Below are 115,343 nucleotides of genomic sequence, written 5' to 3'. Positions count from 1 at the left end.
GGATCGAACATCGCGCGGCGCGCGGGCGAACCCCCACCGGGTCGAACCGCTCGCGCGCAGGCGCGGCGAACCAGCGACAAACGGCATTCACCGTTGCCCGCCCGGCTCCCGCCGCCACCCACCCCCGACTTTCCCCTTCCCCCGCCATTCCCACGCGTCGAAACTCCGCGCACGCACCGAGATGATATAACGTATCATTTCGATCACCCGGCGCCGGATCGTCGCGTGACCGGCAACCCGGCCCGCCGCATCGCGCCTTTCCCCGAGATACCACGATGAGTCAAGACACCCTCACGTCCACCCCGCCCGCCCGGCTGCCGGTCACGGTCCTGTCCGGCTTTCTGGGCGCGGGCAAGACCACGCTGCTGAACCACATCCTCAACAACCGCGAAGGCCGGCGCGTCGCGGTGATCGTCAACGACATGTCGGAGGTCAACATCGACGCGGCGCTGGTGCGCGAAGGCGGCGCCGAGCTGTCGCGCACCGACGAGAAACTGGTCGAGATGAGCAACGGCTGCATCTGCTGCACGCTGCGCGAGGATTTGCTGCAAGAGGTGGACCGTCTCGCGCAGGAAGGCCGCTTCGACCAGATCGTGATCGAATCGACGGGCATCTCCGAGCCGCTGCCGGTGGCCGAAACGTTCACGTTCGAGGGCGAGGACGGCCGCTGTCTCAACGAAAGCGCCCAGCTCGACACAATGGTGACGGTGGTGGACGGCTACAACTTCCTGCGCGACTACAGCTCGCGCGATAGCCTGCAATCGCGCGGCGAATCGCTCGGCGAGGAAGACCGCCGCACGGTGGTCGACCTGCTGATCGAGCAGATCGAGTTCTGCGACGTGATCGTGCTGAACAAGATCGACCTGCTCGACAGCGGCGAGCGCGAACGGCTGACGGCGATCCTGCGCGGCCTCAACCCGCGCGCGCGCATCGAGGCGGCCGAGTTCGGCAAGGTGCCGCTCGACCGCGTGCTCGGCACCGGGCTGTTCGATTTCGACGAGGCGTCGAAGGCGCCCGGCTGGCTGCAGGAAATGCGCGGCATGCACCGCCCCGAAACCGACGAATACGGCATCGGCAGCTTCGTCTACCGCGCGCGCCGCCCGTTCCATCCGCAACGCTTCCACGTGCTGGTCGAAAGCGAATGGCCCGGCGTGGTGCGCTCGAAGGGCTTCTTCTGGCTGGCCAGCCATCCGACGCTGGCCGGCAACTGGTCGCAGGCCGGCGCGGTGGCGCGTCATGGCCCCGCCGGCTACTGGTGGGCCGCCGTGCCCGACGAACGCTGGCCGGACGACCCCGAAGCCGTCGCGCTGATCCGCGCGAAATGGGACGACCGCGTGGGCGACGCACGCCAGGAAATCGTGCTGATCGGCATGGAGATGGACGAGGCCGCGCTGCGCGCCCGCTTCGACGCCTGCCTGCTGACCGACGCGGAAATGGCGCAAGGCCCGCAAGCCTGGGCCGCCTGGCCCAGCCCGTTTTCAGATTGGCCCTGACTTGAACGCGCGCCCCATGCCGTGAGCCGGTGGGGCCGCCCCACCCTTTGGTTCTCCGTATGAACGAAGCGCTTCCCGACGTCTCCCTGACCGACCTCGCCCCCAACCTCGGCCCGCTCGAATGGGTGGGCATGCGCGGCATCGATGTGCCCGTCACGCTCGACGAACCCGGTTACCGGCACACGCTGCATGCGCGCGCCGATCTGCAGGTCGATCTGCCCGCCCCGCATGTGAAGGGCATCCACATGTCGCGCCTGTACCGGCTGCTCGACGAACACGCCGAGGCCGGCCCGCTCTCGCCGGCCGGCCTGCGGCGGCTGCTCGAGGCGATGATCGACAGCCATCGGGACTGCGAAACACGCAACGCGCGGCTGCGCCTGCATGCCGAATTGCTGACGCGCCGCCCGGCGCTCGTCACCGAAGGGCTGTCGGGCTGGAAATCGTATCCGGTGCGCATCGATGCGGAGCTGGCCGGCGGACGCTTCGCATTGCGAAGCGAAGTGACGGTGGGCTATTCGTCGACCTGCCCGTGCTCGGCCGCGCTGTCGCGGCAACTGATCGAACAGGGCTTCCAGCAGGCGTTCGAAGGGCAGGCGATGGTCGCCCCCGCCGCCGTGAGCGCCTGGCTGCGCCGCCACGCGACGCTCGCCACCCCGCACAGCCAGCGCAGCGAGGCCTGCGTCTCGGTCGGCACCGACCGCGATGCGCCCACGCTCGGCCTGCTCGCGCTGATCGAGCGCATCGAGGCAGCCGTCGGCACGCCAGTGCAGACGGCCGTGAAGCGCGCCGACGAGCAGGCCTTCGCGGCGCTCAACGGCGGCAACCTGATGTTCGTGGAAGATGCCGCGCGCCGCATCCAGGCCGCGTTGCGCGACCAGGACGATGCGCGCGTGCAGGTCCGGCATCTGGAAAGCCTGCATCCGCACGACGCGGTGGCGTGGTCCGCGCCGTCGCGATAGAAGCAAGCGGGGGCCCGCGCCGCGCTCAATAGAATTCGATCCGGTCCGGATAGACGTCGCGCCAGTCATGCGCGGCCGGGGCGCCGCCGGCATCCCGCGCCCGTTGCGCGCCCTGCGCACGGTAGCGCACCGGCGGCAGCCCGAAATGCGTGCGGAATTCGCGGCTCAGGTGCGAGCCGCTCGGGAAGCCGCAGCGCACCGCGATGTCGGCGACCGGCTTGTCGGTACGCGCCAGCAGCCACGCGGCGAACTGCAAACGCATCTGCTTGCAGTAGGCGCGCGGCCCCATGCCGGTGGATTCCTTGAACAACCGTTCGAGATGGCGCACCGACAGGTCGAGCCGCTCGGCCAGTTGCGCCGGCGAAATGCCGGTGGCGATGTGCTGCTCGATGATCAGCGCGGCGCGCCGGACCTTCGGATGGCAACGCTCCGGCAAGCGGCCGCCGGGCGCCTGCGGCGCGTTGCCGTCGTCGGGATGCGCGATCTGCAGGATGCGCAGCGCCTTGTCCACCACGAACGCGTCCACATGCCGGCGCAGGATCGTCGCGGCCACGTCGGCCGACGCGCGCCCTCCCGCGCAGGTGATGCGATTGCCGTCCGCCACGAACAGGCGGTCCGACACGATCTGCTGCGGATCGAGCGACGGAAACGCCTCGAGCAGGTCCTGCGCATGAAACCAGCTCACGCAGATCTTGCGCCCATCGAGCAGCCCGGCTTCGAGCATCGCGAAGCTGCCGGTGCACAGCCCCACCACGGTCGCGCCGCGCCCGGCGCAGCGCGCGAGAAACGCCAGCGTGGCGCGCGAGGCGCGATTGCGCCCGCCGAGCAGGCCGCCCACCACCACCACGTAGTCGTAATCGGGTTGCTCGCCGAACCCGCCGTCGGGCACGATCTGCGCGCCGCAACTGGCGCGCACCGGGCCGGCCTGTTCGGTCAGCAAGGTCCAGTTGCAGCGCACCCGGCCGCTGCGGTCGCCCGAATCGCTGACGAGGCGCAGCACGTCGACGAACGCCGCGAACGCGACGAGCGTGAAATCGTTCAGCAGAACGAAGGCAAACCGGCACTTGCCGGCATGCGGATCGGCCTCGACGGCGGGCGTGACATCGCGGGAGGAAACGGACAAAACCATGACAGAGATCGTGCTCGCGAGATCCGGACCATCGCGCTCGATCGTCCGGATGTTGAAGGCGCCATGACGGCCCCGAGGATCATACGCCCGCAACCGGGCGGCCGGCCGCCTACCCGCCTCCTTGCGCGGCGAACGCCTGCCGCGCCGCCATCACCGCCTCGCGGTGCGCCACCGTCCAGCCGAGGATCGCCTGCAGATGCGGCTCCAGCGAGCGCCCGAGCGGCGAGATTGCATAGGACACCGCAACAGGCGCCGTGCTGACCACCGTGCGCGTGATGAAACCGTTCGCTTCCAGACGGCGCAGGCACTGCGTCAGCGCCTTTTGCGTGATGCCCTCGTTGGCGCGGCGCAGCGCGTTGAAGCGCATCGGCCCGTCGCACAGGCAGCCGAGCACCAGCAGCGTCCACTTGCTGGTGATCTCCTCCAGCACGAGGCGGTTCAGTTCGAGGTCTTCCGGGGACAGCGAGGCCATGGGCGGGATACTCCGGGCTACCAGGTAGCCTTCAGGTGCGTAATTGCGTTCAGGTATCAAATGTATACCATCAACGACCTCTGACACTGAGGAATACGAAGATGGCAATCGATCGGGAACGCACGCACGGCGTCGTGCTGGTATTCGGCGCGACGGGGCAGCAAGGCGGCGCGGTGGCCGCCGCGCTGAAGGAACAGGGTTGGGCGGTGCGCGCGTTGGTGCGCGATCCGCAGGCGGACAAGCCGCGGGCGCTGGCTGCGCGCGGCATCGAGCTGGTGCGCGGCGATTTCGCCGATCCGGAATCGATCAGGACTGCCATGCAGGGTGCGTATGGCGTGTTCAGCGTGCAGCCGAGTTCGGGGCAAGGCACGGCCTATAACGTGAGCGACGAGCAGGAAGTGCGCTACGGAACGACCATCGCCGATCTCGCCGTGGAAGCGGGCGTGCAGCACCTCGTCTACACCTCGGTCAACGCGGCCGGCCCCGAGAAAACCGGCATGGGGCATTTCGACAGCAAGTCGGCCATCGAGGCGCACATTCGCGGCCTCGCGCTGACCAGCACGATCGTGCGCCCGGCCGGTTTCATGGAACTGCTGATGCTGCCCGGCATGGGTCTCGATCAGGATGCCTATACGTTTTTCCTGCGGCCGGGCCAGGCTGGGCAGACGATCGCCGCGCAGGATATCGGCCGGATCGTCGCGAAGATCTTCGCCGCGCCGGAGCGCTTCGCGGGCCGCACGCTCGAAATCGCCGGCGACCAACTGACGGCCGAAAGCCTGCAGGCGAGCCTGAGCCGCGCCGCCGGGCGGCCGATCCGCTACGCGCGCTTTCCCGACAGCCTGCTCGCCCAGAACCCGTTCCTGGGCCGCCTCGCTGAACTGTTCGACGACGGGCGGCTGGCCGGGCACGCCGATATCCCGGCGCTCGAACAGGAGTTCGGCCCGCTGCTCGACTTCGACGCGTGGCTGGCCGGGCCGGGCAAGCCGCTGTTCGAGGCGGCGCTCGCCGCGGACGCGGCGCAGATCGCGCTGCGTTGAACGCGGCGCACGCCTCGGCCAGCCACCTCAGCCATCCGCCTCAGCCGCCCGGCTTCACGGCCGTCAGATAAGCGACGCGCTCCGCCGACACCATCCGCCCCGCCTCCACCTGCGGCCGCAGGATCTGCTCGAAGAAGCGCCGCTCGTTCGGCGTGAATTGCGTGTATAGGCGCGGCCGCCTTATGACAAGCTGAAGGCCCGCCGCCCTGGCGCGGATTCGCGCGTAAATCCACACCCTCGCGGCGCCGATGGACAAGCCGCCCCGCGCCGTGAGAGGCTTCGGCTCACGCCGGCCCGGCCCTGGCGCCGGGTGCGCCTTCAGGGAAGCGGAACGGATCGTGAGCGATTGGACAGCCGGCAACATCGACGGGATTGCCTACACCTACGGCTATTGCGATGAACTGAATCCGCTGCGCCTGCCCCTGCCGTTGCTGCAATCGGGCTTCGCGCCGCCCACGGTGCGCGCCGCCTGCGAACTGGGCTATGGCCACGGCGTCAGCGTCAACCTGCACGCGGCCGGCTCCGACAGCCGCTGGTTCGGCACCGATTTCAACGCCGCGCACGCGCGCTTCGCGCAGCAACTCGCGCAGCAAGCCGGCTCGCGGGCCACGTTGTGCACCGACAGCTTCGCGGCGTTCTGCGCGCGCGACGATCTGCCGAACTTCGACTTCATCGGCCTGCACGGCATCTGGAGCTGGGTGGCCGACGAGCATCGCGCCTGCCTCGCCGAGTTCATCGAACGCAAGCTCAACCACGGCGGCGTGGTGTACGTCAGCTACAACACCGAGCCGGGCTGGGCCGCGATGCTGCCGGTGCGCGAATTGCTGCGCAGCCATTTTCACGCCGGAGCGCAACATGCATCGCCCGGCGAAGCGTCCGACGAAGCACGCGCGTTGTCGCAGGTCGCCCAATCGGTGGCGTTCCTCCAGCGCGTGATGGCCGCGCAACCCGGCTATGCGCAAGCGAACCCGCAACTGGCCGCGCGCATCGATGCGCTGTCCGCCGACGATGCGCACTACCTCGCCCACGAATATTTCAATCGCGACTGGCAACCGCTGACGTTCTCGCAAGTGGCCGCCACGTTCGGCGCGTGCGGCCTGCGTTATGCGGGCTCGGCCGATTATCGCGATCACGTCGACGAGATCAACCTGACGCCCGCGCAACGCGCGTTGCTGGCGGAGATCGACGACCCCATCGTGCGCGAGACGACGCGCGATTTCTGCACGCTGCGCTCGATGCGTCGCGATTACTGGATCAAGGGCGCGCCGGCGCTCGGCGCGGAAGCACGCCAGGCCGCGCTGCGCGCGCAGCGCGTGATGCTGGCACTGCCGCGCGAAGCCGTGCAGTTGAAGGTGCGCGGCGCGCTCGGTGAAGCAGTATTGCCAGCCGCCACCTACGGGCCGATCCTCGATGCGTTGGCCGGCCATCGCCCCACGAGCCTCGCCGAGATCGAACGCCATGCGCACGGGCTGACGTTCGATGGCGTGGTCAAGGCCGTCACGTTGCTGGTAGGAAGCGGCGTGTTGCTGAACGTTCAGGATGACGCACGAATCGCCGCCGCGCGGAGCACATCGGCCCGACTGAACGCGGCCATCTGCGAGCAGGCGCTGCAACGCGGCGACGTGCAGTTCCTGGCCAGCCCCGTGTCCGGGTCGGGCGTGCGGGTGCCGCGCGTAGCGCAATTGTTCCTGCTGGCGCGGCAGCGCGGTTTCAGCGAACCGGCGCAATGGGCCGCGTTTGCGGAAGCGGCGCTCGATGGGCAGGAGAGCAGTCAGGCACTGCGAGACAAAGCGCAACGCTTCGCCGACATGCATGTGCCGATATTGCAGGCGCTGGGTATCGCCTGAATGGCATTGACGTGACGACTTTCAGCCACACGCCATCTGGAATTGAGAATTGCAACTAGCTGAATGACGTAGCACGCTTTAAAAGCAATCGCGCCTCGCCGGCCTGCAATTCTCGGCTTGAAACTCGCAGATCCATTTGAATAACAAGGATATTTTCAGCACTTCTCGCGCCTGATTTTCATATCACGCGAGCGCATATCCTTATCCATTCCATCCTGCAATCCATACCCGAACTTCATTCATTTGGACTCCCGAAGCCTGACGTTGGGAATCGAATTTCACGTCTTTAGCATCCGCTTTCACCTCACACGCTAAAGCGACAATTCATCCAGATGTTCAAAAAAATCATTCGGAGCGGGGTGCTCCTCGCGGGCTTCGTCTCGCCGTTCGCGCATGCACAAAGCTCGGTCACGCTCTACGGCCTGATCGATGCGGGCCTCATGTACACCAACAACGTTGCCAAGAGCGGGCAACACGGCGCGCTGCTGCAAGCCACCAGCGGCAACATCAACGGCAGCCGCTTCGGCGTGCGCGGCAGCGAGGATCTCGGCAACGGCTACCGCGCCGTGTTCGTGCTGGAGAACGGCTTCAACCTCCAGAACGGCAAGCTCGGCCAGGACAATCGCCTGTTCGGGCGGGAAGCCTATGTCGGCATTCGCACGCCGAACGCAGGCTTCGCCGCGCTCGGCCGTCAATACGATTCGGTGGTGGATTACGTGGCGCCGCTGTCGGCCGAATCGGGCTCGTTCGGCAAATCGAGCTTCGCGCACCCGTACGACAACGACAACATGGCCGACTTGCTGCGCTTCAGCAACGCCGTCAAATACGCCAGCCCGAATTTCTCGGGGCTGCAGTTCGGCGGCCTCTATGCGTTTTCGAACAGCACCGGCTTCAGCACGAACCGCGCGTGGAGCGCGGGCGCGCGCTATGCGAACGGGCCGCTCTCGCTGGCGGCCGGCTATTTGCAGGTGGACGGCACCAACAGCACCAACACGGCCGGCGCGTTGGATACCGCGGAATCGAGCGCGAACGGCGTGGCCGGCTTCCAGCTCGCCGCGCGCGTGCAGCGCGTGGTGGCGGGCGCGGCGCGCTATCAGGCGGGCGACGGTTCCGTTGCGTTCGTCTATTCGCACAGCCAGTTCGAAGGCAGCCAGGCGTTCGGTTCCTCGAACGGACAGGTCGGTTTCGACAACTACGAGTTGAACGGCCGCTACCGGCTCGCGCACCATCTCGATCTGGGGCTGGCCTATGTGTTCACGGCCGGGCACGTGACGCGCTCGGCGTCCTACGGCAGTTCGCCGAAATGGCAGCAGATCGACACGCAGCTCGTCTATTCGTTGTCACGGCGCACCGACGTGTATTTCGAAGGGATTTATCAGCGTGTGAGCGGGCACCACTACGTGGCGCTGATCGATACGGCGGGTGGTGCATCGGGTTCGGCCACGCAGGTGGTGGCGACTGTCGGGCTGCGTACGCGGTTCTGAGGAGAACGATGCAATCGATGCAGCACGGGCGACGGGGAGAAGAACGCCGCAACGCAGTCGACGACCCAAGGGTCCGCACCTAGGCGGTGGAACAATATAAACGATATATACTGTTTATATTGTTAATTCGACTGGAGCCTCCATGAACATGCCGACCACGCCCGACGCCGCCACCCCGCAAACCGACGCCGCCCAAGCCGACACCGTCGCCGCCGCGCCGAAGAAAACCACCGTCAAGGCGGACAAGGCCGCGAAGAAGACCACCAAGAAGAGCAGCAAGGCAGCCGCCGCACCGGCAGCACCGGTTGCGGAAAAACCCGCGAAGAAGGCCGGCAAGGCCGCGGCGAAGGTCGACGTGAAGAGCAACGAGAAGGCGAAGGCGGCAGAAAAGGCCGTCGCGAAGGTCGAAGAAAAAGCCGACGTGAAGCCCGAAGCCAAGACGGAAACCAAGCCCGACGACAAGGCCGCGGCGAAAGCCAACGCGAAGGCCGAGGCAAAAGCCAAGGCCGGCGCGAAAGCCGACAAGAAAGCGCCGGTGGAAGCCCCGGCCAAGCCCGCGAAGCGCGAGAAGGTGATCCGCGACAGCTTCACGATGCCGAAGTCCGACTACGCGAAGATCGACGTGCTCAAGAGCAAGTCGCTCGAAGCCGGTGTGTCGGTATCGAAGAGCGAACTGCTGCGCGCCGGCCTGCTGCTGCTCGAAGCGGCATCGACCGAAGCGCTGGTGGCCGCCATCGGCGCCGTCGATACGGTAAAGACGGGCCGCCCGCCGAAGCTCTGACCGGCCACGGCTCCAGCCACACCGGCCGGCCCGACGCCATGTCGGGCCGGCCTTCGTTGCTCATACTTGCCGTGCAGCACCGATCGCGCACGGTCACGATGCTTAGAAGTACTTCGTTACACCCGCATACACCGCGCGATACGGGCCGTATTGCGGCGCGAACACGCCGATGCCCGAACCGTCGCGCAGCGCGTACGAATCGCCGAACGCATTGACGAGCACCAGCCGGCCGTCCACCTTGCCGATCCACGGCAGGTCGAGACGCTGCACCACCGACACATCCACCTGCTCGTACCACGGCAGCTTGCCCGTGTTCGCGAAGCCCTCGCGCAGCCCGCTGCCGACGATGCCGTCGAACGAGAACGTCGTCTGGCGATACGTGTAGGCGCCACCGAACGAGATCGTCACGCGCTGATCGTGATCGAGGTTGACCCAGTGGTTCGAGATATAGGCCAGCTCGTCGGGATCGAAATTGAACTGCGCCGAATCGACGTTCTTGCCCATCGCATGGCTGAACGCCACGTTCAGGTAAGCCGACAGGTTGCGGTGCTTGTAGTTCGCCGTCAGTTCGAGGCCGGCCACCTTGCCGTACTGGTAATTGAACGGCGTGTAGATCAGCGCGCTGCCGAACTGGCCGAGATCGAGCAGGTTGTGCGCCTTCTTGTAATAGCCGTCGATGCCGAGCGTCAGGTCCGAACCCACTTGCTGGATCACGCCGATATCGAAGTAGTCATCACGCTCGGGCTGCACCGCATCGTTCTGCGTGATCGCGCTGGCGTTGGTGGTGCCCGCATAGCGCCCGATCGTCGAACTCGACACCAGCTCGAACGACGGCGGCGTGAAGTAACGCGAATAGCCGGCGTGCAGCGTCGTGCCTTCGGCCGCCTTGAACACCAGCCCGATGCGCGGGCTCAACTGGTTCGCCGTCACGTACTGGTCCATGCCGTCGTAGCGCACGCCGTAGTTGATCGTCAGCCGCGAATTGATCTTCCACTCGTCCTGCAGATAGGCGCTGTACAGGTAGCCCGTCTTGCTGTCCGCGCTGGGGATCGAGAATGGCACGTCGGAACTCTGGTTGCCGTCCGCGTCGGTCGGGAACACCGACACGTTGTCGCGAAACTCGGCGTGCTCCTGTTGCAGGAACAAGCCGGCGCGCAGCGTGTGATGCTCGTTCAGGCGGTAGGTCGTATCGGCCTGGATGCCGTTGGCGGTGTCGCTGTGGAAATCCTGCGAGGCCACGCCGTTGTAGATCAGGTCGCCGACCGGATCGGGGTTGAACTGGGTGCGCGTGTAGCGCGTGAAGAACGCCACCTGGTAATCGAGCGCCGCGCCGTTGGTGCCTTGCAGCGCCACCACCGCGAAGTTGTTCAGTTCGGACTGCGATTCGTTCAGGTTGGCCGAATCGAAGCTCGGCGTGCCGGCCAGCGAGAAGTTCGGTGTGAGGCCCGGCGTATTCGGGATCTCGAACTGATTCGAGGTGGTGCCGAACATGAAGCTCACGCGCGTCTGCGGGTTCAGCACGTAAGACAGGTAGCCGAACGCGTCGCCCTGCCGCGTGTGATCGTGCAGCGGGCTCGGCGACGAGGTGGGCGCCTCGATGCCGAGGTTGTTGACGCCGAGCGAGCCGGAGAAGTAATAGCTGAGCTTGCCCTTGTTGCCGTACACGTCGGCGCTGGTCTTCAGCGTCTGGTGGCTGCCGCCGAACACGTCGACCGAGCCGCCATCGCCCAGCTCCTCGCCCGACTTGGTGTGGATGTCGACGATGCCCGCCGTGCGGTAGCCGTATTCGGCCGGCAGCGCGCCCGTCAGCAGGTTGACGTGATCGATGATGCGCGTGTCGAGCGATTGGCCGAAGCCGCTGATCGGCTCGGGAATCAGGATGCCGTTGATCCGGTATTGCAGGTCGGCGTGATCGCCGCGAACGTGCAGTTGTCCGTAGGAATCGTTGGCCACGCCCGGCGCCTGCAGCAGCACCCGGTTCAGCGGGGTATCGGCGCCTTGCGGCATCGCGTCGATGTCGTCGCTCGAAATGCGGTAGATGCTGCTGCCCGTTTCGGGCAGCAGGCCGTTGCGCGCGGCGTCGAGCCGCTTCGCCGTGACCTGCACCGCCTTCATGTCGACCAGCGCGGCATCGAACGGCAAGGTGACCGAAATATCGGCCGGGTGCGCATCCGACGGGCTGACCGTGCGCGTGACCGAGTCGTAGCCCGACGACGACACCTCCAGCGTGTACGTGCCCGGCGGCACGGCCGCCAGCGAAAACCGGCCCGACGCATCGGTGGCCAGATGCGCGATGTCGTGGCCGCCGGCATCCTTCAGCACGACGTTGGCCGCATCGACCGGCGCACCGGCCGTATCCACGACGACGCCGCCCAACGCCGCGGCCGGCGAGGCCGCGTGAGCGTACTGCGAAACGAGGGCCGCCACGGCCAGCAGGATGGCGCGAGGGTTGGGAGCAGGTGTTTTCATGGTCGAAGGCGCGCGGTAACGGTAGGTTCGGCAGCGACCTCGGCGGCATGCAGGGCAGATCACACGCGCCGGATCGGGTAATGGCGCGAAATGATATAACGTATCTTTTTGTAAAAAGAAGCGTTGTTTGAGGGATGTTGCTAAATCGTTGAGGTTTCCTACAGATGAAAGCGATTGTCTTTCCAACAGATTAACAATCGCCGTAATTCGAATTCAATCGCAAGCCGACCAAAGGCTTGTCGAAGCCTTCGATCGACACGCGCCGGGCGTCAGGCAATCGCCCAATCCTCGAGCCAGGCCTCGAGCTTCGCCGGCGGCAGCGGGCGCGTCAGGTAATACCCCTGCACCAGGTCGCAGCGCAACTCGCGCAGGCGCGTCAGCACCTCCTCGCTCTCCACGCCTTCGGCCACCACCTTCAGCCCCATGTTGTGCGCAAGGTCGATGGTGGAACGCACGATGGTTTCGTCATCCTTATGGTCTGTCATGCCGATCACGAACGATTTGTCGATCTTCAGTTCGTCGATCGGCATGCGCTTCAGATAGGACAACGACGAATACCCGGTGCCGAAATCGTCCACCGCCAGATGAATGCCGAGCGCGTGCAGGCGATCGAGCGTTTCGATCGCGTGATTCGGATCGTCCATGATCGCGCTTTCGGTGATCTCGATCCACAGCATGTCCGGCGAAACCGAATGCTTTTTCAGCAGCGCGGAGAAGGTATCGGGCAGCGTGGACAGAATCAGTTCGCGCGCCGACACGTTGACCGACACGGCCAGCGGCATGCCCGCCGCCTGCCACGCCGCGATCTGGCCGATCGCCTTGTCGGCCACCCATTGCGAAATCACCTTGATGTAGCCGGTTTGTTCGGCAAACGGGATGAACTGGTCCGGCGCGATGAAGCCGCGCGTCGGATGCTCCCAGCGCACCAGCGCCTCGACGTACTTCACCGTGCCGGTGGCGAGGTCGAGCTTCGGCTGATAGAACAGCGTCAGTTGATCGTGTTCGACGGCCTGGCGCAGCTCGCTCATCAGCGACAGCCGTTCCGCATTGTTCTGATCGTGCTTCTTGTCGTACAGCGCGTAGCCGGTGTTGGCGCGCTTCGCGACATACATCGCGATGTCCGCGCGACTCATCAGCGCGTTCATGTCGGTGCCGTGCTGCGGGTAGGCAACGATGCCGATGCTCGCCCCCACGTCCACCAGTTGCCCCTCGATCGTGATCGGCTGTTCGAGCGTCTTCAGCAAGCCGGTGGCCACGCGCTCCGCGTCGGCGCTCGAATAACCGGGCAGCAGCACGGCGAACTCGTCGCCGCCGAAACGCGCGACCAGATCGATCCTGCGCAGCGCGGCCCGCAGGCGCACCGCCACTTCGCACAGCAGACGATCGCCGATCGGATGGCCGAGCGTGTCGTTGACCAGCTTGAAGCGGTCGAGGTCCATCATCATCACGCTGAACACGTGTTCGGACGCCTCGCGGCCCCGGTCCGTCAGGTCGATGGCTTCCTGCAGGCGATCGTTGAACCGCGCGCGGTTCGCCAGCCCGGTCAGTTGATCCGTATAGGCCAGCTCGACGATATGCCGCTCGCGCTCGGAAATCGCCGCCTGCATGCGATTGAAGGCGGTCGCCAGCTTGCCGACCTCGTCGTGGCGCTTCACCTCGATCGGTTCGTTGTACTCGCCTTGTCCGACCCGGCTCGCCAGGTGCGCCAGCATCGTCAGCGGGCGCGTCACGCTGCGCGCGGTCAGCATGCTGCCGACCACCGACACGATCACGCCCAGCGCGGTGATCACCAGCAGCGCCGTCTGCAAACGCAGATACGGCGCCATCACGTCGTGCAGCGAGCGCTGCAGCATCACCGCCACCGGTTCGCCGCTCGACTGCAGCATCACGAGCCGCGTGGCGTAATCGCGGTCGCCCGTGTCGACAATGCTGGCGTGGAGGTGCTGCTTGTCGTGCAGCGAGGTGGCCAGCAGGTTCCAGCGGCCATCGGGGCGGCGGTCGAGGAACGACACGTCGAGCGACGTGAGCGTGGCCGTTTCCTTCGCCACCGCATCGTCGATCACGAAGCCCATCGCCACCCAGGCGATCGTGATCGGCGCCTTGACCGGCACGGCCACCACCTGATACAGCTTGCCGTCGACCGCGACGATCGACGAGGCATCGTGTTGCGCACGCGCCGCCTGAATCAGGCTGCTCAACGGAAACCGCACGCTCGCCTGCGTGTCGCCGCGGCTGTCGGCGATCAGCTTGCCGTCCAGATCGGCCAGCATGACGACGTCGGCATCGATCCGCGCGCCGTGGTTGTACAGCGCCGACACCACGGTGTTCTCGTCGTGCGTGGCCACCGCCTCGCGGAAGCCGAAATCGGCGGCCACCACGCTGGCGGCCTGCGTCAGCTTTTCGCCGTTCGAGCGCAGCACCTGATGGAACACCCGTTCCGCCAGCACCAACTGCTGATTCACGTTGCTGCGCGCATTCTCGCGGATGACCGTGCTGATCACGCCGAATGCCGCGAGCTGGGCCACCAGCATCAGCACCACGACAACGATTGCGATCTGAGCGCGCAGGCTTTGAAATTGCATGAAGCGCCTATTGGGCCGACAGGTTCAGCTTGAACGACGCCGTGGTGGCGCCGGCCGGCAGCTTCTGCACGGGCAGCGTCTTGGTATCGGCGAGACGATAGTGCCAGGCCGTGACCGTGTAGTCGTCGGCCGGCAGCTTGTCGATCGTGGCGTGGCCGGCGGCATCGGTCTTGGCGAACCACGGCGTGTCGACCACCATCAGGTAGCCCACCATCGAATCGTGAATGTTGCAGCCCATCACGACCAGGCCCGGCTTGTCGAACACCACGGGGCTGGACGGCGTGCTGTGATACAGGTGCAGTTCGAACTTCTTGGCCGGCGAGAACGAATACACGTCGTGCTCGAAGTTGTCCTTGTTCGGAAACTTGACCGACGTGCCCGATTGCACCACCGACACCAGCGGCACGAACTGCCGCTTGTACTGGTCGATCACGGCGTTGGCCGGCTTGGGCGGCGGCAGCTTGCCGCTCGACGGCGTGGCATAGACGATCGCATCGGCCAGTGGCGCGCCGCTTTGATCGACCACGCTCACCTCGATGCTCGCGGCGCTGGCCGCCGCCGCGTGCAGCGCGAGCCAGCAGGCCGCCGCGCCGATCGCGCCGCGCCCGAAGAAGCGCCGATTGTCAGAATGCTTTGCCATGGTGCCGGTGAAAAACGAAATAGGTTGTGCAGGCAACGGCCGGCATGCGCGCGTCGGAGCGTTCATTCGCGGTCCTGTATATCGCGATACATCGGCGCGAGCTTCGCCAGCAGCTTGTTCTGCGCGCGGAACGGCACGCCGTGCTTGTCCATCGACGTCTGCAGATCCTCCACCAGCGCATCGAACGCGGCGCGATCGATGTTCTGGCCTTCATGCGAGCGCTTCATGGTGCGGCCCGTGTAAACACAGGGGCCGCCCAGCAGCACGCAGAACTGCTCGGCGAGCTTCTGCTTGATGCGCTTGATCGGCGCGCCGTCGAAGTAGGTCTTGGTGCGCGGATCGACCAGCAGCAGGTCGTAGAAATCGTCGATGATCTTCACGAGGCCCGGCTGGCCGCCGAACTGCTGGTACAGCGCGTCGTCGGCGTGCACCGCGGGCGAAAACATCAGGCCCAGCGCGATCGAGGCGCAGGCGGCGAAACGGTTCAGTGTCGTCAGCGTCATGATCAGAACCCCAACTGCACCGAGGCATACGGGCCGCGCTGGCTCTGGAACGTCGCGATATCGCCGAGCATGACGTAAGCCAGCGTGAGCGAAACCAGCTTGTTCGGCGCCCAGGCGATGAACGCATCGTAGGCGTTCTGCTCGCGTGCGAAGCCGAGGTTGTTCGGCTTGGTGCGGTATTCGGCGCCGAGCGCGAAGTAGCGCGAGAACAGGTACGCGGCCGATGCTTCGAATTCGGGGTGATAGCTGTTCGACTTGTCGCCGCCGAAACCGAGCAGGCCGAACTGATTGGCCTTCGTGAAGCGCAGCGTGCCGTTCAGCAGCAGGCTCTGCGCGAGCAGCAGCTTGGTGGCCGACAAGTAGAAATCCGTACCGGAATCACTGGTCGCGCCCAAGGCCTTCACCAGGTTGCCCTGTTCGTTGTGCTTGAACTGCACGCCCACCGAAACCTGCGGCACCCAGGTGTCCTGATCGAGAATCGCCTCGCCGAACAGGCGCACCTTCACGCCGATGGTGTCCATCCTGAACTTGAACCCCGAGCCGATCCCGAGCTGCGCGCCGGCCTGCCGCGTGTTGAACTCCTGGCGCGCCACCGACAGCTCGACGCGATTGCCGATGCCGACCATCGCGCCGTACGTTGTCAGCGCGAAATCCTGGGTGCGCACATAGGTGGCATGCACGTTGGCGCCGACCTGCGAAGCGGTGCCGTAGCCGCCGATCACCGCCCACGGCGCCAGGCCGCCGCCCGCCGAGCCTTCGATCTGCGACACGCCGCCGGTCAGCAGAAGCTTGCCGGAAGTCAGCCGTGGCGTCAGGAAGTCGGGCTCGTCGGCGAGGGCCGCCGGAGCGTGAATGGCAAGGGCGGCGAAAGCCGCCGAAGCGAGCGGCCAGGCCGTGGATCTGCAACGCATATCGGGTCGTCAAAAGTGGAGCGGGACGCGGTGGCCGTGGCATGTCGAATGCCGAAGGCAGCGCGTCGTTTGCGGCCGGTGCATCGACAGAGCACCACCGCACCTCACGCATAACGGCGCGGAAAGGGAGGACTTGAGGACAACCTGCGCGATCGCGCGAAGCCGATTGATCAGCTCAAAACCAACGATTGGCAATGCTGAACGAGAGGATGCCATTAATTCCTCATCGAGCATAAACGAGGCTTTCGCGCAGGTTTCGATGCCGCCGTTTCAGCGAGCCGCCAAGCCCAGCAGACGCTCGCAATCGGCGCTGTTTTGCTGCGCCAGGTGTTGTTGCCCGGCATCGAGCTTCGCGAAACGCGAGATCGCATCCTGTGCCGCCGCCGCGTTGTATTCGATCTTGCTCAGGGCGTAATCGGCGTTGCCGTTTTCGACGATGGCACGCATGGTCTTGTCTGCATCGTGGCTGCCGCCGGTCGTCACGACATGACAGAACAGTGCGGTGTAGTAATCGCGCTCGGCCGGGGTGTAGCGCGGACGCAGCAGGTAGGCCGTCGTGGCGGCCAACACCAACAGCAGCGGAATCAGCAGCGCGATCGCGCGCTTTCGTTTGGCAAAGCTATCCGTCATCGAACCATCGGGGTGCGTTGAATGTGAGCGGGAAGGCATGCCGGCAGCCGTGAACGTGGCCGGCCGCGGATCATACCGGCAAACCCGGATTGCCTGCGATCCGAATGGCTCGTCGCATCATATTGCATAAAATATGCTTCGAATCTCGTTGGCGACGATCACCAGACAAGCACAACAAATCCATAATAATCAACTACATGAAAAGGATTCACGCCGCCCTGCGATCTCGCCATCACAAATATTTTGTATAAAATATCCACGTACGTTACTATCCTGGCGTGGGATCACGACGTGCAACGCATGCCCCACCGAGCCAACCGGGGCAGACCGATTGCCTCTTGCCGCAGCAGCCGAATCCTCTAACGAATGCCGAAGGAAACACCATGAGCGACAACATCTTCAAGGGCACCATTCCCGCCCTCATGACGCCCTGCACCGCCGATCGCCAGCCCGACTACGACGCGCTGGTCGCGACGGGCCGCAAGCTGATCGACGCCGGCATGAGCGCCGTGGTCTATTGCGGTTCGATGGGCGACTGGCCGCTGTTGAGCGAAGCGCAGCGCCAGGAAGGCGTCGCGCGCCTGGTGGGCGCCGGCATCCCGACGATCGTCGGCACCGGCGCGGTCAACTCGAAGGAAGCGGTCTCGCACGCCGCGCACGCCGCCAAGGTCGGCGCGGGCGGCCTGATGGTGATCCCGCGCGTGCTGTCGCGCGGCTCGTCGGCCACGGCGCAGAAGGCGCACTTCTCGGCGATCCTCGAAGCCGCGCCGGCCCTGCCGGCCGTGATCTACAACAGCCCGTACTACGGCTTCGCCACGCGCGCCGACCTGTTCTTCGAACTGCGCGCGAAATACCCGAACCTGATCGGCTTCAAGGAATTCGGCGGCGCCGCCGACATGCGCTACGCGGCCGAGCACATCACGAGCCAGGACGACAGCGTCACGCTGATGGCCGGCGTCGACACCCAGGTATTCCACGGCTTCGTCAATTGCGGCGCCACCGGCGCGATCACCGGCATCGGCAACGCGCTGCCGCGCGAAGTGCTGCAATTGGTGGATCTGTGCGGCAAGGCCGCCAAGGGCGACGTGGTCGCCCGCCGCCAGGCGCGCGAGCTGGAAGCCGCGCTGGCCGTGCTGTCCTCGTTCGACGAAGGCACCGACCTGGTTCTCTATTACAAGTACCTGATGGTCCTGAACGGCGACACGGAATACACGCTGCACTTCAACGAAACGGACGTGCTGAGCGAAGCCCAGCGCCGCTACGCCGAAACGCAGTACACGCTGTTCCGCACGTGGTACGCGGGCTGGTCGAAGGAAGTCAGCGCATAAGGATCGAGGCCGCCGCACCGCCTCGTGCCCTTCCCGACGGCCAGCGCAAGCTGGCCGTTTTGCTTTGCCGCCCGGGCCGCTCATGGGCGGCGGCCGCGTTTTTATACAATATGCGCTTCGCATGGCGGCGCCTTTGGCGCACGCCTGCCCCGGCCCTACGATACGGACGATCTTCCGCAATGAATTCCACAGCTACCGCCCCCCGGTTTTCGGCTACCACCGTCGCGGAACGGGCGGCCGACGAGCTTCGCCGCAAGATCATGTCGGGCGAGTTGCCCGAGGGCTTCCAGCTTCGGCAGGATGCGCTCGCGGCCGAGCTGGGCATCAGCCGCATCCCCGTGCGCGAGGCGCTGGTGCAGCTCGAAGGCGAAGGGCTGGTGCGGATCGTGCCGCACAAGGGCGCCGTGGTGTCCGAACTGTCGATCGACGAGATCAGCGAACTGTTCATGCTGCGCGGGCTGCTCGAACCGCTGCTGCTGAAGAAATCCGCGCCCCGGCTCACGCCCGCCGATTTTCTCGAACTCGACGCGATCCTCGCCGAATACAAGCACGAACTCGACGCCCAGCATTCGAATCGCTGGGGAGAACTGAACAGCAAGCTGCACGACGTGCTGATGTCGCGCGCCGAGCAGCCGCGCACGCTGGCGATCGTCACCAGTCTGCTGCAGCAAACCGACCGCTATACGCGGCTGCAACTGTCGCTCAGTGCCGAAAGCTGCCGCCGCGCCGAAGAGGAGCACGGCGAACTCGTGCGCCTCTGCAAGATCGGTGACGTGCGCGGCGCGGCGGCGCTGCTGAAGAAGCACATCGATCACGCCTGCGCGGAACTCGAGAAGTTCGTGCTGTCTCGCCGCCGGTTGTGAGCGAACGCGCCGCCGGCTTCAAAACAAATGATGGATGCCGGTGACCACCGCCATCTGCCGATTCGTGCCCGACGCCCCCACCGAGAAGATCGCCGCGCGCGCATCGCCGGTGCCGGTGGCCTGCTGCGCGATCACGTGCAGATAAAGCTGGGTGGCTTTCGATAGCGAATACACGTCGCCGAGCGTGGCCGTCAGATAACGCCGGCCGATGAAGCTCGTCGACGCGATGCCGGCGCCGATCGAATTGGCCGGCGTGGTCAGCCAGTTCAAGCCGGTTTCCGCCGTGCGATACGAATTGGACTGGCCGCCCGCCGCCAGCTTCACATACGTGTACACGGCGTGCAGCCGCACCGGGCCGATATCGTAGCGCGCACCGAACGCGGCGTTCTCCACCTTGTCGGCCACATAGCCCAGCGCGGGCTGACCCTGGAACGTCGTCAAGCCGAGCCCGGCCGTGGTGTCGCCGAGCTGCGCGCCGATCGCGCGATTGTGTTCGTTCTCGTAGGCCGCCGTCAGCGCCAGCGGCCCGTGCGTATAACTGAGCCCCGCGCCGGCGATCCGGCCCGCCGAGAAATTGCCCGCCACGCCGCCCAGCCCGAGCAGCATGCCGAACGCGAAGCCGTTCAGCACCGGCGAGCGGTACTTGATCACGTTCGCCTCCTGCGCCGCGCTGGTTTCGACCAGGCCGTCGAGATTGCCCGGGTGCGCGGACAGCAGATTGCCGCCCTGGAAGTTGTTGCCGAGCGGCGCGACCCAATCGTAGTTGAACGAACTTTGCTCGCCGAGCGTGAGCGTGCCGAAACGCGCCGACGACAGCCCGACATAGGCCTGCCGACCGAACAGCGTGTTCGCGCGCGACAGCGCGCCGGTGTTGGTCGCGAACCCGCTTTCGAGCCGGAATACCGATTGCCAGCCGCCGCCCAGCGCCTCCGTGCCGAGCAACCCGAAACGGTCGGGCTGCGCCACGCCTTGCAGCATCGCCACCTGCGGGCTGCCCGCCCGATTGTTGATGTAGGCGATGCCGGCATCCACGCTGCCGTACAGCGTGACGCTGCTTTGCGCGGCCGCGCCGTGGGCCGCCAGAATGCTCAGTAATGCGAATGATGAGGCCGCGCCGCGGCGGCCGATGGACGAAGGCATCGGAAGATCTCCTGAACTTTGTTATGGGGTGATACGAGGCGGGAAGGCGCGGCGGATCGGGCCGCCGCGCGCCGTCATTCGACGGATTCGACAGCCGGTGCGACGCGGTGGCCGCGCGAATAGTGCAGGCCCATCGCGCCGATCGCGAGGCACGCGCAGGCGACCGGCACGAGCAGCAGCAGGAACACGCCGGACAGCCCCACCGCGCTGCCCAGCAGCAGCGCCCCGACGAACGAGCCCGAGATCGCGCCGAGCCGGCCGACGCCGAGCGACCAGCTCACGCCCGTCACGCGGCTCGCGGTGGGATAGAAGCCGGCCGACAGCGCATTTGCGCCTGTCTGCGAACCGGCGACGGCAAAGCCGATGCCGAAGATGCCGGCGCACAACAGCAGCAGATCGTCGTAGCGCCAGGCCACCAGCAGCACGCACAGCATGCCGGCGCAGTAGGCGAGCGCGAGCACCACATAGGCGTTGCGGCGGTCCATCGCCCGCCCGATCAGGATCGAGCCGACCGTGCCGCCCACCTGGAACATCGCCGTGACCACCGCCGCCTGCGACAGATCGAAACCGGCCTCGCGAAACAGGCTCGGCATCCAGTTGGTGACCAGATACACGACCAGCAGGTTCATCCAGCTCACGCACCAGAGCGCGACGGTGCCGAACCGCAGCGTCGGCGCGAACAGTTGCGCCACGGGCGAGCGCGCCGCCACAGCGGCCGGCTCGTCCACCACGAAGCGATGATCGGCACCGGGCGCGCCGGGCGAAATCCGCGCGAGCAGCGCCGCGATCGCGTCGGCCGGCGCACCGCGATGGATCAGGAAGCGGATCGACTCGGGCAGCGCCGCCAGCATCAACGCGCCGAGCGCGAGCGGCAGCAGGCCGCCGATCACGAACATCGCATGCCAGCCGTACAGCGGGATCACCTTCGCGGCCACGAAGCCGGCCGCCGCCGAGCCGAACGTGAAGCCGCAGAACATGGTCGTGACGATCAGCGCGCGGCGCGTTCGCGGGCTGTACTCGGACGTCATGGTGATCGCGTTCGGCATCGCCGCGCCGAGGCCGACGCCGGTCAGCAGACGGCACAGCGTCAGCACGCGGATGTCAGGCGCGAGCGCACTGAGCAGGCTGAACAGGCCGAAGCCGAACACCGAGGCCAGCAGCAGGCGGCGGCGCCCGATCCGGTCGCCGAGCGGCCCGGCGAAAAACGCGCCGAGCGCGAGGCCGGCGAGGCCGGACGCCACCAGCAGCGTGACGGCGGTGGTGCCGGGATGCCAATCGGCGCGCAGCGCGGGCACGACGAAGCCGATCAGCGCGGTGTCGAGACCGTCGAGCGCGACCACCGCGAAGCAGAGCGCGGCAATCGAGAACTGGAAGCGGGAAAACGGCTGCGCGTCGATCCAGCGCGGCACGTCGAATGCGTGAGCGGGTTGCAAGAGGTGTCTCCGTTATCGGTTTTTTTTCGTGGAAAGCGGCCGGCGCCGCCCGGGCCGCCTCTGTCGGGCGACGCGCGGGCGGCGGTCACGGCGGGCCGCTCAGTCGAGCCGGAACAGGCGTCGCGCGTTGTCGCGGCCGACCTTGATCCGGTCGTTCTCGCCGATCTCGGCGCGGTCGAACCAGGTACCAGCCTCCTCCATCGCCTCGAACGGGTAGTCCGCCGAGAACAGCACGCGGTCGCTGCCGATTTCCTCCATCGCGTTGCGCATCGCGATGGTGCGGAAGTTGCCGCTGGTCGTGACGTGGAAGTTCTCGCGGAAGTAATCGATGAACGGCCGCTTCGCCTTGACGCCGAGCGGGTTCTTGCCGTCGGCCGAGGCCCAGTGCGAGGTGCGCCAGATGTTGTTCTGCACGAGTTCGCCGAGATGGCCGAGCACGATCTGCAGGCTCGGATAGGCATCGAACAGGCCGCTGCCGATCAGGCGCAGCGCGTGCACGCCGGTTTCGGGCGAAAACGCCCAGGCCGGCCCCATCAGCCAGGGGTGCCCCTCGATCGAGCGCTGCTGGCTCGGCAACGGGTTGCGCGGATGCAGGTAGAACGGCACGTCGAGCTTGGCGACCTCGGCCCAGAACGGCCAGTATTGCGGCAGATCGTAGTAGGTCGAATCGTCCTCGCTGCCGATCTGCGAGAAGCCGTTCACGAGCGCGCCCTTGAAGCCGAACTCCTTCACGCAGCGTTCGAGTTCGCGCGCCGCCGCCTCCGGATCCTGCAGCGGCAGCGCCGCGAACGCGCCGAAACGGTCCGGGCGACGCGCGACGTGCTCGGCCAGCAGGTCGTTGGCGCGGCGCGCAACGTCGATCGCGCGCTGCCGGTCGGTGATCGCCTGCACGGCCGGCGCGTTCAGCGAGAGAATCGCGTAGCCGATCCCGCAGGCATCCATCCGCTCGATCCGCTCGTCCTGGATGTCGAGCAACTGCCGGCGGCGCACCTGCCACAGGTCGTGGGTGAAGAAGCGTTCGGAATCGCCGATCGTATCCGGCGAGGCAAAGTGTTCCTCGAGTGCAATCTTGTTGTCCATTGAGGTGTCCAGAATGTTGTTGGGTTAGCGAAGGCAGCCGCATCGCATCGTTGCGGCTGCGTCGAACCCCAGCATAGGGACGGCCCGGACCTCTGTTAAATTGATCGACTGAATGCCGGTATTCAGCGCATGAATGCCCCAGGATTACCCTAGCTCCCCGCTCGCATGCCCACCACTCCCGACACGTTGCTGCGCAACATCGACCTCAACCTGCTGCTGGTGTTCGACGTGCTGTATCGCACGCGCAGCACCACGCGCGCGGCGCAGGCGCTGCATCTGACGCAGCCCTCGGTCAGCAATGCGCTCAAGCGGCTGCGCACCCTGTTCGACGACGTGCTGTTCGTGAAGACGCCCGACGGCATGCAGCCCACGCCGCGCGCCGACGACATCGCGGCGCTGGTCGACGGCGGGCTCGCCTCGCTGCGGCTCGCGCTGCAGGCCGGGCGGCCGTTCGATCCGGCTTCGGAAACGCGCACGTTCCACCTGTACGTCAGCGATCTCGGGCAGGCCATCTTCATCCCGCCGCTCGTCGCGCACTTGCGCCGGGTAGCGCCGGGCATCCGCATCGTCACGATCGATCCGCCGCTCGACGCCGCGCAGCAGATGATGAAGCTCGGCCAGATCGATCTCGCGCTGGGCATGTTCGCGGGGCTGCACGCCGATTTTCATCAGCAGCGGCTGTTCCACGAAACCTACGTGGTGCTGGTGCGCAACGGCCACCCCACGATCGGCGACACGCTGTCGGCCGAGCAGTTCTTCGCGGCCGATCAGGTGATCTACACGCCCACCGCCGGCAGCCACGCGCATTTCGAGGCCGAACTGAACGCGCGCTCGCCGCATCGCGGCGGAGCGCGGCGCGTGTCGTTGCAGGTCGCGCATTCGTTCGGGCTCGATCACATCGTCTCGGCCAGCGATCTGGTGGCCTGCCTTCCGAGCCGGCTCGCGCGCGTGCTGACGAGCCGCCAGGATGTGCGCGCCGTGGCGCTGCCGTTCGACATCGCGCCGGTGGACATCGCCCAGTTCTGGCACGAGCGCTACCAGCGCGACGACGGCCACCGGTGGCTGCGCGCGCTGGTCTACACGCTGTTTCACGATCACCTTCCGAGCGCGGTGCCGTAAGCGCGCGAGATAGTCAGGATTCCGATCCGATCGTGCACTCCGCCGCTTCATGCGCCGGGTAATCGACATAGCCCTTCTCGCTGCCGCCGTACAGCGTCGGCGCATCGAGCGCATTGAGCGGCCAGCCGTTGGCGATCCGCTCGGGCAGGTCGGGGTTCGCGATGAACGGGCGGCCGAAGCCGACCAGATCCGCCAGCCCCGCCTGAACGAGCCGCTCCGCGCGCTCGGCCGTGTAGCGGCCCGCATACAGAATCCGTCCCGAGAACACGCGCCGCACCTCGCGGCGGAAACCGTCGGGCAGATCGGGCGCGTTGTCCCAGTCGGCTTCCGCGATCGACACGTAGGCCACCCCGGCCGCTTCGAGCACCTTGATCGCCTCGATATAGGTCGCGTGCGGATCGGCCTCGACCAGTCCGATATAGACGCGATCCTGATCGGTGCTCTCGAACAGCGGCGTGAAGCGCACCCCCATCCGCTCCGCGCCGATTTCCGCCGCCACCGCCTCGACGATCTCGCGCAGGAAGCGCAGCCGGTTCTCGAGCGAGCCGCCGTATTCGTCGGCGCGATGGTTCGCATGCTCGGAGATGAACTGGTTCACGAGATAGCCATTGGCCGCGTGGATCTCGACGCCGTCGAAGCCGGCCGCCATCGCGTTGCGCGCGGCCTGCGCGTACATCGCCACCAGTTCGCGAACCTCCTGCCGTTCGAGCGCACGCGGTTCGGGCGGCTCGACCAGCGTGCCCGTGTCGGGCCCGGTGGCGATAAACGCGCGCACCTTGGCGGCCTGGATCGCGGACGGCGCAACGGGCGCCTGGCCGCCCGGCTGCAGCGCGTGATGCGACACGCGGCCCACGTGCCAGAGCTGCGCGAACATCAGGCCGCCCGCGTCGTGCACGGCCTCGGTCACTTGCCGCCAGCCGGCGATCTGTGCATCGCTGTAGATGCCGGGCGTCCAGGCATAGCCCTGGCCTCGCGGCTCGATCTGCGTGCCTTCGCTGATCACGAGCCCGGCGCCGGCGCGCTGCCGGTAATAGCGGGCCATCAGGTCGGTGGCCGCGTCGCCGTGGCGGCTCGCGCGCTGCCGCGTCAGCGGCGGCAATACGATGCGGTTCTTGAGCGTGAACGGGCCGAGCGCGACCGGTTCGAAGAGTGCGTGTCGTTGCATGATGATTTCGATTCGGATGACGAAGCAATTAAGGCGGATGGGCGCGACGTGCCGCCCGCGCCCGCCGGATGGCGGGCGGACCGGCTCAGGCGTTGCCGCCCTGCTTGAGGTGCGCGAGCAGCCGCGCGGCGGCTTCGGCCGACGAGCCGGGGTTTTGCCCGGTGATCAGCAAGCCGTCCTGCACCACGTAGGAAGCCCAATCGTCGCCGCGCGAGAAGCGGCCGCCGTGCTTCTTCAGTTCGTCTTCCACCAGGAACGGCACCACGTTGGTCAGTTGCACCGCGTCTTCCTCGGTGTTCGTGAAGCCTGTGACCTGCTTGCCGTCCACCAGCGGGCGACCGTCGGCCGTCTTCACGTGGCGCAACACGCCGGGCGCGTGGCACACCAGCGCCACCGGCTTGCCGGCTCCGATGAACGCCTCGATCAGCGCGATCGAATCCGTGTCTTCCGCCAGATCCCACAGCGGGCCGTGGCCGCCCGGATAGAACACCGCGTCGAAGCCGGCCGGATCGATGCCGGCCAGCGGCAGCGTGGCGGCCAGTTGCCGGGTGGCAGCCGCATCGGCCTCGAAGCGGTGCGTGTGCTCGGTCTGGAACATCGGCTCGTTGCTCTTCGGGTCGAGCGGCGGCTGGCCGCCCTGCGGCGAGGTCAGGACGATCTCCGCGCCCGCGTCCTTGAACACGTAGTACGGCGCCGCCAGCTCTTCCAGCCAGAAGCCGGTCTTGAGCCCGGTGTTGCCCAGTTGGTCATGCGAGGTGAGAACCATCAGGATCTTCATGGTGTATCGCTCCATCGAGATAAACGGCGCTTCCGAATTAGACCAGTCGTCTAGTTTCAGCGTCAAAAAAAGCACTTCGCGAGAAGTGCCGTTGCGGGCATACAGATCAGCCGGCGATGCCCAGGATCTTGCGGGTGGTCGAGAGCGCCGTGTCGAACGGCTGCATGCTGCGCACGATCTTGACCAGAATGCTCGCGCCCAGCCACAACTCGTAGAGGCCTTGCGCGACTTGCGCCGGCTCGCCGTCGAACGACAGCGAGCCGTCGTCGCGCCCGGCCTCGATCGCGCCCGTCAGCCTGGCCACGATGCCCGAGGTGCCGCGATCGAGCGCGGCGCGCATGGTTTCGGACAAGTCCACCACCTCGGCGGCCAGCTTGACCGCCAGGCACTTGCCCTGGCAATCGAACGAGCCCTGATTCGTGCGCCATTGCTGCCAGTACGTCATCAGGCGCTGCGCCGAGGTTTGCTTCGGCGCGGCCAGCGTGATGTCCAGATCGGCCAGATAGTCTTCGAAATAGCGGTTCAGCAAGGCTTCGCCGAACGCGTCCTTCGAGCCGAAGTAGTGGTAGAACGAGCCCTTCGGCACGCCCGCGGCGGCCAGGATTTCGTTCAAGCCGACGGCCGAAAACCCCCGGCTCGCCATCAAGGTCTGGCCAACGGAGATGATGCCCTCGCGGGTATCGGAAGCGGTTTCGCGGACGGCGGCTGAGTTCATGGAGCGCACTGTAGCATCGATTAGACCAGTCGTCTACTGCCAATTGCGACGAATGGATCGTCGACCTGCGCAGGCCGCCCGGCGGCGCTGCGCAACGCTCATGCAGGCTCAGGCCAGCAATCGCGCCTCGAACGGGTAGTCGGACAGCAGTTCGAGCTGCCCGTCGTCGCGCACATACACCTGCTCCTCCAGCTTGACGCCCTCGCCGCCGGCTTCGTGCCCGATGTAGCTCTCGATGCACAGCGTCATGCCCGGCTCGATCACGCCGTCATAGCCTTTTGCATCGTTGTCCTCACGATGGCAGATGTACGGATATTCGCCGGTCATGCCCACTCCGTGCGCCAGCGCGAAATAGCGCCGCGCCCGGTACGGCTGCGGAATCTGCCAGGCGCGCGCGATGAACTCCTGGAACGTGGTGCCCACCCGCACGTTTTCCATGTTGGCGTGCACCTGATCGTAGGCGAGCCGGTACAGCGTCTTCTGCGCGTCCGTGGCCGGGCCGTCGCCGCACAGGAACGTGCGCGAGAAATCGGCGTAGTAGCCGAAGCGGCCCACCACGTCGGTGTCGAGCCCCACCAGTTCGCCAGCCTGAATCTTGCGCGGGCTGCTTTCCTGGAACCACGGGTTGGTGCGCGGCCCCGAACTGATCAGGCGCGTCTCCACATAGTCGCCGTCGCTGGCGATCACGTGCTGATGCAGATGCGACCACAGTTCGTTCTCGCTGATGCCCGGCACCAGCGCCGCTTCGAGCTTGCGCACGCCCTCCTCGGCGGCACGCAGCGAGGCGCGGATCATCTTGATCTCGTTCTTCACCTTGATCGCGCGTGCCCGTTCGAGCGGCTCCTGCGCGTCGGAAATCTCGTAGCCGCGCGCCTGCAGCGCGAACGCGGCCGCCGAGGTGGCGCTCTCGATCGCGATCCGCTTGCCGCCGCCGTTGGCGCGCACCAGATCGTCGATCTCGTCGGCCCAGCGCTCCGTCACCTGGCGCAGCATGTCGTCGCAGAAGTAATAGGAAATCGCCGTGGCCGGGCGAATTTCGTCGACGGTGTCGAGCCCCGCCGCCAGGAATTCGCAGCCGGCATATTCGAACAGCACCACCTTGCCTTCGGCCGGCACGAACACGTAGCGCGCCGGGTTGCGCATCGAATACACCTGCATGTTGCGCGAGCCGGTGGCATAGCGCATGTGGGTGGGATCGAACAGGATGGCCGCGCTCAGGTCGCGCTTCTTCAATTCGCGGCGCACCGCGGCAAGCCGGTCGCGCTGGATCTGCGCGATCTCGTCGGCGGTGGGTTCGCAATCTTCGGGACGGCGGGTCGGGCGGAGGATCGTCATGATAGTGGGGGAAATGGTTATCGATCAGTACAACGAATAATAAAATCGGCTTCGATGCGTGGCGTCAGGATCGGCTCAGTCGACCAGGCTGTCTGCCCGCACCAGGTTGCGTTCGGCTTCCAGATGCATTTCCGACACGCGCCCGTAGAGCTGGCGCGTGCGCTCCAGCCGCCCCACCACGCCGGGCCGCTTCGAATACGCGAAGATCGCGGTGTGCCGGTCGATCGCGCCGGCCACGCGCGTCACGCGGTGCAGCGAGAAGCGGCCCTTGAACAGTTGCAGATCGCCGGGCTGCAGCGTGATCACGCTGATCGGCGCGCGTGTCTCGCCGCGCACCACCTCGCCCACGCCGCCGTAGTTTTCGCCTTCCGGCGAGCGAATGTTCGGGCAGTACTCGAAATCCCCGCCCGCTTCGGGCTGCTGCGTCATCATCGAGACGATGAATTCGTTGGTGTCGTAGTGCCAAGGCTGCTCGGTGCCCGGCGGCATGACGTTCTGCACCAGGCCGGCATACGGGTCGGCGTATTCCCAGATCCGCGCTTCGCCAAGGCAGGCCGCCACGAAACGCTTCATCGCCTGCGCCACGTAGATCCGATGGACCACCGCATCGGCCGGGATCACGTCACGCGTGACGAAGCCGCTGGTGCGATCCATGAAGACACGGCGCGGGTCGCCCGGCGGCAGCGCCGGGTCGTCCGCCGTGAAATAGGCGTTGACCTTGCGATGCGAAAAGTAGGTTTTCTTCGCGAATTCGCGCCCTTCCGCGCCGGCTTGCGCCAGCGCCTCGGGGCGCAGAAAGCCGTGCAGCACGGCGCTGCCGTTGCCGGCCAGCTCCGCGCGGCAATTCGCGAGCAGCTCACGCATGCGCGGGTGATCGGGATCATGCAGGGGGTAACGGTCGGTATCGACGATATCGCTCAGATCGATGCATTCTGCGTCGGCGAGAGGCAGGCTAACTGACACGGCGGGCTCCGGTTTCGAAAAAAAGTGGGCGGGTTTGTGGCCGGAATTGTTTTCGACAACAATCGGCCCAGCGACGTCCGCATGATTCGACCGACAATTTCGTTTGGAAAGCGAGTAATTCCGATGACCACCATCAGCGAACCCGATTGGTCTCAACTGCGCTCGCTCGACGGCGAGCTGGTGCGCGCGTTCATCGCCGTGGTCGACAGCGGCGGCGTGACCGCGGCCGCCAAGCAGATGCACCGCACCCAATCCACCATCAGCCTGCGAATCCGCACCCTCGAGGAGCGGCTCGACACGCACCTGTTCCTGCGCGACAGCCGCCGCCTCGCCCTGTCGCGCGACGGCGAGAACTTCCTGATTCACGCGCGCCGCATCATTCAGGTGCAGAACGAGGCGATCACCGCGCTGAAGCACAGCAGCACCCAAACCGTGATTCGTTTCGGACTGCCTGAGGATTACGCCGAGCTGTGGCTGCCCGACCTGCTGGAGAAGTTCTACCGGCTGCGCCCCGGTGCGCGGCCGCATATCGATTGCCGGATGTCGCTGGAGCTGATCGAGCGGCTGGAGGCGGGCGAACTGGATCTGGCGCTCGTGGTGCGGCACGGCGCGCAGTCGGACGGGCGGCACCTGGGCCGCGAGGAGGTGGTGTGGGCCGCGCACCAGGGCTTCACGCTGGCCGAGGGCGCACCGGTGCCGCTCGCGCTGTTTCCGGAAACCTGCTGCTACCGTCAGCGCGGGCTGGCCGCGCTGGCCGCAACGGGGCGGCCGTATCACGTGATCTATACGAGCCAGAGCCCGACCGGCATCAAGGTCGCCGTCAACCACGGCGCGGCCGTCACCATCATCGATCGTTGCACCTTGCCGGCGCACTGGCGCGTGCTCGGCGCGGAACACGGCCTGCCGCCGTTGCCGCCGGCTGATCTCGAACTGCTTCGGTCGCCGCAAAGCCGCAACCCCGCCACCGATGATCTGGCTTCGCTGATCGAAGCGATGGTGGAAGAGCGGCGGCGCACCCGCAGCGAGCCCGTGCCGGCCTGAGCCTGCGGCAGCGAGTGCGGCGCACGGCCGATCGATCGGCTTCTCCGATGGGCTTCATCGGAATTCCTCGCTGTCAAAACCAAATTGGCGTCGTGAAGATGTCGTCGAGCGAGCACCCCGTGGCACGTCCTCGAGACGATTGCACCCTGCTCGCCGCCCTCACCCTACCCACTTCGTCCGAGTGCCGCCATGAGCCTGCTCCCGCCGCTGCTGTCCCGCTTCCACGCCTGCTTGCCGCCTTTCATTCGCGCCTTCCGACGCAGCCTTTACCGGCTGTTGCTCGTCTGCCTGCTGTCTCCCGCCGCGTTCGCCCACGCCGAGGAGCACAACATCGTGATCGGCGTGAACAACTGGGCCGAGAACATTGCCGTGGCGAATCTGTGGCAGGCGCTGCTGACGCAGAAGGGCTATCACGTCACGCTGCAGCCCGGCGACAAGGCGATCATTTACAGCGGTGTGGCGCAGGGCAAGCTCGACCTGACCTTCGAGGTCTGGCTGCCCTCGGCCGACGGCGCGCCCTATGCGTCCGTGCAATCGCGCGTCGAGAAGATCGGCCCGTGGTTTCCGCGTGCGGCGCTCGGGCTTGCGGTGCCCGACTACGTGAAGATCGACAGCATCGATCAATTGAACGCCAATGCCGCGCAATTCCAGCACGACGGCAAGCCCACCATTTTCGGCATCGAACCGGGCAGCGGCCTGATGAAGCTGACGGCCAAGGCACGCACGGAATACGGCCTCGACGCCGCGGTGCTGCCCTCGTCGGAGGCGGCCATGTTGCTGGCGTTGGATCGCGCCGAGAAGCGCCACGAGCCGATCGTCGTCACGCTGTGGAATCCGCACTGGGTGTGGGCGAAATATCCGATGCACTACCTGAAGGATCCGAAGCAGGTGTACGGGCAGCCCGACGCGATCTACGCGATCGCGACCAAAGGCTTTGGCGGCCGCCACCCCGATATCGCGCGCTGGATGAACACGTGGAAGATGGACGACCACACGCTCGGCTCGCTGATGCAGGCGATTCGCGACGGCGGCGAATCGGATCCGCAGAAAGGCGTGATGAAGTGGATCGATGCCAACAAGAGCACGGTGGATGATTGGTTGAAGTAGGGGTATCGATCGGACAAATCGGGCCTTCATGCCAGGGCTCGATGCATGGCTGCCGGACCGGCGGGCGCTATTCCACACCTTTCGCTGCAGACACGTCGTGTGCAGCGAAGCACGCATTCCGGCGGGCCATCCGTATCGACACCCCACCAACGTGCAGGCCTAGCGTCGGCCTGCCATCCCTGTCACCCAGCCCGAATCCGCCGATCAGGCGGCCGAAATCGGTCACGAATCGGTCACGACAGGTGGCCTAAAAAATTTCTTCGGGACGGTATCACTTTCACTTGCGTCGTTCGACATAACTGATGAAAACGCGACGTGTGACTGCCGCCAGGCGGTCGCGCGAGAGACCAGCCCGGTGCTTGCGCGTGACGCCCGACAGATAACATCACTCGATCAGAACCGCACATGATGAACGTGACTTCTCGTCCCCGCAGGCTGCTCCGCCCCCGCGCCATTGCCCTGGCGATCGCGTCCGCTCAATGTCTCGCGGCGGCAGGCGCGCACGCCCAGACGGCCGGCAAGACTGTCGCCGCCGCGCAGGATTACCACCTGCCCAGCGGTCCGCTCAACCAGGTGCTGATCCAGATCGCCGGGCGCACGGGCCTGCCGCTCTCGTTCGATCCGGCGCTGGTCGGTTCGGAGCGCTCTGCGCCGGTCGAGGGCCGGCTCGCGCCGATCGAGGCGATTCGTCAGGCGCTCGCGGGCACCGGCGTGGAACTGGTCGTCACCGACAGCAATCATCTGACGTTGCGGCGCGCCACATCGCCGGCCAAGGCGCCCGTCTCCGCGCCCGCCCCGCAAGCCGCGGCCACCCAGGCCGAGGAAGCCTCGGCGGAGTTGCCGTTGATCAGCGTGGCCGCAACCCGCGACTCGGGCGGCACCGGCTTTCTGACCGAGTCGTCCAGCACGTTCACGCGCACCGACACCCCGTTGAGCGAAACGCCGAAGTCGATCACCGAAATCAACGCAGCGGTGATTCAAAGTCAGAACGACACGACCCTGGCCGACATCCTGCGCAATGCCTCGGGCGTGATCACCCGGCCGGGCCCTTATGGCGTGCCCGATTTCTCGATACGCGGCTTTACCGGCGCGCCGGTGATGCTCGACGGCATGTCGATGGCCGGCGCGAATTCGACCAACCCGGCCGCCACCTCGTTGATCCCCTCGATTGCGATTGCCAGCGTGGAAGTGGTGAAAGGGCCGTCGGCGATCCTGGCCGGCGACTCGCCGCCGGGCGGTGTGATCAACATCACGAAGAAGCAGCCGCAGGCCGAACCGTTCCATGAGATCCAGATGGGAATCGGCATGTACGGCTACAAGCAGCTCGCGTTCGACAGCACCGGCGCGCTGACCCAGGACGGCAAGCTGCTGTACCGCTTCGTGCTGTCCGGCGACAAATCGACCGAATCCGCCATGGGCTACGACGGCGGCCGGCATGTCTACTTCGCACCCACCATCGAATGGAAGGACGCCCACACCGATCTGCAACTGGGCTACACGCACATCGTCACGCGCGATCCGTTCCCGCAGTTCACGGTCGGCTACGCGAGCGGCGGCTTTTACAACAGCTATTTTCGTCAGGCGCTCGGCAATCGTGAGGATGCCTTCACAACGCGTTCCGACGAGGTGAAGGGCAAGTGGGAGCAGAAGATCAATGATCATCTGAGCTTCGTGAACCGCGCGAACTACCTGCGATCGTACCAACACCAACTCGGCTGGGGCACCGGCTCCACAATCGGCCCCGGCAATTCGCTCACGCTGATCGGTTTCAATTCATCCTCGATCTACTACACGCTGAGCACGCAGAGCTATGCGCGCATCAAGTATGACTACGGCTCGGTGAAGTCCACCACCTTGATCGGCTTCGATTATGGCTACAGCCGCGTGTCGCAGTTCGACGAAAACAACTTCAACATCTTCAATATCCCCAACATCTGGGGAGGCTATTCGGTGCCGCCGCTCTCGGCGGACCTGCAACCGAGCCTGAATTACGCGACCACCCGCAGCGGCCTGTACCTGCAGGAGCAGTTGAATATCGGCCGATTCCACGCGCTGGGCTCGATTCGTCGCGACAACTACCTCTCGACGCTCGACATCATCGGCAACAGCCGGCAGAACGCCGGCACGCATCAGTCCGCCTACAGCCCCAGCCTCGGCCTGATGTATCAACTGACCGACGAGCTTGCCGCCTATGCGAGCTACAACCGCAGCTTCGTGCCCGCCACGGCCATCACGTTTTCCGGCGCGCTGTTGCCGCCCGAGCGCAGCGACCAGGCCGAAATCGGCGTGAAGATGAACCTGCTCGACGACAAGCTCGCCGTGACGATGGCGGCCTACCGAGCCTCGTACACCAACCAGCCGGTCACCGATCCGGTGCACTCGGGCTATTCGCTCGGCACCACCGGTTCGGTCAGCCGCGGCTTCGAACTGGAGTTCCAGGGGCAGGTGGCCAAGGGCCTCAACGTGATTGGCCAGTACACCTACAACAACTACCAGCAGAGCTACAACCCCACGCTGCGGGTGAATTTCCCGAAACACACCGCCAGCCTGTGGACCACCTACAACTTCCAGAACGCGACGCTGCAAGGCGTGGGTTTGGGCGTGGGGCTGTACTACGCCAGCGGCCAGGACGCCGGCTACACCGCCGTGCCGGCCTACCACCTGCCCAGCCAGATCGAGACCGATGTCGGCCTGTTCTACCGCAAGAAGCATTACGGCCTGAACCTGTCGATCAAGAACGTGTTCAACCGCAACCTGTACTACAGCAGCACGAGCGCGAGCTTCATCCCGATGGGACCGTCGCGCACCGTGTTGCTGACCGGCACCTACGACTTCTGAGTCTCCCCCGCCGCCGGCGCGCCACGTCGCGATGCCGGCGGCGCGCCGTTCCTCCCCGTCTTGCCCCCCAGCCGAACCCATGTCCGCCCTGCCCCCCACCGATCTCGACTACCGCGAATCCGAAACGCGCGGCAGCCGCCCGCGGTCCCGCGTGAGCGAACTCGTCTCGCCCTACTGGCGCTCGTCCGAGGCGCCGCTGTCCGCCGCGATGGCGGCCGTCATCATCGGCCTGAGCTTTACCGGCGTCTATATCGGCGTCTGGAGCAATCAGTGGTCGGGCCGCTTCTACGATGCGATCGGCGCGGCCCGCTTCGCCACCATCCCGCACCTGCTGTTGAGCTTTCTCGGCGTGGTGCTGGTGGCCGCCACGCTGGTGCTGATCGGGTACGTGCTGCACGAACTGCTGGTGCTGCGCTGGCGCACCTGGCTCACGCGCCATCTGATCGACGCCTGGACAGCCCGCGACAGCTATTTCCGCATCGAACGCGACAAGCTGTTCGACAACGCCGACCAGCGGATCGCCGAGGACGTGCGCCTGTTCGTCTCCACCACGCTGCGGCTGAGTTTCTCGATCATCAGCGTGCCGGTGTCGGCGTTCACGTTCAGCGTGGTGCTGTGGCGGCTGACCGGCACGTACACGCTGCATGCGGGCGGCACCACGCTGTCGATTCCCGGCTACATGGTGTTCGCGGTGTTCGCCTATACCGGCGCCACGCTGCTGATCACGCATGTGACCGGGCGCAGGCTGATGTTCCTGAACGCGCACCAGCAACGCGTCGAGGCCGACTTCCGCGCCATGATGCTGCAGATTCGCGACGGCGCCGAGCAGGTGGCGTTCTATGACGGCGCGGCCACCGAGGCCACCCGGCTCAAGCGCAGCTTCGCGCTGGTGCGCGGCAATGCGCTCGACATCATCCGCGTGACCTCGATGGTGATGTTCTCGACCCAGGTGCCGGGACAGATCAGCAGCATCCTGCCCGCCCTGCTCGCGCTGCCGCAAATGGCCGCGCACGGGCTGACGGTGGGTTGGCTGATGCGCGTGTCGTCGGCGTTCGGTTCGGTGGCGGGCACGCTGGCCTTTTTCCCGCAGTGCTACCAGGAGTTCGCCACGTTGCGCGCGGTCACGCGCCGGCTGCTGACCCTGCTCGACGCGACTCATGCGCAGGCCGCTTCACTGCCCGCTTCGCCGGCCGCGCCCGGTGAAGCAACCGCGCCGCGGCTCACGCTGCGCCGTCACGACGGCCCCGGCATCGCGGTCGGCGCGCTGCGCCTGACCGATCAGCACGGCGCGACGCTGGCCGGCACGCCGGCATTCGCGATTGCCGCCGGCAGCCATCATCTGATTCGCGGCCGTTCCGGCAGCGGCAAAAGCACCCTGCTGCGGGCGATGGCGGGAATCTGGCCGTACGGCGAGGGGCAACTGTCGATGCCGCCGCGCGAGGCGCTGATGTTCGTGCCGCAGCGCAGCTATATCGCCACCGGTTCGTTGCGCGACGCGCTGGCCTATCCGCTGACCGGCGACACGCTCGATGCGGCGCGCGCCGACGCGGTGCTGCGCCGTTGCGGGCTGGCGCACTATGCCGATTCGCTCGACGTGGTGGACCGCTGGGCGCACCGCCTGTCGGGCGGCGAGCAGCAGCGGCTTGCGTTCGCTCGCATCCTGCTCCAGCGGCCGACCTATCTGTTCCTCGACGAAGCCACCAGCGCGCTCGACGAAGCCTCCGAGCGCACGCTGTACCGCACCGTGCTCGACGCGCTGCCCCACGCAACCGTGATCAGCGTCGCGCATCGGCCCGGCGTCGCGGCCTTCCACGAGCATGTGATCGAACTCGGCGTGCACGCCGCGGCGAAACGCGAGACGATCGACGAAGGCTGATCGCCGCGTGCTCGCAGCCGAGAGATCGCACGAGCCGCTGCACACGACACAACGGCCCCCCGCGACCTGAATCGCGAGGGGCCGTTTTTGTCGACGCGAGGCTCAGGATGCTCAGGCCGTGCCGCCCACCGTCATCTCGTCGATCCGCAGCGTGGGCTGACCGACGCCCACCGGCACGCTCTGGCCGGCCTTGCCGCACACGCCCATCGCGGTGTCGAGCGCGAGGTCGTTGCCGATCAGCCGCACCTGCTTCAACGATTCCGGCCCGTTGCCGAGCACGGTAGCGCCACGTATCGGCGCACCGAGCCGCCCATCCTCGATCAGGAAGGCTTCCGAAGCGGAGAACACGAAGCGCCCGCTGGTGATGTCCACCGAGCCGCCGCCGAGATGCGCCACGTAGATGCCACGCTTCACCGAGCGCACGATCTCCTCGGGGTCGCGCTCGCCCGCGCGCATGTAGGTATTGGTCATGCGCGGCATCGGCAGCGACTGATACGACTCGCGGCGACCGTTGCCGGTGGAGGTGGTGCCCATCAGGCGCGCATTGGTCTCGTCGTGGATATAGGCGCGCAGGATGCCGTCCTCGATCAAGGTGGTGCAGCGCCCCGGCGTGCCCTCGTCGTCCACCGACACCGAGCCGCGGCTGCCGGGCACGGTGCCGTCGTCCACGATGGTGACGCCGGGCGCGGCCACCCGCTCGCCGATCCGCCCCGCGAACGCCGAGGCGCCGCGCCGGTTGAAATCGCCTTCGAGGCCGTGGCCCACCGCTTCGTGCAGCAACACGCCGTTCCAGCCCGGGCCGATCACCACGCTCATCACGCCGGCCGGCGCGGCGCGCGCGTCGAGCTTGCCCAGCGCAGCCTCCACCGCCTCGCGCGCGGCCGCGCGGATCGCCGGGTCGGTGAACATCGCGTAGCCGGCCCGGCCGCCCAGCGTGCGCGAAGCGCTTTCGCGCGCGCCACCGCGCAGCACCTGCACGTTGATGTCGAGCCGCACCAGGGGCCGCACGTCCACCGCGTGGCGGCCGTCGCTGCGCGCAATCACCACCAGTTGGTGGGTGGCCGACAGGCTCGCCTCGACCTCGGCCACGCTCGAATCGCAAGCGCGCACGTGGCGGTCCACGCGTTCGAGCAGTGCGATCTTGGCCGCCGAATCGAGCGTGCCGAGCGGATCGTCCGCCGGGTAATAGCGTGTCGGCTCGGCGCGGTTCGCCATCGCAATCACGCGAGCCGGCGCGCCGCCATGCGCGGTGGCGCCGGAGACGATGCCGGCTGCGCGGCGCAGCGCCTCGGCATCGACGCGCTGCGAGGTGGACAGCACCGCTTGCTCGCCATGCACCGCGCGCAGGCCGAAGCCGGTTTCGGCGTGATAGACGCCGCGCTTGACCGCGCTCTTTTCGAGCGCCCAGTGTTCGGACACCGACGCTTGCACGAACAGGTCGGCGAAATCGGCATGCGCGCCCATCGCCTGCGACACGCAGCCGAACAGGCCACCGAGATCGAGGCCCTGCGCGGCCAGCAGGGCATGGGCGGCCGCCTCGGGGGTCACGGGGGCCGTGCGGGAAGAAGCAACGGTATCGGGCATGGTGATGGGTTCGGAGGAGGAAAGTGAGGAGAAGGTCATGTCAGGCACCGCCCACGCGCATGGCGTCGATCAACCAGGAGCCGGTGGTGACGTTGCCGCGCGTCAGGGCATCGGCACCGACCGCCACCAAACCACACGCCATCTCCAGCAGATTCGAGGCCACCGTCACGCCCGCCACCGGATGGCGGATCTCGCCGCCCTCGACCCAGAAGCCATGCACCGCGCGTGAGAAATCGCCCGTCAGCGGATTGACGCCCTGCCCCGTCATGCCGCACACCACCAGCCCCGTGCCGAGCCGCGCGAGCATCGCCGGCCAGTCGTCCCCGGCGCGGGTCAGGCTGCTGGACAGACGCAGGTTGGTCGGGCCGATGCAGTGGTCGGCGAGCGCCACGCCGAGCCGGCGGCTGCCGTACAGATCGACGAAATAGGCATCGAGCACGCCGTCGCGCACCACCGTGCGTGCACGCGTGGCGAGGCCGGCGCCATCCCAGGCACGGCTCCCGATGCCACGCACCACGAACGGATCGTCGTCGAGGCGCACGTGCGGCGCGAACAACGGCTTGCCGAGCGCGCCGCCGAGGAACGAGCGGTGCAGGTACAGCCGCCCCGCCGTCGCGGCCGACAGGTAATCGCCCAGCAGCCCGATCGCGCTCGATGGATCGAACAGCACCGGGCAGGTCCGGGTCGGCACCGGCTTCGCGCCGAGCCGGGCCAGCGCGCGCTCGGCGGCATGGCGGCCGAGCGCTTCCGGATCGCTCAGATCGGTCGCGCGGCGGCAGGTGTCCCACCACCCGTCCACCTGCTTCTGGCCGTCGTGGATCGCCACCGGCGAACAGGCCAGCGAATGCGAGGTCGAGCTGCCGGCCAGCGCCAACCCGTCGCTGTTGGCCAACCAGTGGCGGGTACGCGCGCTCGACACCGAAGCGCCCTCGGTTTGCGGCACGCGCGGGTCCACTGCCAGCGCCGCGGCTTCGATGCGCGAGGCCAGCGTCACCGCATCGTGCAGGCTCAAATTCCAGGGGTGATCGAGATCGAGCGCGTCGGCGCTCGACGGCGCAGCGACATCGGCACTCGACGGTAGGCCGACGCAAGCGTCCTCGGCGGTGATCGCCGCGATCTCCAGGCCACGCGCGATCAGCGCCTGCAGCGCCGGGCCGGACAGGTCCGACGACGCCACGGTGGCGCAACGCTGGCCGCGATACAGCGTGACCGAGATGCCGTGCGCATGACGGAACGTACGCTCGTCGGGCTTGCCGCCGCGTACGGTGACGGACAGCGATTCGCTGTCGTTGACACGCACTTCGGCCGCGCTCGCGCCGGCCGCCAGGGCGAGCGCGAGCACATGTTCGGCGGCGTGTTCGGGTGGCACCGTGGCCTGGGCGGCCACAGTGTCGGGCGGGGCATGGTCTGACATACGGAAGCTCCGGAGTACGAACGATATAAGGGAGCACGCCGGGCCGCGAACGGCCGGCACGGCGTGCGCGCACGAAGGCCCGCTCCGGCGCGCGAAGGCGCGGGAGCGCAAGGCGGAGCCGTCGGGCAATGCGGGAAAATCAGTGCGACGTGGCGGCCGGCGAGGACGTAGCCGGGGCAGCCGGCGGATCGGTCACGAAGTTGATGTGCGACAGGCCGCCGGCCTGCACGCTCGCCAGCAGCTTGGCCACCCGCCCGTAGGGCACGGCTTCGTCGGCGTAGACGTTGACAGCCGGCGGCGGCGCACCGCCCGCACCGGTGGCGCCGGCCGCTGCGGCGGCGATCCGTGCGGCCAGGTCGGCAGCATCCACCGGCGTGCGGTTCCACAGCACCGTGCCGTCGGCCGTGATCGACACGTCGATGTCCTTTGGCGAGGGGTCGGCGGCCTGCGCGGGGGCCTTCGGCAACGCCACCTTCACGGCCTGGTTCATTACCGGCAGCGTGATGATGAACACGATCAGCAGCACCAGCATCACATCGATCAGCGGCGTCATGTTGATGTCGTTGACGAAGCCGTCGTCGGCACCCGAAGCGGAGGGATCGTTGAGGATCGACATGGCCGCGCCTCAGGCACCGAGCCGGGCGGCCCGGCTATCGAGGCGGTCCTGCTGCTTGCGGTGCCCCGTGACGTAGAACACGTTGAGCTGGTGCGAGAAACGCAGCAGCTTCTGCCCGACGTTCTTGTTGCCGCGCGCCACGAAGTTGTAGCCGAGCACCGAGGGAATCGCCACGAACAGGCCGACCGCCGTGGTGATCAGCGCCTCGCCCACCGGCCCGGCCACATGGTCGAGGCTGGCCTGCCCGGAGGCACCGATCGCCACCAGCGCGTGATAGATGCCCCACACGGTGCCGAACAGCCCCACGAACGGCGAGGTGCTGCCGATCGAGGCGAGCACCGCCAGGCCGCTTTGCAGGTGCGCCACCTGTTCGTCGAGCGCGTTGCGCACGCAGTAGGCGATCCACTCGCCGCCGCCCAGGCCGTCCTCCAGCAGCGGCTGATGCTTCTGCTCGCTGGCCTCGCGCGCGGCCAGCGCGAGCTGGCGGTACGGATTGTCATGCGTGCTGCGCTCCAGCGTCTCGATGCCCTCGTCGATCGAGCGCGCGGCCCAGAAGCGCGTGTGCGCGGCCAGGCCCAGGCGCGCGAGGCGCCGGTTCGCCAGCCCCTTCACGATCATCACCGCCCACGACACCACCGACATGCCGCCGAGAAAGATCAGAATGAAGCGGGTGATCAGATCACCCTGTTGCCAGACGTTGGCAAGCCCGTAATGTTCCATGTGCGACTCCAGAAGGCGGACGACGTTCAGTCATCCAGATGAAAGGCGATCGGCTGGCTCGCTTCGACCTGACGCGGCATGCCGTTCTCGAGATAGGGCTGGCAGCGGCCGGCCTGCAGCGCTTCGACCGCGGCATCGTCGAGCGCCGGGTAGCCGCTGGAACGGCTCACCAGCGCGCGGGCGACATGGCCGTCGGCGGCCACCGTCACGCGCAGCGTCACCACGCCGGCCTGGCCCAGCCGCCTGGCCTTGGCCGGATAGACCGGCGCCGGAATCCGGCAACCGAGTCGGGCCATGTCGCCGCTGCTGATCTGCTTGGTGTCGAGGCTCGGGCGGCTGGCGCCCGGCGCGGGCGGATGCGTCGCGTCGTTCGAGGGTGTCGCGGCCGTGGCCGGGGTGGCCGATGCAGCGGGCTGCACAGGTGCGGACGTGGTGACCGATGGCGGCGGAGCCGCAGCGGCAAGCGGCGCGCGGCGCGCCACCTCGCGTGTGGACGGCGCCTCGGTGTTCAGCACCGGCGGCGCCTTGGTGTGCGCCGGTGCCTTGCGCGGCGTCGCCACCGGACGTGGCACGGGCACCGGCGCTGGCGGTGCGGGCGATACCGGTGCAGCGGCCGCCGGGCGGCTGACCAGTTGCACCGCGATCGACCGGCCGCCGCTCGCGGCCGACGCCGACGCCGACGCCGACGCCGACGATTCGAGCTCGATGCGGGTGTGGTGCACCAGCAGCCAGATCAGCAGCCCATGCGCGGCGATCACCAACGCGATCACCGCGTCGCGCGGCTTCGGCCTCGGCAGCGCGCGCGGGATGGCGCGCCCGGCCTGGCGAGGCGAAGTGGCCAGCGTCATGCCGGCACCCCGCTGCTGTATACCAGCGGCAACGCCGTGGTGGATTTGATGGTTTCCATCGAGAAGCTCGAACTGACGTCGTGCAGTTCGACGATGCCGATCAGCCGTTTGTAGACGGCATCGTAGGCCGCGATGTTCGGCACCACCACCTTGAGCAGGTAATCGACCTGCCCGCTCATGCGGTGCACCTCCACCACTTCCGGAATCTCCACCACCGCGTCGCGAAACGCCTTGAGCCAGGCGGTGCCGTGATGCGCGGTGCGAATCAGCACGATCACCGTCACGGCCAGGTTGAGCTTGGCCGCGTCGAGCAGCACCACGCGGCGGCGGATCACGCCGTCCTGCTCGAGGCGCTGGATGCGCCGCCAGCATGGCGTGGTCGACAGGCTCACGCGCTCCGCGATCTCGGCCACCGAACAGGTGCCGTCTTCCTGCAGGATTTCCAGTATGTGTCGATCGGTTCGGTCTATCACGATGTCCTCCGCCGCGCGCGGCTCCGGGATGGGCGCGCGGGGATCGCGGCGCGCCTTCACCGGGTATGTCGAACGAGGCGAACCAAAGTGATACCGTCAGACGAAAAAAATTCCGCGAATCGGCCCGCGCGGCGCATGCAGACGCGCCGCTTGCGGCAAATACGCAACGGCCAATGCGCGAGCAATGGAATTTCATGCTCGACAAGCAACGATTTGCCGGCAAAAAGGGCATGCCATATCTTGACGACGCGCGAATCGCGCAAAGCCACACAGCAACCGGCCCGTCAAAAATACGGCGCGCTAAGATCGGCTCGCATCGTCAGGCCACGGGCGGCCGTCGCACGATGCGTCCGGCCAGGCGTCCCGACGATCCCCGAGTGGAGATGCGCGATGAATCCGCAGACTGATAACGAACGCAGGAATCCTTATTTCGACAGGCGAGCCGGCGTCCTTATACTGCGTCGTCGCGCGGATCGGCGGCGTGCGACGCACGCAACGCCGTCACGAAATTGCGCAACGACTTGCCGTGTATTTTTTTGCTCACGGTAAAGTAATGACGAACTGCAGGATCGGAACGGTTACGGTATGGACGCGATAGTCTCAGACGCGGTAGCACTGCAGGCGCCCTGCGCGAGCGCGGACGAGCCTCGAAACGCCAGCGCCGCCGAAGCCGGCGATCTCGCGTACCGCAACCAGTTTCTCGCCGCCGAGTTCGCGCACAGCTATCGCTGGCTCAAGCAGACGCTGCGCCGCCAGGTGCGCTGCCCCTCGGAAGCCGAGGACGTGGCCTCGTCGGCCTTCGTCGAATTGGCCACGCTGCCCGATGTGCGCGCGGTGCGCGACCCGCGTGCGCTGCTCACCACCATCTCGCGACGCCTGGTGTTCGACATGTGGCGGCGCCGCGATCTGGAAACCGCCTATCTGGCCGCACTGGCCGCCGCCGACGAACCCAGCACGCCCTCGCCCGAATCGGTGCTCGAGGTGGTGCAGACCCTCGTCAACGTCGATCGCCTGCTGCGCGGCCTGTCGCGCAAGGCACGCCAGGCGTTCCTGTACAGCCAGTTGGACGGGCTGACCTACCGCGAGATCGCCGAGCTGCTCGGCGTGTCCGCCAGCATGGTGCGCAAGTACATCGCGCAAGCGCTGGCGTGCATCCTGGCCGCCTGAAACAACTGATTCGCATTCCATAACGACACGATCAACCCGCCCCCCTTGAACGATCCCGTCAAGTCCGCCATTGCCTGGGAAGTGCTGTTGCGCTCCGGCGAAGCCACCGCCACCGAACGCGCGCATTTCGACAGCTGGCGCCAGGCCAGCGCTGCCAACGAATCGGCGTGGCAATCGCTGCAGCGCAAGCTCGGGCCGTTCCGGCAACTGGCGGACGGCGGTGCGCACGCGAGCCGCGATGCGCTGCTGCATGCGGACCTGCCGCGCCGGCGCGCATTGAAGACCGGCCTGAAGACGGGCCTCGGCCTGACCTTGCTCGGCGCGTTCGGCTATCGCTCGCTGCATTCGCTCGGCTACGACGCAACCTTCCGCACCGGCATCGGCGAACAGCGCACCATCGCGCTCGGGCCGGATGCCAACGCGCGGCTCGACGCAGGCAGTTCGCTGTATCGCGTCGGCGCCTCGGCCGGCGACGCCTGGCGGCTCGACGCCGGCTGCGTGCTGGTGGACGCGGCCTTGCGGGCCGACGACGCCACGCTGGTCACCGCCACCGCGCATGGTTCGTTCGCGCTGCGGCGCGGCCGCTACAGCCTCGGCGTGTTCGACGATCACTCGATGCTGGCGGTGGCGCAAGGCGAAGGCACACTCGCGCTGCGCGATGGCAGCCGACATGTGTTGCGCGCGGGGCAGACGCTGCGCTTCTCCGGCGAGCGGCTGCGCGAGGCGCGCGAATCGGTGGCGATGGCACTGGCCTGGACCGGCTCGATGCTGATGGCCTCCGACCAGGCGGTGGGCGACGTGCTCAGCGTGTTGCGTCGCTACCGCACCGGTGTGATTCGCGCCAGCGAGGCGGCTGCGCGACGGCGCGTGAGCGGCGTGTTCAACCTGCGCGATCCCGACGGCGTACTGCGCCAATTGGCCGAAGCGCTGCCGCTGCGCATCGACATGTACGGCGACTACCTCGTGCTGATCCGCGAAGCGTGAACCCGCCTCCTCTCGTCGCCGTCGGCGCGCGCCGGGCTGGAGCCGGCTTCGTGTTGGACCGCGCCGCGCTGGCGGCGCTGCCCGATGCGTCGAAGCCAGGGCTGGTGGAACAGATCTTCACGGCAGTGCAGCGCGCGATCCGCGCCCGGCAGCTCGCCGAAGGCGAGCGCCTGCCGTCGCTGCGCGAGGTGGCGGCAAATTGCGGCGTCAGCCGCGACACGGCCGCGCGCGCCTACGACCGGCTGGTCGCGCACGGCTACCTGACCACGCGGCGCGGCGCGGGCTTCTACGTGCGCGCGGGCGCCGGCAACGCGGCAGGCACGAGCGGCGCAGAAGCGCCGGGTTCGCAACGTGCGCCCCCCGCTGCCGCCATTCGGCGCGGCCTGCCGCTGCCCGCCTCGATCGACTGGCGACAACGCCTGCTCGACCCGCAAGTGCCGCTCGCGAGCCGGCTCGGTGCCGGCGAGCTGCCGGCCGCCTGGATCAATACGCCGGCCGTGGCGGACGCGTTTCGCGGCGTGGCGCGCGGCAACCTCGACTGGGTTCACGATCACGGCGAGCCGCAGGGTTACCTGCCGCTACGCGCGCAGATCGCGCTGCGGCTCGATGCGCTCGACATCGGCACGACGCCGGCCCGGATCGCCACCACGGTGGGCGCCACCGACGCGCTGAACCTGATCGTGATGGCCTATCTGCGCACGCCGGGAGAGCCGGTGCTGGTGGACGACCCCGCATCGTATCTGTTGCTGGACCGCCTGATGGCGTCCGGCCTGAATGCCGTGCCGGTGCCGCGCGACACCGACGGCCCCGACCCGGAGGCCCTGCGCGACGCCTGCGAGCGCACTGGTGCACGCATGTACATCTGCAACACCGGCCTGCACAACCCGACATCGGGCGGGCTGTCGACGCACCGCGCGTTCCGTGTGTTGCAGCTCGCCGAGCGGTACGACCTCACGGTGGTGGAGGACGACTGCTACGCCGACCTGCTGCCTGCCATCGGCCCGCTGCCGCAGACGCGGCTGGCGGCACTCGATCAGTTGCGGCGCGTGATCTATGTGGGCAGCTTCTCGAAGACGCTCGGCGCCGGGCTGCGAGTCGGCTATATCGCGGCGGATGCCGAACGCATCGCCTGGCTGTCGCGCTACAAGTCGGTCAGCCGCGCCTCGAACGGCAGCCTGTCGGAGCGGATCGTCTATCGGCTGCTGTCGGAAGGCGCGTATCGCCATCATTGCGAGCAATTGCGGGCCCGGCTGGATGCGGCGCGGCCGGTGCTGCGGCAGGCGCTCGACGCGCTCGGCATCGAGGTCGCGCATCGCGCGGAGCAGGGCATGTATCTGTGGGGACGACTGCCCGGCGCCGCGCCCGACGCCAGCCAGATTGCCACCGCGCTGCTGGCGCAGGGGCATCTGTGCGCGCCGGGCGCGATGTTCTCGCATCAGCGCGAGGCGGCCGCCTTCATGCGCTTCAACGTCGCCTCGGCCGGCGACGTTCAGGCATGGCGCGCGCTCGCTCAGGCATTGGCCGGCGCGGCGTAGCGCGCGAGCAGCGCCAGCAGGCGCTCGACTGCCCAGCGGGTGGCCTCGCGCACGCCGCTGCGCCCCACCTTCATGCGCTCGCGCAGGCGCGCCTCGTCCGCCGGCGCCTCGATCGCGTAGATCTCGAACACGGTGCGCGTGTCGTCCGGCTTGTCGGCCAGGTGGCGTTGATAAATGTCGTCGAGCGCGGCCTTCACACGGGTGTCGTCGTCCTCGGTCCAACCGAACGCGCGCAAGGCCTGCAGGTCGCACACGCCGGTCAAGGCCCGCAAGGTATCGATCAGCGCCGCCGGCGACGCCTCCGGGTCCCAACCAGCGGCTTCCACGCCAGCCGCGATCGCCGCGACGAAGCCGTCGCCCGGCGTCGCGTCGGTCAATTCGACCGCCGCGCGCCGCAGCGCTTTCCACGCGGCCGGCGAAACCGTGTCGCCGGTTGCCCGGGCCGCGTGCGCGGCGGCGACCTCGCCGAGCAAGTGCGCCAGGCGCGGGGCCTGTCCGGCCGGTAACGCTTCAACCAGCCGGGCCAACAATGCGCCCATCATTTCGCTGCCCAGCGCACTCAGATCGGCGCCCACCGGCACCGCCTCGAACAGCGTTTTGGCGATATCGACGGCGGCTTCGCGCGAAGCCTGCATGGCGCTCAGGTGATCGATCGCCAGCGCGAGCCAGGCCGGCAGGCCAAGCACGCGCGGGTACGCGTCGAGGTCGGCATCGCGCAATACGCAGCCGGCGGCGCTGCCACCATCGCCGTGCCAGGCGAACGGGCCGGGACGCAAAGCGCCGGACTCGGCACCGGCCGCGAGGCGTTCGAGCGCAACAGCCTTCAGCGCCGCGTCGTCGTGATAGGCGCGCATCATCGTGCACCCTCCAGCGCTTCGAGGTGCGCGTCGACAAACACTTCGAGGCGAGTGCGCGATTGCACACCGACCACGCGCGCGAGCTCACGGCCGTTCGCGAACAGCAGCAGCGAGGGCAGGCCGCGCACCGAATGCTCGCTCATGGTCTGCTTGTTTTCGTCGGCATTGATCTTGACGACAGCGAGGCGGCCCGCATAGGCGGAGGCCAGTTCCGCGAGCACCGGGGCGAGCATCTTGCAGGGGCCGCACCAGTCGGCCCAGAAGTCGACGAGCACCGGAATCGGCGATTGAAGGACGGCTTGCGCGAAGCTGTCGTCCGTGACGGGCAGCGTGAGCGTGGTCATGTTGGGGCTCGCAGAAAGCGGACCCGCGCACGCACGGCGGCATGCCCGCGTGGCGCGATCCGGAGTGCCGCCGCAACACGCGGCGACGGGAAAGGCAGCTTAATGCCGCGCGTTCCCGCGGATCACGCCAGTGACGCGTTGGGTTAGCCGACTGTCATGACGGGCTGAGCATGACAGTCGGGGGATGTCGGTTCGACAACGAGCGATGTGCTTCATCGGTATCGTGACGATGCGATCCAAGCCCCCCTACGACTCACCGCCCCGCAGCAGCCACCGGCCCCAACGTGCGCCGAACCTTCTCGACATCCTGCGCGCTGACGGCACCCGCATGATTGGACCACGCACCACGCACGAAGCTCGCGAGTTGCGCCGCTTCATCGTCGCTCAGTCGGCCGGCGAAGCCCGGCATCGGCAGGACCGACGGCGCCTTCTGCGTGGAAGGGGTGCTCGCGCCGGCCAGGATCACGTGGATCAGGCCGGTCGGGTCCGCTGCATTGACCACGGTCGCACCGTCGAGATGAGGGAACACGCGTGGCGCGCCCCGGCCGTTTACGAAGTGACAGGCGCTGCAGTTGTCGATATACAGGCGCTCGCCGAGCGTCAGATTTTGCGCCGCGGTCAACTTCGCGGTCGTCGCATCGGCGCCGCTCGCGCCGATCGCCGCACCTTGAACCCCGGCGCCATCCTTTGCCTGCAGCGTCTTGAGATAGGCCGCGATATCGGAGAGGTCCGCGTCGCTCAGATGCGACGTGCTGTTCTCCACCACCGAGGTCATCTCGCCCGCCACGGCCGCGCGGGCATTGCGTCCGGTCTGAAGATAGTCGACCACATCCTGCTGGCTCCACTGGGGCATGCCGCGCAGCGACGGCACGTTCCAGCCATTGAGCTTGCCACCGGACAGAAAGCGGGCATCGCTGCCGTCGAAGGCTTTCTCGTTCATCGCCACGCCACGCGGCGTGTGGCAACTGCCGCAGTGTCCAAGGCTTTCCACGAGATAAGCGCCGTGTCGCACCTGCTCACTCGCTCCATCCGGCGCGGTGAACGGCTTGTCGGAGGTGAATGCCCAGTTCCAGAGCGCCATGCCCCAGCGCTGGTTGAACGGGAAGCTCAAGCGGGTGACGGGCGCGGCATCATCACTCGGTGCTACACCGTGCATGAAGTACGCGTAGAGCGCATGAACGTCGCTGTCCGTGATTTTCGCGTAGGACGGATACGGCATCGCGGGATACAAATGCGAGCCGTCGGCGCGAATGCCATGACGCAACGCCGTGGCAAATTGCTGCTCGGTGTAGTCGCCGATCCCGCTCTTCTTGCTGGGGGTGATGTTGGTCGAATAGATCGTGCCGAGGTCGCTCAGAATCGGCAACCCGCCCGAATACGGCGCGCGGCCCTTGACGGTATGACAGGCCATGCAATCGCCGGCACGCGCCAGATATGCACCTTGCTTGATCAGATCCGCATCGGCGGAACCGGCCGGCTGCGCCTGCGCCGAGGTGGCGCCGAATGCGGCGGCAGCCAGCGCCGCCGCAATGAAAGTCTTGAATGAGGTCATGGCGTTCATGCTTGGACGAGCGGGCCCGGATTCTTGAGGTACTGCTCCTTGATCGCACGCGCGGCAAACAACGTGATCGCCCCGATCGTCGCGGTCGGATTCGCCTGGAAGTTTTGCGGGAACGCATTGCCGCCCGGCACGAACACGTTGTGCACGTCCCAGCTTTGCAGGTAGCGGTTCAGCGCGCTGGTTTCCGGCGAATCGCCCATCACCGCGCCACCCACGTTGTGCGTCGACACGTATTTGGTGATGTCCCAATGCGAATCCATCGCCAGGAAGCTCTCGCTGTAGCTGTCGGGATTCAGCTCTTGGGTGAGGTTCAGGACGATCTTGCGCAGATACTGCTGAAGCTTCAGTTCGTTCTGCTTCCAGTCGAACGTGATGCGAAGCAGCGGCTGCCCCCAGGGATCCTTGTACGTCGGGTCGAGATCGACGTAGTGATCGCGGTACGACATGCAGCTCGTCGTGATGCTGATTCGCATCGAGTGGCCATACCAGTCCTGCATCCCTTCCTTCCAGCCCTTGCCCCACGATGGCGTGCCATGCGGCAGCGCGGTGCCGATGGGCGCGCCCGTCGATTGCGCGCTCTGGATCTTCGCGCCACCCAGAATGCCGAGCGACGGGCCGTCGAAGTTGCCGGGCGAAATATCGTTGAACAGTTGCCCGGTCGCGCCGGCGGTCGCGAACGGATTGAAATGCTTGTCCTTGAAGAACAGGCTGGCTCCCCCATTGCTGAGGAATGCGTAGTTACGCCCGACGACGCCTTTGCCACTGATGGGGTCATAGGGCTTGCCGATCCCGGAAAGCAGCATGAGACGAACGTTGACGAACTGGAAGCCGGCCAACACGACGATCTTCGCCGGCTGGAACACTTCGTTGCCGTGGGCGTCGGCATAGGTCACGCCCTTGGCGGTCTTGCCATCCGCATGCAGCTCCACGCGCAGCACGTTCGCATTCACGCGGTAGGAGAAATTCGGCATGCGCTTGAGCGCATCGAGCACGGCCGTTTGCGGCGATGCCTTGGAGAAGTTGAGGCACGGGTACTTGCTGCAATAACCGCAGTAATTGCACGGTGCGATCTGGTTGCCGTACGGGTTGGTCCACGCGCGCGAGACATTGGCGGACGGGTTCGAGAACGGGTGATAACCGAGCTTGCGTGCGGCGTCCGAGAACATCGTGTTGTTCAGCGTATCTTCGAGCGGCGGCAGCGGCACCGGGTTGGAGCGCGGCCCCTCGAACGGATCGCCGCCTTCCTGAAGCTTGCCGCGAAGGTTGCCGGTGACGCCCGACATGCCGCACACCTTTTCGAAGAAGTCGTAGTGCGGCTCGATCTCGTCCCAGGAAAACGGGAAATCCTGCACCTGCATGCCGTCTTCGAGCTGGCCTTTCTTGTACGCCTGGTCGGCATACGTCTTGAGCTTGAGGTCGGTGGGTGTCGGGCGAATCAGCACACCGGTCCAGTGCAGGCCCGAACCGCCCACGCCCGTTCCCGGCACGAAGGCGCCCCACTTGCGGGTGGGCAATGCGGTGTCGTTGGTGCTGTGGCGCACGGTCAGGGCGCCGTCTCGCGGCGTCACCATGATCTTGTTTCGCACGCCATAGGCATACTGGTCCGCCGGCTTGGGGTAGGCAAAATCCGCGTTACTGCGATCTTCTCCGCGCTCCAGCGCCCGGACCTTCAGCCCCGCCTGGGCAAGCTCGATGCTCATGAGCGAGCCGGCCCAGCCGAGCCCGACGACGACAACGTCGACGGCATCATTAGTGATCTTTGCCACGGTGTTCCTCGTTGAATTCTGCGTCGATGGCGCATCGCTGCGCCGTATCAAAAGTGCCGCTCAAGCCCGCTGGCCGTTCAGACTCACCGGCCCGAGCGGATACTTGACGTTGTGCTGCGACACCCATTCGAGAAAGCTGGCGCGTGCGCCGGGAAAACCGATGGCAATCCATGCCTTCATGCCCTTGTTGCCGCCGTACATCGGATCGGACAGGTAACCGTTCTTTGAATCCGCAAGCATCTGCCCGAAGAATTGCCCGGCCGTGAGCGCGGGTTCGCCGTCGTCGGAAAATGCCACCTGCGAGGCGGCCAAGGCCGCCATCACGGTGTCCTGAGCGGCCGTATCGAGCTCGTGGAAGCGCTTGTGCAAGGTTCGACGGCAATAGCTGTCGGTCAGGGCGATGCCGCGCCGGTAGATCTCCTGCGGCGTATATGGCAACTGATAACCGAGCTCCTTGGGGGCGTGCGTGTTGAACGGCCCTTGCAGATAGATTTCTGCGCCCAGGTCACCGTGCAGTTGCTGATCGATAAAGATCGGCACATTGGTTTCGAGCGCGCCGGGGCCACGCCCATCCGCGGGGATCAGCCGGTCGCACGCCGAGAGCAGGAAAGACCACTCGTCGGCAGAGAGAAACTCGGGGTGATAGGCGGCGAGATCGGGGGCCGCCATGTCGGCGGCATCCGCAGCACTCAGCGTATTGACGAGCACGCCCAGCGTGGGCAACGCCAGCACGGCGCCTAGCAGGAATTTGCGTCTAGAGATCGCGACGTCTGATGACATGTGAGGAAATTTTCTGGTATCGACGATGGGAAGCATCCGCACAATCTCTAATTGACAATGGCGATCGATGCTTCTATTCGGACAGAAACGTAACACACACTAATATTCAGGTAAACAGATGTCACACATCGTACAAATAAACGATGCGGCTATTGGGTCGGCTTGCTCGAGTGGGGTAGCCCTGCTGCAACACCGTTTCGGCCTCGCTGCCGGAGGACGACCCGTGAAACTGTTGTGTGGCGTTTTCGGCGTGCAGGGGGAACACAGGCGCGGCTGAATGCAAAGCGCATGGTTCGGGTGATGCGCATGCGGCGCCTCGGCCGCTGCGTCGTCACGGAGCAAAGGTCACCGTCGGGTCAAGCTTCGATGCTCGATGGATTCAGCGTGGCGCGGGCAGCGCCAGATCCCCTGCCTTGCCATCGGGAATTCGGCGATCGTCCGATGCGACCGGCGTCGTCAATACACGCCGGGCTCACCCGCCGGGCGATTCTTGAACCGTCGATGCACCCAATAGTATTGATCCGGAAACCGCACGATCTGTGCTTCGAGAAAGGCATTCATCTGCCGCGCGTCGATCAATGCGTTATCGGTCGGATAGCCCTCGAGCGCTTCGAAGATCGTCAGCTTGTAGCCGCGAAAATCCGGCAGCACTTCCGTGACGAACGGAACGACGCGTGCGCCGCTCAACTTCGCCAGGCGCGACACCGACGTCAAGGTGCAAGCCTGAACGCCGAATAGCGGCGCAAACACCGAGCCGGCGATGCCGTGGTCCATATCCGCCGCGAGCATCACCGGCGTGCCGGCGCGCAGCAGCTTGACGAGCTGTTTCGCGCTGACACTGCGTTCGATCATCTCGGCGCCGAAGCGTCCGCGCTGACGTTTGGCGAGATCGCACACGCGACGGTTCGACATGCGCGTGTAAAGCGCCGCAACAGGCAGCGACGACGAATAGAGCATGCAACCCACCTCGATGCCGACGAAGTGGAAGCCCATGAAAATCGTGGGCGGCGCATTCGGGTCATGGAGATCGATATGGCTGTCCAGCACGACCAGGCGCTGGATCGATCGCGCGCTGCCGAACCATTGGAATCCGCGCTCCAGGTAACTGCGCACGACATGCTCGAAATGCATGCGCGCCAGCAGCTCGCGCTCTTCGTCGGTCTTCAGCGGAAAGCAGAGGAGCAGGTTGACGCGCACGACGTGTCTGCGCCGGCTCGGAATGCGATAAAGCACGGTACCGAGCCCGCTGCCGACTCTCGCGACCAACGCATACGGAAGGACGGACAGGAGCCGCAGCAGGCCGAGCATCAGCCAGTACCCCAAGGCATTCATGATGGACTTCCGGTTTTGGAGGGGTCGGGCGTCTCGCCTCGAAGCGCCGCAGGTTGTCAAGGCGGCTTGGTGAAACAGGACATCGCCAACGCCGGAAGATACATCGATGGCTTTCCCCACCACATTACTGAGCATTACTGATCATGACGAACCCTGCGACACGGAATGCTCGATCCGCATCATATAGGTCTTGTGTGCGCGATACGTATCTACATTGTGACTTTTTGCTCCGCGGGCATCGGCGGATTCGTCAGATGTTCGCGATGCACCTCCGATCGGCCTCGGAAAATTAGGAAACCTTAATCCTGGATAGTCGGCTGAAGACAGCACGGCCACAATAACGAACCTCGACTTACCCGCCACCGACTCGCGCGGCACCGTCTGCCGCGCAGACCGAGCGGCTCCCCTCGACAAGGCCCCGACCCTTGTCGAGCAACGGGTTCGCGGCTTTAACTAGAATTCCTGTTTAGTGGGGCGCAACACGATCTCGTTGATATCGACGTCGTTCGGTTGCTCGATCGCAAACGCGATGGCCCGCGCCACCGATGAGGCGGGAATCGCCTGCCGATAGAAATCGAGCACGGTATCGCGTGCGCCACCCGAGGTGCTGTGCTTCAGTTCGCTGTCGACGGCGCCCGGCTCGATCGATGTCACGCGGATATGTTCGCCAACCTCCTGGCGTAAACCCTCCGAGATGGCGCGCACGGCGAACTTGGTCCCCGAATAGACGGTGCCCCCCGGCGCGAACACCTTGATGCCGGCCACCGAACTCAAATTGATGATGTGGCCGCCCTGCTGCGCGATGAATCGCGGCAATACCGACGCGATGCCGTACAGCGTGCCCTTCACATTGACATCGATCATCGCATCCCATTCGTCGGTGTTGACCTCGGACATCGGTCGAATGGGCATGATGCCGGCGTTGTTGATCAGGACGTCGAGGCGACCGAAATCGGCAACGACGCCGGCCACCACCGCTTCCACCTGCTGCTTGTCCGTCACGTCGAGCGCATAGGCGCGCACGGCATGTCCGGCCGCGCCGATCTCGGCGGCGATCGCGTCCAGCTTGTCCTTGCGTCGCGCCGCGATCGCCACCTTCGCCCCGAGTGCGGCCAGGTGGCGCGCCGTTTCCTCGCCGATGCCCGTGCTGCCGCCCGTAATCAGGACCACCTTGCCTTCGATGTTGTTGCTCATGGAATCACCTCTCAAATTCAATCGATCATCGTGATCGGTCGCGGCCCGATAACGGGCCACGGCCACTGCTTCATGCGGTTCAATCGCGGCTCGGCTTACGCGGCACCGGGGTCGTTCACTCGCTCCCGGATCATCACGACGCAAGCGCGCATGGCGGCGCTCACTTGCGAATCAGAACGGTTTTCGGATTCGTGAACAGCAAACGCCCTTCGCTGCCGTGTTCCGTGCCCAGGCCCGACTGCTTCTGCCCACCGAACGGAATGTCGACGCCCTGCGTGTGAATTTCGTTGACCCACACCATGCCGGTCTCGAGGCGATGGGCCACCGCCGCGGCCGCGCGGGTGTCGCGCCCCCAGACCGACCCGCCGAGCCCGTACGGGCTGTTGTTGGCGCGCTCGACCACGTCGTCCACGTCGTCGTAGGCGATGATCGGCACGATCGGCCCGAATTGCTCCTCCTGAACGATGCGCGAGGTTTCAGGCGGGTTGTCGACCACCGTCACGGGGATGAAGTAGCCGGGCCGCGACGCATCGACTTCGCCGCCGAGCACCACCTTCTGGCCGTTGGCCTTGATGTCGTCGAGGAAGGTCTTCACCTTGTCGAACTGCATCTTGTTTTGAACCGGGCCGACCGTCACGGCGGGATCGAGCCCGTCGCCCATCTTCTGCTGCTTCGCATACTCGACGAACGCCGCGACGAAATCGGCATGGAACGAACTGTGGACGTAGAGCCGCTTGATGCCGACGCACCACTGACCGGAATTGCCGACGGCGCCCCAGAACAGTTGCGGAATGATCGCGCGATAGTCGGCATCGGGCAGCACGATGGCCGCGTCGTTGCCGCCCAGCTCCAGCGTCACGCGCTTGATGGTGCCGGCGGCGGAACGGAGCACGTGCCTGCCGGTTTCCGTCGATCCGGTGAAGCTGATTTTCGCGATGTCGGCGTGGCCCGTCAGTTGCGGCCCCAGCTCGTTGCCGCCGGACACGACGGAGAGCACGCCGGCCGGCAAGACCGTCTGCGCGATCTCGCCGAACCGCAGCGTCGACAGCGGCGTGAACGGCGACGGTTTGATCACCATCGTGTTGCCCGTGATCAGTGCCGGCGCCACCTTCCACAACGCCAGCAGGACCGGGAAATTCCAGGGCGTGATCGCGCCGATCACGCCGAGCGGCGTGTGATGGAGTTCGACGACGTGCGTATCGGTCTCCTCGACGATCTCGACCGGAATCCGGCGCGCCGCGATCTGGCGAATCCACGAAATCGACTGATCGACCTCGGGTTCGGCCATCGTCGCGAGCGGCTTGCCCTGTTCTTGCGTGAGCAGGCGCGCCAGCTCGTCGCGATGCGCCTCCAGCGCGTCGGCATACGCGTTCAGGTAAGCCTGCCGCTCCTCGTAGCGCAAGGCGGACCACGTCTTGAACGCGGTTTTCGCTGCGGCGATGGCCTCTTCCATGTGCTCCGGCGTGGCGGCCGGCGCTCGCGCCAGGACTGCGCCGGTGGCGGGATTCATGACATCGAAAAACGAGGTCGCGGCAACCTGCCTGCCTGCGATGCTCAGGGTGTAGGGGCCATCGAACATAGCTTGGGACCGATTGACTTGCGTGGTGGTGGACATGGGGTTCTCCGGGTTTCGGTTGGGTTGGCTTGCGCCTGCGTTCAGCGCGTGAGTTCCGCCATCAGGCGAGCGGCGGCCTCGGCGGACGACGCCGGGTTCTGGCCGGTAATCAGCAGGCCATCCGCCACCACGTACGAGCCCCAATCCGCGCCCTTCGAATACACGCCGCCGTTGGCCTTCAACATGTCCTCCACCAGGAACGGCACCACATCGGTCAGCCCGACGCCGTCTTCCTCGGTGTTGGCGAAGCCCGTCACCTGCAGGCCTGCGACGACGGGGCGTCCGTCCGGCGACTTGACGTCACGCAGCACACCCGGCGCATGGCAGACCAGCGCCACCGGTTTGTTGGCGGCGAGGAACGCCTCGATCAATGCGATGGAATGGGCGTCCTCGGCGAGGTCCCACAGCGGGCCGTGGCCGCCGGGATAAAACACCGTGTCGAAGTCCGACTCGGACACGCTGTCCAGACGCACGGTGGCGGCGAGTTGCGCGTTGGCGGCGGCATCGGCCTCGAAACGATGGGTCAGTTCGGTTTGAAAGGCCGGCTCGTTGCTTTTTGGGTCCAGCGGGGGCTGGCCGCCCTTCGGCGACGCCAGGACGATTTCCGCGCCAGCGTCCTTGAATGCGTAGTAAGGCGCGGCCAGTTCCTCGAGCCAGAAGCCCGTCTTCTTGCCGGTGTTGCCCAGTTCGTCGTGAGAGGTCAAAACCATCAGCACTTTCATTTCGCTGCTCCTGTCAGAAACGACTGCGTCATTAAGTAGACCAGTCGTCTAGTTTCAATGTAAAAAAAAGCGTGCTCGCTGTTCCTGCCGTGCAGGCACCAACAACGACGCACGTGCACGGTCGCTTCACAAGCCAACCGCGGGTGTTTCATGTCGGCCACTATAACCACGATTAGACCAGTCGTCTACAACTTTCTCGAGCGACGCCGACCGGTTCTACTCGGATTACCGTGCGCGACCCGCGTCGCGCGCCGCCTGCTCGATGACGTTCGCGACCTGCGCGGGATGCGCGATAAACGCCACGTGACCGCCATGGATTTCCGTCACCGTGCTGCCCGCGCGCTGCGCCATGAATCGCTCCAGGTCGGGATTGACCGTCCGGTCCTCCTTGGAGACCACGGCCCAGCTCGGCTTCGACTTCCACGCGGCTTGCGTCACCGGGGCATTGGCGGTCTGCACCGCGGGAAGGACCTGCGAGATCGCCATGAAGCTGGCGGCCGCGGGCGGAACGCCGGCCGCGAAATCGGCCGCGAAGCTGGCTTGGTCGAAGTACAGATGGCCGTCCTTCGTGAGCTTGATGCCCTTGGTGGCAGGCGGCATCTTCTCGGCGAGGTCGCGCAAGGTTTCGCCGACGTCCGGTTCGAACGCGGCCACGTACACCAGCCCCGCGACCTTCGGATCGTCCCCCGCCTGCGTGATCACCATGCCGCCATAGCTATGCCCCACCACGATGCTCGGCCCATCCGTCGCGTCGATCGCATTGCGGGCCGCCTTCACGTCGTCCTCGAACGAGGTTTCCGGCTGCTGCACGACCGAGACCTTGAAGCCGTCGCGCGTCAGGATATCCGCGACGCCCTGCCAGCCGGAACCATCGGCGAAGAAGCCGTGAACGAGCACGACGTTCTTGACGGGTTCCGCGACAGCCGCATGGCTTGCCGTCAACGCGGCCGCGAGTGCAACACCGGATGCAAATCGGTTCATCGAAAACATGATTCAGACTCCTTAGGGAAAAATAACTACGAGGTAAAAAGTGCTCGGTATCGCGTTCAAGCCTTCATTGCGGGCCAGTCCGAATAGCCGGTCGCGTCGCCGCCATACCAGTACTGCTTCGGTGCTTCCGCAAGCGGCGCCCCGCTGGCAAGCCGGCCAACCAGATCGGGATTGGCAATGAACGGCCGGCCGATGCTGAACAGATCCGCATCGCCCGCTGCCAGCGTGGTTTCCGCCAGGTTCAGCGTGTACTGGTTGTTGGCGATGTAGGCGCCCTTGAAACGCTTGCGCAACGCGGTGAAGCTCATGCCGTCGGACGCCTCGCGGCTCAGTTGCGTGACGCCTTCGATATCGTGGATGTAGAGCAAACCAAGCTGCGACAAGGCATCGACGAAGGCCCCGAAGGTGTCGGCCGAGTTGCTGTCGAGCGGCGTATCGCCGGGCGCGGTCGTGACGGGCGAGATGCGGATGCCAACCCGTTCCGCGCCCCATACGTCGACCACGGCGCGCACCACGTCGAGCGGAAAGCGAAGGCGGTTTTCGAGCGAGCCGCCGTACGCGTCGGTACGGTGATTGGTGCTGTCTCGAATGAACTGCTCCAGCAGATAATTGTTCGCCGCATGCACTTCCACGCCGTCGAAGCCCGCCCGCTTGGCGTTTTCCGCGGCGCGCCGGTAATCGTCCACGATCGGCGCAATCTCGCTCGTTTCGAGCGCGCGCGGCGTCACGAAATCCTTCATGCCGTCATGCACGCGGATCTGGCCCGCCGGCTTGATGGCCGACGGCGCCACCGGCAGGCCGCCATCGTGCATGTCGGGGTGGGACATGCGCCCCGTGTGCCACAGCTGCAGGAAGATTTTCCCGTCCCGGCGATGCACGGCATCGGTCACGCGCTTCCAGCCGGCAATCTGGGGTTCCGTCCAGATGCCGGGGGTGCGCGGATAGCCGCGTGCCTGCGCCGAGATATTGGTCGCTTCGGTGATGATCAAACCGGCGTTGGCGCGCTGCGCGTAGTAGTCGGCGGCGTAGTCGGGCGGCACGCCCGCGTCGTCGGAGCGGCTGCGCGTCATCGGCGCCATCACGATGCGGTTCTTGAGCGACAGGCCGCCGATCGTCACCGGTTGCAAGACGGGGCTGGTGGTGGAATGGGACATGATGTGGGCTCTCTTCGGGTTTCAGGGTTGCGTTGTCGAGCGATGCACTCAGCTCACGGTCTTGGCCCAGACGGCCTGGGCATTGGTGAACTCGCGCAGGCCGAAATGCGACAGCTCGCGGCCGTACCCGCTCTTCTTCACGCCGCCGACCGGAATCCGGGCGTTCGACGCGGAGAAGCCGTTGATGAACACCCCGCCCGTTTCCAGACGACGCGCGATGCGCTGGGCACGTGCGACGTCCTGCGTCCACAGGTTGCCGCCCAGCCCGTAGTCGCTCGTATTGGCCAGCTCGATCGCGTGCTCCACGTTCTCGGCCACGGTGATGGCTGCCACGGGGCCGAACGTCTCCTCGTCGAACGCGGCCATCCCGGGCATCACGTTCGCCAGCACGGTGGGCGCGTAGAAGTTGCCCGCACCGTCCAGCTTGGTGCCGCCGAGCAGGAGCGTCGCGCCGGCGGCGATCGTCCGCTCGACCTGGCCATGCAGTTCGTCGCGGAGATCCGCGCGGGCCATCGGGCCGATCGCGCTGTCCGGGTTGAGCGGATCGCCGACGATCAACCGCTTCGCGGCCTCCACGAACTTGCGCGTGAACGCCTCGGCAATCGGCTTTTCAAGGATGAAGCGCTTGGCCGCCAGACACACTTGCCCGGCGTTCTGGAAGCGGGCCTCGATGGCGGCCTTCACGGCCAGGTCGAGGTTCGCATCGGCCAACACGATGAACGCATCCGAGCCGCCCAGTTCGAGCAGGCTCTTCTTCAGGGCCTGCCCCGCGGTGGCCGCCACGGCGGCGCCGGCGCGCATGCTGCCGGTCAGCGTGACGGCCGCGATCCGGTCGTCCCGGATTGCGCGGGCCACCGTGTCGTTGTCGGTGTTCAGGTTGGCGAACAGGCCTTTCGGGAAGCCGGCCGCCTCGTACGCCGCCTGGAGCGCATACGCGCAGCCCATCACGTTCGGCGCGTGCTTGAGCAGGAAGCCATTGCCGGACAGCATGATCGGCCCCGATGCGCGAATCACCTGCCAGAACGGGAAGTTCCAGGGCATCACGGCCAGGATCGTGCCGACCGGCAGATAGGACACGTGGACCTGATCGTCGCCATCGACGTCGACCGGTTCGTCCGCGAGGATCGCCGGGCCGTTCTGGGCGATCCAGTCGAGGGTGCTCGCACACTTTTCGATTTCCGCGTGGGCGGCGGCGAGCGTCTTGCCCATCTCGGCCGTGATCAGCGCGGCGAGCGTGTCGGTCCTGCCACGCAACTCGGCGGCCAGACGGCCGTAGGCGGCCACGCGTTCGCGCATCGGGGTGGCACGCCAGAGGCGAAACGCCGCCGCGCTCTCGTCGAGAATGCGTTCGACGTCGCTCGGCGTCTGGAACGGGTAGCTTTCAATCCATTCGCCGGTGGCGGGATTGCGGGAAACGGCGACAGCGGCTGCTTGCGGGTTCGACAGCGTGGCGGGGACTGACATCGACGACCTCCATGACCTTTGATTGAGCAGCGTTCAGTGCTGCGATGAAGGTCAGTGTAGGGAGTCTCGATTCAGCGAAGAAGGCGTCTTGTAATCCTATGACTGCCGGTCATAGGCAGCGATCTTGGGGATATACGTCACCAGCGAGAGGTCCGGCCGCCCCTCCGGCGTCAAGGCGACGTAGGTGAACGAAATATGCCCGGCGGTCGGATGCTGAAGCCGTTTGCTGCCTTCGTCGAAGCCCTTCACGTCGATGTCCTTCCACCAATCCTGAAACTCCGCGCTCTCGCCGGACAGTTCCTCGACGAGTTCGTCGAACGGGGCCTTGTCCGTGGCACGGGCACGCGCGGCGCGGAACGCCGAAATCATGCCGCGCGCCATCTGCTCCCAGTCGAGAATCAAGGTGCGATACGGCCGATACAGAAAGAGCAAGCGCAAGGTGTTGCGTTCGTGCGGCTTCAACGAGCCGTAATCGACGAACAAGTCGGCAATCGCGTCGTTCCACGCGAGGATGTCGAGGCGCGCGTTTCGGACATAGGCGGGGATCGGATTGATGGCGCGCACCAACTGTTCGAGCCCGGCGCTCACTTCCGTCTCGCCGGACGACGCGGCGGTCGGCGCCTCCCGCGTCGACAGCGCGAACAGGTGGGACGACTCCACGCGATCGAGTTTCATGACCTTGGCGATGCGCTCCAGCGCATCGACCGACGGCTGGATATCGCGCCCCTGCTCCAGCCAGGTGTACCAACTGACACTGACGCCGGCCAGGACGGCGACTTCCTCCCGCCTCAAGCCGGGCGTGCGGCGCGGGCCATCCGGGAGGCCGAAGTCCTTCGGCTGCAGTCGCGCACGCCGGCTGGTGAGAAAGGCGCCCAGTTCGCGCCGCTGTTCGGGAGATGTTTTCTTGACCATGCAGCACTGTACCTTTGTACGTGTGGGCTATCAGAAAAGTTGTCCGCAGCAGAAAGCAGCACGGAAACTCACGTGCCGTTTGGCGACACGATTCAGCTCAGGACAAGCATCCTTACCGAGGAAAATGAATCGAACCGACGCGCAATGGCCGGCGCGAAAACAGAATGACCATGGCTGCCCAGCCATTTTGGTGAATGCGATACTGACGCCGCGCCCGACCTCCGATACGCACCGTACATCTGCCCGCCGCGCGGCATCCTCTGCGCGGCGCCCCTCTACTGCCGAAAGACGACGGGACTCTTTCCATGATCATCAAACCAGGCGACTTCCAACATCCGCAGGTCAAGGATCTTCTGCGTCTGCACCTGCAGGGCATGCATGCGAACTCTCCGCCGGACAGCGTATTCGCGCTCGACCTATCCGGCCTCAAGCAGCCGGACATCGCGTTCTTCACCGCCTGGGAGGACGACACCTTGCTCGGCTGCGGCGCACTGCGCGAACTCTCGCCCACCCGCGGTGAAATCAAGTCTATGCGCACCTATCCAGCGCACCTGCGCCGCGGCGTGGCCTCCCGACTGCTCACGCACCTACTCGACCTTGCACGCGAGCGCGGCTATACGCGTGTGAGCCTGGAGACCGGTTCAGGCGATGCGTTCGAGGCCGCCGTGACGCTGTACCAGCGCCACGGCTTCATCAAGGGCGAACGCTTCGGCGACTACACCTCCACGGGCTTCAACCGTTTCTTCCATCTCGATCTGGCCGCGAACTGAACGCCTTCATGCGCACGCCGCGGTCTCGCGGCGTGTGCTCCTCTGCCGAACCTCCCGCCCCCTTCGCCTCGGCGCCACGCCGGCTCTCGCGTGCCGGTGCGGCGTTTCATTTTGATATTTACTGGTACCGGCTTAAATCCATAAATTTATACCAACCGTTTAATTTTGCATTTACGCCTATCGGAATTTGCTGCTAAACTAATCTCAGTCAATTAATGCACAATCTTGGTGAATATAGTTTTTGAAAAGCGACTAAAGGTCAATAAACAGTTCAGCATTACCTGATTAAGCATCCGGCGCACCATTGCAGTGCGATTGGGTGCTGACGACCGACGACAGCGCGAGTGCTCAGTTGTATCCGCGTCGCATGCCTGCCGAAGCCGCCGGAGGGTCTCCGCGAATTCGGCGTCTGGGCGGCGGTGCTCCACCACCAGCGGGGCTCGCGGGTAGCGTCGCTTACGAAGCCGCTACTGGTCCACGCTGTGCCATGATCGCGGCCAGTTCGCATTTTGTGATATTGAGCCGATTTAATTGATTCGTAAGCAATCGATTAACCTTCATCGCAACCCTGGCATTTAAGAAATGCAATTGCCAGCTCCAATTGGAGCAAAATTTGCTTCAATTCACCCGATTTATTTCACGCTGAAATTCGAAATGCGAGCATGATTTACTTCAACTACCGTTCGATACCTGAATTACGCGCCTGCACGGCCGACGAGAAGCATCGGGTCTGGCATTACTCGATGAAGAAGGCGATGCACGGCAAGATCCTGTTCTACCAGCTGCTGCTGATCGTGCTGCTGGCCACGCCACTGATCGCGATCGTCGCGCTCAGCATGCGCGAGCGCTTCCCGAACCCGTTCGTGTCGATTCCCCTCAGCTATCTGCTCGGCGTGATCGTGCTCTGGCTCGCCGTCCAGATCTCGAAGCTGACCTTGCTCAACGTGCTGCGCAAGGAGGTGGCGAGAACCCTGACGGCCTTCGGAACGCAGGTACCGAACCTCGAATCCGGCTATTCGTGACACCTTGAAATCGAGTCTCAATCGACAACCAACGGGAGTGATTCATGATTGACAGATCGGCGTGGAGTGAGCGGTACAAGTTGGGGTTGGCTGCCATCAAGGCCCTGGAACCCGACAATGGTGACCTCGTGCTGAACAAGCTGCGCGAGGTGTCGCCGCGTTATCACGACATCAACGTCGAGTCCTACGGCGACTACTTCGGCGACGAGCGGCTATCGATCAAGCTGCGCACGCTGATCACGTTGACCACGCTGGCGGCGATCAACGCGTATTCGGGGCTGATCCAGTTCCATGCGAAGGCCGCGCTCGAGGTGGGCTGGACGCCCGATGAGATCTTCGCCGCGCTGGAACAGAACTCGCTGTTCGCCGGCTACCCGTACGCGATCAGCTCCATCTACACGGTACGCGAGCTGTTCATCCAGCTCGGCGTGCTCGCCACCGAGCCGCGCGCGGAATAAGCCGCGCTCACGCCCGCCTTCACCAGGAACGCTAGATGAACGTTATCGGCATATCGGCTCACTATCACGACGCGGCCTGTTGTCTGCTGGTCGACGGCAAGCTCGTCGCCGCGGCCGAGGAAGAGCGCTTCACGCGACTCAAGCACGATCCGTCGATCCCGCGGCACGCGCTGCGCCACTGCCTCGATGCCGCCGGCCTCGATATCGTCGATATCGACTGCATCGCCTATTACGAGAACCCGCACCGCAAGCTCGAACGGCAACTGGCGATGAGCCTGCCGCATCTGCACGCGCGGCCGAACCTGTCGTTTCGCCGCCAGGTCGATCCGGCCATCGTCATGCACGACATTCGCGAGGTGCTCGGCTTCGAGGGCCGCGTCGAGTGCTTCGAGCACCACCGCTCGCACGCGGCCAGCAGTTATTACTACGCCGGCTTCGACGACGCGGCGGTGCTGACCGTCGACGGCGTCGGCGAGTGGAACACGATGTCGTTCGCGCAGGGTCGAGGCAGCCGTCTCGATCTGCTGGGGCAAGTCGATTTTCCGCATTCGATCGGCCTGCTCTACAGCACCATCACCGCCTATCTCGGCTTCGAGGTCAACGAGGGCGAATACAAGGTGATGGGCCTCGCCCCGTACGGCAAGCCGACGCTGACCGAGCCGATGCGGCAGTTGGTGAGGTGCAGCGAGGGCGGCAGCTTCGAGCTCAACCTGCAATATTTCGCCTTCATCGGCGAGGATGTGATGTACAGCCCCGCGCTGGAGGCGTTGTTCGGCCGCCCGGCGCGCCAGCGCGGCGCGGCGCTCGACAGCTTCCACTACGACGTGGCGCGCAGCCTGCAACTGGTGCTGGAGGAACTGCTGCTCGAGAAGGTCCGTTATCTGCACGCGCTGGTGCCGTCCGAGAACCTCTGCATGGCGGGCGGCGTGGCGCTCAACTGCGTCGCCAACGGGCGGATCCACCGCGAGGGGCCGTTCCGCAACCTGTTCGTGCAACCGGCCTCCAACGATTCCGGCTGCGCATTCGGTGCGGCCGCGCTCGGGCACGTGCTGCTGACGGGCGAGGCGCCGGGCCTGGGAGAGCTGCGTCACGTCTATCTCGGCAGCGCCAACGAGAGCGCCGAGGTGAGCCGTCTGCTGGAGAACTCGCCCGCACGCTGGCAATCATTCACCGGTGACGAGGCCGCGCTGGTCGATGCCGTCGCCGAACGGCTCGCTGCGGGCAAGGTGATCGGGTGGGTGCAGGGCGCGATGGAGTTCGGCCCGCGTGCGCTAGGCGCGCGCTCGATCCTCGCCGATCCGCGCGTACCCGACATGCGGGAGCGAATCAACCGGGCCGTCAAGAAGCGCGAGGGCTTCCGCCCGTTCGCGCCGTCGGTGCTGAAGGCGCACGCGTCGAGCCACTTCGATCTGGCCTATCCGTCGCCATTCATGCTGGAGACCTGCCAGACGCGCTCGCCGCTCGAGCTGCCCTCGATCACGCACGTCGACGGCTCTGCACGCGTGCAGACCGTGGACGAGGCGGTCAGCCCGCGTTACGCGCGGCTGATCGAGGCGTTTCACCAGCGCACCGGCTGCCCGCTGCTGCTCAACACCTCGTTCAACCTGAAGGACGAGCCAATCGTGCGCACCGTCGAGGACGCGCTGATCTGCTTCCTGCGCTCGGCGATCGACTGCCTGGTGGTGGAGGACGCGCTGATCGATCGCGACGAAGTGCCCGAAATCTGGCTGAAGCGCTTCGGCGACACCGCCCCGCTGGTCTCGTCGGGCATCGCCCACAACGTCTACAGTTTCATCTAGGAGGCGAGTACCCGATGACATCTCCCACTCTAATTCGTTTGGCACAACTAATTGGTGATAATCGAGACGCACCCGAGATCATCGACCTCGTCAAGTCGCTGGTGCTCGGCGAAGCCACTGCCCTTCCGGCTGCCACCACGACGAAGCCGCCCGCCGGGCTTGCCGTATCGAAGCCGGCCGAGGCCGGCGACACGATCGGCTGCTGGCGGCGCGTCGCCGATCATCCGCAGCGTTTCGAGCGCATCAAGGACGCGCAGGGCAACTGGCGCACCTGGGCGGACCTGGAGCACTTCGAGTTGGACGGCGCGGCGCGGCGCGTGGTGTTCGTCGGCGAGTCGGCCGGACGCGGCTTCCTCTACGACCCCTACCTGACGCCCGCCGGCGTGCTGCACAAGCACCTGGAGCGACTCTCCGCATCCTCGGTGCAGGTGCTCGACCTGGCGCGCACCAACATGAGCTTCACGGAGAGCGTCGAGATCTCGACGCTCTCCGCCGAGCTGCTGCAGCCCGACGCACTGGTGCTGTTCGCCGGTAACAACTGGCTGTCGGCCGGCGACATCTTCGGCTACGTCGATCTGGTGGGCCTGTCGTCAGCGCTGCGCGCCGACGGGATCGCGGGCCTCGTCGCGACGCTCGAGCAGGCGCTGGAAGGCTTCGCCGCCCGGCTCGTCGGCACGCTCGCGCGGATCGGCACGAGTACCGGCGCGAAGCTGGTGCTCGCGATCCCCGAATTCAACCTGCGCGACTGGAAGCCCGGCTTCACGCAGGCGCCGCCCCTGTTGTCGGGGCCGGCGCTCGCGCAATGGGAGGCGCTGCGCGCCGAGGCCGAGGCGGCCCGCGAGGCCGGCGACGATACGCGCCTCGAACGTGCGGCCGACGCAATGCTTGGGCTCGACGGCGGCCATGCCTCGCACAGCCTGTGGCTGAAGGCACAGGCGCTGCTGCACGCACAGGGCGCGCCGGCCGCGCGGCCCTGGCTCGAAAAGGCACGCGACATGGCGGCGATCCTGCCCGTGCCGCAGGCGCCCGGCATGCACACGCGCTCGATCGACGCCCTGCGCCGGCACGCCGCTGCGGCCGGCATCGCCGTCGTGGATCTGCCACAGCGCATCGCCGAAGAGGGGGCGCTGCCGGGCCGCGAGCATTTCCTCGATTACTGCCACCTGACCGAACTCGGTATCGATACGCTCGCGCGGCATGCGGCGGCGGCCGTGGTGGCCGCGCTCGGCTGCGGCAAGCCTGGCCCCGACAAGGCCGACGACAAGCCGGCCTATGCGCTGTCGGCGCGCGCCCGGGCCAGCGCCATGTTTCTCGCGGCGATCCACAACGCGAACTGGGGGCAATCGGGCGAGATCATCGCGCACTGGGTCGACTCGGCGATCGACACGGCGCCCGACGACGTCAGGCGCTGGTACCGCTCGTTCCTCGCGTTCGAGACTTGCCTGCAGCCGCGCTGGACGCACCAGGCATTCGACGATCTCGACATCGCGCAAGTGGAGCGCTACATGGGCTTCAAGCTCAACCCGCACCTGGCTGACCACGAGTTGAAGTCGGCGATGGTTCAGGCGCTGGCGCGCCACGGCGAGACCGGCGTGCGCGAAGCCTGGCATGCGCAGCTGTTCGACGCCTATCTGCGGCCCGGCACCACGCAGGACCTGTTGCAGCCGCAGCACGCGGCACGGCACCACGCGGCGCTTCGCCCGTTTCACGAGAACCCGGGCTACTACCAGGCCGTTGGCGGCGAATCGGACTTCGCCGTGATCTCGGACGGCCATGCCGGCGCCGTGCTGCGCTCCGTGATCCGGGCCCCGCGCGGCTTGTACGGGCCGGCCCGCTGCCTGGTCAGCGTCAACGGACGCACGGTCGGCACGCTTGCCGTCAGCACCGCCTGGAGCCGTGCCGAAACGATGATTCCCGCCGATGCGCTGGTGCCCGGCGTGAATCGCCTGGTGCTGCACTGGCCCGCACCCGACCGCGTCGACGACACGCTGGTCGAGCGCGCTGCACGCAGCCTGTCGATGCAGCGTGGTCCGGAGGTGTTTCACGTGCGTGGGCAAATCCACCGCCTGACGCTGATGGCTGCGAGCCCGGCCGCCTAGCCCTCGAATCCCGGAGCCCTTCCATGTCCACGCTGTCCCGGATCCTCGCGCTGCCGCCCGTCGCGCGGCTGATCTTGTTATTCCAACTGCTGATCAATGCCGGCAGCTTCATGGTGATCCCGTACCTGGCCGTCTATGTGGTCAAGGACATTGGCCTGAGCGTCGCGTTCGCCGGCATTGTGCTGACCGTCAAATCGGCCTGCCAGCGCGGGCTGATCCTCTATGGCGGCTACCTGGCCGACCGCCACGGCGAATTCGTCGCAATCGTGCTCGGCAACGTGTTGCGGATCGCGTCCTATCTCGGGCTCGCGCTGTTCACGCACGACGCCGGGCTGCTGGTCAGCGCGGCGCTGCTGGGCGGCAGTGCCGCGCTCTTCATCCCGGCCTCGAAATCGGTACTGGCCAAGGTCGTGACCGACGACCAGCTCCACTTCGCCTATGCCACGCGCAACGTCTTCAACAATCTCGGCGTGGCGGCCGGCGGCATCCTCGGCGGCGTGCTGATGCGCCTCTCGCCGACGATGATCTTCCTCGCCGCGGCGGCGATCCAGGCGATGGTGCTGGCGTTTTTCGTCGTCGCGGCGCGCGGCGCGACGCGTTCGCGGCCGGAATCGGCCCGGTCACGGCCGGCCGCGCCGACGTATTCGTTCGGCGCGGCGGTGCGCGAGATCCTGCGAAGCCGCGGCTTTCTCGCGATGTCGCTGGTCAACGTGGTGTTCTACGCGATCTACATGCAGCTCGAGCTGACGCTGCCGCTGCACGCGAACCAGCAGTACGGGACGGCCGCCTCGGGCCTGATCTTCACGATCAACGCAGTGGTCATCATCGCGCTGCAGTTGCCGCTCACTCAGTGGCTCGCGCGGCGCTGGTCCGCGCACGCGATGCTGGCGGCGGGCTTCGCGATCGTGGGCGCGAGTTTCGCCGGCTTCGCCGGCCTGCCTGGGCCGCTGTGGTTCGGCCTGATGATCGCCGTCTATACGATCGGCGAGATGATCATCGACCCGACCATCGATGTGACGGCCAACCGTTCGATCCCGCGCCAGTACGCCGGCACCGTGTTCGGCATGCTTGGCCTGACCGCGCTGCTCGGCTCGCTGCTGGGTGGCACGCTCGGCGGCGAATACTATGCGCGGCTCGCGAGCAAGTCGCTCTACTGGAGCGGCTACGCGGCCCTCTCGCTGGCCGCCTGCGTGGCGCTCGGCTGGGCCGCGCGGCGCCGGCATCCGGCCCTCTCGCGGCAGTCCGATGGCGCCGTCTGACGAGCGCGCGCGCCGAGGCCGACTCCCGTCCGACACGCCGTGACATCGGGTCCGCGCAAGCGGCCCGAGAACGCCCTTTCCTTCTCAAGCGAATTACCTCGATGCCGCACCGGAGCGCGACGATGAATGCCTTTGAAGCCACAATGAGTCGGTTCGATCATCTTCACAACTTTGGCCAATGCCTGCGTCACTGGGCAGCCGTCAAGCCGTACGACACCGCGTTCCGGTTCCTGACCGACGGTGTCGTCGAGGCACCGCAACTAAGCTTCGCCGAACTCGACCGGCGCGCCACCGCGATCGCCGCCCGCCTCGCGCGCGAATGCCCGAGCGGCGGGCCCGTGCTGCTGCTCTATCGGCCCGGGCTCGACTTCATCGCCGCGTTCTTCGGCTGCCTCTACGCGGGCTGCGCGGCTGTGCCGGCTTATCCGCCGTCGGGTCGCGCCACGCGACGCAACCGGCTCACAGCGATCATCGCCGATTGCGGCGCTGGCGCGATCCTGACCAGCGACGATCTGGTCGAGGCGATCAGCGAAGAGATCGCGCAGGCCGACGTGCCGTCGCGCGCGAGCGTGATCGGCACCGACGCGCTGCTGGCCGCGCCGGGCGTGGTATCCGACGCCGAAGGGGCCTTGCTGCCCGCCAGCCATCTGGCGTTCCTGCAATACACCTCGGGCTCCACCGGCCGCCCCAAGGGCGTGCGCGTCACGCACCGCAACCTGCTCGCCAACGAGCGCGCGATCCGCGAGGGCTTCCGCCACGGTCCGGACACGGTGTTCGTCGGCTGGTGCCCGCTGTATCACGACATGGGCCTGATCGGCAACGTGCTGCAGCCCGTCTATCTCGGCATCCCGTCGGTGCTGATGTCGCCGCTCGAGTTCCTGCAGCAGCCGCTCAAGTGGCTGCGCGCGATCTCGACCTACGGGGCCACCACCAGCGGCGGCCCGAACTTCGCCTACGAACTCTGCGCGACGCGCATCGCCGAGGCCGACAAGGCCGGGCTCGATCTGTCCTCGTGGCGCGTCGCGTTCAACGGCGCCGAACCGATCCGCGCCTCGACGCTCGACAAGTTCGCGACGGCGTTCGCCGACTACGGCTTCGATGCGGGCGCGATGTTCCCGTGCTACGGGATGGCCGAGACCACGCTGTTCGTGTCGGGCGCCGTGCCCGGTGCCGGCGCGCTCACGCGCCGCGTCGACGCGCTCGCGCTGCAGGCCGGGCGCTGCATCGACGCGGTCGACGGGCAGCCTGCCGCCGAGCTGGTGAGTTCGGGGCGCGTGGGCGGCGACCAGCAGGTGCGCATCGTCGATCCGCACGGCCTGCGCGTGAGCGGCCCCGGGGAGATCGGCGAGATCTGGGTGCGCGGCGGCAGCGTCGCCGACGGCTACTGGAACCGCGAGGACGACACGCGCGCCCAGTTCGACGCCCGCATCGCCGGGGAGGACTCGCCGCCGTTCCTGCGCACCGGCGATCTCGGCCTGCTCGACGGCGGCGAACTCTACGTGACGGGCCGGCTCAAGGAGCTGATCATCATCCGCGGGCGCAACCACTATCCGACCGACATCGAGCAGACCGTCGAGCAGAGCAGCGCCGACTTCCGCGCCGGCTGCGGCGCGGCATTCGCGATCGACGGCGAGGACGGCGAGCGCCTGGTGGTGGTGCAGGAGATCCAGCGCGCCGTGCGCAAATCGCTCGACGCCGAGGAGGCCGGGCGGCGTGCCGCCGCCGCGGTGGCGGCCGCGCACGGCATTCCACTTCACGAGTTGGTGCTGGTGCAGGCCGGCGTGGTGCCCAAGACGTCAAGCGGCAAGAACCAGCGCACGCTGGTGCGCCAGCACTACCTGAACGGCGAGCTGCCGGTGCTCGCGCGCGCGCGGCCGGGGGCGGGCGCCGAGGCCCCCGCGGCGGCGATGCCGGCCGCACCGCTCGTGCCGGTCGACAGCGTCGAGGCATTGAGCGAGCGCGTGATCGCCGCGATGCTCGGCGCGGCGGGCGCGGCGCGCCCCGAGGTACGGGCCGCCTCCGCGCTCGCGCTCGGCCTCGATTCCCTCGCGCTCGTCGATCTGCAGACCCGCCTGGCGCGCGAATTCGGCGTGGCAGTGGCACTCGACGAACTGATGGACGACCGGCCCGTGGCGGAACTCGCGCGCGAGCTGGCCGCACGTGCGCTCGACGGCGGGGGCGCGACCGATGGCGCAACCGGCGGCGAGGCGGCCGCGCCCCCGCCGCCCGCCGTCGACCCCACCGCCCTGACGCCCTACCAGGAAGCGATCTGGACGGCGCAGCTGTGGGACCCGTCCTCGCCCTGCTTCAACCTGGTGCTGCCGCTGCGAATCCGGATGCCGCTCTCGGCCACGCAGGTGCGCGAGGCGCTCGCGGCGCTGACGGTCGCGCATCCGAACCTCGCAAGCCGCTTCGTCGAGGACGGCAACGGCGAGATACGGCAGCAGCCGGCAACGACGTCAGCCGGACTGCTCGACGTGATCAACTGCGCCGGGCAGTCCGACGATGCGCTGCGCGCGCGCATTGTCGCCTCCACCGGCGTGCCGCTCGACCTGTTCGGCGGCCCCGTGTTCCGCGCCGAACTGCTGAGCCGCGCGCCCGACGATCATGTGCTGGTGCTGATCGCCCATCACCTGGTTGCCGATCTCGGCTCGCTGCAGACGGTGCTGGCCGACTTCGCCGAATTCCACGCGTGCCTCGCCGAGGGCCGTCCGCTGCCGGCGCGCGCCACCGCGGCGGCCGCCGCGCCCGACTATCGCGCCCGGCTCGCCGCGCTGCTGCACGAACCGCGGGCCCAGGCCGACCGGCAATACTGGGCCGCGCGCCTCGCCACCCCGATCGAACCGCTGGCGCTGCCGCTGGCACTGCCCGGCGAAACCCCGGCGGGCCACGTGGCCGGCGCGGGCATGAGCGTGGACATCGACCTCGACGCCGCGCTGACGAGCGCGCTCGACACGCTCTGCGCCGGCCAGCGCGTGACGCGCAACATGGCGCTGCTGGCGGCGTTCTTCGCGTTCCTGCACCGCTACACGGCGCAGCGCGACCTGGCGGTGGTCACGCCGGCGGCCGTGCGGCCCGGCAGCGAGTTCGACGACTGGGTCGGCTACGGCGTGAACCTGCTGGTGATCCGCGAGGCGGTGGACGGCGAGCTGCCGTTCACCGCGCTGCTCGCCGCGATGAAGCAGACCGTGGCCGGCGCGCTCGCCCACCGCGCCACGCCGTTCATCGACCTGGCGCGGCGCTTCGCGCGGCGTGACGCCGACGTGCGCCATCCGTTCTCGCGCATCCTGTTCGCTTATCACAACCTGAACCGCCTGCCGCAGGCCGCCGACCTGCTGGCGGGCGCGGCGGGCCAGCCGCTCACGGTCGACACGCTCGCGCTCGAAAGCTTCCCGGTGCCCACCCCGGCCGCGCAAACCGACCTCACGCTGGTCGCGATCCAGGCCGGCGAGCGGCTCGTGCTGCGTTTCGAGTACGACGCCACACTCGCCTCGCGCGCCGCGGTCGAGCGCATGGCCGCGCATTTCCTCACGCTGCTCGGCGCGCTGATCGCCCGGCCGGACCAGCCGGTCGCGCGGGCCGCGCTGCTGGAGGCGACGGAACGCGAGCGGCAATTCGTGACGTGGAACCACCGGCCGCTGCCGGCCGCGCCGGCCGGCACGAACGTGGCAGCGGAGCACACCACGGTCCACGCGATGATCGACGCAATGGCGCGTCGCGTGCCCGAGCGCATCGCCGTGCGCACCGACACCGAACACCTGGACTATGCGCGGCTGCGGCACGACTCCGACGCGCTGGCCGCCGCGCTGCACGCGCGCGGCGTGCGCCACGGCGACGTGGTGGGCGTGGGCCTGCCGCGCGACGTGCGCCTGCCGGTGATACTGCTGGCGATCTGGAAGGCCGGTGCCGCCTATCTGCCGATCGACCTCGGCGTGCCGGCCGAACGCGTGCGCCAGATGCTGGACGACGCGCAGGCCACGCTGATCGTCGCGCCCGCCGCGCTGCAGAGCGCGCTCTGCGACGACGGCTGCACCTGGGTCACGCCCGAGGCGCTCGCGGCGGATGCGCCGGCGGCCGCCTCGCCGGTCGCGCCCGACGCTGGCGGCGGCCGCGACAGCCTTGCCTACGTGCTGTTCACGTCCGGCTCGACCGGGCGCCCGAAGGGCGTGGAGATCGAGCATCGCAACGTGCTGTCGCTGCTCGCGTGGATCGGCGCCAGCTACTCGGCCGACGAGCTGGCCGCCGTGTTCGCGGGCACCTCGATCGCGTTCGACATCTCGGTGTTCGAGCTGTTCGGCCCGCTCGCGCACGGCGGCTGCGTGGTGATCGGCGAGAACCCGGCCACGCCGCCCGCCACCCCGGTGTCGCTGATCAACACCGTGCCGTCGGCGGCGGCGGCACTGCTGGAGACGGGCAGGCTGCCGGCCAGCGTGGTGACCGTCAACCTTGCCGGCGAACCGCTGCGCCAGTCGCTGGTGGACGCGCTGTACGCGCGCGGCACGATCGGCAAGGTCTACGACCTCTACGGGCCGACCGAGGACACCGTCTATTCGACTGCGGTGCTGCGCGAGCCGGGCGGCTTCGACACCATCGGCACGCCGCTGCCGGGCAAGCGCGTCTACCTGCTCGACGCGCAGGGCGAGCCGGTGCCGGTGGGCGTGGCGGGCGAGCTGTACCTGGCCGGCGACGGCCAGGCGCGCGGCTACCGCCACCGGCCCGACCTGACCGAACACGCGTTCGTCCCGGTGCCGGCGCTGGCCGACCTCGAACCACGGCTCTACCGCACCGGCGACATCGGCCGCCAGCTGGCCGACGGCCGCATCGTGCTGTCGGGCCGGCGCGACCACCAGGTGAAGGTCCGCGGCCACCGCGTCGAACTCGGCGAGATCGAGGCCGTGCTGCTGCGGCACCCGGCGGTGCGCGATGCCGTGGTGGTGCAGACGCGTCACACCGCGCCGGCCGGTGACGGCGGCGACGGCCAGGACGCGCTGCTGGTCGCCTACCTGGCCAGCGGCGACGTGCCGGGAGAGGCCGGCGGCATCGACGCGGTGCGCGAGTTCGCGGCCGCCTCGTTGCCGAGCTACATGCGTCCCGCCGGCTATGTGCTGCTCGAGGCGCTGCCGCGCAACGCGAGCGGCAAGGTGGACCGCGCCGCGCTGCCGCGCTTCGACCCGGTCGCGCATGACGCCGCCGCCGCGCCGGCCAGCGACGCGCAGCGCGCGGTGCTGGCGATCTGGGAGGCGGTGCTCGGCTTACAGGGCTTCGGCATTCATGCCGACCTGTTCGAACTCGGCGGCCATTCGCTGCAGGCGATCCGGATCCTCACGCGCTGCAGCGAGCACTTCGGCGTCGAGATTCCCCTGCGCGAGGTGCTGGAGCGCACCACGGTGGCCGACCTGGCCGCCTACATCACGTTACTGGCGGCGCGCTCCGGCGCCGCCGACGAGCCCGGCGGCGCCCGGGAGGAGGTGCTGTTGTGAGTACCGTGAGCTTCGTGGCCGATCTGCAGCAGCGCGGCATCCGCCTCTACGCGAAGGCCGGCCAGCTGGCCGCCGACGCCGCACCCGGCATGCTGACGGCGGGCCTGATCGAGCAGATCCGCGACCGCAAGGCCGAGATCCTCGACCTGCTCGACTCGCTCGACGCGCAGGCGGCCCGCGCGCGCGACGTCGCCCCGCCTGAGGCGGCAGCCGATGCCGGTGATGGCGGCGACACGGCCGGCGACGGCCCGCTGTCGGACGGCCAGCAGCAGATGGTGCTGGCCAGCCGGCTCGCCCACCACGCGGCCTACCACCTGCCGGCCCTGTTCGCGATCGACGGCGCGCTCGACACGGACGCGCTCGCGCACGCCTTCGCGGCCGTGCTGCGGCACCACGAGGCGCTGCGCACGCGCTTCGTCGAGGCGGATGGGCAATGGCTGGCGCGCGTCGACGCGGCGGACGCGTTCTCGCTGCCGATGACGCACATGAGCGAGCTGGACGCGCTCGCCTTCGCGCGCGGCGAGGCCGACCGCCGCTTCGATCTGGCCGCCGAATGGCCGTGCCGGGTGCGCCTGCTGCGCACCGGCCACGCGCGCCATCTGCTGGTAATCGTGCTGCATCACGTCTGCTGCGACGGCGTCTCGGTGGGCCTGCTGATGCAGGAGATTGCCACCGGTTACGCGGCGGCCCGCGCGAAGGCCGCTACGTCCGTTACGTCCGTTACGTCCGGCCTGTCCGCCCGAACCGGCAACCACGGCAGCCATGGCGACGGCACGGGCCGGGGCTCGGCGCCGGGCCGCCGCTTCGCCGATTTCGTGCGCTGGCAGCAGCGGCGCCTCGGCTCGCGCGAGCAGCGCGCGGCGCGCGACTACTGGCGCGAGCGCTTCGCGCGGCCCGCGCCCGCGCTCGCGCTGCCGGCCGACCGGCCCGGCTCGGCCGAACAGCCGGCCGCCACGCTGCGCCTGGCGCTGCCGGCCGCGCTGCGCGAGACGCTCGACGCACATGCGCGGCAACACCGGCTCACGCGCTTCACGCTGCTGGTGGCGGGCTTCGCCGCGCTGCTCAGCCGCTACGCTGGCGAGGAGGACGTGGTGATCGGCACGCCGATCGCGAACCGCACCCACGCCGAATGGCAGGCCCTCGTCGGCTTCGTCGCCAACACCGTGGCGCTGCGCTTCGACTGCGCGCTCGACCGGCCGATCGGCCAGTTCCTGGAGGCGGCGTCGAGCACCGTGCGCGATGCGCTGATCCACGCCGAGCTGCCGTTCGAACAGGTGCTGCGCGCGATCGACCGGCCGGCCGGCGCGCCGTTGTTCCAGGCGATGTTCGCGATGCAGCCGGCCTCGGCCGCCTCGTTCGCGCTCGACGCGCTGGCGGTCGCCGCGCTGCCGCTCGCGCCGTCGCAGACCAAGTTCGACCTGACGCTGCTGGTGGAGGATGACGGCGACGACGCCGAACTGGCCTTCGAATACCGTGCCGACCGCTTCGACGGCGGCTGGATCGCCGACCTCGCGCGCCGCTACCTGCTGCTGCTGGAGCGACTCGTGGCCGATGCCTCGGCATCGCCCGAACGGCCGCTCGGCCAGCTCGATCCGAGCGAGGCCGCCGACTTCGCGCGCCTCTCGCGCGGATGGCGCGACAACACGGTCGAGCGGCCGCCCGTGCCGGTCCACGCGCTGGTCGCCGCCGCCGCCGCGCGCACGCCGCAGGCGCTGGCGATCATCGCGCCCGGCGGCAGCCTGCGCTACGGCGAACTCGACGCGCTCGCGAACCGCTACGCGCATGCGCTGATAGCCGCCGGCGTGGCACCGGGCGACCGCGTGGGCGTCTGCCTGCCGCCCTCGGCACGCCTGGTCGCCGTGGTGCTCGCGATCGGCATGGCAGGCGCCGCCTACATTCCGATGGACCCGGCCTACCCGGCCGAGCGCCTGCAGGCGATGGTCGACGACGCGCGACCCACGCTCACGATCGTCGAGCCGCCCGCACCGGTGCTCGGCGGCACCACCGTGCTCGCGCTCGAGCAGCTGCACGCGCAGGCGGCCGCGCAGCCGGCGCACGCGCCCGAACTCGCGCTCGCGCCCGGTGCCGACCCGATGGCGCTGCCGCTCTACGTAATCTTCACCTCGGGCTCGACCGGCCGCCCCAAGGGCGCCGTCGTCACACAGCGCAACTTCGTCAACCTGCTGCACTGGTACGCCGACACCTTCGGCTTCCACGCGTACACCCGCGTGCTGCTGCTGAGCGCGCTCAGCTTCGACCTGACCCAGAAGAACCTGTTCGCGCCGCTGCTGCACGGCGGCACGCTCATCATCAAGAGCCGCGCCGATTTCGATGCGCCGAGCGTGGTGGCCGACATCGCGCGGCAGCGCGTGAGCGTGGTCAACTGCACGCCGAGCATGTTCTACGCGATCGTCGAGGCGGACGCGGCCAACGGCTGGCGTGGCATCGAGACCCTGCGCCACGCGTTCCTCGGCGGCGAGCCGATCTCGCTCGGGCCGCTCGACGACTGGCTGCGCGAGGCGCCGCAGCGCACCGAGATTGTCAACACCTACGGGCCGACGGAATGCTCGGACGTCTGCGCCTACAAGCGCCTGCCCACGTCGCTCGACCACTGGCCGGCCGTGGTGCCGATCGGCGCGGCCCTGCCCGGCTTCAAGCTGGTGGCCGTCGACGAACACGACCGGCCGGTGCCCGACGGCATGGCGGGCGAGCTGCTGGTGGGCGGCATCGGCGTCGGCGACGGCTACGTGGGCCGCCCCGAGCTGAACGCCGAGCTCTTCTTCGTGCCCGCGTTCGCCGCGCCCGGCGAGCGCTTCTATCGCACCGGCGACCGGGTGCGGCGGCGACCCGACGGCGATTTCGTGTTCCTCGGCCGCCGCGACCTGCAGACCAAGCTGCGCGGCTTTCGCATCGAGCTGGGCGAGATCGAGGCCGTGCTCGAGGCACAGCCGGGCGTGGCGCGCGCCGCCGCCAGCGTGAGGCGCGGCGAGGCCGGCGACGAGCGGCTGCTCGCGTTCGTCGTCGCCGAGCCGGGCGCCGCTACCGGCCTGGACGCCGCGCGCCTGCTCGGCGCCGTGCGCGGCCGGCTGCCGGCCTTCGCGGTGCCGCAGGCGATCGTGCCGCTCGCGGCGCTGCCGCTCACCCCGAGCGGCAAGCTCGACCGGCGCGCGCTGGCCGCGCTCGACGCCGGCACCATGCCCACGGCCGACGCGCCGCCCCACGAGGCGCCGCAGGGCGCGCTGGAGGCCCGCATCGCCGAGGTCTGGCGCGAGCTGCTCGGCCTCGCGCGCGTGGGGCGTCACGACAGCTTCTTCGCACTCGGCGGCCACTCGCTGCTCGCCACGCGGGCCGTGACCCGGCTCGTGAACCATCACGGCCTCGCGCTCGACATCGGCGACGTATTCGAGGCACCGACCGTGCGCGAGCTGGCCGAACGGCTCGCGGCGCGCGGCGTCGCGGTGCCGGACGCCGGCCGCGAGGTGGCCGGCGAGGTGACCGCGGAAGCCGCCGGCCGATTCGACGGCGCGCCGATCGCGCGCCGCGACGCGGCGGCCCCGTATCCGCTCTCGCCCGCGCAGCAGCGCATGGCGTTCCTCGCGCGCGTCGAGGGCAGCGCCTCGACCTACAACATGTCGATCGCGCTGAAGCTCGTGGGGCCGCTCGACGTGGCCGCGCTCGGGCGCGCGCTCGACGCGCTGGTGACGCGCCACCCGGTGCTGTCGGTCGCGTTCTCGGCGGACGGCGAACGCACCGTCCAGACGCCGTGCGCACCCGGGTTCGCCGCGCTGGCCGCGGTGCCGGTGGCGCCGGACGCGCTCGCCGCCACGGTTCGCGAACTGGCGAACCGGCCGTTCGACCTGGCGCGCGACACCACGCTGCGCGCCCATCTGCTCGCCACGGGCGCGGACCAGCACGTGCTGGTGCTGTCGATGCATCACATCGTCTGCGACGGCTGGTCGGCCGGCATCGTGCGAGACGAGCTGGGCCCGCTCTACGCGGCGGCACGCGCGGGCACGGACGCCGCGCTGCCGCCGCTGCCGGTCAGCTACTTCGACTACGCGCAATGGCACCGCGACTGGCTGTCCGGCGAGCGGCTCGCGCGGCTCGATGCCTACTGGACCAGCCAGCTCGCCGGGCTGCCCGAACTCTCGACGCTGCCCACCGACTACCGGCGCCCCGAGGTCGCGCTGCACGCGGGGCGAACCGAGCCGTTCGTGCTGCCCGACGCGCTTTCGGCCAGGCTCGCCGAGGTCGCGCGCGGGCACGGCGCGTCGCCCTTCATGCTCGCGCTGGCCGCGTTCCAGGCGCTCGTCGCACGGCTCACGCAACGCGCCGAGGTGGTGGTGGGCACGCCGGTGGCGAACCGGCTTCGCCCCGAACTCGAGGATCTGGTGGGACTGTTCGTCAACACGCTGGTGATTCGCCAGCAGGTCGACGACACGCAGCCGTTCAATGCGTTGCTCAATGCCACGCGACGCACGCTGCTCGATGCCTACGCGCACCAGGACATGCCGTTCGAGCGACTCGTCGAGCAACTGAAGCCGGCTCGCCACCTAGCCTACGCACCGCTGTTCCAGATCCTGTTCGTGATGGACACCGGCGCGCTCGACGGGCTGGACATGCCCGAGCTCGCCGTCGAGCGGATCGATGCGCTGCCCGGCTCGGCCAAGTACGACCTGAACATGCACCTGCTCGAGCGCGACGGCCGGCTGTCCGGCTATGTCGAATACGACACGGCGCTGTTCGCGCCGTCCACCATCCGGCGCCTGATCGAGATGTACCGCTTCGTGCTGGAACAGGTCACCGCCGCCCCGCACAGCCCGCTGCACGAGCTCGCGCTGCTCTCGCCAGCGCTCGCCGACGAACTCTCCGCACTGCCGGCGCGCGTCTCGCGCGCGCCGCGCGAAGCCACCATCGTCGAGCTGGTGCGGGCCAGCGCGGCGCGCTGGCCAGACCGGGCTGCCGTGATCGACGGCGACGCCTCGCTACCCTACGCCGGCCTGCTCGAGGCGGCCGAACGGCTGGCTGGCGCGCTGCTGGCCGAGAACGTACCGCGCGAGGCGCCGGTCGGCGTGCTGATGGGACGCTCGATGACCCGCGCGGTGGCGCTGCTCGGCACGCTCGTGGCCGGCTGCGCCTACGTGCCCCTCGATCCCGAATGGCCTGACGAGCGGATTCGCCAGATCCTGCACTCGGTCGGCATCACGGTACTGCTGGCCGAGGCCGGCCAACGAGCCGCGACGCTCGGCTTCACGGGCACCGTGATCGACCCGTGCGCGGCCTCGCGGCCCGCGCCGGGCGCGATGGGCGCGCGCCGCGATCCGGCTCCCGGCGATCTGGCCTACGTCATCACCACCTCGGGCTCGACCGGCACGCCCAAGAGCGTGATGGTGCCGCACCGCGGTGTCGCCCACGACCTCGTGTTCCTGGTCGAGTCGCGCGAGGTGCGGCCCGAGGATCGCGTGCTGCAGATCACGAACTTTAATTTCGATCCGTCGGTGCGCGACCTGTTCGGCGCCTGGGCCGCCGGCGCCGCCGCCGTGCTGCTGCCGCCCGAGGTCGCGCGCGATCCGGCCGCGTTGCTGACGCGGCTCGCGCGCGAGCGCATCAGCAAGGTGTTCAGCATCACGCCCACCCTGCTGCGCTCGATCCTGACAGTCGCGGAGACGCGCGGCGCGCCCGGCGAACTGCGGCTCGATACGCTGATGCCGTGCGGCGAGCGGCTGAGCGCCGAGGACTGCACGCGCGCCTGGGCTGTGTTCGGCGATGACCTGCGCATCGTCAACCAGTACGGGCCGACCGAGGCCACCATGACCTCGGCCAACCACCTCGTGACCCGCGGCGACCTGCGGCTGCCGCGCCTGCCGGTCGGGCTGCCGAATCCGAACACGCAGGTGCGGGTCCTCGACGCGCATCGGCGCGAGGTGCCGATCGGCACGTTCGGCGAGGTTCATATCGACGGCATCGGCATCACGCGCGGCTATGCGAACGACACCGGGCGCACCGCCGAGGCATTCATCCCGAACCCGTTCGCGGCGAGCGCCGATGCTCACGGCCCGATCCTCTACCGCACCGGCGACATCGGCCGCCGGCTCGACGACGGCAGCATCGACCTGATGGGCCGCACCGACGCGCAGGTGAAGATCCGCGGCAACCGCGTCGAGCCCGGCGAGATCGAGGCCGCGCTGGGGCGCATGAGCGGCGTCGAGCACGCGGCCGTCAAGGTGTTCGAGGACGCCGACAGCCAGCCGCAACTGGCCGCCTACGTGGTGCTGGGCACGGCGCCGGACGACCCGGAGCGCGCGCTGCGCCGCCATCTCGAACGCGAGCTGCCGTCCTACATGGTGCCGGTCTCGCTGCAGGTGATCGACGCGATGCCGACCACCATCACCGGCAAGATCGACCGCCGCCGGCTGCCCGAGCCCGTGGTACGGACCGGCTCCCGCGAGGTCCGGCACCTGCCGGCCAGCACCACCGAGGCGGGCATCGCGCAGATCTGGGCACATGCGCTCGGCCATCACGAAATCGATACCCGGACCAGCTTCTTCGAGCTGGGCGGCAACTCGATGCAGTTGATCTCGGTACAAGCGGCACTGCTCGCACGCTTCGGCCGCGAGCTGCCGATCGTCGACCTGTTCCGCCATCCGACCGTCGAGCTGCTGGCCGCCTTCCTCGACGCGGGCGGCGGCATCGCCCCGCCCGGCGGCCAGCCAGGCGGCGCCGATCACGGCGCACGCGAACCGTTGCTGTCGGCCGCCGCGCGCCGCCGAATCGAACAGCGCAAACACCGCAACACCGGCGCCACCGCGCGCCGACAGGGGAGAAACGAACATGAATCATGAAGTCGAGGGCATCGCGGTGGTCGGCATCGCCGGGCGCTTTCCCGGCGCGGCCGACGCGGACGCGCTCTGGCACAACGTGGTGGCGGGGCGCGAATCGATCCGGCGCTTCTCCGACGAGGAACTCGCGGCGGCCGGCGTGCCGCTCGAGTCGAGCGACGCGCCGCACTATGTGAAGGCACGGCCGCTGATCGACGACGTGAAGGGCTTCGACGCCGAGTGCTTCGGGATGACGACGCGCGAGGCCGAGATCACCGACCCGCAGCTGCGCCTGCTGATGGAGTGTGCGCACGAGGCGCTCGAACAGGCCGGCCACGTGCCCGGCGGCGACCTCACGGTGGGCGTCTACGCCGGCGTGCGGCTGAGCCGCTACCTCGAGGAGCACCTGCTGCCGAACCCCGACGTGGTCCGCTCGGTCGGCATCGAGTCGCTGCAGATGATCAACCGCAAGGACTCGGCCGCCACGCTGCTGTCATACCGGCTCGACCTGACCGGCCCGAGCATCAGTCTCAACACGGCCTGCTCGACCGGGCTGGTGGCCGTGCATCTCGGCTGCGGTGCGCTGCTGAACCATGAATGCGACATGGTGCTGGCCGGCTCGGCGGCGATACCCGCGTTCGATCCAGAGGGCTATCTGCACACGCCGGGCGGCATCCTCTCGCCGGACGGCCACTGCCGGCCGTTCGACCAGGCCGCGAAGGGCACGCTCGACGGCGCCGGGGTGGGCGTGGTCGCGCTGATGCGACTCGAGGATGCCGTCGAACGCGGCGTGCCGGTGCTGGCCGTGATCCGCGGCACCTCGGTGAACAACGACGGCGCGATCAAGATCGGCTACACGGCGCCGAGCGTGGACGGCCAGGCACGCGTGATCGCCGAGGCGATGGCCACCGCCGGCGTCGGCGCCGAAACGATCGGCTACGTCGAGACGCACGGCACCGCCACGCCGCTCGGCGACCCAATCGAGATCGCCGCGCTGACCCGGGCGTTCCGGCTCGACACCGATCGCATCGGCTTCTGCGGCATCTCCTCGCTGAAGAGCAATATCGGCCATGTCGGCGCGGCCGCCGGCATCGCCGGGCTCATCAAGGCCGTGCAGGCGGTGCGCCACGGCGTGCTGCCGCCAAGCCTGAACTTCGAGGCGCCCAACCCGGAGCTGCGGCTCGCCGACAGCCCGTTCTACGTGATCCGCGACGCGCGCCCGTGGCCCGCGGACCGGCTGCCGCGCCGCGCCAGCGTCAGTTCGTTCGGCATCGGCGGCACCAACGCGCACCTGATCCTCGAACAGGCACCGGACGCCGCCGCGGCACCGCAGGCCGACGCCGGCCCGCCGCGCGCGCGCCTGCTGCCGTTCAGCGCGACCTCGGAGGCGGGCCTCGCCGACTATGCGCGGCGCCTGGCCGAGGTCTGGCGCGCCACGGCGCCGCCCTCGCTCGACGCTGCGGCGCGCACGCTGCAGCACCAGCGCCGCGCGCGGCGCCATCGCGGCTTCGTGGTGGCCGCCGACGCCGCCGAGGCGGTGCGCGAGTTCGAGCGGCTGGCCGCCCGCGCCGCGCCGGCGGTGCCGGCCGAAGGCGCCCACCGGCCCGCGTCCGGCGCGCCGCCGGTGGTACTGCAATTCACCGGCCAGGGCGCGCAGAAACGCGGCATGGGCATGCTGGCGGCGAGTCGGCAGCCGCACCTCGCGGCCCGGCTCGACGAGGCCGCGCGCTGGCTGCGCGAGGACCACGGCATCGAGCTGGCCGCGCTCGTCGCCGACGGCCACGACCCGCGCTCGGGCCTGCGCCTGGACGCCACCGCCGGCGCCCAGCCCGCGCTGTTCGCGCTCGAATGGGCACTCGGCCGCTTCTGGCTCGACGCAGGCATCGTGCCGGCCGCGCTGGTGGGTCACAGCCTCGGCGAGCTGGTGGCCGCCACGCTCGCCAACGTGACGAGCCTGCGCGACGCGCTGCGGCTCGTGGTGGCGCGCGGGGCAGCGATGCAGCAGGCGCCGGCCGGCGCGATGCTGGCCGTGCCGCTCGGCGAGACCGCGCTCGCCACGCTGCTGGCCGCCAGCCCTGCCGAGGCGAAGACCTGCGTGATCTCCGCCGTCAACGGCCCGGCCGCCTGCGTGGTGTCGGGCAGCCTCGCCGGCATTGCCGCGCTCGAGGCGCAACTGACCGCGCAACGCGTCGTCCACAAGCGGCTCGACACCTCGCACGCGTTCCATTCGCCGCTGATGGAGCCGGTGCTCGAACGCTTCCGCGCAGCCTTCGACGGCATCGCGCTGCGCGCGCCGGAGCTGCCGATCCATTCGACCGTCACCGGCCGCCGGCTGACCGACGCCGAGGCGATCGACCCGGCCTACTGGGTCGGCCAGTTGCGCGCGCCGGTGCGCTACCAGCAGGCTTTGCAGGCCGCGCTCGCGGATCTGGCCGGCACGGCCGCCGTGGTGCTCGAACTCGGCCCCAGCCGCACCCTGACGAGCGCCGCGCGCGGCTTCGTCGAAGCACGCCATACGGTGCTGCCGAGTCTCGGCGGCGCGCCCGACGACGAGGCACGCGCCCTTCTGCAGGCGTTCGGGCAACTCTGGTGCCTCGACGTCCGGCTCGACTGGCGCGTGCTCGACGCCGCCGCCAGCGCCCCGCTCGCACCGCTGCCGACCATGCCGTTCACGCGCCGGCGCGCCTGGATCGAGCGTGTCGTGCCGGCCGCCGCGCCTGCCACGGGGGCACCGCTCGCGCCGTCCGGCCCGCTCACCCCGGCCGCAGCCGCTACGCCAGCCCCGGCCGACGCGGCCGAGCCCGTTCCCGCTTCCGCTTCCGTTCAACCCACCGATGAAGGACTGCCCATGGCCTCTCCAGAAGAAGACGGCACCGCCGCGCTGCACGAACAACTGACCGCGATCTGGCGCGACGCGCTCGGCGATCGCCCGATCGGGCCCGACGACAGCTTCTTCGACCTCGGCGGAAACTCGCTGCTGGCGCTGCAGGTCGTCGGCCGCATCAATCAGTCGTTCGGCGTGGCGATCAACCCGTCCGACATGCTGAGGCGGCCCACCGTCGCGGAGCTGTCCGACGTGATCACCGGCAAGCTGCTCGGCAAGACCGACGACGCCGATCTGGACGCGCTGCTCAACGAGATGTCGCAACTGTCGGACGACGACGTGCGCGAACTGCTGAAGCAGACTTGAACGGCCCCATGACCGCGAACCGAAGGCCGCGCGACCCGTGGCCCGAGCGAGGAACCCTGCCATGACCAACCTGCACGAACGCATCAATCAGTTGAGCGATGCGCAGAAAGCCGCGCTGCAGGCGCGGCTCGAACAAAAGCGAACGATCCGGCCGGCCGGCCGTCCGCTCGGCTTCGGCCTGCTGTTTTTTCGTCCGACGGCTCCGGCGGGACGGCCGGAAAATACGACCTGCTGATGGACGCGGCGCGGCTTGCCGACGCCGAGGGCTTCAGCGCGATCTGGACGCCCGAGCGCCATTTTCAGACCTTCGGCGGACTCTATCCCAACCCGGCCGTGCTGGCCGCCGCGCTCGCCATGGTCACGCGCCGCATCCAGTTGCGCGCCGGCAGCGTGGTGGTGCCGCTGCACGATCCGGTACGCGTGGCCGAGGAATGGGCGATCGTCGACAACCTGTCGGGCGGGCGCGTGGCGTTGTCGTTCGCGAGTGGCTGGCACCGCGACGATTTCGCATTCCGTCCCGACGCGTTCGAGACGCGGCGCGAGACGCTGGAGCCCGCGATCGACACCATCCGCCGGCTGTGGGCCGGCGAACCCCTCACGCTGGCCGGCGTGGGCGGCAAGCCCACCGAGATCCGCACGTTCCCGCGCCCGGTCCAGCCGGCCTTCTCGTTCTGGCTCACGGGCGCCTCGCGCGAGACCTGGAGCCGCGCCGCGCGGCTCGGCGCCAACGTGCTGTGCCTGATGGGGCCATCGCTGGCCGACCTGCGCGAGAAGATCAAGCTGTACCGCGAGGAGCGGCTCGCGGCCGGGTTCGACCCGGCCGGCGGCAAGATCACCGTGACGCTGCACACCTTCATCGACGACGATCTGGCCGCGGTCAAGCGGCAGGTGCGCGCGCCGCTGACCGACTATCTGGAAGATTACGTGCGCCAGTTCCGCAGCCTGATGCCGGCAGAGGAAGTCGCGCGGCTGGAGGGCGCGAAGGAGTCGATCCTCGATTTCGCGTTCGAGCGCTACTTTAATTTCAGCTCGCTGCTCGGCGATCGCACCAAGTGCATCGAGATGCTGAACCAGCTCACCGAGGCCGGCGTGGACGAGGTGGCCTGTCTGGTCGACTTCGGCCTGTCCGCCGACACCGTGATGGCCGGCTTGCGCAAGCTTGCCGCGCTGCGCCGCGAATTCGCCGACGCGCAGGCGCAGGCATCGCCGGCCGCCGCCGCGCCGGTCGCCTGAGCGCGCCCCGAGCCGCACCCGCCCAGCGCGCGCCCCCGTCAACCCGTACCCGCTCCCGAACATGAACACTGACCGATTCGCCGATTTGTCCGCCGAAAAGAAAGCCCTGCTGCTGCAACGCCTGACCGCCATGAAACGCGAGACGGCCGCCGCCCCGGCCGCGCTGCGCGAGGCCGTCACGCCCCACCTGTCGGTCGACCGCCGCCCGCTGCTGTCGCTCTACGCGGCGGGCGAACTCGAACCGGTGGACGCGGTGGCCGTCGGCTGCCTGTCGGACCGCCTGCTGCGGCAGAATCCGCAGCTCGACACGCACCACTTCACGCACGCGCTCTGCCACGACCTGCCGATCTTCGCGAACGTGCGCACGCTCGCGGCCGGGCGCATCGCCTCGGTGATCCTGCCGCGCTTCTACTCGCAGATCTATCTCGATCAGTCCGACATCGTCCGTCTGGTTCGCCAGTGCCAGTCGCTCGCGAAGGTACTCGGCGCGCGCATGGTATCGCTGACCGGGCTGATCCCGTCGGCCACCGACTATGGCCGCGCGGTGCCCGAGGACGACACGCTGCCCCCCGTCACCACCGGCCACGCCACCACCACCTCGGCCGTGGTGCTGTCGGTGCGGCGGCTGCTGGCCACCGCCGGCCGCCGCCTCGAGGACGAGACGCTGGCCTTCATCGGCCTGGGCTCGATCGGCTCGTCGACGCTGCGCCTGCTGCTGAGCGTGCTGCCCCACCCGCGCCGGCTGATCCTCTGCGACATCTACCAGAAGCGCGAATACGTCGAGCGGCTGATGCAGGAAGTGCGCGACGAGCTGGGCTTTCGCGGCGAGCTGTCGTTCCACCACGAAAGCCGGGGCGTGGCGCCGCAAGCCTACGAGGCCACGCTGATCGTCGGCGCCACCAACGCGCCCGACGTCGTCGAGGTGAGCCGGCTGCGGCCCGGCACGCTGATCGTCGACGATTCGGACCCGCACTGCTTCAACCCAGAGCAGGCGATCGCGCGGCTCGAGGCGCACGGCGACATCCTGTTCTCGGAAGGCGGCGCGCTGGCCGCGCCGGCGCCGTTCGAGCACCTCGCCTACATCCCGACCGAATTCGCGCGGCAACTGCCGGTGGACACCACGCCGGGCACCGAGCGGCGCATCACCGGCTGCGTGCTGTCGAGCCTGCTCTCGGCGGCGCGACAGTATCCGTCCACGCGCGGCGACGTGAAACTGGCCGACGCGCTCGCACACTACCGTGGACTCTGCGACGACGGTTTCGACGCCGCGCCGCTGCACTGCGGCCACTACGCGATCGCGCAGGAGCGCGTGGACGCCTTCGTCGCCAACCACAGCGCGCACGCGCTGAAGCTGGCCTGACGCCGCGGCCCATGTCGTCGATCCCGCCCATGCCGCCCCCGCCCCCCGCACCGCCGCTGGCGCATCTTCCCGAGCACCCGTCGTTCGCCGCCGTGCCGGCCTATGCGCCGGCGGAAATCGCGGTGGAGATCGCGCGTACCACCGACGGCACGCCGCATATCCACGCGCACGACTTCGAGTCGCTTGGCTACGGCCACGGCTACGTGGTGGCCGACGATCACGCGGCCGTGCTGCTCGCGCACCTCGTCACGCTGCTGGGCGAGCGCAGCCGCCACTATGGCCGCGACGAGACACCCGGCGACAACGCCAACCTCGACAGCGACCTCGGCTACCGCGCGCTCGACTACGGCGGCCAGGCCGCCGGCGCCCTGGCGAGAATGTCGCGCCACGCCAACGCACTGATCGACGGCTTCGCGGCCGGCTTCAACCGGCGCGTGAGCGAACTCGTCGAGGCCGGCGAACCGCTCGCGCTGGTGCCTCGCGGCACGCCGCGCGTGCTGCAGCGAAACGACATCGCCGCGCTGCTGCTCGCGCTGGCCGACGAGGCGAGCGGCCGGCGCTTCGTGCAGGCGCTCGCGCTGGCGCAACCACCGGCGCGGACTGCGGCGCCCGACGCGCATGGCAAGGCCGCGGCCGGCGCCGACGACGCCAGCCGCGCCGACCCGTCCTGGTCGGCCCACACCGATCTGCCGCTCGGCAGCAACGCCTGGGCCATCGGCGACGAGGCTGCAGCCGGCGGTGCGAGCGTGCTGCTCGCCAATCCGCACTTCGGCTTCAACGACGGCTTGCGCCTCTACCAGGTGCATCTGACGATCCCCGGCGCGCTCGACGTGGCCGGCGTATCGATCCTCGGCTGCCCAACCGTCAATCTCGGCTTCAACGCGTCGCTGGCCTGGACGCACACGGTGTCGTCCGCCGAGAGATTCGTGCTGCAGCGGCTGCGGCTCGTGCCGGGCGACCCGACCGTCTACTTCTGGGACGGCCGGCCCGAGCCGATGCAACGGCGCCGCGTCGCGATCGAGATCCGCGGCGAGGCACGGCCCCACGAGCGCGATCTCTGGCAGACGCGCCACGGTCCGCTGCTCAGCGTGCCGGGACTCGCCGAATGGAATGCCGAGTGGGTGTTCTGCCTAGGCAATGCGAACGCCGGCAACGCCGATGTGCTCGACCACTGGCTCGCGATCGGCGCCGCACGCTCGCTCGACGAACTGGAGCAGAGCTTCGCGCAGTGGGCCGGCACGAGCTGGGTGAACCTGCTCGCGATCGACGCAGCCGGGCAGGCCTGCTACGTCGACGGCAGCAACGTGCCCGAACTCGGCGCGGCGACGCTCGCGGCGCTGGCGGGCGACCACCCGCTCGCGCAAGCGCGCAGGCGCCACGGCCTCGTCGTGCTGCCCGGCGACGATCCGCGCCATGCGCTCTCGCCGCGCCGCCCGCGTGCCGTAGGGCAGCGCCCGGCGCGCCGCACGCGCGGCGTGCTCGCCAACTTCAACAACCCGTACCAGCGCATCGATTGCGACGCCGCGTTGCCCGCGCACCATCCGCTGTTCGGTGCGTTCGACGCGCCGCTCACGCCGCGCGCGCGGCATGGCCTGCGGCTCACGTGCGAACTCGTGCGGCCGATCGGGGTCGCCGCGCTCACGCGCCTGACACTCGACAACCACGTGCCGATAAGCGACCTGCTGCTCGACGACCTGCTCACGCTCGGCGCGGCCTGCCGCGAGCCGGTGGCCACGAGCGGCGGCACGCGGGTCGATCTCGCGCCCGCGCTCGCGATCTTGCGCGCGTGGTGTCGCGAGGACGCGCTCGACGCGCCTGGCGCACCGCTGTTTCGCGAATTCGCGCAGGCATGGCTCGCGGGCGCGCACGGCTACGCGCACGACTTCGATCCCGCCGCGCCGCTCGACACGCCGCGCGGCCTGCCGTACTGGCAGGGCAGCGGCCCGGCGCCGGCGCTCGTCGCGCTGGCCACGGCCGTCGAGCAGCTCGCGGCGGCCGGCTTCCCGCCCAACGCCACGCTGCGCGACCTCCAGTTCCGGCTGCGCGCCGACGGCACGCGCGCACCGCTTGACGGCGGCCCGAACCTGACCGGCGCGCTCAACGTCAGCCAGGTCGGCGCGCTCACGCCGCGCGAGCGGCTCGCCCAGTTCGTGCGCGGGCGCGTGCCGCTGCCCACCGGCCTCGCGCCGCACGGCTATGCCGTGAACTTCGGCACCACCTGGCTCGCCAGCATCGTGTTCGACGGCGGACGCCCGCTCGTGCATAGCGTGCTGCCGCAGGCGCAGCGCAGCCGGCCCGGCACCGCGTGGAGCGACGGCCGGCCGCCGCCGCCGCTCGGCACGCCGGCCAGCCACTTCGCGTTCGAGACCGCGCAGGTGCAGGCCGCCACGGTCACGCGCTGCGAATTACGCGCGAGGGCCGCATCGGTTACCTTCGCCGCCAGCGCGGCCGACGCGCCCCGTCGCACCGCGCCCGCCCAACCCGTCCGCCCTCGCCCATGAACGATTTCTTCTCGATGTACCGCCACGGCTTCCTGCGTGTGGCCGTCGCCATCCCCCCCGTGGTCGTCGCCGATCCGGCCGCCAACCTCCAGGCGACGCTGCGCCTCGCGCGCAACGCCGCCGGGCGTGGCGCGCTGGTGACGATCCTGCCCGAACTCGGCCTGTCGGCCTACACCAACGACGAGCTGTTCTTCCAGCGCGCGCTGCTCGACGGCGTGAAGCGGGCGATCGGCGAGCTGCGCGCCGCCTCGGCCGAGCTCCCCGGACTGATCGTGGCGGGCGCGCCGCTCGAATGGAGCGGCCGCCTCTACAACGCCGCAGTGGTGCTGCACCGCGGCCGGATCCTCGGCGTGGTACCGAAAAGCTACCTGCCGAACTATGGGGAGTTCTACGAGAAGCGCTACTTCGCTTCCGGACTCGGCGTGACGGGCGGCACGCTGCGTCTGGACGGCGCCGAGGTGCCGTTCGGCACCGACCTGCTGTTTCGCGCCGACGACTATCCGGAGCTCGTGCTCGGCGTGGAGATCTGCGAGGACCTCTGGGCGCCGGTGCCACCGTCCACCTACGCGGCGCATGCGGGCGCGACCGTGATCGCGAACCTGTCGGCCAGCAACATCACCGTCGGCAAGTCCGAGTATCGCCGGCTGCACGTGCGCTCGCACAGCGCGCGCTGCCAGGCCGCCTACCTCTATTCGGCGGCCGGCTGCGGCGAATCCACCACCGACCTGGCCTGGGACGGCCACGCACTCGTCTGCGAAAGCGGCGAGATCCTGGCCGAAACCGAGCGCTTTGCCGACACCGCCCAACTGCTGGTGGCCGATCTCGACCTGCAGCGCATCATGCAGGAGCGCCTGCGCGTGCAGACCTTCGACGATTGCGCGCGCGCGCTCGGCGGCAGCGCGTTCCGCAACGTCGGCTTCGAGCTCGCTCCGCCGGGCGGCCCGAGCGGGCCGCTGCAGCGCCGCCTCGACCGCTTTCCGTTCGTGCCGGCCGACGTGGCGATGCTCGATGCGAACTGCGAGGAAACCATCATGATCCAGAGCCACGGGCTCGCCAAGCGGCTGCGCGCGACCGGGCTCGAGCAGGTCGTAATCGGCGTGTCGGGCGGGCTCGACTCCACCTATGCGCTGCTGGTCTGCGCCCTGACCATGGACCGGCTCGGCCTGGACCGCCGCAACATCCTCGCCTACACGCTGCCCGGCTACGCCACCAGCCGGCACACGCTCGACAATGCCTGGGCGCTGATGCATGCGCTCGGCGTGAGCGCGCGCGAGATCGACATCAAGCCGGTATCGGACCGCACGCTGGCAGACATCGGCCATCCGGCCGCACAGGGCGAGGCGCGCTACGACGTGACCTACGAGAACGTCCAGGCCGGCGCCCGCAGCGCCTACCTGTTTCGGCTCGCGAACGCGAATCGCGCCATCGTGATAGGCACTGGCGACCTGTCCGAGCTGGCGCTCGGCTGGTGCACCTATGGCGTCGGCGATCAGATGTCGCATTACAACGTGAACGGCTCCGTGCCGAAGACGCTGATCCAGCACATGGTGCGCTGGCTGGCGGACCGGCGGCGCTTCGGCGCCGATACTGCGGGTATCCTGCGGCGTATCGTCGAGACCGAGATCTCGCCGGAGCTCGTGCCAGGCAACACGAGCCAACCGAGCCAGTCGACCGAGCAGGCGATTGGCCCCTACGCGTTGCAGGATTTCAACCTCTACTACGTGACGCGCTATGGCTTCGGCCCCGCGAAGATCGCGTTCCTCGCGTGGCATGCTTGGCACGACGCCGAGGCCGGCGACTGGCCGCCGCTGATGGACGTGCGTCCCGCCTACGATCTGGCCGCCATCAAACGCTGGCTCGGCGTGTTCGTGAAGCGTTTCTTCGAGGGCAGCCAGTTCAAGCGCTCCGCGCTGCCCAACGGCCCGAAGGTGGCCACCGGCAGCTCGCTGTCGCCGCGAGGCGACTGGCGCGCGCCGAGCGACTCGGTGGCGCGCGCGTGGCTCGACGAACTGACGCGCGCGGTGCCCGACGCCCTGCCGGGTACAGCGTCGCAGGCCGATTGAGCTACGAACCGGCGGCGCAGACCAGGCTCGCCGGTTCGTCAGAGGTGGCCGCGCAAATTCGGATATTCGGGTAAGCGGAACGGCCGGGGCCTGAGCCAGCGACAATGCCGGCAAATGAACCGAAAAGATGACGAAGAGAACCCGACGCACGCACCCAGCGGCGTTCAAAGCGAAAGTGGCGCTGGCGGCAGTCAAGGGCGAGCGCACGCTGGCCGAACTGGCGCAGCAGTTTGACCTCCCCCGAAAAACCGTAGCGGCGAGGACTGGAGATTTCTGGCAAATTTGAAGCCCTGACGGGCCGGAGGTTTGCATGAAGAAATCGAGGTACACGGAAGAGCAGATTGCCTTCGCGTTGAAGCAAGCCGAACTGGGCACCACGGTCACGGAAGTGTGCCGAAAGATGGGCATTTCGGAGGCCACCTTCTACAACTGGAAAAAGAAGTATGGCGGCCTCGGCGTGTCCGAGCTACGGCGCCTGAAGCAACTGGAAGAGGAAAATGCCCGACTTAAGCGCATGGTGACCGACCTCAGCCTGGACAAGCAGATGCTGCAGGAGGTGGTGCAAAAAAAGCTACGAAGCCGGCGCGCAAACGCGCGCTGGCTGACTTCTTGATCCAGGCTTATCGCGTAAGCATCCGGCGAGCGACGGCCGTATTGCAGTTGCGTCAGGCCACGTATTTTTATCAGCCTCATCCACGTGACGACCGCGCCGAACGCCAGCGCATCCGGGACATTGCCGAAACCCGGATTCGATATGGTGTAGAGCGCATCCACGTCTTGTTGCGACGAGAAGGCTGGCTAATCAATCACAAGAAGACGTATCGGATCTACTGCGAGGAAAAGTTGAATTTGCGGCGCAAGCGGCCGCGCCGACGCGTAGCCGCCGCGCACCGCATGGAGCGGCCGGAAATCTCTACCGTCAACACGTGCTGGAAACGAATTCAGACCGCACAGTTCGCTGGGCAATCTGACGCCGTGCGAGTTCCGGCTCGCACACCTTGAAGCCGGAAACCTCCAAGTCTAGGCGCTCGGCTGGTCGGGAGGAGGTCAAACAGCTCCAACAAAAAAAAGCGGGCAACCTTCTGAATGACCTTTTGCGCGGGCAAGTGCTGCCCCGCTACGTATTTGTTGAACTGCTGACGATTGATGTCGAGCTTCCGACAAAATTCGGAAACCGAATCGAATGTGGCGGCCAAGTAACTCAGGTTGGCTGCCACATGATGGAGATCTTGTTCGCGGTTCATTTCTGATTCTGCCTTGCTAGGAAAATCCTGGCCGCAAATCTCTTCGCATCAGCGGCACTGCATCACGAGTCCGCATATCCCGGCAAGAGACCTTGGTCGACCAGTCGAATCTCGACGCGATTGCCAACATCGATGTGCTCGGAGTGCCGTCACGTCACGCACGACTGCGCCGCTACGGTCGGCCGTCCCGGCTGCCCAGCCCCCCTTCACGGCCGTGACCTTGATCAAGCCCGGACGACAGGATCGCCGAGAGATGTGGACGATATTTCTTCCTAGGCATGTCCGTTTTTCATGTAAATTGGCTCGGCTATATAATTTCCCAATGCGTGCACCGCTGCAACTAAAACCCATAGATGAATCGAAAAGTTTCGATGAAGGACGTCGCGCTGGCTGCGGGGGTTTCCCAGCCAGCCGTCTCGTATGCGTATAACAAGCCCTCCGAGATCTCCGATGCCCAGCGCGAACATATCCTGAGCGTCGCCAAGGAGCTTGGATATCCAGGGCCGAACGTCCGCGGTCGCAGCCTTCGCTCCGGGCGCGTCGGCGCGATTGGCTTGATGATCATGGACGAACTGCCTTATGCGTTCACTGATCCATCCACAGTTGCGTTGCTGCGCGGAATCGCCGAAATCAACGAACAATCGAACGTTGCGCTCTCGTTGTTTCCCCTCCAGAAATCCGAAACGGACGATCCAGCTCGCGGCATGAGCCTGGCTGTTCGAGGATTCGTCGACGGCTTGATCGTGCATAGCCTGCCGGATCAATACCCCGGCATCGACGTCGCCATCCAACAGGGCATACCGCTCGTCATCGTCGATGCGCCTGTCATCGATGGCCTGCCGTTTGTCGGCATTGACGACTTCTCGGCCGGTGCGACGCAAATGCAGCACCTGATTGATCTGGGCCACCGCCGCATCGGCATCGCCGCGGATCGCCTCCGGCCTGACGGCATACGCGGCAGCGTCACCGCACGGCGCCTGTCCCGCTCGACGGAGCGCGTGGTATCGGCGCGCCTCAAGGGCTATCTCTCCGTGCTCGAAGCGGCCGGGCTCGGATTTAACGACGTGACGATCGTGGAGGCAGGCGGGTTCGACGAGGCATCGTCGGCCTGGGCTGCGGAACAATTGCTGGCCACGCCGGGGCTGACCGCCATCGCAACCACATCGGACATCATGGCGTTGGCGATCCTGAAAGCGGCGAAGGCAAACGGCATTGCGGTCCCCACTGCCCTGTCCGTGATCGGTTTCGACGATATTCCCGAAGCAGCCGCAGCCGGCCTGACGACGATCCGGCAACCGCTCATCGACAAGGGAAGAGAGGCAGCGCGGATCCTTGATGCGCTGCTGGCGGCGCCGCCCGGAAAAGCCACCGTCGAGCGCACGATTTTCCCCACCGAGTGCGTCGTACGCACCAGTACCGCCGCAATCGCGACAGGTAGCCGCTCTCCCCGCCCAAGCTGACACCGGCATCGGCAGGTCAACGCACACCACAGCCAGCCGCGCCCGCCACATCACGCAAGCCCTCCACGCTATCGCTTGCACCGTGCAAGCGCTGGCGCACAATCACGCCGTGCATTCTGCTGCACACGCGTGCGTCCGACTGCGCCACTTTCCCTCCACCTGCGAAATTGCTCGCCAAAAATGGCGATTCGATACTGCGCTCGCCATGTATCAGTCCGGCGCAACGAAAACCAACAATCAAGTCATATTGACAGGTGGAGTCAATGAAGCAACACGTCATGGCGCTCGCGGCGCTGATAGCCGTTGTGCACTTCCAGCAGCATGCTCACGCACAAAGCTCCGTCACCCTGTACGGCACGCTCGATGCCGGCATCGCCTATCTTCACAATAGCGGTGGCCAAGCCTCGCAATGGCGGGTGTCGACCTCGAATCTCTCGCCCAACACGTGGGGCATCAAAGGCAATGAGGACCTCGGTGGTGGCATGCGTGCCGTGTTCCAGCTCGAGAACGGTTTCGACACCGGCACCGGCCAGGCGCTTCAGAACGGGCGCCTGTTCGGCCGAACCGCGATGGTCGGCCTGAGCAGCGCAACCTGGGGCACGCTCACGTTCGGGCGCCAATTCGATCCAGTCACCGACTTCGTCCAGCCAATCACGGCCGACCAGTTCAGCGGCACGTTCGCGACACCGGGCGACATCGACAACTATGACGACAGCGCGTGGTTCAACAATGCCGTCAAATGGACCAGCCCCAGCCTGTCGGGCCTGTCCGCGTCCCTCATGTACGCGTTCGGTGGTGTCGCCGGCTCGGTCGGTTCCGGGCAAACCTGGTCGGCCGCGCTTGGATACGCTCAAGGGCCGCTGAACCTGGCCGCCGGCTACCTTCATGTCGACAATGGCAACCCGAGCAGTTCGGCACGCGGCGCCTCGAGTGCGGACAGCTTCTTCAACAGCGCGGTCAACCGCGCATTCGAGACGGCGCGTTCGATCGACATTGCGCGGGCTGCCGCTCAATACGCATTTGGCGCCGTGACCGTGGGCACCGCCTACTCGCACGTTAGCTACGCACCCGACGCAGCATCGACGTTCTCGGGTTCGCAGCGGTTCGACAATGGCTCTGTGTTCGCGAGCTGGATGGCGACACAATCGTTCCAGGTGGTCGGCGGATACAACTACACGCGCTCCAATGGCAACGCAACGGCTCGCTACCATCAGGTCAACGCGGGTGTCGACTACCTGCTGAGCAAGCGGACAGACCTCTACGCGACCGTCGGCTATCAGCACGCGTCTGGCAACAATGGCGCAGGCCCGGCACAAGCCGTCATCGGTTCGTACGACGTCGACTCGGGCGCGGCCTCGCAGGTGCTCGCCATCGTCGGGATGCGCCACAAGTTCTGATAGGGCCGGACGGCGAGAAGACGCTCAGCCCTCGCCGCCCCAAATGACGTGGCCGTGCTCGCCGCTCAAATAGTCCGTCACTTCCATCGGCATCGAGACATCGCCCGGCAGAATGACCGTCGCCTGGCGCAAATGATGCCTGCGAATCGTGCCGCGTTCGGCAAACCCGAATACCAGGCGCGTCGAGAAGGGTTGCCGGAACGAGGACGACGCCACGCCTGTCAGCAGGCCGTAAAGGAATCGGATCGGCCTGCGATGCTGCGGCGTCAGTACGGAAAACGTCATCTCGTTCTTCTGACGACCCTCGAAGTCCACCATGAAGATCCGGTCGCCCAGAAGAAAGCAGTAACCGCGGTATGTGAACGAATAGCCGACCTGGTTTGACTGCCCGAGCAGCGGAAAACGTTCGACAGTCACGTACTCGACCATCGAATCGTGCTGGTACAAGCACGTCACGGAACGCAGCACTCTCCCCTTGTAGATCGACGAAAGGTGATAGCGATAGTAGACGCCGAGAAAATCCTGCAGCGAGGCCGTGGACGACTCGATCAGCGGCAGGAACCGGGCCAAGCCCGGCGAAGACTTGAGGTCGATCGGCAGCTCGTAGTCGAGGCCCTCGTAGAAACTGCGAAATTCCAACGGACTCCGAAACAGATCAGACGGCTCCATCATAAAAAACTTCGCGATTTTCAGCAGAACCTTCTGTGACGGCACATGATGCGCCGCCAGGTACTTGTTGAATTGCTGCCGGTTGATGTTGAGCCGCCGACAGAAGTCGGCAACCGAATCGTAGGACGACACCAGCAAAGCCAAGTTGGCGGCCAGATTAGAAAGATCCCGTGGGCGATCCATCAGCATTCCTCCTGAATCCGTCCGTCGATTGGATCTTCGGACAGAACGTTGAAACGGCACTCGGGCAAATCGCACTGCGTTCATGTGCGTCACCCGAAGGCCCATTGCGAAATTGAGGCGCAGTCGTTGCCATGAAATACTTCTCAATGAACCGACAACTGCCCGAAACCATCGGCCATGCAGCCTGACGACGAAACCCGCTATCGAGACACCATCGAACAGATGTGTACGGCCGCGCGCTTGACTTGCTTGCAGAAAATCGAGCGGCGTACCCGCTTCACGCGCAAGGCGGACACGTCGCCGGTCACCGAGCTCGATCGCGAGATCGAACTGACCCTGCGCGAGATCGTGCGGACGCGACACCCCGACGACGCCATCCGCGGTGAGGAATACGGGCTATCGAATCATTCCGACGGCGACAAGTCAAAGCGCATCTGCTGGGTCATCGACCCGCTCGACGGAACACGTGCCTTTATCACCGGCAGTCCTCTCTGGGGCACGCTCGTCGGCGTACTGAATCACGGCAAGCCCTGGCTAGGCGCCATCGAACTGCCGATGCTGCGCAAGCGAATGCTGTCCTGGACCGCCCGCGCCGCCCCTGCACCGTTCGGCCCCTCCTCCCTCGCTCACGCCAGTATGGCGACGACCACGCCCGACAAGCTCAGCGAACCGCATCGCCGTGCATTTCATCGCTTGCGCGATGCCGTCGGCACCCATCGCTATGGCGGAGACTGCTTCAACTACGCGGCACTGGCATCGGGCAACTGCGATCTCGTCGTCGAAGCGGGGCTGGCTCCGCACGATTTTCTGCCGATCGTGCCAATCATCGAAGCTGTCGGAGGAAGCATCACCGACTGGCAAGGGCGCGCCCTCGGCGAATCCTCTCCCGGCGACGTCCTCGCAGCAGCCAATCCGGCGCTACATGCCGCCGCGCTAGGCCTGTTGTCCACCGAATCCTGATCACATCTCTCGGCATCACCGCGGCCAACGAGAGAACATCCCCGTCGGCCGGCCGGCTCACACGAATTGCTTCGCCACGCGTATCGCATTGGCCGCAATCGTCAATGCAGGATTGACTGCGGCCGACGATGGGAACCACGCGCTGTCGACCAGCCAGGCATTCTCGACATCGTGCAGACGACATCCGGTATCAACCACGCTTGAACCCGCGTCGCGTCCCATCACGGCAGTGCCGCATTGGTGCGAGTTGGTGGCGATGCCCATGCGCTTGGTCAGCACTACCGGATAACCCGATTTGCGCATCATGGCGACCGTTCGGCGCACCAGCTCGCGATGCGCTTTCAGGTTGTTCGGCTGCCAGCGCACGCGTATCGAGCCTTTCTCGCTGTCGTAGCGCACGCGATTTTCGCGGTCCGGGAGATCCTCGCTCGTCAGGTAGAGATCGACGCTGTGGTCCGTTATGTATCGCGAGATCGCTTTTGGCAGCCACGGATACATGCCCGTCACCATCGGCTCACGGATCTTGCCGAGCATCTGGATATTACCGAGCGGAAACGGATTCGCATCCGAGCGCAGATACCAATCGTTAACGGCGATCGTCTTCTGAAATCGGACAGGATTGATCCGCCGCGGGTCCATCGCGATCGTGAACGTGCTGTTATGCACCATGTAGTTGCGCCCGAGCAGCCCGGAGCTGTTGCCGACACCTTCAGGATGATGGCGGTCGGCAGAGCGCAGCAGCAGCGCAGCGCTATTGACTGCACCGCAGGCAAGCACGAACTTCTTCGCGAGGATTCGGACGGGAACGCCATCACGCGTGCCCTGCGCCTCTTCCACTCGCGTGCCATCCGCAGACATGACGAGCCGCTCGATCTTCGTGCGCACCATCAAACGCGTCCCCCCCGATTCAACGGCCGGCCGCAGCGAGGAAAACTCGGCATCCCCCTTGGCGTCGACAAGGCACGGGTAACCGTCGCAGGTTGAGCAAAGTACACAGGGACGACCGGCGCCATGGTCCAGCGCAGCGGGCATCGCGAACGGCCTGAGCCCCTGCGCGCACATCGCGGCCTCGAGCCGGTGCAGCGCCGGATCGTGTGCGATGGCCGGAAACGGATAGCGGCCGGAACGCCACGGCTCCGTCGGGTCGATGTCCGCCTCACCATGCACGCGATAGAGCCGCTCCGCCGCAGCGTAGTAAGGCTCCATCTCGGCGTAGGTAATCGGCCAGGCCGGCGAAACGCCCTCGGCGTGTTCAATTTCGTGGAAATCGGCTTCGCGAAAGCGCGGCAGCATCGCGCCGTACACCTTCGTATTTCCACCGACGTAATAGAACACACCCGGCGAGAAGGCCGTACCGGCCTCGTCGAACCACGATTCCGCGTTCCGATATCGACCATCACGAAAGACGGAATCGGCGCTCCAGTTATCGATCTCGCGCGGCAGAAAATCCCCGCGCTCGATAACGAGCACGTCGTGCCCTTGCCCCACAAGACTGTGTGCGAAGGTGGAGCCGCCCATGCCGGATCCGACGATCGCCACATCGCAGGTCACTGTTCCATCGTCCCGAGGTTCGACCGTGCGAACTTCGCGCCGAAACACCGGCGCGAAGTCCTTCGAGTCGACTAACGGGCGATGAACGAGAGTTGCATCGCTCATACTGTCGAAGCCTTACAGATGTTGTTCCGATTGCCGGAATTGCATGTACTCATCCTGACGCTCGTCCGTGATGTAGGCCGGGATCGGGAAATCCCACCAACCCGGCACCCACGGGCCGGCCGCGTCGCGGTCGGTCGGGATTTCGATCAGGCACGGCTCGTTGCATTCGAGCGCTTCCTTCAGAATCGGCTCAAGCGCATCGTTGCTGTCCACGCGCCACGACTTGAGACCAAACGCCTTGCCGATTGCTTCGAAGTCGGGCGAATACGGGCGGCCGTCCGGGTAGTTGAACTCGGTCCCGATGTGGCGGCTGGTCTGCTTGCGCTGGCCGCCGCGGATCGACATGTAACCCGCGTTGTTCTGGATGATGAAGATCACCGGCAGATTGTTGGTCACGCAGATCGCGATTTCCTGCGAGGTCATCAGGAAGTCCCCGTCGCCGAGCAGACACACGACCGGGCTATCCGGCTTCGCCAGCTTGGCGCCAATCGCGGCCGGCACCGCCCAACCCATCGACGAGAAACCGCCCGACGTCAGGTGGGTACGCGGTTCGTAGACGGGGAACGTCTGCTTGACCGCACCCTGCGTATTGCCCGAGCCGACCACCACGATCGTGTCGCGCGGGAAGATCTTGCGCAGCGCGCCGAGCGGACGTTGCGACGTGAACGGGAAGCGGTCGGAGTCGCGGCGCGTGGCCAGCTTCGCTTCCCATTCCGCCTTGTAGGACGCCACCTGGCCGAGATAGTCTTCGCGCTCGACGGTGTCTTGCTTCAGTGCGTCGACGATATGAGCAAGCGCGTGCTTCGCATCGGCGACGATGCCGACCGTCACCGGATAGTTCTTGCCGATCTCGTGCGGGTCGATATCGATGTGAATCAGCTTGCCCGGCGGGATCGAGAACGTCACGCCCTTCGCATAGCTCGACGACGACCAGTCGGTAAAACGGCAGCCCACGGCGAGAATGACGTCTGCGCTCGACGCCACCTTGTTCCCTGCCATCGTGCCGGTCTGCCCGACGCTGCCGGAGAACAGTTCGTGATCTTCGGGGAAACCGCTCTTCCCGTTCCACGTCGTGACGACGGGGATCTTCCAGGCTTCGGCGAGCGCGAGAACCTCGGCCGCCGCTTCGCCGGTAATCACGCCACCGCCAATCACCATTACCGGGCGTTGAGCGCTGCGCAGCACATCTGCCGCTTTCGCAATCGCGGCCGGGTCGGGAAACACCTTGCCAACCGGCGTGCGTTCCTCAAGCTTGTGCAGCGTCACTTCAGCCGCTTCGGCCTGCGTGTCCATCGGAATCTCGATGTGCACGGGGCCGGGACGGCCGGTCATCATCGAGCTGAACGCGCGGTGCATGATAAACGGCAGTTCCTCGACGCGCTGAGCCACCCAATGGCGCTTCGACACGGCTTCGGCGATCTTCGGAAAATCGTTGTCGACGAAACGCTCCAGTTCCTGAAGGAGGCCGTGACCGCGCATGTGCGTGGGCGGCCCGCCGGTGATGAGCATCACGCTCGTGGAGTCGGTGTAGGCCGTGGCCATGCCGATCACCGTGTTGCTTGCCCCCGCACCAATCGAAGTGACAGCCGCCATAGGCTTGCCCGACACGCGATAGAAACCGTCGGCAAGGTGAACCGCGCTCTGTTCATGGAACACCTGAATGAATCGAATTTCGGAATCCTTCTCGAGGAAGGCATCCGTGAGCGTCCAGATGCCGTGACCGGGAATGCCGGCCACGTATTCAACGCCATAGTTCTTTAGCGTCTGAGCGACGATTTGACTACCAGTAAGCTTTGCCATGATCGTTCCGCAAAGTGATGAAAATTTAAAGCCACGAGCCGCCCAACGGGCGAGACCGAGGCACTGCCGAGAGCGCGCTCGGTGATGGAGCTGACAACGATCAGGCCCGCACGGCCCATTGCAGCCCCTGCTTCGTCAGGCGGCGGACATTGGGGTCCGCGAGGTTGCCGGTGTCGTGGCCAATCGAGTGATAGAAGACGCGCCCATCGCCCCACTGCTTGACCCACGCGACAGGGCTCTTGTTGCCGGCCAGCCACGGAAACGGCTTACCGTCGAACGTGGTCTCGGCGAGCATGTGGTTGTTCGGATCAACCTGCATGTAATACTGCTCGGAGCGCACTTCGAAGTCCTGAACACCTTGTGTAACGGGATGCTCGCGGTCGATAAGATTCACCTGATACGGATGGGGATAGCCCTCGCCCGCCGGATGTTCGACGAACGAGCCGCCCAGCACCATGTGGTAGCGCAGGCTGGCGCGGAACGCAGCGCCAGCGCCATGCCAGGCAGCCAGGCCCGTTCCGCCTTCGATTGCCTCGAGGAGACGGTTCTCCTGCGATTGCGTCAGCGTTTCGGTCGTGACCGCGTTGTTCCAGCCAATCACGATGAGATCGAATGCGGTGAGATCGCGGTCGAGCGTGAAGATGTCCGTCGACGCTTCGACTTCCCAGTCCAGCTCGTCGAGCAACTCGCGCGTCCAAGCGGCGACTTCGTACGGAAAGTGTCCCGGCCAGCCGCCGTAGAGATGCAGTACACGCGCCATGATCCGACTCCTTTAGTGAGATAACTTATACGTATAAGTTGCGTATGCTGAAAGAACAATTCGTGGGTGTCAAGCCAAGTGAGTACCTTTAGATGTTGAAAAGAACGAATGACGTGGATCGACGCACTGGGTGCGCCGCTCTGCATCTATCTCGCACATCGAATCGGTGAGGCCTGCACCTCCGCGGCACAGCTCCACAAGCCTTTCATTGGCGATCTCGATACGAAATGAGGTAGCCGTGCGCCACATTTCGCTGAAGACGGTCGCTCGGAACTGCGTCGCATCGAACAGGCGACGTGCGCCACATCGCGCCCATTCGAGCCAGTTTGCGAAATTGCTCCCGACAAACCTGCCACCGACAATCAGCCGTCCGATTCGACGAATCGGAAAAGGCTTTCCGCCCGATGCGCACTCCGTGTCTGCATTGGACGGATCTACGTGTTCTCGGAGGTGTTGGGTGATTCGGTATCTGAAGAAAAGCAAGCCCGTGGAAGTGCAGGCGGAGATCGCGAACCAGGTTCGCGCGACGGTGGAAACCATCATTGCGGAAGTCGCTGCAGACGGCGATACCGCCGTTCGTAAGTATTCCAAACAATTCGACAGCTGGGCCCCGGCATCCTTTCGTCTGAGCGATGAAGAGATTCAGGCCTGTGTCGCTACGCTGTCCGCGCGTGAAATCGAGGACATCCGCTTCGCGCAAGCTCAGGTTCGCCGCTTCGCCGAGGTCCAGCGTTCTGCGCTGAAGGATGTCGAGGTAGAAACCCTGCCCGGTGTGGTCCTCGGCCACAAGAACATCCCGGTGAATTCCGTTGGCTGCTACATCCCGGGCGGCCAATACCCGCTGCTTGCATCGGCACACATGAGCGTGCTTACTGCGAAAGTCGCGGGCGTCAAGCGCGTGGTGGCTGTCGCTCCGCCCTTCGCCGGCAAGCCGCATCCCGCAATCGTGACCGCCATGCACCTCGCCGGCGCCGATGAGATCTACTGCGCCGGCGGCGTCCAGGCCATCGCGGCACTGGCGCTCGGCACCGAGCAGTTTCATCCGGTCGACATGATCGTAGGCCCCGGCAATGCCTATGTCGCGGAAGCCAAGCGACAGTTGTTTGGCAAGATCGGCATTGACCTCATCGCCGGCCCGACCGAGACCCTCGTGATCGCCGACGATTCGTCCGATGTCGAAATCGTTGCGGCCGACCTGCTGGGACAGGCCGAACACGGCGTGAATTCGCCGACCGTGTTCCTGACGAACTCGAAGCAACTGGCCGAAGATCTGCCGGCGGAGATCGAGCGTCAGCTCGCTATTCTGTCTACCGCTCCGGTGGCTTCGGTGGCATGGCGCGACTATGGCGAAATCGTGCTCTGTGACACGCTCGACGAGATGGTCGAGGAAGCCGACCGTATCGCATCGGAACACGTTCAGGTGATGACGCGCGATCCGCTGTATTTCCTGCAGCACATGACGAACTACGGCGCGTTGTTCCTCGGCGATCGTACCAACGTCTCGTATGGCGACAAGGTCATCGGGACCAACCATACACTGCCGACCATGAAGTCCGCGCGATACACCGGCGGGCTCTGGGTCGGCAAGTTCATCAAGACTTGCACGTATCAGCGAGTGCTGACCGACGAAGCGTCGGCGCTCGTCGGCGAATATTGCTCACGCCTCTGCGCTATGGAAGGCTTCGCCGGCCACAAGGAGCAGGCGGACATTCGCGTGCGCCGCTTCGGCAAGGTCCCCGTCTAACGGCGGCCGCGCGCCCCGCTCGATTAAAAAGGCACCCGCAAGAGGGTGCCTTTTTCATGGGTGATGCGCGGCACATTCCGGTCAGGAATTCACATCCGATGAGACGATCCGCGCGGATGCCGCCACCACCAGCAACAAGCCTGCGACAATCAGGAACGACGTCGGCAAGCCGAATGCTTCTGCAACACCTCCCAGCATCGCCGGTCCGGCAAGCATCCCGGCATAGCCCATGGTCGCAACGACCGGCATCGCCAGCTCGGCCGGCATGCGCCGCTGCCTCGACATCTGCAGAAACAGCAACGGAACGATGTTGGCGATCCCCAAGCCAATCACCGCAAACAACAGCAGCAGGACCATCCACTGGCTCAGCGACACCAACGCGGCAAGGCCTGCCGCCGCAACGATCGAGCCCACCAGTAAGACCCTGGCGCCGCCAACAGCGTGCGCGATTCGGTCACCGCTAAGTCGGCCGAGAGCCATCGTCGCGGCGAACACCGCGTAACCATATCCCGCATGCGCCTGACTGAACGCCTTCTGCGTGGTCAGGAACACGCCGCTCCAGTCGAGGACAGCACCTTCGGCCAGGAACGCCACGAGACATAAGACACCCACCCATACTACGTGCGGAGTCGGCACGCCTAGACGAAACTTGGCTCCGGCGCCGGTTTTTCTAATGAAATGCCGTCCGGCGAACAGCCATAGCAGAACCATCGTGCCGACCACGCACGCAACCGCCTGAAGCCCTGGAAAATTCAGTGAGAGCAGCGTACTGACGCCGGCCGAGCCTACGATGGCGCCAATGCTGAACCAGGCGTGGAAGCCGGACATCAGCGATTCCTCGTGCATGCGCTGCACGACGGCTGCCTGCAGGTTCATAGCCGACTCGGTCATGCCGATACCACCGCCGAAAAGGAACAGGCTGGCCGACAACACCCGCACATCGTTGGTCCATACCAGCGCGAAGAGACATGCACATACGAGCGGGCCGGACAACAGAATGATGCTTCGACATCCGAAGCGGCTTGCCGCGGCGCTTCCGATAGGCATAGCGATCAGGCTTCCAACACCAAACCATAGCAAGGCAAGCCCGAATTCACTGTCGTGCAGCCCCATCCGCGCTTTGGCAAGGGGGGCGAGTGGCGCCCAGCTAGACAGCATGAAGCCAAACGAAAAAAAACCGGCACGCGTCGAAATGCGCGCCCACACGGCGCTGCGAGGCGGCGGACTCATTACGCATGTACTCATCGGCGTCGAGATTCTCCAGATTGCAAAACCCAAAGCGATCCGGCACCGGTTCGTCTTTCGACGGACAGGTGCCGGGGCTAAATTGACCGAATGTGTTGGAGACGATCAGATTTTCAGTTCCACGCTACGCCCGAAGACGTATCGGACCACGAAGTAATAAGCGAGGCCCAGGGCCAGCCAGATCAGTCCCATCTTCAGCGTAGCCGCCCGCATGGCGACCATCAAAGCGATAATCACGACGAAGCCGATGGTCGGGAGGATCACGTGATTCCACACGTCTTTCGATTTCTTCTTGATTCGGAAGTAGCCGATCACCGACAGGTTGACCAAGATGAACGCGGAAAATGCACCGAAGTTCTGGAACAGCGCCAGATCGTCAAGCCGATCCTGGAACGCCAGCGCGATCACGAGCGACACCACCGCCACGAACAAGTTCGCGACATAAGGTTGACGCGACTTGCGCGAAAGACGCGAAAACACCTTGGGCAACTGGCGGTCGCGGCCCATCGCGAAGATAATCCGCGCAATGGCCATCTGGCAGACGATCGTGCACGGCACCCCAAAGGCGACCGCGGTGCTAATTGAGGTCATCGCGAACAACCAGTGCCCGCTGGCATACGCCGAAATATCGTAGAACGCGCTGTCCGGAGACAACACCTTGGCGCCCGGTGCCAAATCAGCGGCAATCCAGCTCTGCAAGACGAACAGCACCGCGATGATAATCAGCGTCGCCATGCCAGCGAAGCTCGACATGTGGCGCTGCTCGCTCTTCACTTCCTCGCCGAGCGTGGTGATGGCATCGAAGCCGAGGAAGTTCGTCGAGCCGATCAGAATCCCCGTGCCAAGCCCTGCCCATGTGAATGCATGGATATTGAACAGCGAGCCGAGCGTCAGCCCGCCGTGGCCTTTCCCGCTGTACAGGGCGATCAGCCCCGCACCGACGAATGCTGCGAGCACGACCAGCATGACGACCAGGAACGCTTGGTTGACCTTCGCCGTAACCGACACGCCGACCAAGTTCAACACGGTCCCGAGCCCGACGAAACCGAGAATCCATATCGAGCGGGGAATCTCGGGGACCAGGCTATTCATCGCCACTGCGCTGACGACTGCCAGCAGACCCGGCGCAATGATGTAGTCGAGAAACACCAACCACCCGGCGAGAAACCCGGCCAAATCACCGATGCCGTTTTGCGCGTAGGTGTATGCAGAGCCAGCGACCGGAAACTCTTTGCTCAACACCTGATAGCTGCGCGCCGTGAACATCATCGCTACCACGCTGACGAGATACACAAGCGGCACCATCCCACCGCTGACATTCGCGATGATGCCGTACAAGGCGAATGGCGCAATGGGCAGCATGTACACCATGCCGTAGATAATCAAATCGAGAACGCTTAATTCGCGACGCAGCTTCAAAGCCGAGCCATGACCATTAACTACAGAATCCGAATTCCCTGTATTGGGCAATTCAGCAACCACACCAACGGCATTTGCACCGAAGGTATCGCGAGACAGATTATTTGCCATTTCCGACATCCTTTGACTTCGAGAGACGAGGACACAACTCATCATCTTTCAGGGGCACGCCAACATTCGAGGCGATCATCCTGATCGAGACTTATACGTATAAGTCGCATCGTCATGCGCTCAATTTCTTGTGTCAACACTTTTGAGCTGCGGCGTATACCCCTATCTCGAAAGCTCGCACACGGAAACGGACTCACACCTCATCTGGACTCGCGCACAAAGCTACTACCCCCACCAAGTGTCGCAAAATAAGCGTCGAACTGCGTCACGAGAAATCTCACTGGCGCAAATTTTGCGACATAGTGAGTCGACTCATAAATCTGACAATTAAACTGACCTGAGACGAATCGTGTAGCCAAACGGCAAGTGAGTTTTCTTATCCGATCGACCAATGAGAACTCGATGAAGAATCGCTACACCGACGTACAGATCATTCGCGTCCTGCGGGAATCCGAGCGTCACGAGGAACCGGTGAACGATCTGTGCAAGCGGCACAACATCACGGAGCAGACGCTCATCGCTGGCGAAACAAATTCGGCGGCATGGACGTGCCCGAAGCTCGTCGACTCGAAGAGCTCGAATGAAGGCCTTGGAGCTGAACGTTCCGAGGCGCCGCCCGCGCCGGCGTCGCTGCGGCAGCGATATTCGCTTACCCCCTGGCGACTCGACCAACACTGCGGTCGAATAGCGGGCAACATCGATTGCAACCAGGTTCAGGGGCTGCGTACCTTCCGGCAAGTCGGCCATTTCGGTTTCCGCCGGCGGATGGTGAACGGACGGTCCCAAAGATGCCTGTTACCCCTCACGGCTGACATTCTGCATGTACTACGGCGCGGAATTTACCGCTGCTCGCGTCATGCAGTGGCTGCGCGACGCAAGCGTCGGCCCCGCGTTCATCGCACCTGGCAGCCCTTGGCAGAACGGATTTGTCGAACCTGGCGGGATTCCGATTACATCGACAACCGACTCACTGCTTGAGTGGCTACAAAATTCCGCCGCAGGTCAAAAATTAAGAACAACTTTTCTGACAGCCGACAGAAACTGCGAATCCATCCCTTGTCCCCCACCCACCTCGTACCGGCTCCTTCCCGCCAAACTGTACCGGTACCGTACAGACAACTGTCGCTACACTGCCTCCTCACCGACTCGATTCCCGCAACAGTCTCAAGAGGCACCACCATGAATTTCCTGACCCTGAGCGCCCTTCCCGCCGGCATGCTGTTCGCCCTCGTCACGTCGATCACGCCCGGCCCGAACAACACGATGCTGCTCGCATCGGGCGTCAATTTCGGCTTCCGCCGCACGCTGCCGCACATGGTCGGTATCAGCACCGGCGTCGCGCTCATGATGGTGGCGGTGGGCTTCGGCCTCGGCGAGGCGTTCGCGCGGTTGCCGGTGCTCTACACGGTGCTGGAGGTCGCGAGCATCGCCTACCTGCTGTATCTGGCCTGGCGCATCGGCACGTCGGGCGAAGTGAACGCCAACAACGGCAAGTCGCGCCCGATGACGTTCGTCGAGGCCGCGTTGTTCCAACTCGTCAACCCGAAGGCCTGGATGATGGTGCTGACGGCCGCCACCACCGTCCAGCTCTCGCAAGGCTACGGCGCGAGCGCGATCGGCATGGCGGTGGTGTTCATCCTCGTGGGCTTTCCGTGCATCAGCGTCTGGGCCGCGTTTGGCCAGGGCATGCGCGGCTTCCTGTCGAACCCGCGCCGCCTGCGGATGTTCAACGTGACGATGGCCATGCTGCTGGTGGCCTCGCTCTACCCGCTCGTCGCGAAGCTCGTCGCGGCCTGAACGGGGCACGCCCCGGGCACGCGCCGCCCGATCATTAGGCATCCTGTCCGTTCCGGGCCGCCGCGAGCAGGCGCCCCCGCGCGCCGGGTTAGTATGGCCGTCCTCCCCCTGCGAGGCCGCGGCCCCGGCCCTCCCGCCGATGAAAGTCGATACCACCACCGTCCGCCTGATCGTCGCGATGGTCGAAGAAGGCAGCATTTCGCGCGCCGCCAACCGGCTCGGGCTGGCGGTGGCGGCGGCCTCGCGGCGCGTGACGGATCTCGAAACGCAGCTCGACGCGCGCCTGTTCCGGCGCGTCGCGCACGGCGTGGAGCTGACCGAAACCGGCCACAAGCTGGTGGGCTACCTGCAGCAGATCGACAACCTCGTCGAGCGCCTGGCCGGCGACGCGCGCACGCTGGTCGGCGGCCTCAGCGGCCGCATCATCATCGGTGCGCCGAAGGCGGTGGTAATCGAATTCCTGGCGGCCGATATCGCCGCGATCCAGCGCGCCTACCCGGGCATCTCGTTGAAGATCGTCGAGGAGAACAGCAAGATCGTTCAGCAAATGCTGCGCGACCGCGTGATCGACATCGGCATCTACGAAAGGAAGAGCGGCTTTCTCGATCTGCCGCCGATCCGCTATCGCGAGGATCGCCTCGTGCTCGTTTACCACCGCTCGCATTTCGCGTTCGCCACCACGCCGGTGCCGCTCGACGCGCTGTTCGACGTGCCGATCGTCAGCCTGGGCAAGGGCTCGGCAGTGCTCACGGCGGTGCAGCGCGCGTTCCGCAGCAGCGGCCGGCGCTTCGACAACGATTACTCGGTCACGGGCTTCGATTCGATGCTGGCCGTGGTGCGCCACGGCCTCGGCGTGGGCCTGATGCCGCCTTCCGTACTGCGAAGTTTCCATCCCGAGCCCGAGATCGTCACGGCCGAACTCGAAGGCGACTGGCCGCAGCGCAGCTACGTGCTGTCGTTCGTCGAAGGCCACGCGCAGGCGCAAACGCTCGCCAACATCGTGCAGGCGCTGGTGGGCAACGCGGCGGCGTAAACCCGCAGCGCCGCGCGCGCCACCCTCTTGCCGCCCTCGCGCAGCCTTCGCGATCCGCGAAACCAGCCATGACCGTTACAGGCTTGCCGCTGCCATCCCCGTGCGCGACAGTCTCCGGACAGCACGACCGCCGGCAATCCCCCCGCCGCGCGGCCCCGAGACACCCGCACGGAGACACTCATGACGCAATCCCCCGCCCTTCCCCTCGACGGCATTCGCGTGCTCGACGTCAGCCAGGTCATGGCCGGGCCGTTCGCCTGCATGATGCTGGCCGACCTCGGCGCCGACGTGATCAAGGTGGAGCCGCTCGAAGGCGACCAGACGCGCGGCGCGATGGGCTTCAAGATGAAAGGCCCGGACAGCATGGGATTCCTGAACATGAACCGGAACAAGCGCTCGGTGGCGCTCGACCTGAAGACGGACGAAGGCCGCGAATTCTTCTACGAACTGGCCAAAAGCGCCGACGTGATCGTCGAGAACTACCGGCCGGGCGTGGTGCAGCGGCTGCGCATCGATTACGACACCATCCGCGCGATCAATCCGAAGATCGTCTACGCGAGCATTTCCGGGTTCGGGCAGAGCGGCCCGTGGTCGGCGCGGCCGGGCTTCGACCTGATGGCGCAGGCGATGTCGGGCGTGATGAGCGTGACGGGCTACAAGGGCGGCAAGCCGGTCAAGGCCGGCGTGCCGGTAGCCGATATCGGCTGCGCGCTGTTCGCGGTGTATGGCGTGCTGTCGGCCTACATCGGCGCGCAGAAGTCGGGCGAGGGCCAGCATATCGACGCGTCGCTGTTCGACGCGGCGATGGCGTTCTCGATCTGGGATATGTCGGACTACTGGGGAACCGGCGTCGAGCCGCAACCGCTCGGCACCAGCAACAAGATGAGCGCGCCGTATCAGGCGGTCAAGGCGCGCGACGGCTACTTCGTGATGGGCGCGACGAACCAGAAGCTGTGGGCGCGCTTATGCGAACTGCTCGACCGCCCCGACCTGTTCGAGCATCCGCAGTTCGAAACGGTGTCGCTGCGCCTGAAGCACCGCGAGGCGCTGATCGAATCGCTGGAAACCTCGTTCGGCATGCGCGATTGCGAGGACTGGATCGCCACCATGCTCGACGCGGGCATCCCGGCCGGCCCGATCCTGTCGTACCCCGAAGCATTCGGCAGCGAGCACGCGCAACACCGCGGCATGTGCATGGAAATCGATCACCCGAACGAGGGCAAGGTCAAGAACATCGGCTTCCCCGTCAAGCTGCTCGGCACGCCGCAACGCGTGCGGCGCCACCCGCCGCTGCTCGGTGAGCATAACGAAGAATTGCGCGCCGAACTGGCGGCCTTGCGCCAGGCGCGCGCCGGAGCCGAACAATGAGCGAACTCGTCCGGCTCGAACGGCCCGAACCGGCGCTGGCCACGATCGTGATCGATCGGCCGCAGCGCCACAACGCGATGTCGATGCCGATGTACGCCACGCTGCTCGACCTGATCGGGCAGGTGCGCGAGGACCGCAGCGTGCGCTGCGTGCTGTTGCGCGGCGCGGGCGGCAAATCGTTCGTATCGGGCACCGACATCGATTACTTCCGCGATTTCCACGACGGCCGGCAGGGCGTGGCCTACGAGGCACAGGTCGAGCGCGTGATCGACGCGATCGAGCGCATCGAGGCGCCCACGGTGGCGGTCGTCGACGGCTGGGCCGTGGGCGGCGGTCTCGCGATCGCCACGGCCTGCGACTTCCGCGTCTGCACCGACACCTCTCGCTTCGGTGCGCCGATCGCGAAGACGCTGTCGAACACGCTAGCCGCGCGCAACCTGGCCCGCCTCGCGGCCGCGTTCGGCGTGCCGCGCGTCAAGAAGATGCTGCTGCTGGCGGATTTCATCGACGCGGCCGAAGCGAAGCATTGCGGCTACGCCTACGAGGTCGTGACGAAGGACCACATCGATGCGTCCGCAACGGCCCTGGCGCAACGGCTCGCCGCGCTGTCGCCGGTCACGCAGCATGCCGTGAAGGAAAGCCTGCGGCGGCTGGTGGTCGAGCATCGCTTCGACGACGACGATCTGGTCGAGCACGTATACGGCAGCCAGCGCTTTCGCGACGCGGTGGCGGCGTTCGGCTCGCCCGCGAAATAGCCACACGACGAAAAAAAGCAACGATCAGGAGACGACATGAAGCGCGTAACACTCAAGGCCAGCACCACCGTCCTGGTGATGCTCTGCCTGATGTACTTCATCACCTACGTGGACCGCGTGAACATCAGCACGGCGGCCGGCCAGTTCAAGACGCAACTGGGGCTGTCGAACACCGAGCTCGGCATCGTGTTCTCGGCGTTCGCGTATCCGTACGTGATCTTCCAGTTCATCGGCGGCTGGGTCAGCGACCGCTTCGGCGCGCGCCGCACGCTGCTGGCTTGCGCGGCGATCTGGACCGTCGCCACCGCGCTGACCGGCATGGCCGGCGGCTTCGTCTCGCTGATCGCGGCGCGCCTGCTGCTCGGCCTCGGCGAGGGCGCCACGTTCCCCGCCTCGACCAGCGCGATGGCCTCGTGGATCGCCCGCGACAAGCGTGGCATGGCGCAGGGCATCACGCATTCGTCGGCGCGGCTGGGCAACGCCATCGCCCCGATGCTGGTGCTCGCGCTGATGACCGCCTTCGACTGGCGCTTTTCGTTCTACTTGTTGGGCGGCTTGAGTGCGGTATGGCTGGTGGTCTGGCATCTGACCTACACCGAGAAGCCGGCCGATCACCCTCGCATCACGCGCGCCGAACTCGACACCCTGCCGCCGCCGAAAACGCATCCGGTCGATCCGCCCGGCACCTGGTGGCGCCTCTACAAGCGCATGGCGCCGATCTCGGCCGTCTACTTCTGCTACAACTGGATCCTCTGGCTGATGCTCGACTGGATGCCGCTGTACTTCATGCACACGTTCCACCTGAACATCAAGAAGGCGGTGATCTTCACGTCGGGCGTGTTCATCGCGGGCGTGATCGGCGACCTGGCGGGCGGCATGGTCAGCGACCGGCTGCTGCGCCGCACCGGCAACCTGAAACGCGCCCGCAGTTACCTGGTGGCCACCTGCATGGCGCTGACCGGCCTCTCGCTGGTGCCGGTGGTGCTGCTGCACGACCCGGTGTACTCGCTGATCTTCCTCGGCGCGGCGATGTTCTTCAACGAGATGAACATCGGCCCGATGTGGGCGATCCCGATGGACGTGGCCTACGACCGCGCGGGCACGGCCAGCGGCATCATGAGCGGCAACGGCTTCATCGCGGCGATCGTCAGCCCGGTGATCGCGGGGCTGATCGCCGACCGCCTGCACAACTGGGATCTGACGTTCATCCTGTCGATCGGCGTGATGGCCTGCGGGATCCTGCTCAGTTTCGCGATGAAGCCGAACCGGCCGTTCAGCAACGATGCTGCGCGGGCGCAGGACGACGCGTTGCTGCTGTACGCGAAGGATCACCCCGCCCGCCACTGAACGCGCCTAAGCGATCATCCCGCCGTCCACCACCAGTTCGGCGCCCGAAACAAACGAGCTGTCGTCGCCGGCGAGGAACAGCGCCGCGGCGGCGGCCTCGTCGGGCCGGCCGATGCGGCCCAGCGGGATCATGCCGGCCAGCATGCGCGTCACCTCTTCACCGGCGCTGGCCATCATCGGCGTGTCGATCGGGCCCGGGCTCAACGTGTTCACGCGAATGCCGCGCCCGGCCAACTCCTTGGCCCAGGTGCGCGCATACGACCTGACCGCCGCCTTCGAGGCCGAATAGGTGCCGAAGCCCGCATTGCCGACCGAGCCCGCGATCGAGCCGACCAGCACGATGCTGCCGCCTTCGCGCATCAGCGGCACGGCGCGCTGCACCGTGAAGAACAGCCCGCGCACGTTCAGATCGAACACCTGATCGAAATGCGCCTCGGTGGTGGCCTCCAGCGTGGTCTGCCCGGCCACGCCCGACGAGGTCACCAGAATGTCGAGGCCGCCCGCCTTGGCCTCGATCACCCCGAACAGCCGGGCCAGATCCTCGGCGCGCGTGACGTCGGCCTGCACCGCTTCCACGCGCCCGCCGATTTGTTCGCATGCCTCATCGAGTTGCGCCTGCCGGCGGCCCGCGATGAACACCTGCGCGCCGGCCTCGGCCAGCTTCCGCGCGATCGCCAGGCCGATGCCGCTGTTGCCGCCCGTCACCAGCGCGGTCTTGCCTTCGAGTTTCAACACTTGCCACCTCGTCGAATGGGTTGAGTGTCCGACAAGATATACGGTGTATATTTGCTGTCAATTACGCACCACCCATAGCGCAGATATACGAAGGGATACCGGCATGGATGCAAAAACGAGGGATCCGCTCGCCGAAATCAACGCGACGCGGATCGTGCTCGAACAGATCGCCAACAAATGGTCGGTGCTGATTCTGGCGGTGCTTTGCACCGAACCGTCGCGCTTCAACGCGATCAAGCGGCGGCTCGATCCGATCACGCACAAGGCCCTCACCGAGGCGTTGCGGCGGCTCGAACGCAACGGCCTCGTCAACCGGCGCGTGATCGCGTCGTCGCCGGTGGCCGTGGAATATTCGATCACGCCGCTCGGCCTGACCTTGCGGGAACCGTTCGTGGCGCTGATCTCGTGGGCTGGCCGGCACGGCGGCCGGATCGAGGATGCGCAGCTCGACTACGACCGCAAAGCGCAGGAAACCTGAACGTTCAGGCCCGCCGCGTCGCCCTTCTCGCCGACCTTCGTCACGCTGTGCTGCAGCCGCCCGACCTCCGACCTGACGCTCGAACTGTAAAGCGCGCACCTCGCACGACGGCGCGGGGCGGCCCGACCCGGCCCCGCATTTCGCATCGATGCGCGCTTGCGGGCCGCTTCGGCGCGGCGTAGCCTGAGCGCTCCGGACGCTGGCGCGTCGAGGGCGCACCCGCCCGGGCGGGAGGGATCCGATGAACACCATCATGAAGGCCGGCGACCGCATCGAAGGCCTGCACTGGCTCGCCGAATATCATCCGAACACGCATCACATCCGCGTGATGCGCGAGCACAGCGAGGTGGGCACCTACATCGCGCCGCGCACGCTGTTCGGCGACGAGCACACGCTGCGCACGGCCACCTGCGCCGACCGGCGCGGCATCGAGGCGGCGCTGCGCGCGTATTTGCGGCAGTTCGCGAAGACGCACGACGCGGCGGAGTGACGGCAGGGCATCGCCGTAAACGACACGACGGCCGCAAGGGCCGTCGTCGAATCAAAGCAGCGAAGGCGGCGCATCGTGCACCGCCTTCCTTTTCATGCACGCCGCAACGCCTTACTCCGCAGCAGCAGCCGCAGCCGCTGCCGCATCCTCGTCCTTGAATATCTTGTCGGCCAGGTGGAACGCCGAATTCGCCGCCGGCACGCCGCAATAGATCGCCGTCTGCATCAGCACTTCCTTGATCTCGTCGCGCGTCACGCCGTTGTTCTTGGCCGCGCGCAAGTGCAGCGCAAGTTCCTCGCTGCGGTTCAGCGCCACCATCATCGAGATCGTCAGCAGGCTGCGCGTATGGCGCGGCAGGCCCTCGCGGGTCCAGATCTCGCCCCACGCATAGCGCGTGATCAGATCCTGGAACTCGGTGGTCAGTTCGCTGCGGTTCGCGAGCGAGCGATCCACGTGGGCCTCGCCGAGCACGGCGCGGCGCACGCTCAGGCCGCCTTCGTAACGTTGCTTGTCGTCCATCTGCGGCTCCGTCAGGCGGTCAGGAATTCGATCAGCGCGCGATTGAAGCCTTCGGCGCATTCGATGTTGGAGATGTGCGCGGCGTCGAATTCGACATGCTTCGCGCCCGGAATCGCGGCGGCCAGCGCGCGGCCCAGATCGGGCGGCGTGGACGTGTCGTGCGCGCCCGTCACCACCAGCACCGGCAGCGCGATGCCCTTCACTTCCTCGCGCAGGTCGGCGGCGTTCAGCGCATCGCAGTTCGCGGCGTAGCCATGGGCGTCGTGATGCACGAACGTGTCGCGCACGGCGTCGATCAGGCGCGGCTCGGCAGCGAAGAATTCCTTCTTGAACCAGCGTTGCAGCACGACGTCGACCAGCGCGGCCATGCCTTCGTCGCGCGCCTTCGCGGCACGCGGCCCCCACACTTCGGACGAGCCGATCTTGGCGCCCGTGTTGGCCAGCACGGCGCGCACGATGCGTTGCGGGAAGCGTGCGGCCAGGGCCGCGCCGGTCAGGCCGCCCATCGAGATGCCGCAGAAGTTCGCACGCGCGATGTTCAGGTGATCGAGCAGGCCGATCACGTCGCCGGCCAGTTGCTCGACGGTGTACGAGCCGGCCGGCGTGTCGGAATGGCCGTGGCCGCGCGTGTCGTAGCGCAGCAGGTTGAAGTGCGCGCCGAGCGCATCGCGCTGCGCGGCCCACATCGACAGATCGGCGCCGAGCGAATTCGAAAACACCAGCCAGGGCGCATCGGCGCTGGCGGCACGGTCGATCCGGTAATGCAGCTTCACACCATTGACGGTCGCAAAAGGCATCGAGAGTTCTCCTTAATGGCCGCTCGCGTAGCGCGCGAGCACGGCATCGACGAAGGCCGCAGCCTCGCCGACGTATTGAGCAGGGTCCAGCAGACGCGCGAGCGCCTCGGGCGCGAGATGGGCGGTGACGGCCGGGTCGGCGGCCAGCACCTCGTGCAGCGTGCGGTTCGAGCGCACCGCCTCCTTCGAGGCGGCCTCGACCAGGTGATGCGCGTCGAGGCGGCCGATCTTGTCGCCGAGCGCCAGCATCACGGCCTCGCCGAGCACCAGGCCGCGCGTGGCGCCGAGGTTCGCGGCCAGCCGCGCGGTGTCCACGTTCAGCCCTTCGGCGATCGGCGCGAGCGTGGCCAGCGCGCCGCCGGCCATGCGCGCGAGTTCGGGCAGCGCGTCCCATTCGGCTTGCCAGCCGCCGAGCGCGCGCTCGTGCTCCTGCACCATCCCGGCGAACACCGTGGCCAGCAGGCCCGGCGCGCGCACGGCGGCGGTCAGCACCGCAGCGCAGCCGACCGGGTTGCGCTTGTGCGGCATGGTGGACGACCCGCCCTTGCCGGCCGCAGCCGGTTCGGCCAGCTCGCCTACTTCGGTCTGCATCTGCAGCGAGATATCGCGCGCGATCTTGCCGAGCGTGCCGATCAGCATCGCGAAGAACGCCGCCGTTTCGGCGACGCGATCGCGCTGGGTGTGCCACGGCACGTCGGGCAGCGTCAGTTGCAGCTCGGCGGCCAGCGACGCGGCCACGCGCGGCGCGGCCTCGCGCAGGCTCGCCAGCGTGCCGGCCGCGCCGCCGAATTGCAGCACCGGCACGTCGCGGCGCAGCGCGTCGAGCCGCTGGCGATGGCGGCCGAGCGCGTCGAGCCATTGCGCGAATTTCAGGCCGAGCGTGATCGGCAGCGCCTGTTGCAGCCAGGTGCGGCCGATCATCGGCGTGGCGCGATGCGCGCGCGCCAGTTCGGCCAGCGCGGCGCACACGCGATCGAGCAGCGGCGCGATCGCGTCGAAGCTGTCGCGCAGTTGCAGCATGAGGCCGGAATCGATGATGTCCTGGCTCGTCGCGCCCCAATGGACGAACTTGGCCGCGTCGGCGTCGTCGTCCTTCACGCGGGCGGTCAGTTGCTTGACGAGCGGAATCGCGAGGTTGCCGCCGAGCGCGGCGTCGCGCGCCAGCGCGTCGGCGTCGAGCCGTTCGGCGCGGCAGGCGGCCACGATCGGCGCGACGGCCGAGGCGGGAATCACGCCATTGGCGGCCAGCGCGCGCGTGAGCGCGGCCTCGACGTCGAGCATCCGTTGCAGCGTCGCGGTGGGCGACCAGATCCGGATGAGCGAGGCGTCGCCGCCGATGAGGGCGGTCAATCGGGCACTGTCTTCGAACATGGAATGATCAGCAGATCGGGAGGAGCCGGGAGCGCGTATTGTCCACCGAAGCGCGGCGGTGTGCGCGCCCGCCGGCGCGGGCGCCGCGCGTCGAGCGGCGGATGCCTCGCGCGGCGGCCATCGCGGCAGGAAGGTAGCGCGCGCTTACGCGGCCGCGCGTTCGGTCGCGTCGATCAGCGGGACGCCGGTGAGCGTCTGCAGTT

The 115,343-nt window shown here is 66.9% G+C and carries 93 protein-coding genes and 1 pseudogene (1 of these 94 cut by a window edge); 47 read left to right on the top strand and 47 right to left on the bottom strand.

Features of this window, described 5'->3' with window-relative positions:
• Nucleotides 1–275 precede the first annotated feature (275 nt).
• Nucleotides 276–1,493 (top strand): zinc metallochaperone GTPase ZigA, encoded by a 1,218-nt coding sequence (gene zigA, locus AB4850_RS00990; RefSeq protein WP_414440764.1) that lies wholly within the window; start codon nt 276–278, stop codon nt 1,491–1,493.
• Between the two features lie 59 nt (nt 1,494–1,552).
• Nucleotides 1,553–2,452 carry a GTP cyclohydrolase FolE2 gene (gene folE2, locus AB4850_RS00985; protein WP_414440763.1) on the top strand — a complete coding sequence of 300 codons (900 nt, stop codon included), beginning with the start codon at nt 1,553–1,555 and terminating at the stop codon, nt 2,450–2,452.
• Between the two features lie 25 nt (nt 2,453–2,477).
• Here the strand turns inward: folE2 and AB4850_RS00980 are convergent, their stop codons facing one another.
• Together AB4850_RS00980 and AB4850_RS00975 are read right to left on the bottom strand one after the other, a co-directional pair.
• Nucleotides 2,478–3,581: a GlxA family transcriptional regulator gene (locus AB4850_RS00980; protein ID WP_414440762.1), complete on the bottom strand. Its 1,104-nt coding sequence runs from the start codon at nt 3,579–3,581 to the stop codon at nt 2,478–2,480.
• A 109-nt stretch (nt 3,582–3,690) separates the two neighbouring features.
• Nucleotides 3,691–4,053 carry a winged helix-turn-helix transcriptional regulator gene (locus AB4850_RS00975; RefSeq protein WP_414440761.1) on the bottom strand — a complete coding sequence of 121 codons (363 nt, stop codon included), beginning with the start codon at nt 4,051–4,053 and terminating at the stop codon, nt 3,691–3,693.
• 101 nt (nt 4,054–4,154) lie between these two features.
• On the opposite strand from AB4850_RS00975, the gene AB4850_RS00970 reads away from it, so the two are divergent.
• Nucleotides 4,155–5,090: an NmrA/HSCARG family protein gene (locus tag AB4850_RS00970; protein WP_414440760.1), complete on the top strand. Its 936-nt coding sequence runs from the start codon at nt 4,155–4,157 to the stop codon at nt 5,088–5,090.
• Nucleotides 5,091–5,130: 40 nt separating this feature from the next.
• Here the strand turns inward: AB4850_RS00970 and AB4850_RS00965 are convergent, their stop codons facing one another.
• Nucleotides 5,131–5,346, bottom strand: a complete 216-nt coding sequence (locus AB4850_RS00965) for a hypothetical protein (RefSeq protein WP_414440759.1) — start codon at nt 5,344–5,346, stop codon at nt 5,131–5,133.
• 82 nt (nt 5,347–5,428) lie between these two features.
• Between AB4850_RS00965 and AB4850_RS00960 the strand changes: the two genes are divergently transcribed.
• The 3 genes from AB4850_RS00960 to AB4850_RS00950 all read left to right on the top strand — a co-directional run bounded on the left by AB4850_RS00960 (nt 5,429) and on the right by AB4850_RS00950 (nt 9,202).
• Nucleotides 5,429–6,937 carry a class I SAM-dependent methyltransferase gene (locus tag AB4850_RS00960; protein ID WP_414440758.1) on the top strand — a complete coding sequence of 503 codons (1,509 nt, stop codon included), beginning with the start codon at nt 5,429–5,431 and terminating at the stop codon, nt 6,935–6,937.
• Between the two features lie 332 nt (nt 6,938–7,269).
• The gene (locus AB4850_RS00955) at nt 7,270–8,421 is read left to right on the top strand and encodes a porin (protein ID WP_414440757.1); all 1,152 of its coding nucleotides are present in this window, start codon (nt 7,270–7,272) and stop codon (nt 8,419–8,421) included.
• A 142-nt stretch (nt 8,422–8,563) separates the two neighbouring features.
• Nucleotides 8,564–9,202 (top strand): hypothetical protein, encoded by a 639-nt coding sequence (locus AB4850_RS00950; RefSeq protein WP_414440756.1) that lies wholly within the window; start codon nt 8,564–8,566, stop codon nt 9,200–9,202.
• Between the two features lie 102 nt (nt 9,203–9,304).
• Here AB4850_RS00950 and AB4850_RS00945 read toward each other — a convergent pair whose 3' ends face one another.
• The 6 genes from AB4850_RS00945 to AB4850_RS00920 form a co-directional block, all read right to left on the bottom strand.
• Nucleotides 9,305–11,671 carry a TonB-dependent receptor gene (locus tag AB4850_RS00945; RefSeq protein ID WP_414440755.1) on the bottom strand — a complete coding sequence of 789 codons (2,367 nt, stop codon included), beginning with the start codon at nt 11,669–11,671 and terminating at the stop codon, nt 9,305–9,307.
• Nucleotides 11,672–11,940: 269 nt separating this feature from the next.
• Entirely contained in the window at nt 11,941–14,253 is a 2,313-nt protein-coding gene (locus tag AB4850_RS00940; RefSeq protein ID WP_414440754.1) for a putative bifunctional diguanylate cyclase/phosphodiesterase, read from the bottom strand.
• A gap of 7 nt (nt 14,254–14,260) precedes the next feature.
• Entirely contained in the window at nt 14,261–14,893 is a 633-nt protein-coding gene (locus AB4850_RS00935; protein ID WP_414440753.1) for a methylamine utilization protein, read from the bottom strand.
• Between the two features lie 62 nt (nt 14,894–14,955).
• Nucleotides 14,956–15,396, bottom strand: a complete 441-nt coding sequence (locus AB4850_RS00930) for a group I truncated hemoglobin (protein ID WP_414440752.1) — start codon at nt 15,394–15,396, stop codon at nt 14,956–14,958.
• Between the two features lie 2 nt (nt 15,397–15,398).
• Nucleotides 15,399–16,307, bottom strand: coding sequence for a DUF3034 family protein (locus AB4850_RS00925; protein ID WP_414440751.1), 909 nt, complete (start codon nt 16,305–16,307; stop codon nt 15,399–15,401).
• 270 nt (nt 16,308–16,577) lie between these two features.
• On the bottom strand, nt 16,578–16,937 hold the full coding sequence (locus AB4850_RS00920; RefSeq protein WP_414440750.1) for a hypothetical protein: 360 nt from the start codon (nt 16,935–16,937) through the stop codon (nt 16,578–16,580).
• Between the two features lie 383 nt (nt 16,938–17,320).
• On the opposite strand from AB4850_RS00920, the gene AB4850_RS00915 reads away from it, so the two are divergent.
• Both AB4850_RS00915 and AB4850_RS00910 read left to right on the top strand, forming a co-directional pair.
• Nucleotides 17,321–18,265: a dihydrodipicolinate synthase family protein gene (locus tag AB4850_RS00915; RefSeq protein ID WP_414440749.1), complete on the top strand. Its 945-nt coding sequence runs from the start codon at nt 17,321–17,323 to the stop codon at nt 18,263–18,265.
• A 179-nt stretch (nt 18,266–18,444) separates the two neighbouring features.
• On the top strand, nt 18,445–19,128 hold the full coding sequence (locus AB4850_RS00910) for a GntR family transcriptional regulator (protein ID WP_414440748.1): 684 nt from the start codon (nt 18,445–18,447) through the stop codon (nt 19,126–19,128).
• A gap of 18 nt (nt 19,129–19,146) precedes the next feature.
• Here AB4850_RS00910 and AB4850_RS00905 read toward each other — a convergent pair whose 3' ends face one another.
• From AB4850_RS00905 to AB4850_RS00895, 3 genes are all read right to left on the bottom strand, one after another.
• Nucleotides 19,147–20,268: a porin gene (locus AB4850_RS00905; RefSeq protein ID WP_414440747.1), complete on the bottom strand. Its 1,122-nt coding sequence runs from the start codon at nt 20,266–20,268 to the stop codon at nt 19,147–19,149.
• 74 nt (nt 20,269–20,342) lie between these two features.
• Nucleotides 20,343–21,701 carry an MFS transporter gene (locus tag AB4850_RS00900; protein WP_414440746.1) on the bottom strand — a complete coding sequence of 453 codons (1,359 nt, stop codon included), beginning with the start codon at nt 21,699–21,701 and terminating at the stop codon, nt 20,343–20,345.
• 99 nt (nt 21,702–21,800) lie between these two features.
• A complete protein-coding gene (locus tag AB4850_RS00895; protein WP_414440745.1) occupies nt 21,801–22,781 on the bottom strand; it encodes an amidohydrolase family protein in 981 nt (326 codons plus the stop codon).
• Between the two features lie 165 nt (nt 22,782–22,946).
• Between AB4850_RS00895 and AB4850_RS00890 the strand changes: the two genes are divergently transcribed.
• Complete coding sequence (locus AB4850_RS00890) at nt 22,947–23,900, top strand: LysR family transcriptional regulator (protein WP_414440744.1); 954 nt, start codon at nt 22,947–22,949, stop codon at nt 23,898–23,900.
• 13 nt (nt 23,901–23,913) lie between these two features.
• Here AB4850_RS00890 and AB4850_RS00885 read toward each other — a convergent pair whose 3' ends face one another.
• The 5 genes from AB4850_RS00885 to AB4850_RS00865 all read right to left on the bottom strand — a co-directional run bounded on the left by AB4850_RS00885 (nt 23,914) and on the right by AB4850_RS00865 (nt 28,856).
• A complete protein-coding gene (locus tag AB4850_RS00885) occupies nt 23,914–25,065 on the bottom strand; it encodes an alkene reductase (RefSeq protein WP_414440743.1) in 1,152 nt (383 codons plus the stop codon).
• 85 nt (nt 25,066–25,150) lie between these two features.
• The gene (locus tag AB4850_RS00880) at nt 25,151–25,843 is read right to left on the bottom strand and encodes a type 1 glutamine amidotransferase domain-containing protein (protein ID WP_414440742.1); all 693 of its coding nucleotides are present in this window, start codon (nt 25,841–25,843) and stop codon (nt 25,151–25,153) included.
• A gap of 106 nt (nt 25,844–25,949) precedes the next feature.
• Entirely contained in the window at nt 25,950–26,558 is a 609-nt protein-coding gene (locus AB4850_RS00875; protein WP_414440741.1) for a TetR/AcrR family transcriptional regulator, read from the bottom strand.
• 108 nt (nt 26,559–26,666) lie between these two features.
• Nucleotides 26,667–27,893, bottom strand: a complete 1,227-nt coding sequence (locus tag AB4850_RS00870; RefSeq protein WP_414440740.1) for a M24 family metallopeptidase — start codon at nt 27,891–27,893, stop codon at nt 26,667–26,669.
• Nucleotides 27,894–27,968: 75 nt separating this feature from the next.
• Nucleotides 27,969–28,856, bottom strand: coding sequence for a hypothetical protein (locus tag AB4850_RS00865; protein WP_414440739.1), 888 nt, complete (start codon nt 28,854–28,856; stop codon nt 27,969–27,971).
• Between the two features lie 123 nt (nt 28,857–28,979).
• Between AB4850_RS00865 and AB4850_RS00860 the strand changes: the two genes are divergently transcribed.
• The 4 genes from AB4850_RS00860 to AB4850_RS00845 all read left to right on the top strand — a co-directional run bounded on the left by AB4850_RS00860 (nt 28,980) and on the right by AB4850_RS00845 (nt 35,718).
• Entirely contained in the window at nt 28,980–29,897 is a 918-nt protein-coding gene (locus AB4850_RS00860) for a LysR substrate-binding domain-containing protein (protein ID WP_414440738.1), read from the top strand.
• Nucleotides 29,898–30,086: 189 nt separating this feature from the next.
• The gene (locus tag AB4850_RS00855) at nt 30,087–31,004 is read left to right on the top strand and encodes a glycine betaine ABC transporter substrate-binding protein (RefSeq protein ID WP_414440737.1); all 918 of its coding nucleotides are present in this window, start codon (nt 30,087–30,089) and stop codon (nt 31,002–31,004) included.
• Between the two features lie 408 nt (nt 31,005–31,412).
• On the top strand, nt 31,413–33,842 hold the full coding sequence (locus tag AB4850_RS00850; protein ID WP_414440736.1) for a TonB-dependent siderophore receptor: 2,430 nt from the start codon (nt 31,413–31,415) through the stop codon (nt 33,840–33,842).
• 79 nt (nt 33,843–33,921) lie between these two features.
• Nucleotides 33,922–35,718, top strand: coding sequence for an ABC transporter ATP-binding protein/permease (locus AB4850_RS00845; RefSeq protein ID WP_414440735.1), 1,797 nt, complete (start codon nt 33,922–33,924; stop codon nt 35,716–35,718).
• Nucleotides 35,719–35,829: 111 nt separating this feature from the next.
• Here AB4850_RS00845 and tldD read toward each other — a convergent pair whose 3' ends face one another.
• The 6 genes from tldD to AB4850_RS00815 all read right to left on the bottom strand — a co-directional run bounded on the left by tldD (nt 35,830) and on the right by AB4850_RS00815 (nt 41,370).
• Nucleotides 35,830–37,302, bottom strand: coding sequence for a metalloprotease TldD (gene tldD, locus AB4850_RS00840; RefSeq protein ID WP_414442044.1), 1,473 nt, complete (start codon nt 37,300–37,302; stop codon nt 35,830–35,832).
• A gap of 40 nt (nt 37,303–37,342) precedes the next feature.
• Nucleotides 37,343–38,716 carry a TldD/PmbA family protein gene (locus AB4850_RS00835; RefSeq protein ID WP_414440734.1) on the bottom strand — a complete coding sequence of 458 codons (1,374 nt, stop codon included), beginning with the start codon at nt 38,714–38,716 and terminating at the stop codon, nt 37,343–37,345.
• Between the two features lie 139 nt (nt 38,717–38,855).
• Nucleotides 38,856–39,332 (bottom strand): ExbD/TolR family protein, encoded by a 477-nt coding sequence (locus AB4850_RS00830; RefSeq protein ID WP_414440733.1) that lies wholly within the window; start codon nt 39,330–39,332, stop codon nt 38,856–38,858.
• Between the two features lie 9 nt (nt 39,333–39,341).
• On the bottom strand, nt 39,342–40,052 hold the full coding sequence (locus AB4850_RS00825) for a MotA/TolQ/ExbB proton channel family protein (protein WP_414440732.1): 711 nt from the start codon (nt 40,050–40,052) through the stop codon (nt 39,342–39,344).
• Nucleotides 40,053–40,078: 26 nt separating this feature from the next.
• A complete protein-coding gene (locus AB4850_RS00820) occupies nt 40,079–40,900 on the bottom strand; it encodes an energy transducer TonB (protein WP_414440731.1) in 822 nt (273 codons plus the stop codon).
• Nucleotides 40,897–41,370: an Lrp/AsnC family transcriptional regulator gene (locus tag AB4850_RS00815; RefSeq protein WP_414442043.1), complete on the bottom strand. Its 474-nt coding sequence runs from the start codon at nt 41,368–41,370 to the stop codon at nt 40,897–40,899. The genes AB4850_RS00820 and AB4850_RS00815 overlap by 4 nt, the downstream gene beginning before the upstream one ends.
• A gap of 68 nt (nt 41,371–41,438) precedes the next feature.
• On the opposite strand from AB4850_RS00815, the gene AB4850_RS00810 reads away from it, so the two are divergent.
• The 4 genes from AB4850_RS00810 (at nt 41,439) to AB4850_RS00795 (ending at nt 45,059) form a co-directional block, all read left to right on the top strand.
• On the top strand, nt 41,439–41,780 hold the full coding sequence (locus AB4850_RS00810) for a hypothetical protein (protein WP_414440730.1): 342 nt from the start codon (nt 41,439–41,441) through the stop codon (nt 41,778–41,780).
• 178 nt (nt 41,781–41,958) lie between these two features.
• Nucleotides 41,959–42,540, top strand: coding sequence for a sigma-70 family RNA polymerase sigma factor (locus tag AB4850_RS00805; RefSeq protein ID WP_414440729.1), 582 nt, complete (start codon nt 41,959–41,961; stop codon nt 42,538–42,540).
• 45 nt (nt 42,541–42,585) lie between these two features.
• A complete protein-coding gene (locus AB4850_RS00800) occupies nt 42,586–43,524 on the top strand; it encodes a DUF4880 domain-containing protein (protein WP_414440728.1) in 939 nt (312 codons plus the stop codon).
• A gap of 50 nt (nt 43,525–43,574) precedes the next feature.
• Nucleotides 43,575–45,059: a PLP-dependent aminotransferase family protein gene (locus AB4850_RS00795; protein WP_414440727.1), complete on the top strand. Its 1,485-nt coding sequence runs from the start codon at nt 43,575–43,577 to the stop codon at nt 45,057–45,059.
• Here AB4850_RS00795 and AB4850_RS00790 read toward each other — a convergent pair.
• The 13 genes from AB4850_RS00790 to AB4850_RS00730 form a co-directional block, all read right to left on the bottom strand.
• Nucleotides 45,035–45,916, bottom strand: coding sequence for a hypothetical protein (locus AB4850_RS00790; protein ID WP_414440726.1), 882 nt, complete (start codon nt 45,914–45,916; stop codon nt 45,035–45,037). The two genes, AB4850_RS00795 and AB4850_RS00790, sit on opposite strands and share 25 nt — an antisense overlap.
• Nucleotides 45,913–46,260 (bottom strand): thioredoxin, encoded by a 348-nt coding sequence (gene trxA / locus AB4850_RS00785; RefSeq protein WP_414440725.1) that lies wholly within the window; start codon nt 46,258–46,260, stop codon nt 45,913–45,915. The genes AB4850_RS00790 and trxA overlap by 4 nt, the downstream gene beginning before the upstream one ends.
• 253 nt (nt 46,261–46,513) lie before the next feature.
• Nucleotides 46,514–47,821: a c-type cytochrome gene (locus tag AB4850_RS00780; RefSeq protein ID WP_414440724.1), complete on the bottom strand. Its 1,308-nt coding sequence runs from the start codon at nt 47,819–47,821 to the stop codon at nt 46,514–46,516.
• Nucleotides 47,818–49,587: a GMC family oxidoreductase gene (locus AB4850_RS00775; protein WP_414440723.1), complete on the bottom strand. Its 1,770-nt coding sequence runs from the start codon at nt 49,585–49,587 to the stop codon at nt 47,818–47,820. The genes AB4850_RS00780 and AB4850_RS00775 overlap by 4 nt, the downstream gene beginning before the upstream one ends.
• Nucleotides 49,588–49,647: 60 nt before the next feature.
• A complete protein-coding gene (locus tag AB4850_RS00770; RefSeq protein ID WP_414440722.1) occupies nt 49,648–50,403 on the bottom strand; it encodes a gluconate 2-dehydrogenase subunit 3 family protein in 756 nt (251 codons plus the stop codon).
• 420 nt (nt 50,404–50,823) lie between these two features.
• Nucleotides 50,824–51,699: a lipid A biosynthesis lauroyl acyltransferase gene (locus AB4850_RS00765; protein WP_414440721.1), complete on the bottom strand. Its 876-nt coding sequence runs from the start codon at nt 51,697–51,699 to the stop codon at nt 50,824–50,826.
• Between the two features lie 453 nt (nt 51,700–52,152).
• Nucleotides 52,153–52,893, bottom strand: a complete 741-nt coding sequence (locus AB4850_RS00760) for an SDR family oxidoreductase (protein ID WP_414442042.1) — start codon at nt 52,891–52,893, stop codon at nt 52,153–52,155.
• 160 nt (nt 52,894–53,053) lie between these two features.
• Nucleotides 53,054–54,508, bottom strand: coding sequence for an aldehyde dehydrogenase family protein (locus AB4850_RS00755; RefSeq protein WP_414440720.1), 1,455 nt, complete (start codon nt 54,506–54,508; stop codon nt 53,054–53,056).
• 41 nt (nt 54,509–54,549) lie between these two features.
• The gene (locus tag AB4850_RS00750) at nt 54,550–55,230 is read right to left on the bottom strand and encodes a type 1 glutamine amidotransferase domain-containing protein (RefSeq protein ID WP_414440719.1); all 681 of its coding nucleotides are present in this window, start codon (nt 55,228–55,230) and stop codon (nt 54,550–54,552) included.
• Nucleotides 55,231–55,455: 225 nt separating this feature from the next.
• Complete coding sequence (locus tag AB4850_RS00745) at nt 55,456–56,211, bottom strand: alpha/beta fold hydrolase (RefSeq protein WP_414442041.1); 756 nt, start codon at nt 56,209–56,211, stop codon at nt 55,456–55,458.
• Nucleotides 56,212–56,276: 65 nt separating this feature from the next.
• A complete protein-coding gene (locus AB4850_RS00740) occupies nt 56,277–57,374 on the bottom strand; it encodes an alkene reductase (RefSeq protein ID WP_414440718.1) in 1,098 nt (365 codons plus the stop codon).
• 48 nt (nt 57,375–57,422) lie between these two features.
• Nucleotides 57,423–58,838 carry an NAD-dependent succinate-semialdehyde dehydrogenase gene (locus tag AB4850_RS00735; protein ID WP_414440717.1) on the bottom strand — a complete coding sequence of 472 codons (1,416 nt, stop codon included), beginning with the start codon at nt 58,836–58,838 and terminating at the stop codon, nt 57,423–57,425.
• Between the two features lie 96 nt (nt 58,839–58,934).
• Nucleotides 58,935–59,750, bottom strand: a complete 816-nt coding sequence (locus tag AB4850_RS00730; protein ID WP_414440716.1) for a helix-turn-helix transcriptional regulator — start codon at nt 59,748–59,750, stop codon at nt 58,935–58,937.
• Between the two features lie 305 nt (nt 59,751–60,055).
• On the opposite strand from AB4850_RS00730, the gene AB4850_RS00725 reads away from it, so the two are divergent.
• The 19 genes and pseudogenes from AB4850_RS00725 (at nt 60,056) to AB4850_RS00635 (ending at nt 93,903) form a co-directional block, all read left to right on the top strand.
• Complete coding sequence (locus AB4850_RS00725; protein WP_414440715.1) at nt 60,056–60,520, top strand: GNAT family N-acetyltransferase; 465 nt, start codon at nt 60,056–60,058, stop codon at nt 60,518–60,520.
• Between the two features lie 662 nt (nt 60,521–61,182).
• Entirely contained in the window at nt 61,183–61,542 is a 360-nt protein-coding gene (locus AB4850_RS00720) for a hypothetical protein (RefSeq protein WP_414440714.1), read from the top strand.
• A gap of 44 nt (nt 61,543–61,586) precedes the next feature.
• Nucleotides 61,587–62,000: a carboxymuconolactone decarboxylase family protein gene (locus AB4850_RS00715; RefSeq protein WP_414440713.1), complete on the top strand. Its 414-nt coding sequence runs from the start codon at nt 61,587–61,589 to the stop codon at nt 61,998–62,000.
• A gap of 35 nt (nt 62,001–62,035) precedes the next feature.
• Entirely contained in the window at nt 62,036–63,799 is a 1,764-nt protein-coding gene (locus tag AB4850_RS00710; protein ID WP_414440712.1) for a carbamoyltransferase, read from the top strand.
• Nucleotides 63,800–63,813: 14 nt separating this feature from the next.
• Nucleotides 63,814–65,898, top strand: a complete 2,085-nt coding sequence (locus tag AB4850_RS00705; protein WP_414440711.1) for a hypothetical protein — start codon at nt 63,814–63,816, stop codon at nt 65,896–65,898.
• Nucleotides 65,899–65,921: 23 nt separating this feature from the next.
• On the top strand, nt 65,922–67,157 hold the full coding sequence (locus AB4850_RS00700) for an MFS transporter (protein ID WP_414440710.1): 1,236 nt from the start codon (nt 65,922–65,924) through the stop codon (nt 67,155–67,157).
• A gap of 143 nt (nt 67,158–67,300) precedes the next feature.
• Nucleotides 67,301–72,637: an amino acid adenylation domain-containing protein gene (locus AB4850_RS00695; protein WP_414440709.1), complete on the top strand. Its 5,337-nt coding sequence runs from the start codon at nt 67,301–67,303 to the stop codon at nt 72,635–72,637.
• Nucleotides 72,634–79,479, top strand: coding sequence for an amino acid adenylation domain-containing protein (locus AB4850_RS00690; RefSeq protein WP_414440708.1), 6,846 nt, complete (start codon nt 72,634–72,636; stop codon nt 79,477–79,479). The genes AB4850_RS00695 and AB4850_RS00690 overlap by 4 nt, the downstream gene beginning before the upstream one ends.
• Nucleotides 79,469–82,645, top strand: coding sequence for a type I polyketide synthase (locus AB4850_RS00685; RefSeq protein ID WP_414440707.1), 3,177 nt, complete (start codon nt 79,469–79,471; stop codon nt 82,643–82,645). The genes AB4850_RS00690 and AB4850_RS00685 overlap by 11 nt, the downstream gene beginning before the upstream one ends.
• A 61-nt stretch (nt 82,646–82,706) precedes the next feature.
• A complete protein-coding gene (locus AB4850_RS00680; protein WP_414440706.1) occupies nt 82,707–82,880 on the top strand; it encodes a hypothetical protein in 174 nt (57 codons plus the stop codon).
• Entirely contained in the window at nt 82,880–83,878 is a 999-nt protein-coding gene (locus AB4850_RS00675) for a MupA/Atu3671 family FMN-dependent luciferase-like monooxygenase (RefSeq protein ID WP_414440705.1), read from the top strand. The genes AB4850_RS00680 and AB4850_RS00675 overlap by 1 nt, the downstream gene beginning before the upstream one ends.
• A 61-nt stretch (nt 83,879–83,939) precedes the next feature.
• On the top strand, nt 83,940–85,238 hold the full coding sequence (locus tag AB4850_RS00670; RefSeq protein WP_414440704.1) for an amino acid adenylation protein: 1,299 nt from the start codon (nt 83,940–83,942) through the stop codon (nt 85,236–85,238).
• 29 nt (nt 85,239–85,267) lie between these two features.
• Nucleotides 85,268–87,739 carry a penicillin acylase family protein gene (locus AB4850_RS00665; RefSeq protein WP_414440703.1) on the top strand — a complete coding sequence of 824 codons (2,472 nt, stop codon included), beginning with the start codon at nt 85,268–85,270 and terminating at the stop codon, nt 87,737–87,739.
• Nucleotides 87,736–89,802 carry an NAD(+) synthase gene (locus AB4850_RS00660; protein ID WP_414440702.1) on the top strand — a complete coding sequence of 689 codons (2,067 nt, stop codon included), beginning with the start codon at nt 87,736–87,738 and terminating at the stop codon, nt 89,800–89,802. The genes AB4850_RS00665 and AB4850_RS00660 overlap by 4 nt, the downstream gene beginning before the upstream one ends.
• 127 nt (nt 89,803–89,929) lie before the next feature.
• Complete coding sequence (locus AB4850_RS00655; protein ID WP_414442052.1) at nt 89,930–90,088, top strand: hypothetical protein; 159 nt, start codon at nt 89,930–89,932, stop codon at nt 90,086–90,088.
• Between the two features lie 24 nt (nt 90,089–90,112).
• Nucleotides 90,113–90,735, top strand: a pseudogene (locus AB4850_RS00650) (transposase); the annotation flags it as partial.
• 65 nt (nt 90,736–90,800) lie between these two features.
• A complete protein-coding gene (locus AB4850_RS00645; RefSeq protein WP_414440701.1) occupies nt 90,801–91,052 on the top strand; it encodes a hypothetical protein in 252 nt (83 codons plus the stop codon).
• Nucleotides 91,053–91,417: 365 nt separating this feature from the next.
• Nucleotides 91,418–92,506: a LacI family DNA-binding transcriptional regulator gene (locus tag AB4850_RS00640; RefSeq protein ID WP_414440700.1), complete on the top strand. Its 1,089-nt coding sequence runs from the start codon at nt 91,418–91,420 to the stop codon at nt 92,504–92,506.
• Between the two features lie 263 nt (nt 92,507–92,769).
• Nucleotides 92,770–93,903 carry a porin gene (locus tag AB4850_RS00635; protein ID WP_414440699.1) on the top strand — a complete coding sequence of 378 codons (1,134 nt, stop codon included), beginning with the start codon at nt 92,770–92,772 and terminating at the stop codon, nt 93,901–93,903.
• 24 nt (nt 93,904–93,927) lie between these two features.
• Here AB4850_RS00635 and AB4850_RS00630 read toward each other — a convergent pair whose 3' ends face one another.
• Nucleotides 93,928–94,761: a helix-turn-helix domain-containing protein gene (locus AB4850_RS00630; protein ID WP_414440698.1), complete on the bottom strand. Its 834-nt coding sequence runs from the start codon at nt 94,759–94,761 to the stop codon at nt 93,928–93,930.
• Between the two features lie 171 nt (nt 94,762–94,932).
• Here AB4850_RS00630 and AB4850_RS00625 point away from each other — a divergent pair, with 171 nt between their 5' ends.
• Entirely contained in the window at nt 94,933–95,715 is a 783-nt protein-coding gene (locus tag AB4850_RS00625; RefSeq protein WP_414440697.1) for an inositol monophosphatase family protein, read from the top strand.
• A gap of 57 nt (nt 95,716–95,772) precedes the next feature.
• Here AB4850_RS00625 and AB4850_RS00620 read toward each other — a convergent pair whose 3' ends face one another.
• The 3 genes from AB4850_RS00620 to AB4850_RS00610 all read right to left on the bottom strand — a co-directional run bounded on the left by AB4850_RS00620 (nt 95,773) and on the right by AB4850_RS00610 (nt 99,931).
• On the bottom strand, nt 95,773–97,371 hold the full coding sequence (locus AB4850_RS00620; protein WP_414440696.1) for a GMC oxidoreductase: 1,599 nt from the start codon (nt 97,369–97,371) through the stop codon (nt 95,773–95,775).
• Between the two features lie 12 nt (nt 97,372–97,383).
• Nucleotides 97,384–99,171 carry a thiamine pyrophosphate-binding protein gene (locus tag AB4850_RS00615; RefSeq protein WP_414440695.1) on the bottom strand — a complete coding sequence of 596 codons (1,788 nt, stop codon included), beginning with the start codon at nt 99,169–99,171 and terminating at the stop codon, nt 97,384–97,386.
• Between the two features lie 100 nt (nt 99,172–99,271).
• On the bottom strand, nt 99,272–99,931 hold the full coding sequence (locus AB4850_RS00610; protein WP_414440694.1) for a ThuA domain-containing protein: 660 nt from the start codon (nt 99,929–99,931) through the stop codon (nt 99,272–99,274).
• Nucleotides 99,932–100,039: 108 nt separating this feature from the next.
• Here AB4850_RS00610 and AB4850_RS00605 point away from each other — a divergent pair, with 108 nt between their 5' ends.
• Together AB4850_RS00605 and hisD are read left to right on the top strand one after the other, a co-directional pair.
• Nucleotides 100,040–100,162 (top strand): hypothetical protein, encoded by a 123-nt coding sequence (locus AB4850_RS00605; RefSeq protein ID WP_414440693.1) that lies wholly within the window; start codon nt 100,040–100,042, stop codon nt 100,160–100,162.
• 226 nt (nt 100,163–100,388) lie between these two features.
• Nucleotides 100,389–101,675, top strand: a complete 1,287-nt coding sequence (gene hisD, locus AB4850_RS00600; RefSeq protein ID WP_414440692.1) for a histidinol dehydrogenase — start codon at nt 100,389–100,391, stop codon at nt 101,673–101,675.
• Between the two features lie 81 nt (nt 101,676–101,756).
• On the opposite strand, the gene AB4850_RS00595 is transcribed toward hisD, so the two are convergent.
• Together AB4850_RS00595 and AB4850_RS00590 are read right to left on the bottom strand one after the other, a co-directional pair.
• Complete coding sequence (locus tag AB4850_RS00595; protein WP_414440691.1) at nt 101,757–102,905, bottom strand: MFS transporter; 1,149 nt, start codon at nt 102,903–102,905, stop codon at nt 101,757–101,759.
• 120 nt (nt 102,906–103,025) lie between these two features.
• Nucleotides 103,026–104,450, bottom strand: coding sequence for an APC family permease (locus tag AB4850_RS00590; protein ID WP_414440690.1), 1,425 nt, complete (start codon nt 104,448–104,450; stop codon nt 103,026–103,028).
• Between the two features lie 402 nt (nt 104,451–104,852).
• Between AB4850_RS00590 and AB4850_RS00585 the strand changes: the two genes are divergently transcribed.
• The 6 genes from AB4850_RS00585 (at nt 104,853) to AB4850_RS00560 (ending at nt 110,750) form a co-directional block, all read left to right on the top strand.
• Nucleotides 104,853–105,428, top strand: coding sequence for a hypothetical protein (locus AB4850_RS00585; RefSeq protein WP_414442051.1), 576 nt, complete (start codon nt 104,853–104,855; stop codon nt 105,426–105,428).
• Nucleotides 105,429–105,629: 201 nt separating this feature from the next.
• Nucleotides 105,630–106,247 carry a LysE family translocator gene (locus tag AB4850_RS00580; RefSeq protein WP_414440689.1) on the top strand — a complete coding sequence of 206 codons (618 nt, stop codon included), beginning with the start codon at nt 105,630–105,632 and terminating at the stop codon, nt 106,245–106,247.
• 139 nt (nt 106,248–106,386) lie between these two features.
• A complete protein-coding gene (locus AB4850_RS00575; protein ID WP_414440688.1) occupies nt 106,387–107,280 on the top strand; it encodes a LysR family transcriptional regulator in 894 nt (297 codons plus the stop codon).
• A gap of 180 nt (nt 107,281–107,460) precedes the next feature.
• Nucleotides 107,461–108,648: a CaiB/BaiF CoA transferase family protein gene (locus AB4850_RS00570; protein WP_414440687.1), complete on the top strand. Its 1,188-nt coding sequence runs from the start codon at nt 107,461–107,463 to the stop codon at nt 108,646–108,648.
• Nucleotides 108,645–109,403 (top strand): enoyl-CoA hydratase, encoded by a 759-nt coding sequence (locus tag AB4850_RS00565; protein ID WP_414440686.1) that lies wholly within the window; start codon nt 108,645–108,647, stop codon nt 109,401–109,403. The genes AB4850_RS00570 and AB4850_RS00565 overlap by 4 nt, the downstream gene beginning before the upstream one ends.
• 36 nt (nt 109,404–109,439) lie before the next feature.
• Nucleotides 109,440–110,750, top strand: coding sequence for an MFS transporter (locus tag AB4850_RS00560; protein WP_414440685.1), 1,311 nt, complete (start codon nt 109,440–109,442; stop codon nt 110,748–110,750).
• A gap of 6 nt (nt 110,751–110,756) precedes the next feature.
• Here AB4850_RS00560 and AB4850_RS00555 read toward each other — a convergent pair whose 3' ends face one another.
• Nucleotides 110,757–111,485 carry an SDR family NAD(P)-dependent oxidoreductase gene (locus tag AB4850_RS00555; protein WP_414440684.1) on the bottom strand — a complete coding sequence of 243 codons (729 nt, stop codon included), beginning with the start codon at nt 111,483–111,485 and terminating at the stop codon, nt 110,757–110,759.
• Nucleotides 111,486–111,588: 103 nt separating this feature from the next.
• On the opposite strand from AB4850_RS00555, the gene AB4850_RS00550 reads away from it, so the two are divergent.
• A complete protein-coding gene (locus AB4850_RS00550) occupies nt 111,589–111,963 on the top strand; it encodes a winged helix-turn-helix transcriptional regulator (RefSeq protein WP_414440683.1) in 375 nt (124 codons plus the stop codon).
• A gap of 241 nt (nt 111,964–112,204) precedes the next feature.
• Nucleotides 112,205–112,453: a hypothetical protein gene (locus AB4850_RS00545; RefSeq protein ID WP_414440682.1), complete on the top strand. Its 249-nt coding sequence runs from the start codon at nt 112,205–112,207 to the stop codon at nt 112,451–112,453.
• Between the two features lie 111 nt (nt 112,454–112,564).
• Here AB4850_RS00545 and pcaC read toward each other — a convergent pair whose 3' ends face one another.
• The 4 genes from pcaC to AB4850_RS00525 all read right to left on the bottom strand — a co-directional run.
• The gene (gene pcaC / locus AB4850_RS00540) at nt 112,565–112,972 is read right to left on the bottom strand and encodes a 4-carboxymuconolactone decarboxylase (protein ID WP_414440681.1); all 408 of its coding nucleotides are present in this window, start codon (nt 112,970–112,972) and stop codon (nt 112,565–112,567) included.
• Nucleotides 112,973–112,983: 11 nt separating this feature from the next.
• The gene (gene pcaD / locus AB4850_RS00535) at nt 112,984–113,769 is read right to left on the bottom strand and encodes a 3-oxoadipate enol-lactonase (protein WP_414440680.1); all 786 of its coding nucleotides are present in this window, start codon (nt 113,767–113,769) and stop codon (nt 112,984–112,986) included.
• A gap of 12 nt (nt 113,770–113,781) precedes the next feature.
• A complete protein-coding gene (locus tag AB4850_RS00530; protein WP_414440679.1) occupies nt 113,782–115,140 on the bottom strand; it encodes a 3-carboxy-cis,cis-muconate cycloisomerase in 1,359 nt (452 codons plus the stop codon).
• Between the two features lie 144 nt (nt 115,141–115,284).
• Nucleotides 115,285–115,343: the final stretch of a 3-oxoacid CoA-transferase subunit B gene (locus tag AB4850_RS00525; RefSeq protein ID WP_414440678.1), read on the bottom strand. It continues 598 nt past the right edge of the window; the window shows 59 of its 657 coding nt (coding positions 599–657); its start codon lies beyond the right edge, outside the window — the gene reads right to left on this strand; it ends in the stop codon at nt 115,285–115,287.

Source organism: Burkholderia sp. 22PA0106, from assembly GCF_047497155.1.
Lineage (GTDB): Bacteria > Pseudomonadota > Gammaproteobacteria > Burkholderiales > Burkholderiaceae > Burkholderia.
The sequence above is the reverse complement of the archived record's forward strand: the minus strand, read 5'-3'. Positions and strand labels throughout refer to the sequence as shown.

What these genes read in the sequence shown, in the direction of transcription:
- zigA (WP_414440764.1), top strand. Translation starts at nt 276, where the DNA reads ATGAGTCAAGACACCCTCACGTCCACCCCGCCCGCCCGGCTGCCGGTC.
- folE2 (WP_414440763.1), top strand. Translation starts at nt 1,553, where the DNA reads ATGAACGAAGCGCTTCCCGACGTCTCCCTGACCGACCTCGCCCCCAAC.
- AB4850_RS00980 (WP_414440762.1), bottom strand. Translation starts at nt 3,581, where the DNA reads ATGGTTTTGTCCGTTTCCTCCCGCGATGTCACGCCCGCCGTCGAGGCC.
- AB4850_RS00975 (WP_414440761.1), bottom strand. Translation starts at nt 4,053, where the DNA reads ATGGCCTCGCTGTCCCCGGAAGACCTCGAACTGAACCGCCTCGTGCTG.
- AB4850_RS00970 (WP_414440760.1), top strand. Translation starts at nt 4,155, where the DNA reads ATGGCAATCGATCGGGAACGCACGCACGGCGTCGTGCTGGTATTCGGC.
- AB4850_RS00955 (WP_414440757.1), top strand. Translation starts at nt 7,270, where the DNA reads ATGTTCAAAAAAATCATTCGGAGCGGGGTGCTCCTCGCGGGCTTCGTC.
- AB4850_RS00950 (WP_414440756.1), top strand. Translation starts at nt 8,564, where the DNA reads ATGAACATGCCGACCACGCCCGACGCCGCCACCCCGCAAACCGACGCC.
- AB4850_RS00945 (WP_414440755.1), bottom strand. Translation starts at nt 11,671, where the DNA reads ATGAAAACACCTGCTCCCAACCCTCGCGCCATCCTGCTGGCCGTGGCG.
- AB4850_RS00940 (WP_414440754.1), bottom strand. Translation starts at nt 14,253, where the DNA reads ATGCAATTTCAAAGCCTGCGCGCTCAGATCGCAATCGTTGTCGTGGTG.
- AB4850_RS00935 (WP_414440753.1), bottom strand. Translation starts at nt 14,893, where the DNA reads ATGGCAAAGCATTCTGACAATCGGCGCTTCTTCGGGCGCGGCGCGATC.
- AB4850_RS00930 (WP_414440752.1), bottom strand. Translation starts at nt 15,396, where the DNA reads ATGACGCTGACGACACTGAACCGTTTCGCCGCCTGCGCCTCGATCGCG.
- AB4850_RS00925 (WP_414440751.1), bottom strand. Translation starts at nt 16,307, where the DNA reads ATGCGTTGCAGATCCACGGCCTGGCCGCTCGCTTCGGCGGCTTTCGCC.
- AB4850_RS00920 (WP_414440750.1), bottom strand. Translation starts at nt 16,937, where the DNA reads ATGACGGATAGCTTTGCCAAACGAAAGCGCGCGATCGCGCTGCTGATT.
- AB4850_RS00915 (WP_414440749.1), top strand. Translation starts at nt 17,321, where the DNA reads ATGAGCGACAACATCTTCAAGGGCACCATTCCCGCCCTCATGACGCCC.
- AB4850_RS00910 (WP_414440748.1), top strand. Translation starts at nt 18,445, where the DNA reads ATGAATTCCACAGCTACCGCCCCCCGGTTTTCGGCTACCACCGTCGCG.
- AB4850_RS00905 (WP_414440747.1), bottom strand. Translation starts at nt 20,268, where the DNA reads ATGCCTTCGTCCATCGGCCGCCGCGGCGCGGCCTCATCATTCGCATTA.
- AB4850_RS00895 (WP_414440745.1), bottom strand. Translation starts at nt 22,781, where the DNA reads ATGGACAACAAGATTGCACTCGAGGAACACTTTGCCTCGCCGGATACG.
- AB4850_RS00890 (WP_414440744.1), top strand. Translation starts at nt 22,947, where the DNA reads ATGCCCACCACTCCCGACACGTTGCTGCGCAACATCGACCTCAACCTG.
- AB4850_RS00885 (WP_414440743.1), bottom strand. Translation starts at nt 25,065, where the DNA reads ATGCAACGACACGCACTCTTCGAACCGGTCGCGCTCGGCCCGTTCACG.
- AB4850_RS00880 (WP_414440742.1), bottom strand. Translation starts at nt 25,843, where the DNA reads ATGAAGATCCTGATGGTTCTCACCTCGCATGACCAACTGGGCAACACC.
- AB4850_RS00875 (WP_414440741.1), bottom strand. Translation starts at nt 26,558, where the DNA reads ATGAACTCAGCCGCCGTCCGCGAAACCGCTTCCGATACCCGCGAGGGC.
- AB4850_RS00870 (WP_414440740.1), bottom strand. Translation starts at nt 27,893, where the DNA reads ATGACGATCCTCCGCCCGACCCGCCGTCCCGAAGATTGCGAACCCACC.
- AB4850_RS00860 (WP_414440738.1), top strand. Translation starts at nt 28,980, where the DNA reads ATGACCACCATCAGCGAACCCGATTGGTCTCAACTGCGCTCGCTCGAC.
- AB4850_RS00855 (WP_414440737.1), top strand. Translation starts at nt 30,087, where the DNA reads ATGAGCCTGCTCCCGCCGCTGCTGTCCCGCTTCCACGCCTGCTTGCCG.
- AB4850_RS00850 (WP_414440736.1), top strand. Translation starts at nt 31,413, where the DNA reads ATGAACGTGACTTCTCGTCCCCGCAGGCTGCTCCGCCCCCGCGCCATT.
- AB4850_RS00845 (WP_414440735.1), top strand. Translation starts at nt 33,922, where the DNA reads ATGTCCGCCCTGCCCCCCACCGATCTCGACTACCGCGAATCCGAAACG.
- tldD (WP_414442044.1), bottom strand. Translation starts at nt 37,302, where the DNA reads ATGCCCGATACCGTTGCTTCTTCCCGCACGGCCCCCGTGACCCCCGAG.
- AB4850_RS00835 (WP_414440734.1), bottom strand. Translation starts at nt 38,716, where the DNA reads ATGTCAGACCATGCCCCGCCCGACACTGTGGCCGCCCAGGCCACGGTG.
- AB4850_RS00830 (WP_414440733.1), bottom strand. Translation starts at nt 39,332, where the DNA reads ATGTCGATCCTCAACGATCCCTCCGCTTCGGGTGCCGACGACGGCTTC.
- AB4850_RS00825 (WP_414440732.1), bottom strand. Translation starts at nt 40,052, where the DNA reads ATGGAACATTACGGGCTTGCCAACGTCTGGCAACAGGGTGATCTGATC.
- AB4850_RS00820 (WP_414440731.1), bottom strand. Translation starts at nt 40,900, where the DNA reads ATGACGCTGGCCACTTCGCCTCGCCAGGCCGGGCGCGCCATCCCGCGC.
- AB4850_RS00810 (WP_414440730.1), top strand. Translation starts at nt 41,439, where the DNA reads ATGTCGAACGAGGCGAACCAAAGTGATACCGTCAGACGAAAAAAATTC.
- AB4850_RS00805 (WP_414440729.1), top strand. Translation starts at nt 41,959, where the DNA reads ATGGACGCGATAGTCTCAGACGCGGTAGCACTGCAGGCGCCCTGCGCG.
- AB4850_RS00790 (WP_414440726.1), bottom strand. Translation starts at nt 45,916, where the DNA reads ATGATGCGCGCCTATCACGACGACGCGGCGCTGAAGGCTGTTGCGCTC.
- trxA (WP_414440725.1), bottom strand. Translation starts at nt 46,260, where the DNA reads ATGACCACGCTCACGCTGCCCGTCACGGACGACAGCTTCGCGCAAGCC.
- AB4850_RS00780 (WP_414440724.1), bottom strand. Translation starts at nt 47,821, where the DNA reads ATGAACGCCATGACCTCATTCAAGACTTTCATTGCGGCGGCGCTGGCT.
- AB4850_RS00770 (WP_414440722.1), bottom strand. Translation starts at nt 50,403, where the DNA reads ATGCTTCCCATCGTCGATACCAGAAAATTTCCTCACATGTCATCAGAC.
- AB4850_RS00765 (WP_414440721.1), bottom strand. Translation starts at nt 51,699, where the DNA reads ATGAATGCCTTGGGGTACTGGCTGATGCTCGGCCTGCTGCGGCTCCTG.
- AB4850_RS00760 (WP_414442042.1), bottom strand. Translation starts at nt 52,893, where the DNA reads ATGAGCAACAACATCGAAGGCAAGGTGGTCCTGATTACGGGCGGCAGC.
- AB4850_RS00755 (WP_414440720.1), bottom strand. Translation starts at nt 54,508, where the DNA reads ATGTCCACCACCACGCAAGTCAATCGGTCCCAAGCTATGTTCGATGGC.
- AB4850_RS00750 (WP_414440719.1), bottom strand. Translation starts at nt 55,230, where the DNA reads ATGAAAGTGCTGATGGTTTTGACCTCTCACGACGAACTGGGCAACACC.
- AB4850_RS00745 (WP_414442041.1), bottom strand. Translation starts at nt 56,211, where the DNA reads ATGAACCGATTTGCATCCGGTGTTGCACTCGCGGCCGCGTTGACGGCA.
- AB4850_RS00740 (WP_414440718.1), bottom strand. Translation starts at nt 57,374, where the DNA reads ATGTCCCATTCCACCACCAGCCCCGTCTTGCAACCGGTGACGATCGGC.
- AB4850_RS00735 (WP_414440717.1), bottom strand. Translation starts at nt 58,838, where the DNA reads ATGTCAGTCCCCGCCACGCTGTCGAACCCGCAAGCAGCCGCTGTCGCC.
- AB4850_RS00730 (WP_414440716.1), bottom strand. Translation starts at nt 59,750, where the DNA reads ATGGTCAAGAAAACATCTCCCGAACAGCGGCGCGAACTGGGCGCCTTT.
- AB4850_RS00725 (WP_414440715.1), top strand. Translation starts at nt 60,056, where the DNA reads ATGATCATCAAACCAGGCGACTTCCAACATCCGCAGGTCAAGGATCTT.
- AB4850_RS00720 (WP_414440714.1), top strand. Translation starts at nt 61,183, where the DNA reads ATGATTTACTTCAACTACCGTTCGATACCTGAATTACGCGCCTGCACG.
- AB4850_RS00715 (WP_414440713.1), top strand. Translation starts at nt 61,587, where the DNA reads ATGATTGACAGATCGGCGTGGAGTGAGCGGTACAAGTTGGGGTTGGCT.
- AB4850_RS00710 (WP_414440712.1), top strand. Translation starts at nt 62,036, where the DNA reads ATGAACGTTATCGGCATATCGGCTCACTATCACGACGCGGCCTGTTGT.
- AB4850_RS00705 (WP_414440711.1), top strand. Translation starts at nt 63,814, where the DNA reads ATGACATCTCCCACTCTAATTCGTTTGGCACAACTAATTGGTGATAAT.
- AB4850_RS00700 (WP_414440710.1), top strand. Translation starts at nt 65,922, where the DNA reads ATGTCCACGCTGTCCCGGATCCTCGCGCTGCCGCCCGTCGCGCGGCTG.
- AB4850_RS00695 (WP_414440709.1), top strand. Translation starts at nt 67,301, where the DNA reads ATGAGTCGGTTCGATCATCTTCACAACTTTGGCCAATGCCTGCGTCAC.
- AB4850_RS00685 (WP_414440707.1), top strand. Translation starts at nt 79,469, where the DNA reads ATGAATCATGAAGTCGAGGGCATCGCGGTGGTCGGCATCGCCGGGCGC.
- AB4850_RS00680 (WP_414440706.1), top strand. Translation starts at nt 82,707, where the DNA reads ATGACCAACCTGCACGAACGCATCAATCAGTTGAGCGATGCGCAGAAA.
- AB4850_RS00675 (WP_414440705.1), top strand. Translation starts at nt 82,880, where the DNA reads ATGGACGCGGCGCGGCTTGCCGACGCCGAGGGCTTCAGCGCGATCTGG.
- AB4850_RS00670 (WP_414440704.1), top strand. Translation starts at nt 83,940, where the DNA reads ATGAACACTGACCGATTCGCCGATTTGTCCGCCGAAAAGAAAGCCCTG.
- AB4850_RS00665 (WP_414440703.1), top strand. Translation starts at nt 85,268, where the DNA reads ATGCCGCCCCCGCCCCCCGCACCGCCGCTGGCGCATCTTCCCGAGCAC.
- AB4850_RS00660 (WP_414440702.1), top strand. Translation starts at nt 87,736, where the DNA reads ATGAACGATTTCTTCTCGATGTACCGCCACGGCTTCCTGCGTGTGGCC.
- AB4850_RS00655 (WP_414442052.1), top strand. Translation starts at nt 89,930, where the DNA reads ATGACGAAGAGAACCCGACGCACGCACCCAGCGGCGTTCAAAGCGAAA.
- AB4850_RS00640 (WP_414440700.1), top strand. Translation starts at nt 91,418, where the DNA reads ATGAAGGACGTCGCGCTGGCTGCGGGGGTTTCCCAGCCAGCCGTCTCG.
- AB4850_RS00635 (WP_414440699.1), top strand. Translation starts at nt 92,770, where the DNA reads ATGAAGCAACACGTCATGGCGCTCGCGGCGCTGATAGCCGTTGTGCAC.
- AB4850_RS00630 (WP_414440698.1), bottom strand. Translation starts at nt 94,761, where the DNA reads ATGCTGATGGATCGCCCACGGGATCTTTCTAATCTGGCCGCCAACTTG.
- AB4850_RS00625 (WP_414440697.1), top strand. Translation starts at nt 94,933, where the DNA reads ATGCAGCCTGACGACGAAACCCGCTATCGAGACACCATCGAACAGATG.
- AB4850_RS00620 (WP_414440696.1), bottom strand. Translation starts at nt 97,371, where the DNA reads ATGAGCGATGCAACTCTCGTTCATCGCCCGTTAGTCGACTCGAAGGAC.
- AB4850_RS00615 (WP_414440695.1), bottom strand. Translation starts at nt 99,171, where the DNA reads ATGGCAAAGCTTACTGGTAGTCAAATCGTCGCTCAGACGCTAAAGAAC.
- AB4850_RS00610 (WP_414440694.1), bottom strand. Translation starts at nt 99,931, where the DNA reads ATGGCGCGTGTACTGCATCTCTACGGCGGCTGGCCGGGACACTTTCCG.
- AB4850_RS00605 (WP_414440693.1), top strand. Translation starts at nt 100,040, where the DNA reads ATGACGTGGATCGACGCACTGGGTGCGCCGCTCTGCATCTATCTCGCA.
- AB4850_RS00595 (WP_414440691.1), bottom strand. Translation starts at nt 102,905, where the DNA reads ATGAGTCCGCCGCCTCGCAGCGCCGTGTGGGCGCGCATTTCGACGCGT.
- AB4850_RS00590 (WP_414440690.1), bottom strand. Translation starts at nt 104,450, where the DNA reads ATGGCAAATAATCTGTCTCGCGATACCTTCGGTGCAAATGCCGTTGGT.
- AB4850_RS00585 (WP_414442051.1), top strand. Translation starts at nt 104,853, where the DNA reads ATGAAGAATCGCTACACCGACGTACAGATCATTCGCGTCCTGCGGGAA.
- AB4850_RS00580 (WP_414440689.1), top strand. Translation starts at nt 105,630, where the DNA reads ATGAATTTCCTGACCCTGAGCGCCCTTCCCGCCGGCATGCTGTTCGCC.
- AB4850_RS00575 (WP_414440688.1), top strand. Translation starts at nt 106,387, where the DNA reads ATGAAAGTCGATACCACCACCGTCCGCCTGATCGTCGCGATGGTCGAA.
- AB4850_RS00570 (WP_414440687.1), top strand. Translation starts at nt 107,461, where the DNA reads ATGACGCAATCCCCCGCCCTTCCCCTCGACGGCATTCGCGTGCTCGAC.
- AB4850_RS00565 (WP_414440686.1), top strand. Translation starts at nt 108,645, where the DNA reads ATGAGCGAACTCGTCCGGCTCGAACGGCCCGAACCGGCGCTGGCCACG.
- AB4850_RS00560 (WP_414440685.1), top strand. Translation starts at nt 109,440, where the DNA reads ATGAAGCGCGTAACACTCAAGGCCAGCACCACCGTCCTGGTGATGCTC.
- AB4850_RS00550 (WP_414440683.1), top strand. Translation starts at nt 111,589, where the DNA reads ATGGATGCAAAAACGAGGGATCCGCTCGCCGAAATCAACGCGACGCGG.
- AB4850_RS00545 (WP_414440682.1), top strand. Translation starts at nt 112,205, where the DNA reads ATGAACACCATCATGAAGGCCGGCGACCGCATCGAAGGCCTGCACTGG.
- pcaC (WP_414440681.1), bottom strand. Translation starts at nt 112,972, where the DNA reads ATGGACGACAAGCAACGTTACGAAGGCGGCCTGAGCGTGCGCCGCGCC.
- pcaD (WP_414440680.1), bottom strand. Translation starts at nt 113,769, where the DNA reads ATGCCTTTTGCGACCGTCAATGGTGTGAAGCTGCATTACCGGATCGAC.
- AB4850_RS00530 (WP_414440679.1), bottom strand. Translation starts at nt 115,140, where the DNA reads ATGTTCGAAGACAGTGCCCGATTGACCGCCCTCATCGGCGGCGACGCC.